Raw genomic sequence first — 115,343 nt, forward strand, 5'->3', positions numbered from 1 at the left:
TTCATTGCCGGCAGTGATGGGAACCTCCGCCAGTAACGGGCCATAGGGTCCCTGTATACGAATTTGCAGGCTGCCGCCATTTACTGAAAGGGCTCGTACGGTTACAGATGCAGGCTTCTTCTTTCCAAAATCTACACTATTGTATTGCACCCAGGCTCCTGCTGCATCCAGCACCGTTTTCCACCCCTGGAATCTATTGGCGGTATCCAAAAATGCAATGGATGCGCCTTTATCGCTTATATGGCTGTACCGGTCAATTTGTATTTGTGTATGCGCATTTGTAACGCCTATGCCCCTGAGGGTAGGCACTACCTTTTGTATAGTGCCATCTGTATTGAAAAACAGGCTGTCGGCCCTTATCGATCTCGCCTTATCGAATTTGGGTGAATAATCATTATGATGATAAAACAAGTACCATTGATCTTTAAATTGTATAATGGAATGGTGATTGGTCCAGCAACCCGATGGCGATTCATCCATAATAACACCTGTGACCCTGAAAGGTCCGAGTGGATTATTTCCTATTGCATACTCAAGGCGTTCTATTTTATTTTCCACGTGGGGATAGGTAAGGTAGTAAGTACCGTTCCGTTCAAACAGGTAAGGCCCTTCTTTAAGGCCTTTACCAGGCAATTCGCCCAATACCACAGGATCAGAAGCAAGCTCCACCATATTTTCTTTCAGCTTTGCGCCATAAATGTTTCCCTGTGACCAGTAGAGGTACGCCTGCCCGTCTTTATCAATGAAAACGTTGGGATCGATTCCCCGCACATTAGAGATGGGCATTGGTTGTGGCACAAAAGGGCCTTCGGGCTTATCAGCAATGGCTACCCCCACAGTAAACCCGCGTGTATAACTGGTATCTTTGGGCATACTGGGAAAATAGAAATAATACTTTCCTTTGAAGTAAAAACAATCCGGCGCCCACATACTATAACTGTTTGGCTTAACCCAGGGCACATTATCCTGATGAACGATCATGCCGTGATCAGTCCAGTCTGTAAGGTTGGCCGAAGAAAACACATGATAGTCTTCCATACAAAACCACCCCACCCGGCCACGCCCTTCTTTGGCGATTATGTCGTGAGACGGGTATACATACACCCGGTCGCCAAATACCCGGGCTGTAGGATCGGCACTGAACTGGTTACGAATGAGCGGATTTTGAGCATTCAGTTGCATTGTACTATTTAATAGTAGTACCTGCAGGCAGATCAATACAATATATATTCGCATAGCGGTGGTTTATTTACTGATTAAATCGTTTGCAGCGGCCGATAAAAAAATATAGGCCGCACAGATATCGATCACTACTTCATTTTCACCCCATAAAAAAGGCCAGTCTTCCTTATTCTCCTGAAAGTCGGGACGCAGCAACAACAACCCGGGCACTACGCCACCGGCAATATAGCTGAAATCGGCCCTGTTGCTTCCGTAGGTTATCCGTTTAGAGCGTGTTCCTACTGCGGAAACAAAGGAAAGGTTGTGGTAAGGGTGACAACCAAAAATGTAATCCAATCCCTTATATATGTATTCCCTGCTAATTACATCAGGGTAAAAGGCATGTGCGTAATAATTTGTGATTGCCCAATTGATGATGGCACTGTTCCCTCCCCAGCCTCTGGCGGTCATCGGCACGCCATATGGGTTTTGTTTATTGTAATCATCGCTCATTGCCTTGAATTTTATCACATACTCACGCAATTTGTTTTGATAATCTGTATCCATATAGGGAATTGCCTGCAAAGCTACGGCCATGCCAAACAGCAACGATCTGTCGAGCATTGGAAAGATCATTTCTTTGAAGCGTTTGGTGTATTGTTCCTCTTTCGTTGCAATAAATAATTGCAATGCGGCAGCTATTTCCGTATTCCTTCTAAATGCAGCCATGAATCCAGTATCGCTGCCTGCAAGCTGCCTGACATTCTCATTCCACAATTTCCGCGCATACAGCAAACATTGCCGCGATAAGGTATCATTGTATCCTTTTAATGCGCGATGAGCAGCAGCCAATGCAGCCGCAGTATGATAGTCGAGAAACGAATTACGATTAGTAAAGGCCCACCTGTCGTCCCTGGTGCCGCTGGTCCTGCCATCGGTTTGATAAGGTTGCAAACCTGGGTTATAAGGAAGATTATCCGTTTCGGTGGATGCATCACCCAGGTGGTGGTATTGATGCAGGTTGGGCACCACAATACCCCTTACCGGATGCCCGATGTTTTTTACCTGTGCCACCAGGTTCAATGTACCATGCTCTATCTGTTGTAACAGGTCCGGTTTTCCATCGGGGCGATGAATATCTACATACCGCGTTGCCTGGTCTATAAAGGTTTCATCGCGGTTGAGCTTTAATTTTTCCCAGGCATCTACAAAACTTAAGATGGCGCTGCAATGCGATCCGGTTTGAATATCAAAATCACCGGCATCGAACCAGCCACCTACTGCCAGGCCGGGTATGCGTTCGAAAGGTTTGTATTTTGTATCGGTAACCGGCCCCATTCTGTACCCATCGAAATGCTGATGATTCACCGGCGCCTGCAGGGCATCATCTAAAAATGGAACGCCATGCCAGACCCGGTACGCTTCATTTACCTGCATGTGGTCCATTTGTACAGGGAACCAAACATCCAGTGTAGGATGCCAGCTATCCTTAAACACATCCTGCCCTATCGTAAATACATTTGTTTTTTGATCGCCATACTGAATAAAATAAAGGCCCGGTTCTTTCACTGCACTGAAGTCAAACTTTACATAATTATAGCGCAGGTATTGTCCCCAGGGCTTTATTTCTCCTTTTAATTTTTCTGCCGTTGAACCATCGGCATTAAGCTGAAAAAGGGAGGCCGAGGATAGTGGTGCATCGTTTTTATCGAGCTCAATAACTGCCGTTTTTTCCTGCGTGAGTTGGTAACCCACCTGGGAAAAAGCGATCATGGGTGCCCGTTTCCAGTTGGGTAGGGCATTGGGCTCCAGGTACCAGGTAAGCACTTTTCCGGTTTTACCGGCAGGCAGCAGGCTGCGTACAATAAACCATCCGTTCTGTGCAAGATTACGTCCGTCGAAAAGCATCAACCCGGCATCTACCGACTGGATCTTTACCAACTTTTCGGGATCTTCCGGCGCCAGTACAATGGCTTTACCGGAAGCCAATGGTTGCGGCACTATGAACTCACCCCTGCCCCTGTCGTCAAATGTGTTATGCCCTGCAAACTGGGGTATTTTATTCTCCCCCTTTTCGATTATAGTTGAACCGGCAGGATATAAGGGGAAATTGCCAGCTTTACCATCAACCAGGTAAGTTTTTTCAAAATAAGCAGCGGGTAAAAATTCCAGGTTAAAACCCGCCTTCCCTTCCAGTTTTGCCGGAACCGGTTTATCGAGGTAAACGCTTATCTCGACCCCATTGTCTCTAGGCATTACCGTTATTCGGGAGGTAAATGCAAATTCATCATACTTCAAGGTCACCTCTATGCTGTTCTTCTGCCGGTCAACTTTTCTATCAACCAGCGAAGGAACGAGGTCCCATTGTTCGGGTGTATTTTGTAAGCGAACAGCGCCACCGGTGGCGGTTCTCACGCCATGCTGCACCAATTCAATACCAGCGGTTTTTTCGTCGAAGAACATGCCGTTGTACTGGCTGTTAAAAACAAAGATGTTTGCACCGCGCGTTTCGAAATAGGTTGAATCGTTCAGTTGAAGCTTCTGCCCAAACACAGCAGTTGACACAAACAGGTATAAAAAGGAGAAATAAAATTTCATGTTGTGTATGTTTATATGATCACCAGAACAACTCCTGGGCAAAATTGTACAAGTTGTTCCGCCATACCGGCCAGGCATGTCCGCCCGGGTATTCGCTGTACTGGTATTTAATATTCATTTCATCGAATTTAGAAAGCATGATCTTACAGTTGTTGTAAGCAATATCTTCTTTTCCACCCATGGCAATCCAGAAACGCTTCAGGTTGTTGTTGATGGTTGCCGCATTGCCTTTCATAAACTCGTACTGAGGAGTATATAAAGCCGGTTGATTGGCCCACCAGCCCGAACTGAAAACCCCGAGATAGGAAAACAATTGTGTATTTTTCAGCCCCGCATACAACGTTTGCAAGCCACCCATTGACAAACCGGCCAGCGCCCGCGCAGATGCTTCGGTAACTGCACGATAGTTTTGTTCAATAAATGGAATAACACCTTGCTTTAACTCGCTTTCAAAGGCCCGTAACGCCTGTTCATTGAAGCCTGCTATACCCGTACTGAAGTTTCCATCCATCATAACCACCAGCATGGGTTTGGCTTTTTGAGCGGCAATCAGATTATCAAGAATAAGATCAGTTCTTCCCTGGGTAGCCCAACCGCTTTCATCCTCACCGCCCCCATGTAAAAGATATAACACAGGATATTTTTCACTGGTATTTACATCGTAACCGGGCGGCGTATAAATGAACATCCGGCGCCAGGTATTGGTAGTTGCTGAATAGTATCTTTTTATTCTTACATCGCCATGCGGCACCTCTTTAACAGCATAATAGCTGCTGCCACGAAAAGGGATCTCTATACCACTGGCCATACGCCCCATACCATAGAATGTTTCACTGGCAGGGTCTGCAAGGGCAACGCCGTCTATCAGCAGGGAATAGTAATGAAAACCTTCGCTGACTGAATCGGTAGTAACGCACCAGTATCCACCGGTATCTTTTACTAGGTCATATTTTTTAGCCAGGTCTATTTGCACTTTTTGGGCATTGGGAGCCTTAATTCGAAAAACAACCCGGTTATTGGGAAGTACCTGCGGGTAACTGGCCGATCTTACGTTTGTAGATGCCGGTGTACCCAACACCGTATATTTCATAAAGGAGGAAGTATCAACCGGTTTAAACAGGAATTGCGAGAACATATACAGGCCGTTCTTCCATACTTTGAAATCATGTACGCCCGGTTCTATGTAATAGATATGCGGTACACTGTGCTCATACAGGTAATCATGTGTACGTTTGCTGAAGGAGATCAACCTATCGTTATCGCCACAGGAAATCCATAATAATTTTAATTGCTTTTTTGCCACCTCGGGGTCGGGCACCAGTTCTTCCGGCTTTTTTGTATTGGGTGCTGATGAAAAACCGCCCACCCAGGCAAATTTATCGAGGTTCCCCAAACCAAAATTAAGTGATTGTCCGCCGCCCATTGACAATCCGGCTATAGCCCGATGCTCGCGATCGGTAAGTACGGCGTAATTTTTTTCAATAAAAGGGACCAGGTCATTCAACAGGTCTTTTTCAAAATCAGCAAATGCCTGCACTTTATCGGGCGCCATTATATTGCCGGTAGCCCGGTCGTCTTTCATGGCCCTGCCATTTGGCATAACCACAATCATTGGCTGTATCTTTCCTTCTGCATACAGGTTATCGAGTATTACCTGCGGCTTTCCGCCATTCAGCCATTCTTTTTCATCGCCACCTATTCCATGCAGCAGGTACAGCACCGGATACTTTTTCTTTTTTGAAAACCCCGGCGGTGTATAAATTAGCGATCTTCGGGTAGTCCCAACAGTCTTTGAAGCATAGCTGATGGTATCGATCTTTCCGTGCGGTATTCCAACATGCAATGAGTCGAAACCGGCTGGCGCCTGTTTAACCAGGTCCTGTGAATTGGCTAATGAGCCACTCAGCAACAGAATGGCGATGGCAAACAATATTTGTTTCATATGATTATTTTATTACAACACCTGTTTCTATTTGAGTAAAGGAATGTGGCGGAAACGTATAAATTAGTTGTTTCCCTTTGGTGTCTACTATTTTTTTAACAGGCACATATTGATCCTGTTTATCGAATTCATATACTTCGTTCAATGAAGCGCCTGCTATAAGGCTTGCTTCTGCTTTGCCAGCAAATATTCCGGAAGTGGTTACAATGTTGGCAGTTATCGCCTTCTCTTTGTGTCGGTTTACAACATTGATGAAAACTTTGTTTGTTTCTTTTAAATAGGTAGTGGTAACATCCAGGTAAGGAATGTCTTTATATTTGGGTGTATTGAATGTATCACAGGCAACATGGGTATCTATTGAAACGCCCCGGCAGTTATTGGAGTAAGCTTTGAAAATATAGTACAGCGGGGTTTTAAAAGTTCCCTTTTTTGAATCGCTGCTTAGCAGCGAGGTAAGCAGGGTAAAATTTGCCATCTTCACTACATCGGCATGACGCAGGAAAGAATTAAAACATTGTGCCACGGGCAGCACAGATAATGTGTTTCGCGACATAAGCCCCCACTCATCTACCGAAAGATAAATTGGTTTCTTAAACCCCTTTTTGGCACGCGCGGTCTCTATTTGAGCCGCCGGCACTTTTATCTTTTCTTCAAAATCCATAGCGCTTTGCCCTATGTAATTGTAATAATCATCGGATCTTTCCCAATACCGGTGTACGGATAAATAATCGATTTTATCGCCTAGCCCTTCAAGCACTTTATTGTTCCAGTCTACCCATATTCCCGTGGCTTCATAGTAAGAAGAACCGGATGCCACCAGTTTAATGGTGCTGTCAACAGCCGTCATTGCCTTTGCGGCTTCCCTACCGATCTTCACATAATCCTCCGCTGTTTTATAGCCCAGTTCCCATGGGTAACCGTCTACTTCATTACCAAGGTCCCATATTTTTATATTGTAGGGCTCTTTACGTCCATTCTTTGCACGAAGGTCTGAATAATAAGTTCCTTTGGGATAATTGCAGTATTCAAGCCAGTAAACGGCGTCTTTGATATCGCCAAGCCCAAGGTTTACGCACACTACATTTTCACTACCTATTGCTTTATTCAATGCCATCCACTCATCTGTACCCACACGATTATTATCTATTCCGCCCCATGCCATGTTAATACGGGCCGGGCGCTGTTCTTTGGGGCCAATACCATCCTGCCAGTTATACGCCATTAAAAAATTGCCACCCGGCCAGCGCATATTGGTGATCTTTAATTCCTTCATAGCTTCAATATAATTTTTCTTAAAACCATTTTCATCGGCCAGCGGCGATGAAGGATCGTATAAAGTTCCATACAAGGTATTGAACTGTACAGAATCGGGCAACCCAAACCGTTTGCCGCTAAACTGGATAGGTTCCATAAACACCCCGTAAATGCGGGGGTCTATTTCGGCAACGCTTCTTTCTATATCAATTTTAATAGTGGCATTTTGTGCAACGAGCAGTACAGGTAAAACAATCAATAATGCGAAAAATGCTTTTTTCATTTGAGACAGTTTTTTTTAATGGTATGCATGCTTATTGTAATGGTTTTAAACAGGCGGCAAAACCACCACGGCGCAACAAATTAATATCAACCGAACTGGCATTATTAACCACCAGGTAGCTGATGGTAAATTTATCGTATAGGGCCAGTTCATACTGACATTGTATCGTACATGATCTTACTTAATTGAGACCTTTATCATCTTCAGGTCTTTATCTGAAGAGCTATTTCCATATAATAATTCATATTCTCCAGTTGCTACAGTCATTTTTCCATAACTGGTATCATAAAACTCAAATGTTGCAGGCGGCAGATTGATAAGCGCTATTGCCGTCTTACCTGCAGGCACTTCTATTCTTTTAAATCCCCGTAAGGTTTTAAGCGGGCCATCGCTATCACCTGTTTTGCGTACATACACCTGCACAACCTCCGTTCCATTGCGCTTGCTGGTATTAGTTACTGGAATTGAGATGTCGATAGTTTCGGTATTACTGATGATAGTTTTGTTGAGTTGTGCAGAACCTATAGAGAAGCTGGAATAACTTAAGCCAAACCCAAACTGAAAAAGCGGGTCGCTCATAAAGCGGTATGTTCTACCCTTTAGTGAGTAATCTTCAAAATCGGCCAACTGTGTGGTATCGCGGTAAAAAGTAACAGGCAACTTACCTGAAGGGTTGTAATCGCCAAACAGCACATCGGCCACAGCCTGCCCACCCGATTCGCCGCCATACCAGGCCTGCAGAATGGCATCGCAACTTTCGGTTTCAGGCACTAACCCTATGGCGGATCCGGAGCAATTAACAAAAATTACTTTTTTACCCGCCGCTTTCAACGCTTTCAAACAATTGCGTTGTACTTCTGGTAATTGAATATCGGTTCTGTCGCCTCCCTTGAACCCGGGATACGATACCGGCATTTCCTCCCCTTCCAGCAAGGTAGACAGTCCGCCAACAAATACTACCACATCAATTCCTTTAAGTTTATTTATAAGGCCGCTAAAATCAATGTCTACTTCTTTACCAAAATCAAATTCAATATTTGCCTGCCAGTTGTTCAGCTGGGCAAAGCGTACTTCTATTTTATATTTCCTGCCACTTTCAACTTTATAAGGCACCCTCGAAAGCAGGGTACGCCAGTTGTTTGTTCTTCTTACCATTACTCCGTTCACATATAACTGCATGGAACCGGTAGCACCGCATTTAAATACAATTTCCTCTGTAGTGCCTGCAACAAACTCTGTTTCATACAGGGCCGAAAAATTTTCCAGTTGAACACCCGACGCAAATTCGTGTTGACCGGCAGTGGTCAGTTTCAGCGGATTTGTAATTTCTTCAGTGATAACAGCGTCGCCTTTCATTTCGCGGTTATTCCAGTAAGTAGCTTTAAACCCTTTTTTACCGTTGATAGCGCATTGTGAGAAATAGCTTTGCGTAACCTTGTTCTCAACCAGATCGCAGGCTTTATCATACACAACACCGGTTGCAGGCATTTTATCACGAATACCTTTCAGAATATTGATCGTTCTAACCGGCTTACCATTATAATTTCCCCAAAGCATAGCATCGTTATCGGCATTAGGCCCAACAACAGCTATTTTGTTTACAGTTCTTTTTAAAGGAATGATATTATTCCTGTTCTGAAGTAAGGTCATCGATTGCAATGCCATATCAAGCGCGAGTTTTTTATGCGTCTCGTTATTTACAACCGACATTGGAATGGCAGCCCAGGGCACTATTGCATCGTCGTCCATATCGCCCAGGTCGAAACGGCCCACCAACACACGCAGCAGGTGTTTGTCAACTTCTTTTTCGGTGATCAATCCTCTTGATACAGCTTCGGGCAGGCTTTTAAATGCATACCCTTCCCATACGCATTCAACATCAGTGCCTGCCAAAGCGCCTTTTGCTGAAGCATGTACCGCATCGGACGATACTTTATGACTGGTATAAAAATCGGTAATGGCGCCGCAATCAGACACCACTACATGTTTAAATCCCCAATTGTCTCGAAGGATGGTTTGCAACAAACGGTTATTGCCGCAACAGGGTTCATCATCCAGTCGCTGGTATGCACACATCACCTGGCGAACATCGGCATCCATCACCAGCGATTTAAATGCAGGCAAATATGTTTCGTACAGGTCGCGTGGGTTTACCTGGTGTAAGTTCAGCGTATGCCTGCTCCATTCAGGACCTGAATGAACCGCATAATGTTTGGCGCAGGCCAGTAACTTACGGTATCTGGCATCGGCAGGCCCCTGCAATCCTTTCACTACAGCCACGCCCATGCGCGAAGTAAGGTAAGGATCTTCCCCATAGGTTTCCTGCCCACGGCCCCAACGCGGGTCTCGAAAGATATTGACATTGGGCGTCCAAACGGATAGACTTAAAAAACGCCGGTTTTCTTTTCCACTTCGTATGGCCTCATGATATTTGGCACGCACTTCATCTGACGTGGCATCAAAGATCCTATATACCAGCGAATCATTGAATGAAGCAGCCATACCAACAGGTTCGGGAAAAACAGTAACATTATCATTATTGGCGAAGCCATGTAATGCCTCACTCCACCAATTGAATTTTTTTATACCCAGCCGGGGGATGGCCGGTGATTGATCAAAGAGCAACGAGGCCTTTTCTTCCAGCGTCAATCTTGTTATTAAATCTTTGGCCCTTTCCTCCGAAGGCAGATTGGGGTTTTGATAAGGCAATTTCTGCGCAAAGCCATTTACTGAAAAGATCAATGCAGTGATAATTGAAATAACAGTATTGTTTATCCGGTATGATTTCATTTTAATGATCCAATTTTTTTTATGATCTATAACTACATTCTAATTGAGCAATAAGAGTAACCGTTGCACCGGCAGTATCACCGTTATACGGGTAATGCTCCCATAAATGCTGGCTGCCATGCTCCGCCTGCACTCCATATTCTCCAGAAAATAGCGTCCACAGGACCGGTTATATGCCAGATGTCAGTATTATGATACATGGTGCCAGCAGTTTCCCGCCCTGCTTGTGACATGTCTTTAACCAGGTTCATCGTGTTCTTTTTTGGCCCATGTAACGGGCCGGCAATCGGGCCTGCAATTTTTGTAAGGAAATGATAAAGGTCAGCCGTACATTTAATAACAAAAGTAGACCTGAAGTCAATGGAGGGTTTGCGAACTTTGTTTGAAAACTTAGCAATTTTGTTCGATAAGCGGGCTAAATACTATATTGCTTCACCAAAACGATTGCAAACATGCGAAAATATATCTATATATTTTGGTGTTTCCTGTTAACCACTTATGTTAACGCTTACAGCCAAACTGCGCATATCAATTTCACTTCGCTTTCTACACGGGACGGTCTTTTGTCCAATTCTGTGAACGCTATAATAAAGGACCGGTATGGACTTATGTGGTTTGCCACCGATGATGGGCTAAACAAATTCGATGGAACAAATTTTACCGTGTACCGTTCCGATCCCGGGGACACCACCAGCCTGCGAACCAATGAAGTGCTTGCATTACATGAAGACAGATCGGGTAATTTATGGATTGGTACCAGTGGCGGCGGTCTTTGCCTGTATGACCGCAAAAATGATAAATTCCTGCATTACCCGGTAAAAGCGGGAACGGCTACCCTTTCCGGCAGCGATGTCATCAGGGGCATTTGCAGCGACTATCGCGGCAAAATATGGATGGCGCAATACGAAGGATTGTATATGCTCGATCCTGTAACACAATCCATTACAAAACAAATTTTGTACGACGGGGCCGGCAGACCGGTGAAAACAATCCTGCTTTCAATTTATGAAGACAGTAAACAACGATTGTGGATCGCAACCGATAGTGGTCTTTTCAGGTACAATGTTCGAACGAACACTTTTACCCTTTATGAGAACGATAAAACTAACTCTTCCAGTTTGCCCACAAATAGGGTCAAAGCAGTGACAGAAGACAAGTGGGGAAACATATGGGTGGGAACGGCAACCGGGTTAAGCAGGTTAAAATCCGATGAAACAGGATTCATTCATTACAGGCACTTAAGCGGTACAGAAATTTATTACCTGGCCAGCGACGACCAGGGATCGTTATGGATAGGAAGTTTAAACGGCTTGTATGTTTACCATGTACAGGCAGATAGTTTTTCTGTTTTTACCCATGATAACCACAACCTTCAGAGTTTTAACAGTAATGTGGTACGATGTATATATATAGATAAACAGGGAATTTACTGGTTTGGCACTTACCAGGGCGGCATTTGCAAATATGATAAAAATCTTAACCTGTTTAACCTGAGGTTAAACAGCAGCTTTCAGGAAAACAGAACCCGCATTGCATCCATAACCGCCTTGGCCGAAAACAAGAACGGCCATGTGCTGGTAGGTACGAATGGCAACGGGTTATATGAATACGATCGTAAAAAAGAACAGGTAGTACCTGTAAACCTTCCGCTGAAAAATGTATCAGCCAGTTCCCTCTTCGTGCTGGCTCTATTACACACTCAAAACAATAAACTATATATAGGTACTTTTTCACAGGGAGTCATTATTAAAGACTTGCAAATAGGTAAATGTAAACAATTGGTAAAGGGACAAGGAAAAAATGATCTTACCAGTAACGACATTTTCTGTTTATTTGAAGACAGCAGGGGAAATGTATGGGTAGGCACCAATGGCGATGGAATTATTGTAATGAAAAATGAGCAGGTTATTGCCCGATATTCACCCCTTCCCCAGGGCAAAGGAGTGGAACAGTTACCTATTAATGGCTATATCCGGGCCATTGAGGAAGATGCAAACGGCAATATTTGGATTGGCACACATGGCGGCGGTATTGCAGTATATGAACCCGCCACGGGTAAATGGACTAAATACACCCAACAGAACAGCCGGTTGCCCAGTAATAAAATACAATGCCTTTATAACGATAGCAAAGGAAAGATGTGGATAGGCACTTTTAGCGGTATGGCTACGGTTGATGGAGGTAAGCATGTGTTCATCCCTTTTTCTGAAAAAGACGGACTGCAAAACACCATGGTTTATCAAATTGTGGAAGATGCAACAGGTAAACTATGGGTATCAACCAATACAGGCATAAGCAGATTTGATGCGGATACAAAAAGCTTCCGCAACTTCTCTCATTTGAACGGGCTTCAAAACTCAAATTTCGTGCGCGGTGCAGGTCTACGTTTAACAGATAGTGAACTGCTTTTTGGTGGTTTGGAAGGGTTCAATCATTTTTATCCAGACCGGCTTACTGTTAACCTTAATGTGCCTGGCGTTATTTTAACAGATCTGAAGATCTCCAATAAATCAGTTGCTGCCGGTAATGATGCGCCTATTAAAGAACATATTTCAGTAGCAAACGAAATACGGTTAAATTATAAGCAAAATTTTGCCCTGAGTTTTGTAGCCCTGAATTATACCATTCCAAAGCAAAATCATTATGCGTATAAACTGGATGGGTTTGATAAGGACTGGAACTATATTGGCACAACCAACATGGCCTCCTATACCAACCTTGATCCCGGAGAGTATACTTTTAGGGTAAAAGCCAGTAACAACGATGGCATCTGGAGCACAAAAGATACTACGATAAAGATATTTGTAAAGCCACCCTTCTGGCGCACTACCTACGCCTATATACTGTATGCTCTTACCATTAGCGGCCTGCTTCTGTACAGCAGGTACCGGGGCATAAGGAGACTAAAAAAGAAATTTGCATTGGAACAGGAGCGGCACGAAGTTAAACGTATACAAGAGCTTGACCGTATGAAACTGAAATTCCTCACAAACCTCAGTCATGATTTCAGAACACCCATATCGCTGATCATGGGCCCCGTAGATCAATTAATTGAAGATGAAGGAAGCCCTGGAAAGCTTGAAAAAATGAATATGATCAGGCGTAATGCCAGAAGATTGCTGAACCTGGTAAATCAACTACTCGATTTCAGAAAAATGGAAGAGCATGAATTGAAGTTACAGTTATCGAAAGGAGAGTTTGTTTCTTTTTTAAAAGAAGTAACAGACTCTTTCAGGGATATGTCGGAAAGAAAAAATATCCGGTTTACATTTAAAGCCTGTATTGACCGGTTAGACGCTGATTTTGACCGTGACAAAATGGAACGCATTCTTTTCAATTTATTATCCAATGCATTCAAATTTACCTTAGGCGGCGGCCATATAACTGTTGATCTGCAAAAGGCCGAAAGTTCAGATGACCAGGAATATACCTGGGTTTCCATTAATGTTATTGATACAGGCATTGGCATTCCCGCAGATAAAAAGGATTTGATATTCGACCGCTTTTTCCAAAATGCCACCAGCACAGCTATACTCAATCAAGGCAGTGGTATCGGCTTATCGATCACAAAAGAATTCATCAAATTACATGGAGGAACAATAAGCGTAGAAAGCGAGCCGGGAAAAGGATGCGCCTTCACTATACGAATTCCATTGAAATGCGTGCAAGAAACCGTTAGTACAGATCAACCGGTGAACCAACCTAAACCTGAAGCTGCTAACAACGGCCTGAACGTTTCACCGATCATGAGGGAAGAAAACAGTATGAACGACTTATTGTCTGTACTGTTGGTAGAGGACAATGATGATTTCAGATTTTACCTGAAAGACAATCTTCGTAAAAAATATAATGTAATAGAGGCCGCTAACGGCAAAGAAGGATGGCAAAAAGCATTATTCAATCACCCTCACCTTATTGTAAGTGATATAAGCATGCCTGAAATGGATGGAATTGATCTTATTAAAAAAATAAAAAGCGATAAAAGAACCAGTCATATTCCGGTGATACTGCTCACTGCCATGACTGGTCAGGAACAGCAGATAAAGGGATTGGAAACAGGCGCCAATGATTATATTACAAAACCATTCAATTTTGAAGTATTAAATGCCAAAATAAAAAACCTGCTTGATCTAAAGAGCACCATGCAAAGCACCTATTCGAGGCAGATAAAGCTGACTGCTGCTGAGCCTGTAGTAGAATCGGCTGAAGAAAAACTACTGATCGAAATAGCAAGCTACCTCGAAAGCAACCTGACCAATCCGCAATTATCTGTAGAGAACTTAAGCAAGCAATTCGGGATGAGCAGAAGCACTTTTTATAATAAATTGCTGGAATTGACCGGGCAAACGCCGGTAGAGTATATCCGTTCCTTCCGTTTAGACAGAGCTGCTGCATTAATGGAAAAAAGCACCATGACCATTTCAGAGATCTCTTACCAGGTGGGCTTTACAACATCAAATTATTTTGCCAAATCGTTCAAAAACAAGTTCCACATGCTGCCTTCTGAATTCATTGCACAGTTTAGAAAAGCAGACGCAAACAATAAAGGTTAAAGACAACAAGCTCGATGCACGTACTTCTATCATATCAAGTAATAAATATTTTTCCTTTTTATTTTTATGCTTTAACAAAAAGGTTTTGCACCTTTTCCTGCCTTTGCCTTTCGCCGTTTAATGGAGTACGGTATGCCTGAAAAACAAGCTGTGGTGTGGCTACCTCGCGCTTTGCCTGCACAAGATCAAAATGCCGTTCCAGCTCGGTATTGTGCAGCGGAATGCCTTAATTGTTCAATTGCGTGCCTTCAGGAACAGGATACAAAAATGCTTGAAAGATGTATAAGGCTCAACTTGGATTGTGCTGAAATTTGTAAGGTATCCAGTTCTTTCGTAGCACGAGGATCTGAGCATACGCAGCATTTACTTAACGAATGCGCAGAAATTTGCGAGGCTTGTGCTCAGGAATGTGAAAAGCATGCCGCTCACGGCATGGAACATTGTCGCTTTTGTGCTGAGGCTTGCCGCAATTGTGCAGAGGCATGTTTACACACAGTGTGAGATATTTTAGGGACAGAAAGATCCCAATATTCTGTCATTCAACGCTTTGGATGGACCTGACTTGTATGCTTTTGAATTGAATGCCGATAATTATATAAATGAGCCCCATAATTTTATAACCATTTTATGTATCAGGATCTATACTTTTGTATTATGAGGGGTAAATAAGGTGTTTTTGTTCGTTATTAGAGATAACTATAATTTTATTGATGAAAAATAGTGAAAAGTAATTCAACCATACAATTAAAAGCAATCTTCTTATTAATAGTATTTAGTTTAAATACTATTATTGGTTTTGCTTGCTCAGTAGGGTTAGATATGGGGTTTAATTCAAGACACCACCATCATAATGGAAAATCCAATAACCACCATCACCAAAAATCTAATCAGCATCACCATGTTTTAGGTTCACACACTACAAAATCCCAACCTGTTGGTGAAATAATTAAAAGCGGGGCACCTGAAACAGGAAATTGTTGTAATGATGATGCCACGCAGCTTTCTCAATCGGACAAACTTCTTGTTAATGCAATCAATTCAAGCATTGAAATGCCAGTTGCATTAATTGCGCTTCATTTTCTGTATCTATCATCACACCTGTCTTCTTTAAATCCAGAAATTACAAAGATTCAGGACGTCCGACCGTATATCCTTAACTCCCGTGGGATACGTGTGTCCATTCAGTCCTTCCAAATTTGATTTTGAACCAGTCCGGTGGTTTTATTGCCCGGATTCAAGTCTTTGCAGCTACATTAAGGCAGTTTACGCCTTATGCTATTCTATTTTTTCAAAATCAAATCTTCTAAAATGAAAACATTAATTTTTTCTGCATTCATATTTGCAACCATTCCCTTTTCTTTAAAGGCCAATAGTAAAGCAATCAACATTGCGATCACAACAAAGAATACAGTTGATGAATCTCCTTTAGCGCAATTGCTTACAATCTATTACGACATAAAAAATGCACTGGTTAAAGGTGATGCTAATACTGCTGCAACAAAAGCCGCGGAATTCGTAAAAGCAATCAATGGAGATGATATGAAAAAACTCCAGGAAACAGACATGAATGCTTTTATGCCTTTACAGGATAAACTGGCCTTCGACGCAAAACATATTTCTGAAACGAAAGAAATTAGCCTCCAAAGGGAGCACTTTCAATCATTTTCAAATAACTTTTATAAGTTGGCAAAAGCTGTAAAGCTGTCTGACAAGCCTGTTTACCAGGCCTATTGTCCTATGAAAAAGGCATATTGGCTAAGCAGCGAGGCTGCTATCAAAAATCCATATTTCGGTAATCAAATGCTTACCTGTGGTAAGATCAATGAGACAATAAAGAATTAATATTCATCTCGTCAAAAGCAGCGGCAATACAGCCTATATAAGTATAGTCGCTGCCTTGCCATTAAAGAATCAAAGCAATGTTTAAACTTATTGGTAAAGCAATAATGCGGATCTTGAAAGCTGTTTTTATCAGAAAGAAGAAGTGTTGCCATTAAAAAATACACCAATGAAAAACATAGCAGCCTTGCTCCTGTTGTCTTTTTTCTGGTCGTTTTCCTGGGCCCAGAAACAGGCCAGCAAACAGGAACAACCAACAATATATACCTGTGTTATGCATCCCGAGGTCCGTATGAACAAACCTGGGAATTGCCCGAAGTGTGGAATGAAACTGGTTGTAGTTAAAAGAAAAGCAGCTAGTAAAACAATTACTAACAATAAGCAAATGCCCATGAAAGACACATCTAAAAAGATGGACGGCATGGAGCATCTGCAAATGCCTTCGCAGCAGGCTAAACAACAAGCTCAGCCTGTAACCTATACCTGCCCCATGCATCCTGAAATTCATGCTACCAAACCGGGCAATTGCCCTAAATGTGGAATGAAACTGGTAAAAGAAAAAGCTGTAGTTTCTCCGCAGGCTGATCATCTGCAGGACAGCATGCAAATGCCCATGACCGATAGCACAGGCAGGATGGAAAATAGAGATAGCATGAAAATAGATGAAATGGATATGGGGGATGGTGGTACAGTTATGGAAAATATAAAAACAGCAAAAGCGAATTTAGGACCGGTAAAAACTATTGACGCCTCTGCTCCTCCACGTACTGTACGGTACGATTTATATATTGCTGATACTATAGTAAATTTTGGTGGCAAACCTAAACGTGCCATTGCGGTGAACGGACAAATACCCATGCCGACCTTAACATTTACCGAAGGTGACACTGCTGAAATTTATGTGCACAATAATCTGAATGAAGAAACGGCCCTGCATTGGCATGGATTATTTCTGCCCAACAAAATGGATGGTGTGCCCAATCTTACCCAAATGCCAATAAAACCACACACCACGTACTTGTACAAATTTCCTATTGTTCAGCATGGTACCCACTGGTATCATAGCCATTCCGGTTTGCAGGAACAAATAGGAATGTATGGGACTTTTATTATGAACAAAAGAAAAGAGTGGGATATTCCTACTATCCCTATTGTTCTAAGCGAGTGGACAAATATTAAGCCTGAAGAGGTCGATCGAAGCCTGCATGCCGCTACAGATTGGTTTGCCATAAAAAAAGGATCTACCCAAAGTTTTTCGGAAGCCATTAAAACAGGTCATTTTAAAACAAAGCTTACCAATGAATGGAAACGGATGACGGCCATGGATGTAAGCGATGTGTATTATGACAGGTTTTTAATCAACGGAAAAAATCAAAACGAGCAACCTGGGTTCAAGGCAGGTGACAAAGTACGATTGCGTATAGCCAACGGAGGGGCTTCCTCTTATTTCTGGCTTAATTACGCTGGCGGAAAGATAACAGTAGTAGCTACTGATGGCAATGATGTAGAACCGGTGGAAGTTGACCGGTTGATTATAGCCGTATCTGAAACGTATGATGTGATGGTAACCATTCCAGATAATAAGAGTTATGAATTTTTAGTAACGCCGGAAGACCGTACAAAATCGGCATCCCTCTGGCTGGGTAATGGAGAAAAGGTGCCCGCTAAAAAGCCGGGCAAGCTCAAATATTTTGCTGGTATGAAAATGATGAACGACATGATGGATATGAAGGGTAACCTGGTACAAATGGATGGCATGAAAATGCAGAATCAGATAATGGATATGAACTCGGTCATGTATCCTGAAATAACCGGTGAAGAAAATCCAAAATCTGAAAAGAAGAATGATGCTATGCTGGGGCATGACATGCACAGCATGCAAATGCCAGATAGCAATAGTATGAAGGGGATGGATATGACAGCAGAAGTACCCGATATGGTAACTTTGAATTACGAAATGCTGCGCGCCCCTAATAAAACCACCTTACCTCCGGGGCTGCTCAAAGAGCTGCATTTCACTCTTACCGGCAATATGAACCGCTATGTTTGGAGCCTGGATAACAAGGTCGTTTCAGAAAGCGACAGGATTCTGATTAAAAAGGGCGAAAATGTACGGCTCATCTTGTATAACAACAGTATGATGCGACACCCTATGCATCTGCATGGCCATGATTTCAGGGTATTGAACGGCCAGGGTGAATATGCCCCCATGAAAAATATCATAGATATGATGCCCATGGAAACCGATACCATAGAATTTGCAGCTACGGAACCCGGAGGAGATTGGTTTTTCCATTGCCACATTTTATATCACATGATGAGCGGCATGGGCAGGATTTTCCGGTATGACAATAATTTGCCCAACCCCGAAATACCTAACCCCAAATTGGCGCAACGGAAATTATTTGCTGATGACAGAATGATACATCCTATGGCAAGGATTGGTTTGGAGAGCAATGGCAGCGATGGGGAGATAATGGTTGCCAATACCCGATACCGGTTGCAAACTGAATGGCGGATAGGCTATACTATGCACCACGGCTATGAAAGTGAAAGCCATTTTGGAAGATACCTGGGCAGAATGCAATGGTGGTTCCCATATATAGGTTGGGGTTTCCGTAAGCGAACCATAGATGATCCGTTTGAAAAGAATTTTTTCGGACAATTACTTACGCCAAAGAAGAATGTGTTCGGACAGACCAACACCAAAAACTTCAGACAGGTTTTTCATATAGGTGTTGAATATACCCTCCCCATGCTCATTATTGCTGACGGATCTATTGATAGTGAAGGAAAACTCCGTTTCCAGTTAAAAAGAGAAGATGTACCCATATCAAAACGGTTGCGGTTCAATTTTATGGCCAATACAGATAAAGAGTACATGTTTGGGTTCAGGTATATTGTAACCAAATACTTTAACCTTTCCACCCACTTTGATAGTGATATGGGTTTCGGCGCAGGAATTACACTAGTTTATTAAACCGATTTCAATAAATACATCAGTATATGGAAAATCAGCATAACCATCACCACGATCATCATCATGAAGGGTCAATGGAACCTGATAAATCTGCAAAAAGCAAGTCAATGCCTGCATCTCATCAACAGGTAGGGCATTCACACCCAAAACCTCAAGATGATCATGGCGGTCATAATGAGCATGCCGGGCATCACACAGCCGATTTTTTAAAACGGTTTTGGATATGCCTGGTTATCACTGTACCTGTTTTGTTGCTTTCGCATATAATACAGCAATGGGCTGGATTTAAACTGAGTTTTACAGGTGATAAGTATGTATTGCTTGCATTAAGCAGTTTTATTTTCATTTACGGTGGTAGCCCTTTTTTAACTGGATTGGTAAGAGAATTTAAACAACGGGTACCAGGAATGATGACATTGGTGGCAGTAGCTATTACTACCGCTTATGTTTATAGTACTGCAGTTGTGTTGGGGTTGTCTGGTATGGATTTCTTTTGGGAACTTGCTACATTGATCGATATTATGTTACTGGGCCACTGGCTCGAAATGAGATCACAAATGGCGGCCTCCCGCGCTTTGGAATCATTAGTGGCCCTTTTACCATCTGCGGTACATATAGAACGCAATCACATAGTAACTGACATTCCCTTAAAGGATTTACAGACTAACGATGTTATCATTGTTAAGCCAGGAGAGAAAATTCCGGCAGATGGTTTGGTAATTGAAGGTAGTTCCTATGTTAATGAAAGTATGTTAACCGGTGAAAGTGTCCCCGTCCAAAAAGGGAAAGATGAAAAAGTGATTGGAGGGGCGGTGAATGGAGATGGTGCTCTAAAAATTGAGGTTACCGGGACGGGCAATGACAGTTATCTGAGCAAAGTTATCGGTATGGTTCAATCTGCACAAGGTACAAAATCAAAAACACAAAATCTCGCTGGTAAGGTTGCCATGTGGCTCACCATTATATCTATAAGCGTAGGTATAATTACATTGATCATTTGGCTTTCCGCCGGCCAATCTTTGCCTTTTGCACTGGAGCGCATGGTCACTGTAATGGTAACGTCATGCCCGCATGCCTTGGGTGTTGCTATTCCATTGGTAGTTGCTGTGTCTACCACACTTTCTGCTATGCATGGTTTATTGATACGTAACCGTACCGCTTTTGAGAATGCCAGAAACATTACTACTATTATTTTTGACAAAACCGGCACACTTACAAAGGGTTCACATGAAATACAACAAATCATTCCATTAACCAATCTGTACACCCCTGATGAAATCCTTCAATATGCAGGCGCAATCCAGCAAAACTCCGAACACCATATTGCGCATGGAATTATCCGCAAACTGAAAGAAAAAAAACTGGAATTATGGAAGTCGTCAGATTTTCGATATATACAAGGCGTTGGTGTTACCGGTACTGTAAATGATAAAACAGTGGTAGCCGCAGGACCCAATTATTTCAAACAGCAACAAAAAGAACCGCCTGTCATTCCAAACGAAATTGATCAGTCAATCAATACCATAAATTATGTATTAATTGATGATACTCCTGCTGGAATCATCACACTGGCTGATAGTGTCCGGGAAACATCAGCAAAGGCCATTGCTACGTTAAAGGAAATGAATATCAAATCTTTTTTGCTCACAGGAGATAACGAAAAAGTAGCTGCTGCTGTAGCTCAGAACCTTGGCATGGATGGGTATCTCGCCAACGTATTGCCACATGAAAAGCAAAACAAAGTAAAAGAGTTTCAGGATAAAGGAGAAATCGTTGCCATGACCGGCGATGGAGTCAATGATGCCCCGGCGCTGGCACAAGCCGATGTGGGTATAGCCATTGGATCTGGTACCGATGTAGCTGCGGAAACAGCCGATATAATCCTTGTAAACAGCGATCCCCAGGATGTGGTGCAAATGATCGCCTTTGGACGTGCTACGTACCGTAAAATGGTGCAGAACCTGGTATGGGCTGTTGGGTATAATGTTGTTGCTATCCCATTGGCAGCAGGTATATTATATCCCACGTTCATGTTAAGTCCTGCGATGGGTGCAGTATTAATGAGTGCAAGTACTATTGTCGTAGCTATAAACGCCAAACTCTTAAAAGTAAATTGATTTACAACTATTTTATTATTTAAAAATTCAGAAATGAAACACGTTACTTTAATGACAGCTATTAGCATTGCATTCATTACTGCCTGCAATGACGGCCCAAAGCAAGCGAACACCGGAAATAATAACACTACTCAATCAGCCCCCGCAACCAGTACAGAGACTGCACTGCAACCGGCTGCATCCCCAGTTAAAGAGATCGTGAATGGATATTTGCAACTAAAAAACGCACTTGCTAACGATAATGGCAATGATGCTGCTTCTTCGGGTAATACAATGGTTGCTGCCTTTGGACAATTTGATAAATCAAAATTGTCCGCCGATAAAACAAAAACCTATGAGGACATAGAATCAGATGCAAAAGAGCATGCTGAACACATTGGGAAAAATGGAAATAATATTAAACATCAGCGTGAACATTTTGACATGCTTAGTAAAGATATGTATGAGCTGGTAAAAACGTTTGGCGCGGGGCAACAGCTTTATTACGATCATTGTCCGATGTACAACAACAATAAAGGTGCTGATTGGATAAGCGAAAAAAAGGAAATTTCTAATCCTTATCTGGGTAAGGAAATGCCCACATGCGGAACAGTTAAGGAAGAACTTAAATAAAATTTCATGCGTAGGAAAAGTAAGTGGCTACTAATTCTCATAGCTGCAATTATTATTATTCAGTTTATACAACCTGCCCGCAATAAAAACGGGCAGGTTTTGCAAACTGACATAACAAAAAAGTTTACAGTACCCGCGAATGTAAAATCGCTTCTTGAAGCTGCCTGTTATGATTGCCACAGCAACAATACCCACTATCCCTGGTATGCCATTATACAGCCGGGTGGTTGGTGGTTGGCAAAACATATCCAGGATGGGAAGGAAGAAATTAACTTCAGTGACTTTGGCTCCTACTCACACCGAAGGCTAATAAATAAGTTAAAATCGATTGAAAACAGCATTAGTGATGGAACAATGCCATTATCATCTTATATCTTACTGCATAAAGATGCAAGGCTCACAAATGATCAAAAAAAACTGATTATTGAATGGGCCAGCAAATTAAAAGATAGCCTGACTATTGCAAATTAAGCCTGACAAAAATCATCCAGGGAAATAATGTGAATCATTAATCGCTAATTATCCAATAGGTAGTTTTATTCTACACATTTAAAATCTAAAATAATGAAACAGATACTCATTTTAACCGTGGCATTTCTTATAGCATCAACCTCCTTATTTGCTCAGACAAAAGCTGGTAAAGTAGACACAACAAAACATGCCACTTATTATACCTGTCCTATGCATACGGATATAGTAAGCAATAAACCGGGCAAATGCCCTAAATGCGGCATGGATCTTACTCTTTCAGGCAAGGAGCAAATGAAAACAGAAGTAACCAAAAGTTATAGATGCCCTGTTCATGTAAATGTATCCAGTCATGATCCCGGGAAATGCCCACAATGTGGAAGAAAAATGCAGTTATCGGCAAAAGAACAGATGAAGGCGGAAGTAGCAAAAGTATACACCTGTCCAATGCATCCTGAAGTAGCGCTTAATAAAGATGGCGTTTGTCCCAAATGCGGGAAAGCATTGGTTGAAAAGAAAAATTAATAACAATTAATCAGCATCGATGTAACTGACAACCTTTTTATTATTGTTGTCCGTAAAATTATTGGTGAACGAGAACATCCAATCCCGTAGTGTAAAAATATCGAATGGCATCATACGGTGATTCTACGATCGGTTCACCCATCACATTAAAACTTGTGTTGAGCAAAACAGGAACACCGCTCAGTTTTTCAAACTCTTTTAGAAGGGTATGAAACATGATGTTTGTTTCCTTATGAATGGTTTGTAAACGAGCTGTTCCATCCACGTGTGTAATTGCCGGAACCAGGTCGCGCTTGTCCGGCAATACATTGCACACCTTCAACATAAAAGGATCAGCTACATGTTGCTCGAAGTACATTGGCTCATCTTCTATTGGACAAGAAGGTGCAAATGGGCGAAATGCTTCCCGGTGTTTCACTTCAGCATTTCCCCTGCGATATAGGAAAAAAATCCTGCCTGTAAAAGGTATAACTGCGATTTTTTACCTTACCCATAAAGGAGGTCGACCATTCACCCGAGCCGTCTACAGAAAGGAGCGCAGCTCTCTCATAAGGAGAGATCAAAAAGGTACCAATCACATGCAACAGGTGATGAGCAATATAATGGACCGGTGGTTTATGGCCATCCTTGAAAAAAGCCTGGTACCACCGGGATAAGCGCTTGCGTTTCCAATACAAATTGTTAATGGTCAGCGGCGATGTTTTATTTTCTTTGTTTATGGGTGTGATTAATATATAAAAATGATGGATTTTTCACCGAATTTTGACGGCCTTTGTAAACAAGTGGCAAATGACCGATGTATTCAAAACTTCCCTTAAAAAATAAGATTGAAACAGGTAAAAGCATCAAAATTGCTCCCTTTAGAAAAGACATTCGTAAAACGGAGCCTCACAAACACAATAACTATTTTGAAATAATATACCTCTCAAAAGGCAAAGGGTTTCATACCATAGATTCTCAGCAATACCAGGTAAATCCTCCCGTTGTGTTCATAGTCAGGAAAGAACAGGTACATCATTGGGAACTGAATGATGTACCCGATGGTTTTGTACTGATATTAAAAAAATCTTTTGTTGATACCAGCCTTGATAAAGAACTAAAAAACCTTCTAACGCAAGTGAGTGCCTTTTCCTGTATCCTATTACAGGATGAAAAGATCATTGAGCAATTGTTCAACATGCTGGTACAGGAATATCAGTCTGAACTCAACAGCAATATGCCGATAACAGAAGGATTGCTTAAAGCCCTTCTCGCTAAAATACTGCAAATGGCAAAACCTGTGCAGCCAACAAAAAGGAAGACATCCAATCTTTTCCTGGACTTCCGGGAAATTCTTGGCCATGATAAAACGCTCAAAAATAGTATTGCATACTATGCCCGGTTGCTGAAAACCACCCCCCAAAACCTGAATGCAGCTTGCCGCAAAGCCGTTGATCAATCCGCAGCAGAAATATTATCAGAATTTATAATCAGTGAAGCCAAGCGTTTGCTGCTTTATACCGATATGACTGTTGCTGAAATATCTCTTTCGCTGGAGTTTAAGGACAATTCCCATTTTATAAAATACTTTAAACGTCATACCGGTAATACACCGCAATCTTTTCGTTCTATTGCTTAGAAAAGACCATATTATTTTCAAATAGACCATCCAGGAGGCTGCTTATAGTACCATATTTGCAAGTTCATAACTGTGTCCTTCAAATATGTATGAAATCACTATTCTTTCCCTTGTCGCTCATCATACTTGCAGCCTGTAATCACCCAAAGAACGATGTAAAACAATTACAGGAACAGATAGACAGCCTGCAAAACAAACTGGATAATTCCTACAAGCCCGGATTCGGTGAATTTATGAGTAGTATACAAATGCATCATGCCAAACTTTGGTTTGCAGGTACAAACAACAACTGGAAACTAGCTGACTTTGAAGTTCACGAAATTCAGGAGGCGTTGGAAGCTATTCAACAATTCAATACAGACAGGCCCGAAGCAAAAGAAATTGGAATGATAAACCCCGCCATTGATAGCGTAAATAGTGCCATCAAGCAGCTTAATCAGCAGTTATTCAGAAGTAGTTATATTTTGCTTACCAATACCTGCAACAATTGCCACAGAGCAACCCAGCATGAATTTAATGTAATTACCATTCCTGCTAATCCACCAATAAGCAATCAAAATTTTAAACCTGTTGATTAATGATGTTTAGCAAAATATTCCAAACAGATAATTCCAACACGACTATTATCATCCGCCTCATGGTAGGTGCAGTGTTTATATCAGAAGGTATGCAGAAATTTTTATTTGCCAATAAATTGGGGGCAGGCCGCTTTGCCAAAATAGGTTTGCCCAATCCTGATTTCTTAGGGACTTTTGTGGGCAGCTTTGAAATAGTATGTGGTACACTGGTTTTAATTGGTTTGTTTACAAGGCTTGCAGCCATGCCATTACTGACCATCATGTTAGTCGCTATTGCCACTACCAAAGCACAGCTTTTAGCCGATAACGGCTTTTGGTCAATGTTGCACGACAGCCGTACTGATTGGTCAATGCTCTTGGGTAGTATTTTTCTGATAATCAAAGGAGGCGGCAATTGGTCGTTGGATAAAAAAATTGCAAACCAAAAATGGAAATAATTATACTCTCGCTAGCAGCATTTGTTGTTGCTTTACTTACTTTCTTTTCCGGTTTTGGATTAGGTACGATTCTTACCTCGGTATTCATGATTTTCTTCCCGGTCGAGTTAGCTATTGCATTAACCGGGGTGGTACATTTCTTTAATAATATCTTCAAATTGATACTGGTCGGGAAACGGGTGGATAAACAAGTTGCGCTTCGTTTCGGCATTCCGGCAGTGATAGCAGCTTTTGCAGGAGCCTGGCTCTTATTGCAGATAACTGAATTGCAGCCGCTTTTTTCTTATTTCATAGGAAGCAAAATGTTTGAAGTTTCACCGGTTAAATTTATCATTTCATTATTACTCATCTTGTTTGCTATCATTGACCTAATACCTTATTTCAGCAAACTGCAATTTGGAAAAGACAAATTACCTATTGGTGGTGCTTTAAGCGGCTTCTTTGGTGGTTTATCTGGTAACCAGGGAGCATTGCGTAGTGCGTTCCTGATAAAAGCCGGTTTACCAAAAGAAGCTTTCATTGCAACGGCAGTAGTAGTATCTACCTTCGTTGATTTTACAAGGCTTTCTGTATATGCCACCCGTTTTACAAAAGCGGGTCTGCATGAAAACCTGGCTTTAGTGATCTGTGCTACATTGGCAGCCATCGCAGGAGCCTATGTTGGTAATAAGCTCCTGAAAAAAATTACCCTGAAGTTTATACAAATACTTGTTGCCATAATGCTGATTGTCATTTCACTGGCATTAGGTGCAGGTTTGATTTAATGACATCTAAATGACTACAATAAAATATGATAAAACCTTATATAAAGCATTTGCATTTTATCCTATATCTTTTTATTTGTTTCCAAAGCGCCCATGCACAACAGCAGGCGACATCCACTTCTTTAAAAGAACTGCTACAACTGGCGGAGAATAATTATCCTTTGCTGAAATCAAAAGCACTGGACGTACAGGCAGCAAAAAAAGGAATTGATATTAAGAAAAGAATTATTCCTTCCCTGGATGCCTCTTACCAGGTTAACTATGCCACTTACAATAACAGGATCTTATCATCCGATCCATTGAAGAAAAGCAGAATGAAATTTCCTGGCAACTCAAAAAACAAAATGAATTGGCGGATACAACCCTTAGCACTGCATTAGTCGTAGTGGGAAACCCTTTTGTTTTATGAATCAGCCAGTTTTTCAAATAAAGCATTACAATCCCGGTATCAATCGGGGTTAGCCAACTTTGCCGACCTGATGCAGTCGCAATATGCTTTGATAAAAGCAGCAACAGATAATAAAATGGCTTATATACTTGTATGGAAAGCCTTGTTGTATAAAGCGGCGGTGAATGGCGATCTGAACTTATTTTTAAACCAGGTTAATTAGCAAGGTTATGATCCCATTAATAGCATTGGCGTTGCGCAAACCACTGGCCGTAGTGGTAACTTCGATCTTTTTCGGCTAAGAAAAAATAGAATAGAAAGAACTTGCTTTACGATCATACACGCAGATTTTAAAGTTTTAAAATCTCCTTACATGACCACTCACAAAACCAGTTTGGTTCGTGGGGACCTGTAAATATAGGTCCCCAGAAGGTCCCCGAATTAGTCCCCAAATTGCTTGTATTCGTTTGTACTGCTTTGATACGAAAAATTTCAGCAAATGCAGACTGGACGGGCATTTGCATAAAAAAAGGCGTCAAAGTATGACGCCTCATTTAACAAAGTTGTGACCCGGATTGGAATTTCTTCAAACCAATTAAAAGGAGATTTATCCAAATTGTATGCAATTAGATCATTGATATTAAGCATGAGGGATGAACTGTAATGATGGTGCCGTTTTCAATAGCTGTTCCATCGCATTTGGTCACTTTACCCGGTTTGGGATTACACGGCAAAAAAAAAGCCCCTTGCGGGGCTTTACGGCTAACAAAAATGACTTTAGTATCTATTTTTATTATAACTATTTCCATTGTTGAAGTTGCCACCGTTACCACGGGAAGGCCTGTCTTCTTTTGGTTTGGCAACAGATACGCTGATGGTCCTGTTTTCTACAGTAGCGCCATCCAACTCAGCGATTGCTTTTTTTGAAGCAGCTTCATCTGTCATTTCAACAAAACCGAAACCTCTGGAACGGCCGGTTTCTCTGTCTGTAATAACTTTAGCTGAAGTAACCTCTCCATAAGGAGCAAAAAAATCTTTTAAGTCTTCATCCTGTACGTCGAAGCTTAAATTTGAAACATAAATGTTCATTCGTAACAATTAATTGATAAAAAATCTCGAGGAAAGCAAGAAGTAAGAAACTAACTATAAAGCAGATTAACTGAACAGTCTAATTAATGAATACTAATGCGAGGCTCAAATTGACTGAACGAAGGTACTACTTATTTTTTACATTCTCACAAATTAATAATAAAGGTGTGGATACACTGCAAGTGAACCACACCTTTTACCATTTAAAAAATAAATCAGTTTAGTAAGTCATCTATTGGAATGGCCTCCAGGTAATGGCTTATGGCATTCGTATCCGGCAATAACCGGTATTCTTCAATGCTCTTGTCGGTTTTGTTGCAATAAGCTTCAATGTAATAATAATCGAGCTGAAACAGGAAAACAATGGTGTCCGGGTAGGATCTCTGAGCTAATGCCACTGCATTATTCATGACAGCGTATTTTTTATCCTCCTCATTTAACAGAATAAAATCAGAAAGCTTCATGACGTTAATTTTAAAAGTTAACTAATAAAGGCTTGCTAAAACTTTAAACGAAACTGAAAACAGGAACAAAAACGCAATACGATAAATTTCTACTGATAAACTAGAACAAATATTGTGATACAATAAGTAAAACCACCATGCGTCAGAAAGAAAGGAGGCTAATTTTGACGCAAAAAAACAGAGACTTTGCGAATATAGGAGTTCTAAGGCAAAAAAGTGTTTTTTTTGAAAACACCTGTTACTGCTTTATAAACGAACCTCCATGACAATCATTATTTTCCATCTGGTAGTAATACGGCCGTCGGATGTGCTATGCTACTGAGTAACCAAAATTAAAAAGCCCTCCGATAAATCGGAGAGCTTCCTACGTGAACCGGATTGGATTTGCTTCAAACCAATTAAAGGAAGATTTGAGCCAATTGCACAAAATAAAATCTATGATTTATAACAAATTACGGATGTTTTAATTTTCATACTGGATAACGTTGGCTGACGATAGATCAAGCCGGGCCAACATTTTCCAGAGTGTAGTGAGCACATTTCAAAAGCGGGTTACCGGATTGCTTGTTTATACTCTTCATCCTTATAATTAGAGATGGCAATATGAACCATTCATTAGTAGCCTATGCTCCATGCCAATGCTGAGTATTCTCAAAGATGTTATCCACATCGTCTTTTTTGATTGTCTGTGCAGGTTTTCCTATTCCCTAGTAAAAGCCGTTGTCTTCAATCACTATTAATACCTAACCTCTTGGATATGTATGCAAATTGGTTCTTGCGCCTGGTTCAAAAGTTACACAATACGGCAACCTTTTAAACAGCTTTCGGTAAAGTTCATGAGATGAAGGCTCGCATAGGTTTAAAAGATAAATAGGGTGTTTTTCACCTTTTTAATTCGATGAAATTGTTTTAACCTGCCTATATTTTCGGTCGATGTTCCCAAATATTTTTAATATGGTTAAATTATTTATTGTTTTCAGCTTTTAATTTTCTTCTTCTGGTTTTAGCATTTAACCAACTTAAATTAAAGATTAGAGAACTTCTTCACTTAATCTATTCTACGCTTCCTATTTATGTTAAGAACTATAATACTTACGATAATATTTCAGTTAGCAATAATAAGAATCGCATTTTCCCAAATGTTTGGTCTTAGTTCAGAACATAACCATTCAGGGATTGCCTTTTTGAATTCACCTAATCAAAATGATAGGTGGAGGATAGAATTGATAACAACCAATAATAAGAGACTTTTATTTGCAAGTAAGAGACCCAAATTTCTTGATGAAATTCCTGATTATTATTTTACAACAATAATTGAAAACGATACCACAATTTTTAGACGTAAAGTGCAGTGTGGCATTACCAGATTTCACTCTCTATACATGAGTAAGGGTCATTTTAGCTTAAACTTTTCAGATACTTGTGATGTGCTATCCATACAAGATACGCTGGACGAATTATTTATTTCCACAAAATACTCCCCGATTCGTTTATTGTGTATAAAAAATTCTATAATTCGATATTTGGGGATTTTCCAATCAATTCTTGGTTCACGTGTTAAGCCTGGAAATAAACCCATCCTGTTTGGTAAATTTGATTCAATTATTATAGAGCACGCCAGAATTGAAGGAATCCTAGAAATCGGAGGAAATAGCTTGCCTAAACACATACGGTTAATGGACTTGGAATTTGCAGATAATTCAGAGTTGGCTCTAACCGGTTTTAAAATTATAGATTTTAAAAAGCCATGCGATCTTTTTATAAATGATGAGTTAAGCCCTAACATTAAGTTTAATTATGAATATTTTAAATTAATCTTGAATGATAAACTTACAACATCATACAAGGATTACATATTCAGGCAATTACTTGAAATGCAGCAGAGAAATAATTTCTCTTATGGGTATGAGAAAATTGACAAAGAATACCGGCAATTTAAATATTTAAACAAAAGTTACTTACTAGGTAATTTCCAAAATTGGCTTGATGCAGTTTGGTGGGATTATGGGTATGATAAGTTTAAAGTAGTTGTCAATAGCTTTATAATTTTCTTTCTTTTATCCTTTCTTAACTTTTTTCTGTACAGTAAATTAGTGTACGCTTATTATCCAGATAAGTTTAAGCAAATTGATGAACGTTTAAAAGCTAACAATATGGATGATCAGCCTTCCTTTTGGATAAAAGCAAAGATTTTTTTTACTCGAAATTTAGTTATTCTTATTTATACAGGTTTTATATTTTGGGGTTTAAAATTGGATTTTAAAGAGCTTGAACTAAGGAAGCCTCTTTATCTTTTGATTGTAATCTTCCAGTATATAATCGGACTTATTTGCCTTGCTTATATTGCGAATTATGTAATAACCAAATAAAAGGTATCCCAGCCAACAGATACGCCAAAGGCTAAGCCATCACTTATGCATGCAATCAGTGGGGCAGGATACAGTTACTGCTGCAAAACGGGAAATTAGAACCAGACAACAACTCGGTTGAAGTGCGATCAGACCGTTGACGCTTTTTAGAAAGAACTCCTTGTTCGCGGGAAATGAACATGGCGGAGAGCGGGCGGCCCTTTGGCTCAATATCCATTCGTCGTAACAAGCCGTCTTTCAAAGTGTAAATGTGCTTTACAATTCCATCAAAAATCGTATTGCCTTGTAAGTCCTTTACTCTTTGATGAACAGTAATTTACAAAGTTCCGTCCTGCCTTTCATTAAATCCCACAGGCTGGACGTTGGGATTTATTTCTGTCCATTGGCTTGTCCAATATTCTCTTATTTCACTATGTCCGCTTACATAACCTCTTTCAAATGCTTTTGTCCATTGAACATCAGAATGCATTGCTGAAAGCGCTGCATCAATGTCTCTTGCATTGAAAGCAGCACAGGCTTCCCATGTTGGTTTGGGGCCTTAGCGTATGTTCAGGTAAGTAATTTTGCCCTGTCTTGTTTCAAAATGGTATTTGATTATTGCGGGACTGCCATCAAATGTTCCTGAAACCTCAGCTGTAAGGGTGATCGTGTCTCCTGCGATCGAAATTTCAAGCGGTTCGTATTTTGTTTTGTATTTCACGTTGGTCATCTCATTCCACTGCCTGATTTCTTTTTTTCCATGATACGTTTTCCCCTCGTCAAAGACAACTGCATCATCAGAGAAACACTCCGAAAATGCATTGGCATCATATTTTTCCTGCGCCATCAGCAAACCGGCAATTACCTGGGGTAGTTTCATAATTTGGTGTTTGTGTTTATAAAAATGTCGTTAAATGGTCGGGATGGTACCCCCGTCAATGACATATTCCGTTCCGGTGAGGTAACCGGCTCTCGGCGAAACAAGAAACCCTACCAGTTCGGCTACTTCTTCCGGCTTAGCGGGTCTGCCGTAAGGAATGCCACCCAATGCGTTCATGACGCTTTGTGTAGCTTGTTCCACGGTAATGTTTGAACCCTTTGCAATCCGTTCCATCATGCCCGTTGCTGAGGTTGTCATGATCCAGCCGGGCGAAACGGTTAATACACGAATACCCTTTGATGAAACTTCATTGGATAAGCTTTTGCTGTAATTGATCAAACCTGCTTTGGCAGCTGCGTAAGGTAATGTGGCATCATACAATGGCAACCTGCCCTGGATGGAGGCAATATGAATAATTACACCGCTTCCGCTTTCTATCATGACAGGTAAAAATCCCCTGTCCAGGCGTACAGGCGCTAACAGGTTGGTCCGGATAGTTGTTTCCCAATCTTCATCGGTCAGTACAGCAAAGCCGCCGCCCGGTGTAGCCGAGCCACCGAGGTTGTTGACAAGAATATCGAGCCTGCCGTATTTTGATAAAACTTCTTTAACGACTTTTTCTGTTCCTTCCGATGTGCTTAAGTCAGCAGAAATAAAGTGCAGGTTGTTATTTTCTTCTCCGGGTTTGCTTCTTGCTACGGTAATAACCGTGGCCCCCGCCTGTAACAGTCGTTCGGCTATTGCTTTTCCGGCGCCTTTTGTGCCGCCAGTTACCAATGCGATCTTGATAATTCGCTGTGGAAATCAAATCCCTGTTCCATTACATTTAAATTTCAGGACAAAATTCGGCTGTATCATCAGTTTTTACAAGTACGGAAAAGAGAATGGCATAGGATAATTTTTTCTCTTATTGTGCTTTTTGGAACATTGGCTAATTTTATGACATGTATGAAAGGAAGATACCGTTGAGCCTCCATTGCGGTCTTGACCTGACCGGGGAAGTGCTGTACGGAAAATGGAAGATGCGCCTGCTGTGGTTTATTAATGAAGGCTATAAACGCCCCAGCGAGCTCCAACGAAAAATTCCCGATGCGTCGCGAAGGGTATTGCATATTCAGCTGAAAGAACTCGAAGGGCACGAACTGATTTCAAAAATTATATATCCGCAGGTTCCGCCGAAAGTGGAATACAGTTTAACTGAATTTGGAAAGACCTTGATTCCTGTTATTGCCGTTTTGGGGAAGTGGGGTGACGATAACGAGGAGCGGTTGCGCTGCCTCATTTTGAAGCGGTCGGAACCGCTCTGACCTGCGTGAGTGTTCTAATTGTCAATTAAGGGTTACATTTAGGCAGCTCTTTCATTCGTTGCCTTCCTTTAAAGCAGCATAAGTTATGCCTGGTCGTAAGAGATAGTTAGTTTGATTTTTAATGTGCTAAAAGCACTGGCAAATTTTCAAAATCGCTGTTTTAGCATAAGGATTAAAGCATCAGAAAATTCATTAACTATTTAGAAGTTTACGCATAAATAAGTTGATTCTTTCTCAGAAACCAATTCTCTTAACTTTCTGAATTTCAGTGTCGGACGAGGTGCTCAATACTGTAATGCTACGGCCATAAAAAAAGGCTCACATTGCTGTGAACCTTTTTTCTTGTGATCCGGATTGGATTCGAACCAATGACCTACTGCTTAGCTTACCTACTACGAGTTTCCTCGCTCCCGACGCTACGTTCGAGATTTGTGGTCTGGACTATATCTTCACCATTTCAGGTGTGCCACGTGTAGTCTCTACGGAACCTTTTTGAAGTCGTCAGCCAATCGAATTCCTTGTTGCTGATTGTTCAAAGATGTTTTTACCCTTAAACTTATACACCTGTTGAAATGCTTGGGATCAAAGTAATAACAAGAATCTGTTTGTGGGCAATACACTGCATAAATGTCAATGTTAGCCTTATCAACCATTTTAGTTATCACTCCTTTTGAAGTACTATAAGAACTTCGAAAAGGTATTTGAAGCACTCCGTTTCTATTTAGGTTTCTGTATTTGACCTGAACAGATTTAAAAACACCATCTTTATAGATAACTAAATCAAATGGCGCATGTTCTGTTTCAGGTGACAGAATCAAAAAACCTTGTAGATACAGGTCAAGTTTAGCCTTTAAAACACCTAAATCACCTTTGCTCTTGGTATGATGATAAATCATAAAAAAATACCATCAGAATTTACCCTTCACCAGATGATTCTAAAGTTTCCTCGGTATTGCCATCTGCTTGCGCAGGAAGGTTTCACCGATATAGTGGCATCCACTTATAAGGTTTCGTTTCCCTTATAAGGCTCCTAGTAATTTGAAGGCAGTTGCTCTATCCAACTGAGCTACCGGACCTAAGAACTCTACCCAATTTTCATCGGGGACGCAAAAATAGCTTTTTACCGGTAAATTTCCTTGTCCCAGGCAAACTATTTCATGAGATTTACAGCCATAACCTTCAGGTAATCATTATTTATGGCTACAACTACCTGTTTTTGGCCCCTCGTAGTGGTTATCAATGCCATATCTTTTACATCGCCACGTACGATAAACCCGCTCCGGGTAGGCGGAATGGCCAGGAAGTTCTTATTGGCTATCCCCTTCAAAAAGCAGCCATAGCTGGCATCGTACCGGCCGGTCATCACCTCTGTCTGATATTCATTGCCGGCCAGCAGCAGGTCGGTAACCCCATCCCCATCAAAATCATCCACCAAAATGGCGTTTACTGGCGCAAACTGGGCTTCGGGCGGCAGGTAATGGCGGCGGAATTGTCCATTCCCGGTATTTTCGAACCAGCAGCTGCGGGTTTCGGTACAGGTGTAATGGTGCAGACTGTCCTTATCCTTGAAGATGTCGTTGAAAGTGGCCTGCGCATATTGCGCATGGTGCAGGAACTGTTTTTTGATAGCTGGGACCTGGTCTGCAAACTGGCGGCGACTGATCGCAGGGTATAATCGCTTTTTGCCCGTTTGGTCCTTTATATAATAAAAAGGGATTGGATCGATGCTTCCATTTCCATCCAGGTCGGCGGCATATAATTCCATCGGTGTGGTATCGCTTACCTGGTAATCGCAGTTCATACCCAGGTTACCGGCAACGAGGTCTATATCGCCATCATGATCAATATCGGCGGCCGCCAAACTTCGCCACATTCCACTCAACCCTCCTACCCCGGTTTTCATTTCCTGTAAATGCCCCCGGTTGTTTTTAAAGAACCGTACCGGCATCCACTCGCCTGCTATCACCAGGTCGGGCCGGTGGTCATTGTTCAGATCGGTCCAAACAGCAGCAGTGATCATGCCGGGATTTTGTAGTGCAGGGCAAACGTTGGCGGTAACGTCGGTAAATACGCCTTTGTCGTTATGCAAAATATAACTGCGGCCAGGCAATGGATAGCGTTTGGTTACCCGGCTGCCAATAAACAGATCGGGTTGGCCATCGCCATCATAATCGCCTGTCTGCACACAGCCGGCAATAATGCGTATCCCGGCCGGTATGGCTTTGGGCTGCAATTGAAAATTACCCTTTCCATCATTGGTATATAACCGCGGGGTATTATATGCCGAATTCTCCTCCATTTGCGTATTACCACTGGTGATCAAAAGATCAGGATCGCCATCGCCATCTGCATCGAAAAAAATACAATCCTGGTCTTCTTCCATTTTTATACTATCAGTAAGGGCATGCGCTTTAAATTGTCCGTTCTTTTGTTGAATGAAAACCTGTCCGGAGAAATTAAAGGCCCCACCTGCGAACAGATCGGTGAGGCCATCGTGATTGAGATCGGCCGTTGTTATATACGGACCCAACTGCGAAAACTTTTGCGGCAACAACCGTTGCTCTGCAAAGTCGTTGTAATTACTTTCTACATGGCGATAGTTTATCTGCGTTGTACTTGTTACATCTGAAAATACAGCCTGCAGATCATCCGTGTCCTTTGCTCTCCACGTTTGTCTGACAGGCTGTTGTGGTATCACCAATAACGAATCCACTGCCACCTGCCGTAATACCTGGTAAGTATCATCGGGCCAAATGGTAACAATGGAATCGACATGCATATGCGATCCTACTCCAAACAGCAGTTTTGTATCTACTGTTGAGAAATACCCGCGTACCGGGCTCTGCTCCTGCTCCTGCACCTGGTTGCCCGTATACACTTTTACTTTCGCCCCAAAGGCAGCCCGGTTCAAACCATTTCCTTTTAATGTTATAGCAATAGAATGATTCGTAACCGGCTTTCCTTTTTCATTGGTCCTATTGATCAATACAAATGCTTCTTTGTTGATATTATTCACTACTAGGTCTACATCACCGTCGTTATCCAGATCAGCCCAGGCCGCGCCGTTCGACATAGAGGCTTCGTTCACACCGGCCTGTTGTGATACGTCGGTAAAGGTGTAATTGCCATTATTTCGATACAAATAATTACCCAGCTCTACATGGTGTAAGGAAGCCAGTTTGTTATTGATCAGTTTCCGCTGTTCTTTTATATCGGTCACCCTTCCCATTACGGTTGAACTGAATTCCAGAAAATCGGCGTTTATAAAATCACGGCCAATACCATTGGTGATATGCATATCCTTCCAGCCATCATTATCAAAATCAGCCATCAATACACTCCAACTCCAGTCGGTGCTGGAGATGCCGGCCAGTTGGCCAATTTCGCTGAAGAAAGGAATGGTCGTATCACCAGCGGCCAATGCACCATTGTTCAACTGCAGCATATTGCGCATAAACTCTGGCTCATAACCATAGGAGCGTTCTGACTGATACCGTTCGTAGTTCATTACCGACCAGGTGAGCTTACGCCGCTCATTGTTTTCAGGCATCATATCCAGCGTTACTACATCGGGCCACCCATCGTTGTTTACATCAGCTGCATCGGCGCCCATACTGGAATAACTCTGATGCTGCATGCTGCGGCCAATACAATTGGTGAACGTGCCATTGCGGTTGTTCAACCACAGGATATCGTTTGATAAAAAGTCATTAGCTACATATATATCCGGCCAGTTATCATTATTGAAATCACTTACCACTACACCCAATCCATAGCCATCGTCTTTAATATTGGCGGCCAATGATACATCGGTGAACACCGGATGACCGGTACTTTTTACTACGCCTTCGTTACGGTATAATTTATCATTGGCAAGTGACTGTCCTGATCGATCCCGTGGGTAAATAGTGTTGGCATTGCCGCTGCTGAGCAGGTAATTGGCGAGGTACATATCCAGGTCGCCGTCTTTGTCATAATCAACAAATACCGCCTGGGTGGAATAACTGGTGTCTGCCAGGCCGTACTCCGCCGCAGATTCTTTAAATGTAAGGTCATGCTGATTAATAAACAACAGGTTGGCGGCCCGCTCCAGTAAGTTCTTTCCAAACACACAAACATAAATATCATCGTACCCATCGTTATTGATGTCTACAATACTTACGCCGGTGGCCCATCCGCTGGTACCGCAACCCGCTTTTGCCGTTATGTCTTCAAAACTGTTATTGCCTTTGTTGAGATACAGTGTTGAGCTCACCTGGTTACCGGTAAAATAAATATCTTTTAATCCATCGTTGTTAAAGTCACCAATACCTACGCCTCCACCCATATAGCCAAATTCATTGATGAACGAATGGGTTGAATCTGTTTCATTTACCTGATTGATGAAATGTATACCTGTCGCTATTGAGGGCAATGACGTAAATAAAGTATCGCGCTCATTGGTTTTACAACCGACTGAAAAAACAAATATCAATAATACCGGTAACCCAAAAGCAATTTGCTTTTTTGATGAACCCATAGGCTAGAAATATTTTTAATACCCTCCGTTTTGTTTATTGATACCATTTGTAGCCAGCTGCGGATTGTTGTCTATTTCCTGTTGGGTAATAGGCAGCAGTTCATCGCGGTCTTTCTTGAAGTATGGCAGCGGGTCTGTTGTGAAATAGCCCTTTTTCCGCCAGCGTAAAATATCGCGATTACGAATTTCTTCTCCGCCCAGCTCTACTGTTTTTTCATGCATGATAGCTTTAACAATTTCAGCCTTTGTACCTGTGGGGAATTGTGCCGTTGGATAATGCGGCATATTCACTCCTGGCCGGTCACGCACCTGGTTTAAATAATCTACTGCAGCAGCCGGATTGTTCAATTCATTTTCACATTCAGCCAGCATAAGTAACACTTCAGCATACCTGATGATACGCTGGTTGTTTCCACCACCAGCGCGATCACCACCTTTGCCGTGTTTATAAATGATCATGAACTTGCGCCAGCTTATTTTTTTGGTAACGCCATTCAATACGGATGAATTACCATTCTGATCAGCATCAGTAAGAACAGCTGCGCCGTTGTTATAGGTATCGCCCGATTGGTATACCGACATAGCAAACCTTGGATCGGTTTTGGCGGCGCCGGTAGCTGTATTCTCAAACTCATTCAAATAACGATTCGATGGTATCAGGTTACGCCAGGCAATAGGCGAATATTCCTGATTGCGTACGGTGCCCTGTGGCTGACTGGGATCGTCTCCCTGCCCACCCCAGTTAAACTGGTTCGGTTTGTTTTCGAAGTATACTGCTTCCCAGATAGATTCTTTATTGAATTCTGTTTCTTCCAGGAAATTATCACCATAAGGAATATTAATGGTATATCCCAGGTTCTTTACAGCCAGTAACGCGGTTTTGGCGGCAGCATAATCGCCTTTTTGCATTTGCACCCGGCCCAGCATGGCATAGGCAGCGCCCTTGGTAACACGGCCGCGGTCTTCATCGCCATAAGAGGGTGGCAAGGCGGCTGATGCATCGGTCAGGTCTTTTATTATCTGATCGTAAATACCTGCCTCCGTTGTGCGGGATTGAAACTGGTTCGATGCTGTAACCGGTTCCAGGTACATGGGCACAGGTCCCCACATTGATACCAGCTCAAATAATGACCATGCCCTGAAAAATTTGGCTTCGCCTACATTACGGTCGCGTAAGGCATTATTATCTGAGACATTGGGCGCGTACTTTAAAACCGTATTGGCGCGATGCATAACGGTATACAAACCATTCCAAACCGCATTCATTACAGAATTGTCGGGCGTGGTAGAACCGTTCAGGATCTGTGCGCGGGGCACTTCCAATTGCCCCCCACCAGCTGACACATCATCACTGCGCAGGTCGTGTATAAAGAACCATTCGCGGCCAACCAGCGAACCGCCATGAAAAATAGAATAGATGGCATTGGTGCCTTTCAACAGTTCATCGCTGTTGCGGAAATAGGTATCCAGCGTTGGATAGCTGGGATTTGTTTTATCGAGTTGCTTTTCACAGGCAATGATCGTTACCGCAAGTATTAATACAGAACCGATGCTATACCTGAGAATATGTTTTGGTTTCATAATGATCAATTGTTTTTTCATGAATAAAACATCTGGTTAAAAACCTACCTGTACGCCAAACTGGAACGAACGGGCGGCAGGATACTGCCCATAATCGATACCGTTGGTAAGAGTAGTGATCTTAGAGCCAATTTCCGGGTCCCAGCCTTTATACTTGGTAAAGGTCAACAGGTTTTGCGAAGCAACGTATACTCTGAAACTGCTTACGGTACTCCTGGTGACCTTTTGTAAAAAGCCGGCAGGGATGGTATAGCCTATCATGATATTTTTTAACCGCAGGTATGACCCATCTTCTATCCAGCGGGTGGAAGGACGAACATTCTGGTTAGGATCGCCACTGATGGCACGGGGTACACTGGTATGCGTATTGGTAGGCGTCCAGGCATCGAGTACAGCGGTACCGGAGCCGAACAAACGTGCCATACCTTCACTGATAATGCGGGTAGCATTGAATATTTTGTTACCCTGTACACCCTGGAAAAACACTGACAAGTCGAAGTTCTTATAATTGGCGCCCAGGTTCAACGAGTAGGTGAAGTCAGGCAAATAGTTACCGAGGAAAGTTCTATCATCGGAAGTGATAACGCCATCGGGTTTTCCGTCCGGCCCACTGATGTCTTTGAACTTCAGGTCGCCGGCTTTTGTTTTATCTGTCTGGAACGGACTGGCTAACACTTCTGCATCAGTTTGGAAAATGCCATCAACAACATATCCGTAGAACGATTGAATGGCTTCACCGGCTTTTGTTCTGGTAATGGCGCCGCCACCACCAAAATCCTGGTCGCCGCCCTGATCGATGGAAGCATTAGGTGTATTCAGACTTACCACCTTATTGGTGATGAAGCTGATATTACCGGTAATATCCCATTTAAAATCACGAACGTTTTGTTTGTAGCCCATTTGCAGATCGAACCCATGGTTCTCCATAGCTCCTACGTTTGCCAGTACACCCTGTGTATTGAATCCGAATGAACCTGGCGTAGGCACATTCAACATCAGGTTATCAGTTTTGCGACGGTAGTAATCGGCAGATAAACTGACGCGGTTATTGAGCAATCCCAGGTCAACGCCAATGTTCAGTTGTTTTGTTTTTTCCCATTCCAGATTTAGGTTTGAGATGGCATTATAGAACGAGGCATTACCACCTGAAGGCAGGGTATTATTAAAGGGATACAAGGCTCCGTTTTGTGATACCACCGCCTGCCATGGATAATCGTTTGCCAATTGCGAATTGGGCAGTCTGCCGAAAATGCCAATACCATTTAAACCGGTTTCACCATAACCTGCTCTTATCTTTAATTCTGAAATGTTCTTCACGTTGCGCATGAAATCTTCCTGATCAACCCGCCAGCCAACTGATGCGGAAGGGAAGTTGGCAAATTTTTTACCAGGTGCCCAAACTGATAATCCATCACGACGAATGGCAGCACTCAGCATATACTTTCCCCCAAATTCATAATTCAATCTGGCCACATAGGAGATCAACAGGTTTTCGCTTTTGGTGCTGAAGGCGGAAACGTTTGTGGCACCAAACATGGTCTCAATTTCGTTGGTACTTTGGTTACCGGTTATTTGCTCGCCAAAAGCCCTGGTGCTTTGGGTTTCATATACACCGGTGGCTGTGATGTGATGATTACCGATTGTTTTATCGAACGTAAGCTGTTGGGTAAACAACAACGTGGTGAGCGTTGTGCGTACATCATCAACAGTGGCCAGTTTTTCACTACGGCCTTTATCGTTGTAAATAGGTTTAAACTGATGCTGGAACAGGTTCACATGGTCTGCGCCAAAGGTGGAACGGAATTTTAACCAGGGAGTAAAATTCACATCTACATAGGCCGTACCTAATACTTTTAAGGTTTTTCGAACAGCATTACCCAGTAACACCGCATCTTCAACCGGGTTGGTTGGGTCGGCGCCATCCACGCTGTTCTCGGCATTTCTGTAGCCACCCAGCGTAGTAGGATCATACACTGGTAAATAAGGCAGGCTGCGTATTACATTCACCAGTCTGGTACGATTACCGGTTGTATTATCATACCGCTGTTTTGAATATGACAGGAACAGGTTTTCACCAAAGGCGAACACCTTGCTGATCCGGTGCTCTGAGTTAATGCGGTAATTACCCCTTTCATAATACACGCCCTGGCCAATACCATCCTGTTTGAAATAACCGGCCGAGCTGTAGAAACGGCTTACGTCATTACCGCCACTTACGCCAATATTGTGCTGCATCAGTACGCCGCTTTTAAAATATGCGTCCTGCCAGTCGGTATTTGTTTGGGCATAAGATTGGGTAGCACCTGCATAAATGGGCTGGCTGAAATTGGCCGACTGTAACCGGGGTGGCAGCTCAATATTAGCAGCGCCGTTCAAAGCACGTTCATATTTCAGGTATTGCTCTGTATTCAACAGATCGATCTTATTCCAGGCCTTTTGGGTGCCGATATAAGAATCGAGCGTTACTTTCAGTTTATTGTCGCGTCTGCCTTTTTTGGTTGTAATAAGTATTACCCCATTGGTGGCCCTTGACCCGTAAATAGCGGCCGCACTGGCATCTTTCAATACTTCTACTGATTCAATATCACGGCTGTCGAAGTTAACAAGGTTACCGGTGGGAAATCCATCGATCACATATAAGGGGTCAGAAGCAAAGTTGATAGAACTCACCCCTCTGATCCGTACAATGGGTGACTGACCAGGTTCCCCATTGTTGGTTACCGTTAAACCGGCCACCCGGCCTTGCAGCGCCTGTTCCACACTGGCCACCGGCAGTTCGTTGATGGCTTTGGTATTGATAGAGGTAATGGCGCCAGTCAATGAACTTCTGCGTTGGGTACCATACCCCACAATGATCACTTCGTTCATGTTACTGGTTTCAGCAAGCAATTTCACCGTCATGTTGGTCTCATCGCCCACCTTTACTGCAAATTCTTTATACCCCACCATGGAGAACGACAGTATTTCGCCGGCATCGGCGGTGATCACAAACACGCCTTTTTCATTGGTGCTGGTACCTCTGTTGGTACCACGTACTACCACCGATACGCCGTTCAGCGGCTCTCCGCGTTCGTCGGTCACCTTACCACTTATGGTCTTGGCAGGGGCTTCTTCATCCAATAAATATTTTCGGGGATCGTCGTTTACAAACATGGCCAGGTTATAGGCCTCTCCTTTCCGCATCAACACGATCTGGTTGCCGGAAACGAAATACAAAATATTCAGGGGCGACAAACATACTTCCAATACATCGCCCAAACGCTGATTACGGGCAGCCACAGAAATTTTCTGGCGCACCGGAATGCGCTGGGAGCTGTACACGAATTTAATATCAGTCAGCCGGCTGATCTCATTCAGCACCGTCTTAACTTCCTTATTGTCTGCAACCAGGTTAATACGCTGGTTCAGAACCTCCTGTCCATGTACCGGACGGGCATACATCATACCGGCAAAGCCGGTGATCAATAGTAATGGCAGCAATCCTATTCTCATAAACCGGTAGATTAACTGGTTAACGAGTACTTTTTTCATAGTTTTGTACTATTAGTTGGTTAAAGCAATCAGTTTTAATCAATGTTTGTCCCGCTACTGTTTAAACCAGCAGGACAAATTATTTCTACGGCCCCGGTATTGGTGCGAACAATGCCGGGGTTCTTTTTGCCCTTTATCAGGGTGGTAACTTGATCATATAAATGGATTTAACTATTATCAATTATTATATTTTGAATACTACATTGAGACAGATTATCCCGACGCCTGCGGTCGCATCCCGACAAGCGAAGCTTCGTCGGGACTCACCACTCACCACTCACTACTCACTACTTACATCCTGTTGATTCAATTACTACCTGTCCGTCAATCAATTCATAATGTGCGTCAATAGCGCTGCATATCAGGCTTAACTTCTGGTAGAACGGTTCGTTGCTGAGATCTGCCGTTACCGTGCATTTCTTTAACAGATCGCTGTCAAAAACGATATTGATCCCATATACTTTACTGAGATCGCCAAACACTTTATCGATCGGCGCATCATCGTATATCATTGTTCGTTCTATGGCCGGGGATACGATCATAATGGGGTTGTTGAGTAGTACCTTCTGGAATTTTTGCCTGGTTCTTTCAAAAACCAGTTGCTGGTTGGGGGTTAATATGATCTCGCTCATTTTAGCGGAAGCCTGCGTATTGGCCTGCGCATATACGCTTACCTTTCCTGTTCTTACGGTTACCTGTATGGTAGTGTCTTTTTCAAATGAACGTACATTGAAGCTGGTACCTAATACCTTGGTCACAATTTCATTGGCAAATACCCTAAAGGGCCGGTGTGGGTTCTTGGTCACTTCAAAAAAAGCCTCCCCCAACAGATATACATCGCGGGAAGCGCCGTTCCTGGCTGTATCGGCAGAACCAAACGTATGGGCATAACTGATGCGGCTTTTGGCAGCGAGGGTTACCTGGCTTCCATCTGGCAATCTCAGTATCAGTGGATTCTGAGAAGTATTGGTATGCTCAATCAGTTGTTTGGCGGCCACCATTGATGCGTAAGCGTAGGGAGGTACGCTTGTATCTCTGGTATAAAAATACCAGGTGCCGGTTACGCACAACAATAATGCGGCTGCGGCATACCACCATTTAAAACCAGCTACTTTTCCTTTCTCCGGCTCCTGCCGCATTTGTTGGGTAGTGATGGTATTCATTAACCGGCTTACCTCCTGCTCTACCTGTGCTTCATTGATATTACTTTGCGGAAATTGTATAGATTCAACAACACGCCGGGCAGTGGCAACTACCAGGTGTTTGTCGGGATGTTGTTGCAGCCAGGTATTCCAGAACAGGTTGTCTTCTTCCCGCTGTTCGTGTACCCAGCGAATAAAGTCTTCATCTATTACAAAATCAGATATATCATAAAGCCGGAAATCCTTCATACAGCTCGGTTATACTAGTAAGTATCCGTTACCACTAAATCCTACTGTAGAAATAGGAGTTTTGTTAAAAATATATCAGAAGTTGTAGGAAAAGTATCATTGGAGGAAGGCAATGGGCAACGATCGCTCATACGCCAGGGCTTTCGGTGCCGTGTCGCGGGCTGCCGATTGCGAATTCACGATGTATTCCAATTATTAATTATACAACTCCGCTTGCCAAAGGCTCCTTAGTTTTTGAATAGTCTCGTGCAACAGGTTGTACACCGACTGGCGGTTGAGATTCATGAGCCCGGCTATTTGGGCATGATCGAGGTGCTGGTAAAACTTCAGGTAGATCAATTCATGCTGGCGCTTAGACAACTTCGTCATTGTTTTCCTTAGTGTGGTAGCCTGCTCTTCAGACATTTGTTTGTCGATGATCAGTTTTTCTACAGAGAATTCGTGATAAAAATCGTAGGCAGATTCGCTTTCCATCGCATTGATCCTGATGGTGTGTTGATGCAATGATTTCAACACCTTGTTCTTTACAGCGCGGAGTAAGTAATATCGGGGAGAGAGAATTTCAGCAGCGCTTTCCCGTCGTTGCCACAAACTGATAAACACCTCCTGTATACAATCTTTTACCAGGGCCTCGTCATTGGTGAACCGGGTCCCGTAATTGTATAAGGCGGTATAATACTTTCTCATGATGGCGGCCAAAGCCTGCTCGTCGTTCTGTTGCAATCGTTGTAGCCATAAGGCTTCCAACTGTGTGTCATTATTCAACATCAGCAGTAAGGATAGGTTGATTAATGCTTAATGCTCAAGGATTAAGAACTAACGCGAAGATTAGTCCGAATGGCAAATCCTGCGTTTAGCGCTCCCCCTTGCGCGTTTGTTGTTTTGGTTACAATGGGTACAATATTACTGCATCTTGATTATTAAACTGCAAAAAAATATTAGCACCTAGTAAACGTAGCAGTTACATACCAAGGAAATTAATATATCAAATAAATTCCCTTTGCTTATTTTTATCCGAAATATTAATGACAAACCATGGACGTACAAATTGAGGAAAGCTGGAAAACAGCCTTAAAACCCGAATTTGCCAAATCCTACTTTCAGAATATTGTTACTTTTTTAAAGACCGAAAGAATGGCCGGCAGAACTATTTACCCGCCCGGCTCTTTGATCTTTAATGCTTTTAACACTACTCCCATCGATAATGTAAAGGTGGTGATCCTGGGTCAGGACCCTTATCACGGACCTGGCCAGGCGCATGGCTTGTGTTTTTCTGTTTCAGACGGGGTTCCGCCTCCCCCCTCCCTGGTGAATATTTTTAAAGAATTGCATTCCGATACTGGCGTGGCCATTCCCAACCACGGCAATTTGACCAAATGGGCCGAGCAGGGCGTATTATTGTTGAATGCCTCGTTAACTGTTCGGGCGGCGGAACCCATGAGCCATTCGCAAATTGGCTGGGCCGAGTTTACCAATAACGTCATCAAAAAGATCAGCGAACAAAAACAGCATGTGGTATTTATGTTGTGGGGGAAGTTTGCGCAGGAGAAACAGGTATTGATAGATGAAACAAAACACCTGGTGTTAAAAGCAGCGCACCCCTCGCCACTTTCTGCCTATAATGGCTTCTATGGCTGCCGTCATTTTTCAAAGGCTAATGAGTACCTCGTTCGAAATGGGATTGATCCTGTGAATTGGGCGCTGTAAACAATGGACAATGGGAAATGGGCAATAGGAAAGGCCCCCGATAATCGGGCTCCTCGAATTTTTTTGCTGATTGCGGATTGCTCTCGGCTTAGCCGAGATCGATTACCTTGCATATTTTAAGACAAAAGACGCACTCATAAATAGATGAAGATCATTAAAGAAATAGCTGGTCGAATTTTCGCCCTTTGGGCTGCATTGGTATTTGTGATTACCATGCTACTGATCCTGCTTCCGTTTTTGTTATTCAGTTATTTCGCTGACGAACCAAAAAAAACCAACCGGTGGGCAGCAATAGCCCGCGTCTGGATGGGAGCATATCTTCCGCTGATCGGTTGCCCATTAGTTGTGCGTGGCAGAAAAAATTTTGTTCCAGGTGAAACCTATGTAGTGGTTTGCAACCACAATTCGTTTATGGATGTACCTATCTCCTATCCCGCCATACCTGGGGGTAATAAAACTATTGCTAAAATTGAAATGGCCAAAATTCCCATCTTTGGGTTGATGTATAGAACCGGTTCGGTATTGGTTGACCGCAAAAGTGAAGCGAGCCGTAAAGAAAGCTATCTGAAAATGCGGAAGGTGCTCGATATGGGTTTACATATGTGTCTGTACGCCGAAGGCACCCGCAACCTAACCGACCAACCGTTAAAATCCTTTCACGATGGGGCTTTTCGCCTTGCTATCGATAGTGGCAAGGCCATTATTCCCAGTCTTATTTTCAATACGCGAAAAGTATTGCCCGCCAGCAAAGCTTTTTTCCTGCTTCCGCACAAAATGGAAATGCATTTTCTGCCGCCCGTTACGGTTCAACCCGGCGAATCTACGGTAGCATTAAAAGAGCGGGTTTACCAGATAATGCTTGAGTATTACGTAGCCAATGCTAAGAGGCAATAGACAATAGGCAATGGGCAGCGACGCGGCAACAAAGAACTGGTTAAAAGATATTGGACAAAAGTCCAAAGTCAAAAGCCTAAAGCGAATACAAAACTGTATTTGCTTTAGGCTTTTCGCTTTTTTGGCTTTAGGCGTTTTCGTCATTGCCCATTGCCCACTGCATTACTGATAGAAGTATCTTGTTCTATTTAATCGCAGATCGCGCAGGATGCCTGACTTGGGACTGATAGTAAAGTTAAACGTACGATACAACCCTACTGGTGTCACATTGATGCTTAACTGCCAGCAGTGCATTTCGCGGGAAATGTACATGGAAAACTGTTGTATAGTAGAAGCTTTGATATCATAGTACCCGTTCATTCCAAACTTCCATTTTGGCGTAAGATTAAAGTCCCCATTCCAGCTTAAGTTCTGGAACGTTTGGGTTTGCCAACCTGAATAATCGGGTTTAACTGTCCGGCTAAAGCTCATAGAATAAGACAAACTAAGCGACCAGGGCACATTAAAATCGGCAAACTCAGCCGGGTTAGCGCGTGCATAAGCCAATTGCGCCTGTTGTTCCTCCGCCGTTAATATTCCCTGCTGGTCCTTCAATTGCTGCTCCCTTTTCTCCTGTAATTTCTTATCCTTTACGTTCGAGCTTTGGAATGAGGTTGAAACGGCAATATTACCATTGGTGATACGACCCAGACTTTTCCCATTTCCCGCCCCCGACGTGTCGCTCTGCCAGGTATATCTGTTAATGCGGTATCCATACTTATCTACCTGATAAGGGTCCAACGTAGCGCCGGCAGTTATGTTGACCTTTTCGAACAGGGTACTGCGGATATACAAGCTGAAGGGCGCCAGTTTAAAGGAGTCGGCAACAAAGTTGTAACTGCTGGTAAAGCCAAAACCATCTATGAGACGTACCTTTTTCAATCCGCCGTTGGCCGTGTCTTTTTTCGACCGGATCTTGGCTTCTATATTATTATCTATCCCAAATCCTATACCGCCAAAAACACCTTCTGACGGTGGGCCGTAAATGCTTCCATCGAAATAAGAGAATCGCTGTGTGTGCCCCTCGTATCTTCCAGTAATTGGATTTTTTCCAAATGCCGTGTCCACCTGCACATTTTTGTAATACTTAGCACCCAGATCAGGTTTATAGCTAAATGAAACGTTGGGTCTTATTACGTGGCGGATGGCAGCAATAGGGCTTTTCTTCCCAAACTTGTCAAACATCCCATACATGGCCGTGTTCACTCCCAGGCTGAACGACACATCGCTGGTCTGGTAAAATCCCTTTGAAGTAGTGGTATCTATTTTCAAGGTAGAATCATTCCAGGAGCGGTCCATTCTTTTGGAATACCATTTATTCTGGAAACTGATACCAGGTGATATTTGAAAGGCCCCTAGTTGTGGCAATGATAACTGAATGGGCACAGAGTGCTGGGCGCCCCACTGCAGCGTATCCAACATGGTCCTGATGCTAAAATCTTCTTCCTTAAAGTTCATCTGGTTGGCCAGCGTACTGTTCAGCCCTATACCCAGTTTCTCATACCACTTCGGTGTACCGGTAAATTCCTTGCTTTGCAGGGGATAAAAAGTCTGGATCGTGAACCCCAGATTAGGCAGGCTTATGTTAATGTCCCGCGTATTGTTGTTCTGGCTATGGTTCGCTGTAGCCGTAAGGTTATACTTACTGCCCCAGGTTTTAGAATACGCAATAGAAGAACTGAGTGTATTGGTAAAATTGGTCTGAGGATTATTGGGTACTAATTGATTGAATTTAGTGGAGGCAATGTTTACGTTCGCTGAAAAAGACTGGCCTGGGCGTGCCCGGCTATCTACCGAATGGCTCCAGTTGAGGCTGTACGTTTTGGAATTGGTGAACTCCTGTTTGCCACTGCTTGACAATATCCGCGACGACTGGTAAGCCAGGTTCATGGACCCATTATACCGGTAACGCACGCGGTAAGTGGGCGTCAGATATATATTGTAACCACCGTAAGAATATAAATTAGTACGCAGGGTCACATCAAAATAATCGTTCAGCACTTTATAATATCCCAATCCTTCCAACCCCAGACCGAACTGTTCGCTTTGAGAAAATTGAGGCGGCAGGATACCTGAATGGCGGCCTTGCGACAACGGGAAAAACCCAAACGGTAAATAAATAGGTACCGGCACCCCCTCAAACTCGGGGTGAATAGGCCCTGATACAGCCAGCTTCTGGCTAACCATTTTCATTTTATTGGACCGAAAAGCAAAGTGGGGCGTATCGAGATTACAGGTTGTAAACTGCGACCGGTAAGCATAATAATCTTTCTCGTTTATCTTTTTTACCTTTTCCCCGATCACCAGCATTTCGCCCTGAATGGTCATGGTGTTCTCGGTAATCCCCTTCTGACTTTTGAAATTATATTTAATTACGTCAGAATTCATTTTGCTGCCACTCTGGATCATTACCGGCTTCCCTATTAAATTACCAGCCGTATCTTTACGATAGGTGGCGGTAACTATCTGCTTGTTATTGTCCATGTCAATACTGTCGGCAGAAAGGTCCATATCCTTGTACTTGATATTCGCCTTGCTGAACAGTGTGATCGTTTTATTGGGAACGTTCAGCACCATACTGTCGGAGGCCTTATACGCCACCGGCGCATCCAGCGAATCTTCAGAGGCGGGAACATTAACAGTATCAATTTTGTTTATTACTGTATCTTTCGAGGGAATGGTATCGGATATGCGCGGAACGCTATCAACCCTTTTAGGGATAGTATCTAGTGGCCGTACAGGTTTTGTTGTATCCTGCTTAATTTGGGTTAATGAATTGTCAAAATGGGCAATAGAGAAATAATTGGCCCAGATATTACTCGTTAATAGCAAAAGCCATACAGATAAAATCAGGGCCGAACCATCTTTTAAATTATTTTTGCGTCCGTTCATCATATGCAGGTGGTGGGCAAAAATAGGTATTAAAGCATTAAGAATGTGTGAAGATTAAAGTCTCCTAAATTCTTGAACAATAAATGAATAAAAAAAAATTATATCGCTGCGTAAAAAGCTTTTTTGTTGCAGGAATTTTCTTGTTTTCAGGCATTGGCGCATGGGCGCAACAGAAACCCGTACTGGGAACTATTATAATTGATCCTGGCCATGGCGGCATCGATCCGGGTGCCAGTGGCCAGTTTTCGACTGAAGCGGCCGTGGCCTTGTCTATTTCGCTTAAACTGGGCCAGGCGCTGGCTACCGAGTTACCCGATAGCAAATTGATCTTTACCCGTACCACCGATGAGTTACCCGGGGGGCTGAACAGTATTCACCAGGCCTTGCGATACAGGGCCGATATGGCCAACCAGGCAAAAGGTGATCTTTTTATAGCCATTCACTGCAATGCCAATGGTTATAAAGCAGGCGGCTGGTATGCAAAACGGGTAGTTGGGCATAAAAACCGCACCGTGTATGTGGGGAAAGGTTCAAAAAGACGTAAAAAAACGATTCGTGAGCCGATATACGAAAGCTATTGGCAAAAAAATAATGAACACGGCACAGAAACCTATATCTGGGCTGCCGACCGTACCGGTTTTAAAGGCAGTGCTATCAATTCAACTGGCGGCAATACGACCGATTCTACCGGTGGTGAGGTTGTGGAAGACAGCACCAACGTGCTCGATCTGAATTCACCCGAAGCGTTGATCCGCTCCCAGCTTTATGAAAAGAAATATTTTGGCAAGAGCATGTTACTGGCCACGATGGTGGAAGATGAGTTTGAAAAAGGAGGCCGTTTAAGCCGGGGCGTTAAACAACGGAATGAAAAAGGTATTTGGGTATTACAGGCAACAGGAATGCCCAGTATCCTGGTTGAAACGGGCTTCATTACCCAAACTGAAGAAGAAGAATACATCAACAGCGACAAAGGTCAGGAAGAAATTGTAGCTTCCATTGTCAATGCCATAAAAAGATATAAATCAAGCCTGGAAGGCGGTGCTGCTCCGGCACAACAAACCACCACACCGGCACCCACAGAACAGGTAGAAAGCAGTAAATAATTTTGAGGTTCGGAATTTTACGATCCCCACTCCCCGATTCAGGCTCAGGCTGGTTTTCATGCCGGGCAACTGATGACCGATGATTGGTGAAATCCCTTTTTACCTTGAATTTCAACACATTTTGAACATTAACTAATTGATAAGTCAATTGCAGCACTATCTTTGTGCTATACCGGAATACTGAGTGAAATTAAAAATCCGGGAATACATGCTGCAAAAATTGATTTATTGCCTGCTGGGCACGGTCGTTTGCATGGTCGTATCCTCGTATGATACCGCCCCTGCAATGCCCGCTCATGCACATGCAGTTAAGCCGGGTGTCAAAACTATTATTATAGATGCCGGTCATGGCGGGCGCGATCCCGGTGCCCATGGCGATTTTTCCACCGAAAAAAAAGTTTGTCTGGCCATTGCCCTGAAACTGGGCAATCAAATAAAAACCGCCTTTCCGGATATCAAGATATATTATACCCGCATGGGGGATACTTATCCTGAGATAAAGGCCCGCGCCGATTATGCCAACCGCAATAAAGGCGACCTGTTTATTTCTATCCATGCCAATGCCGCTCCCAAAACCAAGCATTCAAAATTCATCGGGTATAAAAAAGAGACTTACTATACCAAAAAAGGGAAAAAACGCATAAAACATACCCGTAAGGTTAAAAATTATAAAATAACCTATACCGATAACCCCAGCCGCGGTACCGAAACCTATATCTGGGCGGCCGATCGTACCAGCATTAAAGGTGATTATGTTGGGGAACGCATTGCCGAGGACGTTGAAGAAGGCGATGAATTTGTACCGGATCTTAATGACCCCGAATTTAAGGCCAAATCATTATTATGGACCAAACGCTTTTTCAACAAAAGCATGCTACTGGCCACCCTGGTACAGGAAGAAATTGCCAAATTCGGGCGGTTGGACCGGGGCGTTAAACAACGAAATGAAAAAGGTATTTGGGTATTACAGGCTACCGCCATGCCCAGTATTCTGGTTGAAACCGGTTATATTACTAATAGTAAAGATGAAGCGTGGCTCAACAGTACAAAAGGCCAGGGAGAAATGGCTTCTGCTATAGTAAAAGCCGTAAAACGTTACCTCAATGTGGGCGTCACTACCACCACCCAGCCCGTTTCCAAAGCCACAGTAAAAAAACCAGCTTCACAAACTGTGAAATCGTAAGAGATTGGCAATCTTGAAACGGCAATCAGCAATTTTAGCCTCACGAAAATGGAGATTCGCTCCTTTTGGCATCTGCCTTCTGCCGTTTGCCGTCTGCCTATTGCCTTTCTTCTCCCCCAACCCCGTCTATTTCAATTTTTTATATACTTTTGCTTCCGACATGCCGTTTTAAAGGGATAACCTTTAAAACAAACCCGTTCAGACGAAACCATCAGTACAGGAATTTCACCCGGTTGTGAACAATTGTATGCGGGGATTTGTCTGGCCATTGAAAACATCATAGCTAATTCAGATGAAAATCTCCAATGAAACTAAAGTAGGCGCCCTAACCGCAATTGCGATCACGGTGCTTATACTTGGCTTTAATTTTTTGAAAGGGAAAAGTACCGGTGGGAACGATGTATTTGCAGTGTTTCCGAACGTAGATAAACTGACGGTAAGTAACCCCGTTTTTATTAATGGTTTACAGGTAGGTAAAGTATCCAGCTTAAAGGAAAAAGACAAGAACCTGAGCGGTATTGTGGTTACTATTACTTTAACAAAGGACCTGAACATACCCCGGAATTCAGTGGCTACCCTTAATAGTGAATTATTAGGTACTACTTCCGTAAACATATTTTTGGGCAATGGTAACGACTTCCTGAAAGAAGGCGATACCATCCGTACCGAACGTTCACTGGCATTGACCGACAAACTGCAGAAAAGTCTGGACCCGGCTATTAATAATATTAATAAAACGTTGCAGTCAATGGATGAGGTGTTGCAGAAACTGAACACCATCCTCGATCCTAATACCCGTAATAATTTACAGGGTATTGTTGCCAATCTGGCCATGTCGAGCAATTCATTACAGAAATTGCTCAATAGCGAAACCGGTATGCTGGCAAAAACCATTGGCAATTTGAATACCATCACTACTGATTTTGCGCGCAACAGTCCAAAGATCGACAGCACTTTCAGCAATCTGCAAACAGCAACCGATAAATTAGCAAAAGCAAGGATTGACGAAGCCATTTCAAGTATGAACAGAACAATGTCGAAACTGGAAGGCGCTATTGGCAAATTGGATAGCAAAGATGGTACTGCCGGCTTGCTGTTAAATGATCGCCAATTGTACGATGAGATCCGACGCACCAATCGCAGTTTGACTATCTTGCTCGACGATCTGCGCGTAAATCCCAAACGTTATATTAATATATCCCTGTTTGGCGGAAAAGATAAAAAGGGACCATTAAAAGCGCCACTGGACACACTGAAACAATAAGGAAAGCTTTATAAATGATACGATATGTGGGTTTGCCGCTGATAGTTACGCTGGTAGCGTTGTTATCTTTTGGTAAAGTTCATTCACAGGTAATAACCACCCGGCCCGGCGCTGATACAATGAAAATTGTTCAGTTGATCAATGCCGACCGGCTTAGCTATAAACATCCTGATTCGTTGACCGACCTGCAAATACTTGCCGGCAACGTTCAATTACGTCAGGATAATACCGTGATCAATTGTGACAGCGCCGTGTTCAATAAAAAGACCCGGTACGTTGAAGCTTTTGGCAATGTGCATATCGTTGATAACGATACCGTCAACATCAGATCGCAATACCTGCAATATTATGTTGACACCAAAATGGCCTACCTCAAAAACAACGTATCATTAACCGATAATAAAAGCGTACTTACTACCAACGATCTTACGTACGATATGAACCTGAAGATCGGGGAATACCATAACGGTGGTAAACTCGTAAGCAAGGAATCGGTATTAACCAGTAAGGAAGGTACCTACTACGAGGAGTTGAAGGATGTATATTTCAAGAGAAATGTAGACCTCAAGGACCCGCAATACACCCTGAAGACCGATTCATTATTATACAATACCAATACACAGATAGCTACTTTTATTGCTCCCACCACTATTGTCGATAGTTCAAAACGTACCATCAAAACCAAAGACGGGTTTTACGATACCCAAAACCGAAAAGCCTTTTTTGGCAAACGGCCCACGCTGAATGATGGCGCAGTAAGAATTACAGCCGATAATGTTGACAGCGACAACGGCACAGGCAAAAGCATTTTGCGCGGTAATGCCGTATATGTAGATACGGCCCAGGGCGTATCGGTACTGGCCAATTTTATTGAGGCCGACAACAAGGAAGGAACTTTCTGGGCTACCCAGCGTCCGTTAATGATCATAAAACAGGACCAGGATTCCATCTACATTACAGCCGATACCCTGGCTTCAGGCCGGATAAGCACTTTCGAGAAATTAAGGGAAGCCAAACGGGTTCGTGATTCTATTAATCAGGTAACAGCGGAGAAAGCGGCGGCTGATTCTGCGGCAAAAAAGGCTGTCACCCGTATAGAAGACAGGCTGCAACCCAGGTCTCTTAAATTCATGGTTTCAAATTCTACCATGGGCAATCTGTCCCTGAACAAAGATTCAGCCAGCGGGCGCCCCGAGGTAGTTATCGATACGACATTGGCAAAAACGCCTGAGATCAATGATTCAGTCGAGCTGATTGCAGATTCCACCAAACAGGTGGTCACAGATACGGCACTGGCAAAAATACCCCAGCTCAAAGATTCGCTCCAGGTGCTTCCCGATTCCGCCAAACAGGTGGTTACAGATACAGCACTGGTCAAAGTACCCGTGATCAAAGATTCGGTCAGCCTGCCCCGCGATTCGGTTAAGCTGGCAGTGAAAGATAAAGTGCCGGTTAAAAAACCAGCAGTTACAAAGACCCCGGCCCCTCAGGCAAAACAGGCCGCCAATAAACCAGCCAAGCCGGCCACTGAAAACAAAAACGACAGTACTGACAGGTACTTCCAGGCCTGGAACCACGTTCGTATCTATACCGATTCCATGCAGGCAGTATCAGACAGTCTTTGGTATTCAGGCAAGGATTCCATCTTTAGATTATTCAGAGACCCGGTTTTATGGGCCAGCAAAAGCCAGATAACCGGTGACACCATATTCCTTTACACAAAGAATAAGAAACCAGACAGAATGAATGTTTGGGAGAATGGCTTTGCCATTAATACCAGTGATTCTATAGGAGCCATGTTCAACCAGATAAAGGGAAATCGCCTGAATGGTTATTTCAAAAATGGGGAAATTGACTACATGCGGGCAACAGGAAATGGCGAAAGCATCTATTATGTGAAAGATGAAAAGGGCAAGCTGGTAGGTATCAACAACGCCACCAGCGACATTATTGACATGCGGTTCAAGAACAAGGAACTGAATAAAGTAGTTTTCATTAGTGAAGTGAACGGTACCATGTACCCCATAAAGCAGGCAAAGGAAGAAAACAAACAACTCCGCAATTTTAAATGGCTCGAAGACAGACGCCCAAAAACCAAGTTTGAATTGTTTGAAGATATCAAGAAACCGGTTATCTTAAAAGACAGCACTTTAATGGACAGCACCTTAACAGATAGCACAGCGGTTGACAGTTTGCATTTGGATAGTGTTCAGGTAAAAAAGCAATTGGATACCATAACCAACAAACAACTAAAGGTTGACCAGCCGAAAGTGCCGTCAAAGCAACCAGCAGCGCCGTCAACCCCACCAGCCGATAAAAAGGAACCGGCTGCTCTTCCCAGAAAAAAACCATAAGATCGCAGTTGAATTTATTCAACGTTATATATAGTTAAACCCTTACTTATGCCCCGACTTTCATCCGTATACTGCCTGCTGGCAGTATTCTTCGTATCCACCTGCACTTACAGCCAGCAATCTATTCCCAAAACCTTGTTATGGCGCATCACAGGCAAAGGACTTAAACAACCATCTTATTTATATGGTACCATGCACCTTACCGATAATCGCCTGTTCAATTTAGGCGATTCGGTTTACCGGGCTATTGAAAAGTCGGAAGGGCTGGCCATTGAAGTGAACCCCGATGAAATGGCCGCTTATTATATAAATAAAGCCATCGATGAAGCAGAAGGCACCAGCCTGAAGCAGTTATTGAATGAAAAAGATTATAAGAAATACAGTGATGCACTGGCCAAAAAGTTTAAAAAGCCGGCGGCTGAAATTACCACCGGGGATGTAGTGGCCGAGAAAAACAAATGGCTTCGTGAGTACATGGCAAAAGGCGAAATGCCTACTTTCCTTGATGCCTACCTGTACAACATTGCCCGGCGACAGGGCAAATGGGTGGGCGGTGTAGAAGATATGTCAGATCAGGCCGGTCTGCTCGATCAACTCGTAGATAAATCAGATATCGATTATATTCTGGCGGGCGATTCCTCCTATATAAATACCTCCAGCAATAATATGATGGAGCGAATGGTCAGGCTATACAGCGACCAGGACCTCGCCGGTATCGAGGCGATGACCGAAGATCAATCACATGGGTTCAAGGACCTGTTGCTGATAAAACGGAACGTAAAAATGGCGCGGCGCATCGACAGCCTTACCGCACTGCGCACCATGTTTATTGCCATTGGTTCGGCCCATTTACCCGGCGATAGCGGCGTTATTCAGCTTTTACAAAAACGGGGATTCACTGTAGAACCGGTATTCTCTTTAAAAAAGACCAACGCCAAAGACTATACCTTTAAAGAAGTAAAATTTCCCTGGACGGAAACCGAAGACAAGGATGGCCTTTATAAAGTATCAATGCCGGGCAATGCCGCAAGCGTAAAGGTATTCGGGCTCATTGAAATGAAGTTCATGACCGACCTTTTCAACCTCTCGAATTACTGTACCATGGCAGTGGTGGGTCCACGCAGAGGTGTCAATAAAGACACACTAATACTCGAGGTGGCGCAACGGATCTTTCGCACAAAGGAAAAACTCCCGGCAAAAAAAGTATACAACAATGGCATTGAAGGCAACGAATACCTGCATACCGTCATGGGCGAAAAATTGCGCCTACAGGCATTTGTGTATGAGAACGTATTGTATGTGGCCTTTATGAGCAGTGTTAAACAGGAAGCACTGACCTCAACCGATGCCGGGCAATTTTTCAGCTCTTTCATCATTACCAAAAAATTACCCGTATCAGCTGGTGCAAAGCCGTTTGTCGATTCAGTGATGGGCATCTCTTTTATGACGCCTGCCGAATTAACTTATAATAAAAAACTGAGCGCCGATCACAATGGCTGGCATATAAGCGCTTTTACCGGTACCGATATGGTTAATGGCATGTATATCTTTTTATATTCAAAAGATCTTACCCCCGGTCACTTTCTCAACAGTGATACACTTGTTCAAAGAGAGTTATTGAGATCTCTGGAGACGCGATATACCAACCTGCAAATAGATACGGTTCAACTGGCGGGATATAAAGGCCTTCAACTGCAAGGCACCAATACCATCCAGGCTGGCCTATACATGAATGCCGTTTCGCTGATAAAGAACAATCGTAATATTGTGCTGATGGTGATCTCCGACTCACTTCACCAGCAAGCCCCTGTTACCCAAAATATATTTACGTCCCTGCGCGCAGTTCCTGCACCCGTTGTGCATTGGAGCACCCATATGTCAGCAGATTCTTCGTTCTCGGCCCTGACGCCTGGTCCGTTCCGGATGAACGACCAAAAAGAGAGCAATCTCAGATTTTCATTCGATTCAACAACCGCCAGTTCTTATTACGCAGGCTCCGAAACCCTTTCAAAATATACCTGGTTCAAACAGGACAGCCTGTTCTGGAAAGAAAAAGTGAAACAGTATATCGGCAAAGACAGCCTGGTAAGCGAAACAGATATAGTATACAACGGTCAGCCGGCTAAAGAACTATTGACTAATAAAGACTACAGTTATAGAAGGAGACGCATACTGTTGCATGGCGATCTGGTGTATGAAATATTTATCACGGGCGACAAGGATTTTGTAAACAATGCCGATGCTACAGCCTATTTGAACAGTTTTACCATACATATTCCGCAAAAAAACAACCACTTTATAACGCAATCCAAAGCAGCGATGCTGTTGCAGGACCTGGGCAGCCAGGATTCGTTGGTAAGTAGTGAAGCACGCCAGTTTTTAGATAATGCCAAATTTGACCGCGAGGACGTACCAGCATTACATCAGGCATTGCTAAAACAGTACCAGTCATCTTATGCAGACACCCTATCAGATTTTGTCAATTTGCAACTGGCAGAAACGCTTGGCCTGTTAAAAGATCCCACTACCATTGCTTTTGTAAAAGAACAATACCCTACTTTAATCAACGAAAAAGAATACCTCAAAAATACCTTACTGGCAACCCTGGCCCATTTTCATACGCAGGAAAGCTATACCTGCCTGGCCCAATTGTTGAACCAGTACAACCCGCCTACAGAAGGTCTCGCCTATAACAGTATAAGTGGATTCAGGGACAGCCTGAGCCTGGTGGCACCCATATTTTCAACCATTCAAAAACTGGCAAAGGACAGTGCCAGCTGTGCAATTGTAGCAGACCTGGCATTGCTGTTAAAAGACAGTGGTTATATAAAACAGGAGCAAATTGCCCTGGCAGCAAACGATTATATCCAAACTGCCAGAAAATATATCCCTGCTTTTAAAAGGGAGGAATTCTACTTATCTGTCTATAACCTGCTAAAGGTGATCGGCAGCTTTAACAGCATCGCCGGTAATGATCTCTTAAAAAGTTACCTCACGGTAAAAGACAATTACGTTAAAAAACAAGCCGTCCTGCAACTGCTCAAAAACAAACAGCCGGTACCTACTGGTGAGATACTGAAACTGGCTGCCGATGCGGACGTTAGGATAAACTTCTACGATGACCTGAAAGAATTGAAGAAAACAACCCTTTTCCCCAAGCAATTTGCTACACAGCAGGCCTTTGGCGAATCAATCGTTTACGAAATAGCCAGTGATGATTATGAAGTAAAAAAGATCACTTTCCTGGCAAAGAAGATCGCCAAACATAATGGCAAAAGTTACACCTTCTATTTGTACCGGGTAGTGCTTGAGGACGAGGAACCGGCTGGTTATCTTGGGGTAGCCGGCGGTTATACAACCGGCAGCACGTCACTGGAAGCTGAGGAAGCGCTTTCCGGCATTTATTGGGAAGAGACCTACAAGGAAACCAAAGTGAACAATTTGTTTAAAGCCTTTCTTGAAAGCAGGTAACAAAACCGGAACAAACTAATTATTAGTTAAAAAAGCCGGGTATCATATTAAGAGTCAATTAGTAAATGCCTTTTGGCATTATTTTCGTCTTTATTGAAGAACCATTGATCAATACACCAGCTAATAACGTTAGGTGCGTGCAGAACGGCCAGCCGTATACGCCCTGGTTGCTGTTTGTAGAGATAGTATTTAGTCATTGAAAATCAAAAATTGTTTTTAATGAAAAGGATCTCCATAACCCTGCCCGTTATATTATTAGTTATGTTACTATGCCAACAAGCATCCGCCCAGGACTACCGGCTGGCAGGCGGTGTGCGGTTGGGCAACTCATCCCCCACCCTCAGCACTGGCATTTCGGTTAAATACTTCGCCACTGATAAAACGGCGCTTGAGGGCATTGTATCCTGGGGCAACCGTTTTGGTTTTGGCGGTTTGCTGGAAGTACACAACAAATTCAACACCCCCGGTTTAAGCTGGTTCCTTGGCGGTGGCGCCTATGTTGGCTTTGAAGACGGCGACACGTACCTGGGCCCTACGGGCATTGTAGGGCTGGACTATAAATTCACCAATGCACCGGTAAATCTTTCCTTAGACTGGAAACCCGAACTCGACATTCTTCCTGATATCAATTTTGTGCCAGATGCCTTTGCGCTTACTATACGATTTACGTTGAAATAGTGAGTGGTGAGTGGGTCCCGACGACGCTTAGCGTGTCGGGTCTGACGACTCTGACGAGTATCAGACTCTGTCGGAGATGCCGACTGCAAGCGTCGGCCTTGCGGTTATTGTGACTAATAACTATCTGGCGCCGCTTAAAAATTTTCTGCCGTTTGCCGATTATTCATTACCAACTGCCTTCCCCTATCACCCCTATCAACCCTTTCACCCCCATCAACGTATCAACCTCCCCTCTTGTCAATTCCTGCAACCATACCGCCAAAACCATACATCCTACATATACTATAGCAGCATAAAAACGCATACGAAACAAACAATGCCCAATTATGCGTGTTATTCTGTAATTAAAACCGCATATTCAATCATATTTATGCGTTTTCATGCCATATTTATTTTATATTTGAAGTACAACCCAATTTACAGATTATGCTGAAAAAAGAACGTCAGGCATATATCCTGCACCAGGTGAACCTGCACAATAAAGTACTCTCCTCGCTCCTGAGTCACGAGATCCGCGTATCGGAAGACACGATCCGCCGCGATTTAATGGAGCTTTCAGATGAAGGGAAACTCATAAAAGTTCATGGAGGTGCCCTTTCGCACTCCTTTAACGATGTTATTTACTCGGGTTTGAGTGTGTATTCTCAAGATCAGAAAAAGATCATTGGTCAAAAAGCAGCTGCCCTGATCCAGGATGGCATGTTTGTACTCACCAGTGGAGGTACTACAATAATTGAAATGGCCCGGGCACTGCCCCCGGCTTTACGTGCTACCTTTATTTCAGGCAGCATTCCCGCCATTCTGGAATATATGCAACACCCCAACATTGAAGTAGTAATGATTGGTGACCGGGTGTCGAAAAACGCCAAGATCACCATTGGCGCGGAAGCTATTGCCAAGATCAAAAACATAAATGCCGATCTGTGCTTCCTTGGCATTAATTCCATCGACATAAAACGCGGTACTACCGAAAATGACTGGGAAATTGCGCAGTTGAAAAAGATCATGATCGACTCCTCGCAAAAAGTTGTTTGCTGTACCATTTCAGAAAAGATCAACACCCTCCAGCCGATCCATATTTGCAACCTGTCCGATATAGACATACTGATCACCGAATTGCCACCCGATTCACCGGTATTAAAACCATACATCGATGCCGGTATTCAGGTGCTCTGATAATTATTTTCCCATTGCGATCAACGATATTTCAGTTCATCAAAAGCTCTAACATTAACTGTTAGGGCTTTTTGATTTTAATGTACTTAGAACACTTTTTAAATAGCCCTTTTCACAAATCTATATCATACCTCATTACATATTGCTTTAATAATCGGTAGCTTTATATAACTGTAAAATGGTGTTTATGAAACCTACGATCATTAACCATCCATTCCATGTCATTAAACTCAACTATTGCAGCGAAGGGCCTCTCAGCACCCTGGAACAGGAAGCCATTACAAAATATGTGGAGCTGCACAACGGATCACAGTCCTACAAAGAACTATTGACCCGGTTACACATTTATTATACCTCAACCGATATTATATTGTTACACTGCCAGATCACCTTCAATAATCTGCAAAATGAGTATTTGTTACTAACGCCCATGTTGCATTACCTGCAGGAAGGCGGTCCGCTTACGGATAGTGAAATAGCATCTATTGATGAAAGTGAACGCGTTTGTTACGATACACAGCCTTTGCTGACCCAGTTGCATAGCTTTAACAACAAATACGATAATTACATTGAGGACCTGCGGGTCACCGAACAGGAATTTGCTACCGTAGAAAAACAAAAGGAGAAACTGGATCAGTTGTTTGATGTTTTTGAAGAGCGCTATCTCTTCCCCATAATCACGGATTATAAAAATAGGGCGATCGATTTTTGCCCCCTGCAGGAAAACTTCGATGATTTCAGGAGTGCCTTTTCAGATCTAACTGATTTTGCCGACAGTTTGTATGATGCCCGCGCCACCTTTCTTGATCAGCATATTCTATTACATAATAAAATAGTTGAACTGGATAAAGATATTTTGTCGCTTTTTGCGGCCATCAATGGAGATGCTAACTAATATTTCCAAAGAAAAGATAGGCCAGGATGATCGCTGTAATTACCCCTGCCAGATCGGCCAGTAACATGGTGCCAATGGCATAACGGGTATTCTTGATAGAAACAGCGCCAAAATACACTGCCACTACATAGAAGGTGGTATCAGCTGCGCCCTGAAAAATGCCGGATAGGCGACTGGCAAAGGAATCAGGACCATTTGCGATCATAGTGCTCACCATCATCCCCCGCGCCGCACCACCGCTTAACGGGCGTATTAACGCGGTTGGCAGTCCATCTACAAACCGGGTATCGGCCCCCAGGTAAGCAAAGAAGTTCTTTATGCCATCGATCACCACATCGAAGGTGCCACTGGTACGCAGCATACTTACCGCTACCAGTATACCTACCAGATAAGGAATGATGCGGATGGCGGTATCAAAGCCATTTCTGGCGCCATCGATAAAAGCATCGAAAATATCTATCTTTTTATAGATCCCGCCCAGCACGATCAGCAGGAACACCAGCAATATCAGCCCATTACTCAGTACACCTGAAAAGTACTGAACGCCATTGGCATTGAGGGTGGTAATGTACCACACCAGCAGGCCCACTACCAAAGAAATTCCCAGCACCCACATAACGATAACCGGCTGCAGCAACCTGATCTTTTGCCTTAGCGATACAATGAACATGGCCGTCATGGTGCCTACAAACGTCACGATCATACAGGGCAGGAATACATCGGTAGGATTGCTGGCATGTTGGGCCGCCCTGATGGCAATAACACTAACCGGAATAATATTAAAACCCGCCGCATGTAAACACAGGAACATGATCTGGGCATTGGACGCCACCTCTTTTTGAGGATTCAGCTCCTGCAGGCTTTGCATGGCCTTTAACCCGAAAGGGGTGGCGGCATTATCGAGCCCCAGCAAATTGGCGGAAAAATTCATGATCATATGCCCCATGGCCGGATGGCCCTTGGGCACCTCGGGAAACAGTTTTGAGAAGAACGGTCCTATTATCCGCGATAGCAGGTTGATGCCTCCTGCCCTTTCGGCGATGCTCATAAAACCCATGAACAGGGCCAGCATCCCGATCAGTTCAAGACACAGCGTAACTGCGTCTTTACAGGTATCTACAATCCCATTGGCCACCTGTATCCTGGTCTTTACATCGCCGGCCCCTACCCGGCCACTGCTGTCCAGGGCCGCTACTTTTGCGGGATCGGCCGTAGCAACAGGACTCATCTGCACCTGCACTGAATCGCCTTTTTTGCCCACCACCATAGAGCTGAAGATCTGCTTTTCACCACAGGCGGCAAACTTAAAAACAGCCACTAAAATAGATATCAGAATAAAGGCGCTCCAGATGCGACTCAATGCCATAAGGGAAATAAGATTAAGCGTTGAAGATAAAGGAATCCAGCCATATATTATCACCCGGTAATACCCTATCTTTGCGCGCCGAAAACCGTTCTCAGTTTTAGGTTTAAAGTTCGGAGTTTTTCAACCGGAAACCCCGAATTATAGGCTAACTCCTTAAAACTTAAAACGTTGAACATAGAACTTAAAACTTAAAGAAATGGCTTTACAAGCAGGAATTGTCGGATTACCGAACGTTGGGAAATCAACCTTATTTAATGCAGTGAGTAACAGTGCTAAAGCACAGGCCAGCAACTATCGTTTCTGTACAATTGATCCGAATGTTGGACTGGTTGACGTGCCGGATGCCCGCCTGCAAAAACTCGCAGAACTGGTTCACCCCGACCGGATCGTTCCTACCCAGATTGAAATTGTGGATATTGCCGGACTGGTGCGTGGCGCCAGCAAGGGTGAAGGTTTGGGCAACAAATTCCTGGGCAACATCCGCGAAGTGGACGCCATTATTCACGTGATCCGTTGTTTTGAAGACGAGAACATTTTACGTGACGAAGGCGCTATCAACCCCGTAGGTGATAAAGAGATCATTGATATAGAATTACAGCTGAAAGACCTGGAAAGTGTTGACAAGAAGCTGAGCCGCATTGAAAAACAGGCCCGCCTGGATCCCAAGCTGAAAATAGAGTACGACGTACTCGTACGTTGTAAAGAACACCTGGAAAAAGGGCAAAGCATCCGCGGTCTTGACCTTACCAAAGAAGAACGCCCGGCCATCGCCGACCTGTTCCTGCTCACCGAAAAACCGGTGTTATATGTAGCCAATGTGGATGAAGCAAGTATGCACACCGGCAACAAATTCTCTGCGGCCCTGCAGGAAGCCGTTAAAGGTGAAAAAGCCCAGGTGATCATCATGAACAACAGCATTGAGGCCCAGATCAGTGAAATGGAAGACCCCGCCGACAAGCAGATGTTCATGGACGAATACAAAATGACCGAACCAGCGCTTGACCGTCTGATCCATTCAGCATATAAATTATTGAACCTGCAAACCTACTTCACTGCCGGTGTGCAGGAAGTTCGTGCCTGGACGATCCACGAAGGCTGGAAAGCCCCTCAGGCCGCCAGTGTTATTCATACTGACTTTGAAAAAGGTTTTATCAAAGCGGAAGTAATTGCCTACAATGACTATGTTGCCTATGGTACAGAAGCAGCCTGCCGCGAAGCTGGTAAACTACGTATTGAAGGAAAGGAATACATTGTGAAAGATGGCGATGTGATGCACTTCAGGTTTAACGTGTAAGTAGAAATTTTCAATATAGTAAAGAGATTATAACGGTCCCGACTAATTCGGGGCCGTTTTTATTTTAGCATTTTACCCCAAAGTATCCTTTATTTTTCCTCTCAGTGATAAACTTTAACAGCTAAAATACGTTGTATGTACAATGATTCACAATGCCCTAATGGCTAGTTTGCCATGACGGCCATCTGAATGTTTTGTACTAATTTTGCACTATGATAGATAATTACAGGGATTTAATACCAGCCGATTTTGCCACAGATTCAAGAGTGTGGGTGTACCAGAGCAGCCGGCTGTTTATGATGAGTGAGGCATTGCATATTGAAGACCTCCTGAACAGTTTTATCGCCAATTGGAATTCGCATGGCGCCCCGGTAAAAGGATATGGCAACCTGCTTTTCGGTCAGTTTGTTGTATTGATGGCCGATGAACGTGCTACGGGTGTAAGTGGCTGCAGTACCGACAGCTCCGTTCGGTTGATCAAACAAATAGAACAGTTGTTCAACGTAAATATGTTCGACCGGCAAATGCTGGCCTTTATGGTAAAAAATAAAGTGCAAATGCTGCCTCTTTCTCAATTGCAATACGCAATCAATAATAATTTCATTTCCCCAGATACGCTTTATTTCAATAACCTGGTTCAAACAAAAGAAGAACTGGATAGTAAATGGCTGATCCCGGTAAAAGACAGCTGGCTGGCCAAACGGGTAACGCTGAGTTTGTAAAAAATGGTTGTGTAAGAAGAGAACTGTTATTTCCTTCCTGTTACCAAAATTATGGAAATAACAGCAGTAACAATTGCCAGTAGTTGCCCGAGAGAAGTAAGAAAAATGGTGCGCAATAAATCATCCTTCCATTTTCTCATTTCATCCTTCGTTGCATCTCGAAGGGCAGCAATATCGTCCTTCGTTGCATCTCGAAGGGCAGCAATATCGTCCTTCGTTGCATCTCGAAGGGCAGCAATATCGTCCTTCGTTGCATTGCGAAGAGCGGCAATATCGTCCTTCGTTGCATTTCGAAGAGCGGCAATATCGTCCTTCGTCGCCAGTAATTGCGTCCGTTGATTGATTTTTGCATCCATCTTTTCTTCAATTAGGTGAACAAATGCTTCCGCTTCCTTGTCTCCAAGTTTGCTCTTGAACAATTCATACATCCTGATCTGTGAAATTTCCATAGTAATCATAGTTTAGTATTAAGGACATTTTTAAATACATTCCTTGCGAAGTATACTAAACAGAACCTTAATTATTAAAGAACATAGGTCATACAACCACACTGCAAGTATAGCAACTTTCCCTAATAGATAAAAATTTTAGTAAACAAATCCGAGGCTTTTTCTGAAGAATACAAAAGCTTACCGTTAGCAGTAAACTAAGACAGCAATCTACTACAGTAAATCAGTTGAACATTTTTTAAAACTGCATCATGAACGCAGTCCCCTGCCCTTCTATTGATTGTACCTGAATATTTCCCTTATGCAGCATCATGATCTGTTTGCATAAACTTAAACCTATTCCACTGCCGTTCTTTTTGGTACTGAAGAATGGAATGAATATTTTATCCAGCACCTCTTCGGGCATACCCGTACCGTTATCCGCTACTTTAATTATTGTTTTGTGATTATTGGCAAAATAGGCCGATAAAATTATCCGCGGCTCTTCCCGCTCTTTCACAGCCTCCATAGCATTCACCACCAGGTTGATCAACACCTGTTCTAACAAATTGGTATCGGCATCCAGTTGCAGATCGGGATCTTTTAATATGATCTCCAGTTCAATGTTCTTTTGGTCCAGCGTGGGCTGCATCAGGTGATGCAGGTTCTCGAACAGGTCACGAACATAGATCTTCTTCAGGTTCAGTGTGGTGATCTTGTTCAGGTTTCGATAGGTTTCCGCAAATTTCAACAACCCTTCACTTCTTCTTTTGATAGTATCTATACCTAATTCCAGATCGTCCATGGAACCGGATTCCAGTTCAGGCCGTCCGGCAAATTGTTGTAACCGGTATTTTAATGTTTCGGCCAATGACGAAATGGGTGCAATGGAATTCATGATCTCATGCGTCATCACACTCAATAACTTTTGCCAGGCCTTCGACTCCGTTTCATCCAACGCCTCACTAACGTTCTGAAAAGCGATCAGCTTGAATTTATTGCCATCGGTTTGAAAAGCCGTGGCCGACATCAATAACTTGAACGATGTCTTCTCTGAATGCGCGGTAGCGATCTTGGTCTCACCTGGTTTTAGTAAAGTCACCTGCCGGTACAATTCATTATCGCGACGGGCCAGTGAATGAATGGTTTTAAGGTACGGGAGTTGTAGCATTCGTTTCAACGATTCATTCATCCACACCACTTCGCCGTTATGCTCCCGGTACGACAAAATACCGGTATCAACCAGCTCCAGTATTTTTTGTAAGTACTGGAACTGAGTTTCCTTTTCTTTACTGATCACCTTAAAAGTAGAATTGATCTCATTGAACCCTTTACGCAAAGGCTGTAGCTCTACGGGAGCATGCTTTACATCAAAATAACGGGAGAAATCTCTGTAATGCACGGACTCAACAAACTGGTTCAATTCGGTATGCGCCTTTCGTAGAAAGCGATAAATGGCTATTATACCATAAATGATGAGCGGTATCATGATAACCAGTAGCTCATACCGGCCTTTTACCAGTAAAAAAGATGCTGCGGTCAGGGTGATAAACAAGTATAACACCTGAAACAGGATCCGCCATTCGAAACGTTTATAGAACAAGCTATTGATTTAAAGTGAGTATTTGTTATTTTAAGGTCCTATCGTGAAACGGCAAACGGCAAACGTGACTCGCTAATTTTGAGATCAATAACTATTTTGCGCGGCCTTCTGCCCTCCCTTATCAACCCTGTCAACCGTATCAACTACTTCCTCGTCAACTGATCAACTGATCAACTGATCAACTGGTCAACTCCCCTCTATATATCGTACTTGCTCAACCTTCTGTACAGAGCCGTACGGGTAAGTCCCAATTCCTTTGCTGCCCTGGTTATATTTCCGTTGTGCTTCTCAATTACGTGCAGGATCGTATTCTTTTCAACAGCACTCAGGTTTAGTTCATCCGGCTCTTTTTCCTGCGCCATGTTTGATTCAATGGGTGAAAAAATAAGATCGGTTGCCTGTAATACATGCCCATCGCTCATGATCACCGCCCGTTCGATGGTATATTGCAGCTCCCTGATGTTACCGGGAAAATGATAAGCCAATAATTTTTCAATGGCTTTATCATCAAACTCCATTACTGGCTTCAGGTATTTATTGCTGTACAACTTACTGAAATGTTTTGCCAGCAGAATAATATCGTTGCCCCGCTTGCGTAACGGTGGCACCATGATCTCTACCGTGTTAATGCGGTATATGAGGTCCTTTCTGAAACGGTTCTCATTGGCAAGCTCCGTTAACGGAACATTGGTGGCACAAATAAGCCTGATATCAACAGGCACCGGATCGTTGGTACCCAGCTTGATCACCTGCCGGTTCTGCAATACACTTAATAATTTGGCTTGTTGATGCAGGGAGATATTACCGATCTCATCCAGGAAAAGCGTACCGCCATTAGCGGCTTCAAACCGTCCTACCCTGTCTTCCCGTGCGTCGGTGAAAGCGCCCTTTTTATGACCGAACAACTCACTTTCGAAAAGGGTTTCAGTAAGCGCGCCCACATCTACTTTTACATAAGCCTTTTTGGCCCGCAGCGATTGCTGGTGTATGGCTTTTGCGATCAGGTCCTTTCCGGTGCCATTTTCACCCAGGATCAGAATATTGGCATCAGTGGGTGCGATCTTTTCTATCTTATAAAAAATGTCGGCCATTATTTCCGACTCGCCCAGCAATTCGGTGCCAATAATAGAATCATTGCTGCGTAGTAATGGCGTTGAAGTTTTACCTTCCTTCTTTTTTAAGGCATCCTTTATGGTTATGATCAGCTTTTCGTTGTGCCAGGGCTTTACAACAAAATCGGCAGCCCCTTCTTTCAACGAGCGCACGGCGAGGTCAATATCGCCATAAGCTGTGATCATAATTACAGCCGCCTCTGACTTAAATTCTTTCACTTTCTTCAACCAGAACAAGCCCTCATTCCCGGTATTAATGGAACTGTTGAAGTTCATGTCGAGCAAGATCACATCAAATTGTTGCTTCGATAATAACCAGCGCAAATTTTCGGGGTTCTTTTCTGTTACTACTTCTTTTGCCTCTGTTTTCAGCAGCAATCGCACAGCAGTCAGCACATCTACGTCATCATCTATTACCAGTATGGTAGCATTCTTCAGTAACATAACTTAATTTAAAAATTTCGGTTCTATGCAACATTCCTCACTACAATTATACCATAATTACAAAGGCGTGGCAAACAATTTTTTACGATGCAATGGCTGATTTGTATCACTGTATCAAAAGCGTACACTTATTGTACTGGTTGCGAACAGCCGCACACCAATTTACGGTATAATAGCTTGTAAATCACGTTGCTTATATTCTGGCATATTGTTGAAAGGTATGTCTGTATCACTTCGGATTACATTAAAAATAAATACAGTGGATAGAGTTATTGCAAAAAAGAAATGGACCTCTAAACGAATAGCAACCATCGGTGGTATTGCAGCCATCGCCCTGCTGATACTGGCCAGTTATTATTTCACCTCGGGAAAAAGCCGCCTGAACGTAGATACAGAACGCCTTACCATAAGTGAAGTAAAAAAGGGCCCCTTTCAGGTAACCATCGCCATCAACGGCATTGTTCTACCCCAAACTTCTATCTATCTTGATGCCCAGGAAGGCGGTCGTGTTGAACAGAAATTTGTTGAAGATGGGGCCATGATGCAGGAGGGGCAACCCATTATAAGATTGAGCAACCCCGACCTGGAGCTCAGCCTGGCTAACCAGGAAACCAGCGTATTCAATGTATTGACGCAAATGCAGATCGCCCGAAATAATGCTCAGCAAAATACGGTGGCCCGCCTGAACCAGATGGCTGAGGTAGACAATGCCCTGAAAGAAGCTGAACGGGTATATAACCTGAATAAAAAACTGTTTGCACAAAAAGTGATCGGGTCGCAGGAATATCAGCAGGCTGAAAATACTTATCAGTACCAGGTCCGTCGCAAAAAGTTAACAGAAGACATTATGCGCCAGGACTCCGCAACCAATAAGATACAATTGCAGCAAAACGAGCAATCGTACCTGAACATGAAAAAGGCCCTCGATCTTATGAAGAAAAAAGTAGGCGACCTGGTGGTGAAATCCCCTATTGCCGGACAGCTTACTTCATTTGATGCGGAAATTGGCCAGAATATCGCCTCCGGTACCCGGCTTGGTCAATTAGACGCCACCTCTGGTTTCAAGATCAGGGCCGATATAGATGAACACTACATCACCAATGTATTTACCGGTTTAACGGCTAAATTTACCCTGGTGAACAAAGAGTATAAACTCAAGATCAAAAAAGTATATACCCAGGTAGTAAGCGGCCATTTCCAGGTTGATATGGAGTTTGTGGGTGAAGTACCCCAAAACATTCGCCGGGGTCAAACATTACAGATCTTACTGGCGCTGAGCGATGAAACCCAGGCGATACTGGTGCCCAAAGGCGGTTTCTTCCAAAGCACCGGCGGCAACTGGATCTTTAAAGTAAGTGACGATGGAAAAATAGCTTCCCGGATCAATATTCAGCTGGGCCGTCAAAATCCCGACTATTATGAAGTACTGGAAGGTCTGCAACCCGGAGACAAGGTAGTTACCTCCAGCTATGAGAATTATGATAAAATGCAGGAACTGGTGTTAAAGAAAGAGTGATCGTTTACCAATAAACCAACTAACATGAAAATTAAGATCATTTGTTTACTAACCCTGTTGCTCATTGGTGCAGGAGTGGCTTCGTCCAACAACTATTGTAATGGCGTAAGCAAATGTACCGGTAAACTGGCCAAAGGGGTAACAACCGCGCCAGCAAAGAAAATGGTGATGATGATCGATGAAATGGAGCTCTTGCCAGTTCACCATTTTCTGAATAAATTTTAAACAACTCATAACTTCAAACCATACAACACATGATAAAGATCCGGAATCTCGAAAAAATCTATCGCACTGAAGAGGTTGAGACCGTAGCATTGAACAAGATCTCCATAGATGTAAAGGAAGGCGAATTTGTAGCAATAATGGGTCCCTCGGGTTGTGGCAAATCAACCCTATTGAATATATTGGGTTTGTTGGATGATCCCGATAACGGCAGCTTCCTGTTCAACAATATTGAAGTGGCGAACTTTAATGAGCGCAAACGGGCCGACCTGCGCAAACACAATATCGGGTTCGTTTTTCAGAGTTTTAACCTGATCGATGAACTGACAGTATTTGAAAACGTGGAACTACCGCTGATATACACAGGCGTTAAATCGGGCGACCGCAAAAAACGCGTGGAAGAAGTGCTCGACAAAATGCAGATCATGCACCGCCGCAATCACTACCCCCAACAATTGAGTGGTGGTCAGCAACAGCGTGTGGCAGTAGCCCGCGCCGTAGTGAATAATCCCAAATTGATCCTGGCGGATGAGCCTACAGGGAACCTCGACAGTAGCAATGGTAACGAGGTAATGACCCTGTTAACCGATCTGAACGAACAAGGCACTACCATCATCATGGTTACGCACAGCGAACACGATGCACGGTACAGTCATCGCATCATTCGCATGCTCGACGGTCAAACTGTGTTAGAGAATATTATGGTGTAGTTGATTCCGTAATTTTTAGTTCCCACTTTGTAAACCTGTTCACCATCCCTTTTTGAAAGGTGATGCTAAAAATCTATTGTAGCCATGCTTAAACACTACCTCAAGATCGCTTTTCGAAACCTGGCACAGCAAAAGGTGCTTTCAGGCATCAATATCTTTGGTTTGTCGGTTGGCATTGCCTGTTTTAGTTTATTCCTGTTATATGCGGTGCATGAATTCAGTTACGACCGGTTCCATACAAAAGCCGATCGTATCTACCGTATCGTGGAATGGTGGGAGGGTGGCGAACGGGAACCCGGGGGATATGCCTGGGCATATACGCCGGTAGCGCCAGCCATGAAACGCGATTTTCCCGATGTGGAATACGCAATACGGCTAAAGGGCAGCGATTGCATTGTAAAAGCAGCCGATAAAGTTTTTCGTACCTCTATCACCTATGCCGATACAGCCTTCTTTCATGTATTTACTTTTCCGCTGATATATGGAAATACCAATACAGCTTTACAACAACCCAATCAACTTGTAATAACCCAGGAAAAAGCCTTGCAATACTTTGGTACGGCCAATGTAGTAGGCAAAACGCTGGAATTAAAAACCGATTCTGCTTTTGTTCCCTTTACCATCAGTGGCGTTACGGAAAATATACCCGCCAATTCTTCGGTAAAGTTCAATCTGCTGGGGAGTTTTGAGCATATCGCCAACGATCCGATGGTACAGCAAAGCAATATGAATTGGTATATGACCATCGGTATGCAGGCATTTGTACAATTAAAACCAGGCAGCCGGCTGGCCAGCGAACAAAACCGAATCAACCTGTTCAGAAGGAAATATTATCCGGACGATTATAAACCAAAGAAAAATCCTACCAAAGAAGATCTTATACAGACAAGCTTCCGGTTACAACCGATACGCGATATTCATATGAACCCGACTATTGAAGGCGGGAACGATCCTAAAAATATCTGGATCCTGATCACCATTGCCGGTGCCGTGCTGCTGATCGCCTGTATCAACTTTACAACCCTGGCCATTGGCCGATCGGCAGGACGAGCCAAAGAAATAGGCGTACGCAAAGTAATAGGCAGTCAGCGTAAACAATTGATAAGTCAGTTCCTGGCTGAATCTTTTCTGTTAAGTGTGCTCTCCGCTGCTACCGGTCTGATGTTGGGCTCCCTGCTGTTGCCGTTATTCAATCAACTGGCAGACCGGAAACTAAGTTTCTCATTCAGCCGTTTTCCTGAATTGATCTGGCTGTTAATAGGCCTTATTGTTTTGGTTGGCTTCCTGGCAGGAAGTTATCCTGCGCTGGTTTTGTCAGCTTTCAAACCCATAGAAGTATTAAAAAAGAAGGTCCGCGTAGGCGGTTCCAACCTGTTTACCCGCTCATTGGTCACCTTGCAATTTGTATTATCTATCGGACTGATCATCTCAACTGTCATCATTCTGCAACAGATCGCATTCATGCGTACAAAAAATATTGGGCTCAATAAAGAGAACCTGGTAATGATCAATACCGAGCACATCGGCAATAAAAGAATCTATCCTTTATATAAACAGGCTATTGAAAACAATGCCGGCATTCTGGGCGTAACCGCTTCAGAAATGGGGCTCGGTGCAGGAGAAGGATTAATGGGGGCAGGCTATCGCGATTTCAAAGGTGAATTAAAGGGGGTTATTGAATACCCGGGCGATTACAATTATTTAAACACCATGGGCATGAGCCTGATTGCAGGAAGGTATTTTAACCCGGCCCTGGCATCAGATACCACTGGTGCAGTGATAGTGAACGAAGCACTGGTACAAGAGTTATTGGGCACTACACCCGAAAAAGCATTAGGGACCCAACTCTTAAATGCAAAAGGAAACCGGGGCACCAAAACCATTATTGGCGTTGCACGTAATTTCAACTTCGAAGACCTGAAACAAAAAGTACGCCCTCAGTTCTATTACCGGCCGTCGGCCTTCCAGCCATCACGCATTTTTGTACGCCTGCAGGCGGGTGACCCGGGCAGTAAGCTCGCCCTGTTGAACAAAACCTGGAAAAAACTGGTACCCGATGCGCCATTTGAATACAGTTTTGTAGATGAGAAGTTCGACAATTTCTATAAGAACGAAACCCGTTGGAGCAACATTGCTGGCTGGGCCGGTGGTATTTCCATTTTCCTGGCCTGTTTGGGTTTATTCGGACTGGCGGCATTGGCTGCAGTAAACCGTACAAAGGAGATTGGCATCCGAAAAGTTTTAGGAGCTACTGTAACGCATGTAGCAGGTTTACTGTCAAAAGATTTTGTAAAGCTCATAACAGTGGCGTTCGCCATAGCCACTCCCCTCGCCTGGTATATGATGCATTATTGGTTGCAAGCCTATGCCTGGCGTATAAACATTACCTGGCAGGTGTTTGCATTAACCGGCGCATTTGCCATACTGTTAGCCGTTGCCACAGTAAGTGTTCAGGCAATAAAAGCAGCGATAGCCAATCCGGTAAAGGCGTTGAGAAATGAATAAGAAAAGATAGTTAACCAGTTGACCAGTTAACAAGGTGGCGGTTGATAGAGTTGAAAGAGTTGATAAGGGTGATAAGGTAATAAAGGGAAAGGTTGAAAAGAGAGAAGAATGAAATGGGTGCGGAATATTACCCTGCCGCGAGCCGTTTGCCGTCTCACGTTTGTCGTCTCACGTTTGCCGTCTGCCGTTTCACGTTTCACGATAACAAGACCCAACATATGTTAAAGAACTATTTTAAGATCGCATTCAGGAACCTCTGGCGTCACCGGGTTTTCTCCTTCATTAATATTATGGGGTTAACCGTTGGTATGACAGCCTGCCTGCTTATTTTCCTGTATGTACGGTTTGAATTGAGTTACGATAACTTCCATCCCAAGGCTGATCGCATTTACCGGATGGTAACCGATCTGAAAACACCCTCAGAGACCGTTCACCCAAGCGGTCCGGCCTGGGCTGTAGGGCCACACCTGCAATTTGATCTTCCCGAAGTAGAAGCTTTCACCCGGGTGAACTTTGATAATTTGCTCATAAGAAAAGGTGAGATCAAATTCAACGAATCTAATTCCATCTGGGCCGATTCGGCATTCTTCAACATCTTTAATTTCCCTTTGCTGAAAGGCGATGCACGCACCGCATTGATAGAACCTTTCAGTTTGGTACTGTCAGAATCTGCTGCCAAAAAATACTTTGGCAAACAGGATCCCCTGGGCCAAACACTATTGGTAAACGCGGAAGGGAAACCGGCTATTGTTACCGGCATAATGAAAGACATGCCCGAAAATACGTTGATAAAATGTGACGTGATACTATCAATGAGCACTATATCACAGTATTATTGGAAAGGTATAAATGACCAATGGGGAAGCTATGGCGGTTTAACCTATGTGTTGCTAAAGCCTGGCAGTAACGCCCAGGTATTACAAAAGAAATTCCCTGCCTTCCTTGATAAATGGAATGGTACCGAAATGCGGAAAATTCAAATGTTCCCTACCCTGTTGCTGGAACCATTGAAAGATGTATACCTGAGATCGACCCGGGATGAATCAAAAGGCAACCTGAAGAATGTATATATATTTTCAATCATTGCCTTATTTATCCTCGCCATTGCCTGTATCAATTTCATCAATCTTACTACTGCAAGAGCTTCAGAACGGGCAAAAGAAGTGGGCATCAGGAAAGTAGCTGGCGCTGTGCGCACCCAACTGGCGCGTCAGTTCATTGGAGAGTCTATGGTGATCAGTATGATCGCCTTTCTGTTAACATTGGGGCTTTCTTGCCTGTTGCTTTCATCATTTAACCAACTGGCTGGTAAAACGATCAGCACCGGTATCTTCACCAATATATGGCTGGTGGTGCTGTTGTTAGGCATAGCCCTTATTATTGGCATGCTGGCTGGTATTTACCCGGCATTTGTTTTATCTTCCTTCAAACCCATCATGGTATTAAAAGGCCGGTTTGCAACAGGCGCCAAAGGAAGCTTCTTACGTAAAAGCCTTGTTATTACACAATTCGCCATTTCAACCGCATTGATCATTGGCACCATCATCGTCTATTCGCAAATGCAATACATGCGCAGCCAGGACCTCGGTTTCCGCAAAGACCAGGTATTGGTGATAGACATCAATGAAAGCGATAAGAGAGAGACCTTTCAACAGTTGGTGGCGCATATACCTACTGTAAAGGCTACTACTTTATCGGGCAGCGTGCCGGGTGGCGGGCACCAGGGCGCTTATTCCGAAGTGGAAAACGGAAAAGGCGATATGCAGATCGCCAACCTCGATCTGTATTTTGTAGACTTCGATTATATTTCCCTCTACGATATAAAAATGGCGGCAGGCCGCCCGTTTGACCGGGCTTACAAAACCGATTCTAACAATGCCATGATCCTGAATGAAGCGGCCGTAAAAATGCTGGGATATAGCTCTCCGGAACAGGCCATTGGTAAACGGTTTAAACAATGGCAACATGAAGGACAGATCATTGGCGTAATAAAAGACTTTCATTACCATTCGCTGCAATCACCTATAGCACCATTGACCATGCGTATGCAATGGGACCGGTTTGGTTTGTTATCAGTAAAGGTGAACCCTTCCAATGTTCAATCCACCATTACCGCCATTGAAAAGCAATTTAGAACAGTGATCCCCAACCGGCCATTCAGCTATTATTTCATGGATGAATTCTTTGACCGGCAATACCGCAGTGAAGAACGCTTTGGGCGGCTGTTCCTGAATTTTGCCGCACTGGCTATATTCATCTCCTGTCTGGGGTTATTGGGACTTGCTTCTTACAGCACCATGCAACGGACCCGTGAGATAGGCATCCGCAAAGTAATGGGCGCATCTGTATCAAATATCATCAACCTGTTATCAAAAGAATTTTTGAAACTGGTAATTATTTCATTCTTTATTGCCGCACCGGTTGCCTGGTATTTTATGCATCAATGGTTGCTCGATTTTGCTTATCGTACCAATATCAGTTGGTTGGTATTTGCAGCAGCGGGTACACTGGCTGTGTTGATCGCTCTTTTAACCATCAGCTTACAGGCCTTTAAAGCAGCCGTAGCCAATCCTGTGAAAGCCCTGAGGACCGAATAGATTCAAACAAAGATAAAAGGTAGCATATGTTAAAGAACTATTTCAAAACCGCCTGGAGAAGCATTGTACGCAACAAGGCTTTCTCATTGATCAATATCATTGGTCTGTCAATAGGTATTGCAGCGAGTTTGCTATTGTTTATTGTGGTGCAATACGAATTGAGTTACGATACTTTTCAACCCAATTACAACCGCATATACCGAGTTGCCACGCAGGATAAATTCGACAAGGACATTACCTATAATTCCGGCATTCCGGTTCCTGCCCTGAAAGCATTACGTGCTGAATTTCCCCAAATCCAATTTGGGGCCCTGCAATCGGCATATGGCAGCCAGGTCACGGTTCCTGCCGATAAAAATGAAACCGGCAATAAGTTTATCGAGGAAACAGGGGTCTTTTTTATAGAGCCTCAACTGTTCGATGTATTCAAATACCAATGGCTCACCGGTAGCCCGGCCTCGCTAAAAGACCCCAACAATGTAGTACTGGATGAGAAAACCGCCACAAAATATTTTGGCACCTGGCAGCAAGCTATAGGCAAAACGGTAGTACTCGATAATGCTATTACATTAAAAGTAAATGGCATTCTGAAAAATACCCCGGCTAATTCTGATCTGCCTTTATCAGTAATTATCTCCTATGTAACGCTGGAAAAATGTGGGCAATCGTATAACCATTTTGATACCTGGAACACTACCTCCAGCAACTTCAATATAATGGCCCTGTTGCCGCCTGCCGTAAAAATGGACGATGTAGATCGTGGCTTGTTACAATTCAGCAAAAATCACTACCAACCGTTGCAGTCAAATTCCATAAAAACAAATTTCCTGCAACCACTGAGTACCTTCCATTTCGATCGCCGCTTTGCATCATTTGGCGATCATGTTACCAGCAAATCAACCCTGCTCACCTTATCCCTTATTGGAATATTCATTATTCTGATGGCTTGTGTGAACTTTATCAATCTGGCCACAGCCTTATCGGTAAACAGGTCAAAAGAAGTGGGCATCCGGAAAGTACTGGGCAGTAACCGCAGCCAGTTATTTGGCCAGATCATGAGTGAAACGGCAGTGATCGTGGGCATATCCATTCTTGCAGCCCTGGGCATTACCTGGGCGGTGCTGCCGTATATAAAACATATAGCCTCTATACAGGAACAATTGAGCTTGTTTACGATCCAAAACCTGATCATGGTTGTAAGCATAGGCATAATAGTGACCCTGCTGGCTGGTTTATATCCCTCTTTAGTGCTTTCAAAATACAACCCCATTACTGCCCTGAAAAATAAAATGGTAACAGCCGGAGTAAGTGGCGTATCATTACGCAGAGGACTGGTAATAATGCAATTCACCATTTCCCAGGTATTGATCATTGCTACAACTGTTGCCATTAGCCAGATGAACTTCATAAGTAAAGCAGAGTTGGGTTTTAATAAAGAAGGCGTATTGATCTTAAACGGAAAATCAGATAGTATATCCCTTTCAAAACAAAGTGCATTCAAACAGCAGTTATTACAAATTCCGGGGGTGCAGTCGGTAAGCTTCAACAACGATCCCCCCTCATCGGATAACTTATGGTCAACAAATTTTGCCTATAACCACCAGCCGGATGAAAAGTTTCAGATTTCACTGAAATTTACCGATGCAGACTATCTCAAAACTTTTGGTCTGCAACTCCTGACCGGTCGCAGCCCGGTTGAAAGTGACACCATGCGTGAAGTCATGATCAACGAAACGCTGGTAAAAAAGCTGGGTATCAAAAATCCCAATGAAGTTATTGGGAAAGTCATCCGTATAGGCCGCAACCAGTGGTATCCGGTAGTGGGCGTAGTAAAAGATTTTAAAACCAGTTCCCTGCGGGAAGATATCAAACCCACGCTTATTACCACCCGTAAAACATTTTACTATTGCACAGGTATTAAAATACGTACCCAGCAACTTGCCAACACGCAGCTGGCCATTCAAAAGGTGTGGAACCAGTTCTATCCCGAATATGCCTATTCATCTCAATTCTTTGATGAGAATATTGAGCGGTTTTACCAACAGGAAGAACAATTGTCGCTGTTGTATAAAATATTTGCCGGGTTAGCGATCTTTATTTCCTGTTTGGGTTTATACGGCCTGGTTTCTTTTATGGCAGTGCAGAAAACAAAAGAAGTAGGCATCAGGAAAGTATTAGGTGCTTCCATCATTAGTTTATTACAACTGTTCTCAAAGGAGTTTACGATCCTCATTATTGTATCCTTCTTTATTTCGGTACCGGTTGCCTGGTATATGATGCACAGCTGGTTGAACAATTTTGTATATCGTATTCCTTTAAGCAGCTGGTTTTTTATTACTGCCATCGTAAGTTCCATAGCAATAGCCTGGATAACCGTGGGCTATAAAGCGATCAAGGCAGCCATAGCCAATCCTGTAAAAGCATTGAGAAGCGAGTAACCGGAGACTGGATGCAGGAAAACGAAGAACTCAATATAGAATTAATAACCTTGAGTTATGCTTAAAAACTATCTTAAAATAGCCTTACGCAATCTTTGGAAAAGCAAAGGGTTTTCGGCTATCAATATAATTGGGTTGGCCATTGGCCTGGCCACCTGTTTGCTCATTATGCTTTTTGTACTCGATGAGCTTAGTTACGATCGTTATAATAAAAAAGCCGATCGCATTTACCGCGTAGATGGCGATATCAAATTCGGTGGTAACCATTTTATTCTGGCAGTAGCACCAGATCCCATGGGCGCTACCCTGAAAAAAGATTACCCGCAGGTAGAACAATATGTACGATTTAGAGGTCAGGGCGGCCTGTTGTTAAAAAAGGGTAATGAGAATGTACAGGAAGACAAGGTAATCTATGCCGACTCTACCCTGTTCGATGTTTTTACCCTGCCCATGCTCGATGGTGATCCGCAAACAGCTTTACAAGCGCCTAACAGCCTTGTGATCACTGCCACCACTGCCCTTAAATACTTTAACACCACCCAGGCAGTTGGCAGAACTATGCTTGTCAACAATCGGGATAATTATAAGATCACCGCGGTTATCAAAGACATTCCGGCCCAATCGCATTTCAATTTCGACTTCTTTGTATCGATGGCAACACTGGAGGAGAGCCGCCGGAACAATTGGGTAAGCAACAACTTCAATACCTACGTTGTATTAAAAGAAGGAAGTGATCCCAAAAAACTGGAAGCTCAGTTTGATGCACTAATTGACAAATATGTTGGTCCGGCAGTGAAACAGATCATGTCAATTGACATGGCGGAGTTCAAAAAAGCAGGCAATTACGAAAAGCAATACTTAACGCCATTGACCAGCATTCACCTGCATTCCGACAAAACGGGTGAACTGGCCCCCAACAGTAATATTCAATATGTATACATATTTTCAGCCATTGCTTTTTTTATTTTATTGATCGCCTGTGTAAACTTCATGAACCTGTCTACCGCCCGTTCGGCTAACCGCGCCCGGGAGGTAGGCGTACGCAAAGTATTAGGCTCCCTAAAAGCCAACCTGGTAAAACAGTTCCTTACTGAGAGTATTCTGATCAGTTGTATGGCGCTGGTACTGGCCCTGGGACTCACCTTTATCATGCTCCCTACTTTTAACCACCTGGCGGCCAAAGAAATAAAACTGGACCTGCTCTCCAACCCCTGGTTGTTACCGGCACTGTTACTCATGGTTTTGATCACTGGTTTATTGGCCGGCAGCTATCCTGCTTTTTATTTATCCTCCTTCAAACCCATACAGGTTATCAAAGGCAAACTGGCTGCGGGTTTTAAAACAAGCTGGCTGCGCAGCGGACTGGTGGTGTTTCAGTTTGCCATTTCCATCATCCTCATTATTGCCACCATCGTGATCTATAAACAACTCAATTTTATACAATCACATAAAACAGGTTTTAACCGCGAACAGGTATTGGTGATCCACAGCACTTCCCCATTGGGAAGTAAAGCAAAAACATTCAGGGAAGAGGTGGTAAAGATTTCCGGTGTTGAAAATGCCACCATGACCGGTTATTTACCTACCAATGGCTGGCGAAATGATAATCCGGTTTTTGCCGATCCAACCCTCGATCAAAAAAAGGCTGTATCCATGCAAACCTGGGATGTAGACGAACAATATATCTCCACACTTGGTATGGAACTGGTAACAGGTAGAAATTTCTCCAAAGAATTTCTGACCGATTCCAGTGCCATCATCATCAATGAAGCGGCAGCAAAAATGTATGGCTTTACAGAACCGATCGGGAAAAACCTGTATTACCTGCGGGACATCAACACGAGATCCGCTTCCGTTTTACATGTTATTGGCATTGTAAAGGATTTTAATTTCACCAGCTTCCGGCAACAGGTTACCCCACTCGCCTTGCTAATGGGTGAGAATGCCGGAAACACAGCCATCCGCATCAACAGCAAAAACATTCCGCACCTGGTAACACAAATTGAAAATCTCTATAATAAAATGGCGCCGGGCGAGCCATTCGATTATACGTTCATGGATGAAGACTTCAATAATCTGTACCGTACAGAACAACGGATGGGTGTAATAGCCATCTCCTTTTCTGCGCTGGCAATCCTGATTGCCTGTTTAGGTTTGTTCGGACTGGCAGCGTATGCAGCGGAACAACGCACCAAAGAGATCGGGATCAGAAAAGTGCTGGGCGCCACCGTAAGTAATATTACCGCTATGTTGTCGAAAGACTTTTTAAAACTGGTGGTTGTAGCCGCTGTTATAGCCTTTCCGTTGGCATGGTGGTTTATGCACAGCTGGTTGCAGGACTTTGCCTATCGCACCAACATCAGCTGGTGGGTGTTTATTATGGCAGGTGTAGTGGCCGCTTTTATAGCCGTGTTCACGGTAAGCTTTCAAACCATAAGAGCCGCTTTAATGAACCCGGTAAAGAGCTTACGCAATGAATGACGTTATTGTATCAAAATCGGACAGTTTCTGTATCGAAAACAAACGCATACAAGTGTAAATCCCTTATAGTATCTTGCAAATCACCCAATTACATTCTGGCATGTATTGGGTCATTATTAAGAACCAAGAACAAAACATATGATCGAACTGAAGCACATTTCAAAATGGTACCAGGTAGGCGGTAAACCAACTTTCATATTAAAAGATATTAATCTGACGATCAAAGAAGGGGAATTTGTTTCTATCATGGGACCATCCGGTTCGGGTAAATCAACCCTGTTGCACATTCTGGGCATGCTCGATGATGCAAACGAAGGTGAATACCATTTTATGGACCAGCCGGTGCATTCCCTGAAAGAAAAGCAACGCTCACAAATATATAAGCAACACGTAGGTTTTGTATTCCAGGCCTATCACCTCATCGATGAACTAACGGTGTACGAGAATATTGAAACGCCGCTTATCTATCAAAACATTAAAACAAATGAGCGCAAGGCCATGGTAGCCGATATGATCGATCGCTTTAATATCGTTGGCAAAAAAGACCTTTTCCCTACCCAGCTTTCAGGCGGTCAACAACAACTGGTAGGTATTGCCCGCGCATTGATTGCCAAACCAAAATTATTACTGGCCGATGAACCAACCGGTAACCTGAATTCAAAACAGGGCGAAGAGATCATGGACCTGTTCAAACAATTGAATAAAGAAGGCGTAACCATTATACAGGTGACCCACTCTGAAAAAAATGCAGGATATGGTTCTCACATTATCAATCTGCTCGATGGTAGAATTGAGAAGACAAATTAGAAACGGAGCGGTGAGTTGTGAGTGGTGAGTGGTGAGTGGTGAGTGACTCTCGCGACTGTTGAGATTAATAATTACCTTGCGGCGCCAAAAATCGATTGCCGATTGCTCTCGGCTGAGCCGAGACCGATTTGCAGTCTGCAACTTAGTTTAACATACGTAATACTTATAACCAGAGCTTTTTAAAATGATAATAAAGACTTTTTTAGTGTTGAGTATAGCCATGGTCATGTATATGGATGGCCGGTCGCAAACAATCACCGGCCGTCCATTATCATTGCAGGAGTGCGTGCAAACAGCCTGGGCAAATAACCTGGATGTACAGCAAAGCAGCCTCAATATGGAACGGGCTGCAGTGACCTGGCGTCAATCAAAAGCCAACCTGTTACCGAATGTAAGTGGTGATATAGATCATACGCTTAACCAGGGCCGTAGTATTGATCTTAATTCTAATAGCTACGTTACCCAGAATAACACCTCTGGCAATTATCAGGTATCGGCCAATGTAACCCTGTTTAATGGCTTGCGGTTAATGAATACTTTGAAAAGTAGTCAATATGCCTACGAAGCCAGCAAAATGGAGCTACAAACCAATAAAGATCAGTTGATGCTAAACGTGATACTGGCCTATCTGCAAATACTCACCAGCACCGATCTGTTACAGCAATCGCAAAAAACTGCGGAAGTAACCCAGAAACAGGTTGAGCGGCTGCAACTCATGAATGAAGAGGGTGCCATAAAACCATCTGACCTTTCAGATTTAAAAGGACTTTTTGCCGATAATAAGGTAACCATTATAAACAATCAGAATAGTCTTGATGCAGCCAGGTTATCCCTTGCCCAATTGATGAATGCGGCCTTTAACAAAGACTTAAAAGTGGAGCCTTTGCGGGCCGACCAGGTAGAACTGAATTATGCCACTACGCCCGATAGTATATTCACTATTGCTTTACAACAACTGGCCATTATAAAAGCAGCCGATCTGCGCACTAGGAGCGCCGAGAAAGCAGTACAGGCCGCAAAAGGTAATTTGTTGCCAATCATTGGGCTGGGTGCCGGATTTTCTACCCCCTATTCCAGTACGGCCAAAGATGCGTCCCAGAATAAAATGGGTTACTACGACCAGCTTAAAACATTCTACCGTACTTATGAAGGGATTGGCATCAGCATCCCCATCTTTAATAACTTCCGTTTTCGCAACCAGGTAACGCTGGCCAGGATCGATCTTAAAAATGCGGAGTTCACTTCAAAAACCAAACAAATACAGTTAAAGCAAAATATAGAAAAGGATTATTTTAATATGATTGCGGCAAAGAACAAATACCAGGCACTGGTTGAGCAGGTAGCTGCTTATGCCGAATCGTTCCGGGCGGCAGAAGTACGTTTCAATAATGGCGCCGCAACCTCAGTGGATTATTTCATAGCGCAAAACAACTACAACCGCGCCAATATAAACCTTATTATAGCCCGTTACGACTATGTATTGCGTACAAAGATCCTTGATTACTATCAGGGAAAACCTTTGTGGTAATTTATAAATTGGAATGTAATTTTTACTTAACTTAGTTGTATGCGGAAGTAGCTCAGTTGGTAGAGCATCAGCTTCCCAAGCTGAGGGTCGCGGGTTCGAATCTCGTTTTCCGCTCCATAAAAAAAGACAATCTTTTCGGATTGTCTTTTTTTATAGCTCAGAAGGAAGTGGGTCAACCGGCGGCCCCTACATCTCCTTTCTCGTCGATGGGAAACTCCAAAAAAGGCTTACTAAACTGGGGGTCATTTTTTTCCAGATCTTCTTCCGCAACAAAGGTTTGAAAAGAATCCGACGCCCACCCCACCTGAATGACCCTGTCTTTATGGGTCATAAAACCAAGCCCATATGAATCATCCCAGGTACAACCAAACTCGTAACCAACATAGGCAATGTCATCTTTACTTACCTTTATAATACGAACTGTTGATAGCCCGATCAGGTTGTTGAATTGGGAAATGTTATCTATCGCAGGCATAAGTTCATCTTCTTCATCATAATCGTAATATACCCGCATGTTTTTGTATTCTGATAGCAGGGCCTGTAATATGGCCTCTTTAATTTTCTCCTGGTGCTGTGTTATGTAATTATATGCATTTACCTGTTCTTCACTAATATGCACCTTGCCTTCAACAATATACTCAGCAACAGTAAGGCGGGCTGTTCCATCTGATGGTTCATCACTATCTTTTGCACCATATGGGCCTCGCATGCTTTGAAAACCTTTCCACGCTTCTAAAACAATAGTTCCTTCAACGGAAAGGGACTCGTAATTATTCCTGTTATACTTTTTCACAAAAAGATCCGGGATTTTGTCACTAAAATTTTCCATATAGGATAATCAGGAGTTTACATAAAATGGTATTCAACGATTATTTTGCATTTTAATTGCCGCGTTTTACAACCTATCCTTTTTTGACAAAATAACAATCACCAGCGCTATTAAACTCCATAGCAGCATTTGCCAAAGCGCAACATTCCACCCGCCGATCTTCCAGCTTAATAATCCGAAAAATGTACCCATGGCGCCACCAATAAAATAAGTGGTCATATAAACGGTGTTCAACCTGCTGTGGGCCTCTTCGTTTAAAGCATATATCCGGGTAAAGTTGGTGATCTGCGTAGCCTGCACCCCTATGTCCAGGAAAAAAATAACCAAACACAACACCACCACCGAAACGGGAAACAGTTGTAAGCTTATCAGGCTTATGATGATCATTCCAATAGTTAAAAACAGGTTGTTGAATACATTGCCTTTATCGGCCAGTTTCCCGAAATATGGCGCTACCAGTGCGCCCCCAATAGCAATGATCCCAAACATCCCGATCTCAGCTGCAGAATAATGAAACGGGGTGCCACTGAGATGAAAGGTCAGGGTGGTCCAGAACGAACAAAAGATGCCAAAGGTAAAAGCACCCAACAGGGCAGCCTGTCGTAACGTTTTATATTGCTTAACCAACTGCAGGGTTGATTGTAAAAGATTGACATAATTCCCCTTGAATTTTATGGGAATTTCCGGAAGAAAATAATACAGGAGCACGCAGCTTATCAAAACCAGCACAGCTGAAAAAATAAATACGCTTTGCCATCCCCAAAGATCAGCCAGCCAGCCGCTGATAATACGAGAACCAAGTATGCCGGTTAAAATACCACTGAATACTTTGCCTACTGTTTTCCCCCGGTTCTCCCTGCCAAGGATAGCAGCCATAGGCAACAGAATTTGTGTGGGGGTAGAAAACAATCCTAATAAAAAACTGGTTACTAATAACAGGGAAAAATTATCGACCCGCGCCATCACCAATAATGCCAACAGCAATAATATGCAAACGCCCAGGATCAGTTTTTTACGGTTTACTTTATCACCCAGCGGTAACAGGAAAAACATGCCAACACCATAGCCAAGCTGAGAAAGCATACTTATTTTGCCCACCTGACTTTCAGGCCTTCCAAAAGAGTGCGCTATCCTGTTTAAAATGGGTTGACTATAATAGAGATTGGCCACAATAGAACCTGCCGAGATAGCCATGATGGGAATAACTAACTTTTCCTTGCTTTTACTAAAGATCATCTAAACTTTTCCGCAAACCTAAGTCAGAGTTTTGGAATGCTACAGACTTTTAATAAGTCTTTCATTTGAAACTGGCCACCAGGTCGTAAATATAATGCCCCTGGCAGATATTATCCCTATCGTTGGTACTATAACTATTCTTTTAACGTTGATTGAACCAATTATTTCATTGCATTTTGTTGCTGACAGCTGCCTTGTAGACCTTAATAACTTTATATGGAGATAAATGTATTTAATGACCGTGATCTGAGCTGGCTCTCTTTTAACAAACGAGTGCTGGATGAAACCCTACTGGATGATCTTAAAATTTATGATAAAATAAAATTTCTGGCCATCCATGGCAGTAACCTCGATGAATTTGCACGGGTACGCCTGGCTGCGTTGGAAAATATGTTGGAAAATTCATCGCCCGAAGACCGGCAAATTCATTTAAAAGCCTTGTATGATGCCCGCCGGGAAGTATATAACCAAAGTCTTGCCTCCAGAAAAATACTGGAACAGGTAGTATTACCTGAATTACGTAACCAAAATATAAATCTCTATTACGGCGATTCAACATTTCTGGAAAAGCACTACGAAGAGATCATGCATATCTTTATGTCGAAAGTGCTCTCATATCTGCAACCAGTAATTATCACACCTCATACCAACCCATTCCTTGAAGACAGAATGCTTTACTTTTTGATACATGTAAATGCAGGCCGGCGGTTGGATGATCTGAAAATAACATTGAACATTCCGACCAATAGTCTGCCAAGATTTTTCTCTTTAAGCAAGGTCGACAATAAACATTACATCGTATACCTGGATGATATCATCCGCTTAGGCATACAATCGCTGTTCAAGAATTTTGAATTTAAAGGGATCTATACCATTAAAATAAATCGAAATGCCGACCTTCATGTAGACGACGACACAGAGGATGAGGCAGACTTTGTAGAAGTGTTGCAACGTGGCCTTGACCTTCGCAAAACCGGCGCCCCATCCAGATTTCAGTTCGATGCCTCCATGCCCGAAAGTTTAATTCAATTCTGTCACGAACAATTTCAGTTAGAAGAAGGGGAAATGTTGCCAGTAGGTCATTATTTAAGCAGCAGTGATTTTTTCAGGTTTCCCAATCCCAATGGCGGGAATTTACTACAATCAACCTGGACACCTTTAAAACATCCCTCCTTATCATTATACGGCAATTATTTTAATGCTATTGCCAACCAGGATTTCCTGCTTAATTTTCCATACCAGTCATATGACTATGTACTGGTATTTTTCAACCTGGCCGTATTAGACCAGGATGTAACGGAAATAATGGCCACCTTTTACCGGGTAGCCCAGGACTCACATATTGTGAATGCATTGATCAGCGCTGCAAAAAACGGTAAAAAGGTAAAAGCTTTTGTGGAATTAAAAGCCCGGTTCGATGAAGCCAATAACCTGCATTGGGCCAATGAAATGGCTCAGGCCGGCGTTGAGATCACCTACAGTATTCCAGGCATTAAAGTGCATGCAAAAGCCGCATTAATTAAACGCAGGGAAAAAGGAAAAGAAAAAAAATACGCTTTCTTCGGCACCGGAAACTTCAACGAAAAAACAGCAGCCATCTATTCTGATATGGGTTTGTTCACCTCCAATCCTGATCTGTGTAATGAACTGGAATCAATGTTTCAATTCTTGTATAAACGTCAGCAGCCAGCGCCATTCAACCATTTGCTGGTAAGCCAGTTTGGAAGCCTTGAAAAATTTGTTCAACTGATAGAGAATGAGATCGCAGCAGCCAGACAGGGACTGCCTTCAGGAATAATTATTAAAGTGAACAACCTGGAAGAAGAAGAAGTAATAAATAAATTATACGAAGCCTCACAGGCAGGTGTACCCATAAAATTGTGCGTTCGCAGCATTTGCCGAATAAAACCTGGCGTGCCGGGGCTGAGTGAGAACATTGAGCTGATCAGGGTTGTTGGCAGATATCTGGAACACAGCCGTGTTTTTATTTTTCATAATAAAGGAAAGCAGGCTATTTACCTTGGCTCTGCCGATTGGATGAAACGCAACCTTCGAAGCAGAGTGGAAGTTGTTTTCCCCGTATATGATGAAGCAATAAAAAAACAGGTGCTTGACTTTATAGAGATCCAGTTCACGCCAGCCACTAAGACCCAATTGCTTGCTGATAACCTGCAGACCCTGGATTGGAAAGAGGGAGTTAAACAATACTGCTCCCAAGAAACGTTTTACAATTATTTGAAGAACCAGCAGGTTCAATAAAATATAAACACACAAAAACCCGCTCATTGTAAAGCGGGTTTTCTTTTGTTATATATTTACTTTAATTATTTCCTAACCGTTACACGCAAATACGTAGCCGGTATAGAAGTGGTATTTTTATTGCCGCTTCTATTTTCACTAGTGAATAATGCTACCAGTTCCTGTTGCAATTCGGCCGACTTGCCATTTTTTTCTGCGGCCTCAAATGCATTCATGGTAGGGCCATAAAACTGTCTGAATTTTTCAAGCAGCGTTGTGGGCGGATACAGCGCATAGAAGATCCAGGTTTCCCTTTCAAAAGAAATATTTTCAGGCGGAATGCCTGCCTGTGCAAACCGCTCTTTTACCTGGTCTTCCACACCCCACAACATCGGGCTTACAAATCCTTCTGGCGGTGGAGGCGTGTAGGCAGATGATATCTTCAATATTTGTGCAACCAAAGTAGGATCGTTAGGGATCCAGTTGCCCATAACAATTCTCCCCCCTTTGCGAAGGACTCTTACCATTTCTTTTGCTACATCATGAGGCTTGGGTGCAAACATGGCACCGAAAATGGTTTCCACCAGATCAAAGCTATCATTAGGAATATCCTGCAGATTGGTGGCATCGCCTTCCTGAACTGTAATATTGGTCAATCCTTCCTCCTTGATGCGTTTGTTGGCTGCGGCAACCAGGTTCCGGGCAATATCTACACCTAACACTTTAGCTCCCAAACGGGCCGCGGGAAGGGCTGTAGTACCGTCACCACAACCAAGATCGAGTACATCCATACCAGGCTTTATGCCTAATTTTGCTACCAGAGCAGTGCCGCTTTCACGCATGGTTTCAGCTATTTGTGTAAAATCGCCTTTTTCCCATAAAACCTTGTTTGGGTTCACGGTTGTTTGCACGGTTGTTGAATCGCTCATGAGTTTTGTTTTTGAAGTTAAGAATGAGTGGTCTTCAAAGTGGTAGTATACAAGAATGATTACATAAGGCAGGAAGTGTATGAAGATACAGGATTGATATATTACAGCCAACTCATATTTGCTGCTTTTTCCTCCCCTTTTTGAGCTATATGAGCGCCTTTTGATCTTTCCAATATTGAATCGCTGTTCTATAAGAATTGCTTTTGCCCTCTATGCCATACAGATATTTCATCCCAAACTCTTCCAGAAGATCCTGCGATATGTTTGCATAACTATCAAAATTAGAGCAATGTATTTGCAGCGAAAGTTTCATTTGATTTATATGAGCAAGCATCGACCTGCTATTGGTCTTAGACACAACAAACTCATTGGCAAGTGCTGTTTCCAACTCTATAAAAGCAGGTTGAAAATTGTATCTTTTCAATAATTGTGGCAACCGGTGCTTAAATTCTTCCCAGGTGCCGTTAATAGTTTTTCCGCGGCAGATTATTGTAAGCAAAGATGGCTCATGAACATACATCAACATCAGCTTTCCGGTAAAACCTGTTGCCAGCAGACTGCAATACCAACTATGAAGCATTTGTCCAACCGTTGGTGCTGATATATAAAAGGGCGATTTCAATTTCGAAATATTAAGTAATTTCTGAGTTGCATGAAAAATCAGCATAAGTGTACTTGATAAATATTCTTACCGGATTTAAAAATCTGATCCAAACTAAAGGTTATATCTCAAATTCCAAATATAAATTGTGCACCTTATTGCCACCCCACGCTCCCCCACTCTCCCTAAAATTGATTAAATTTATATTGACAGGGATCACTGCAAAGAACAACCGTTTAGTAATGTAAAAGGGTAGCATGTTATGGAAAAAGATCAACTCATCAATAACGTATCAGACACAGCGCTTTGGATCGCCGCATTCAGGGCACTGGAATCAGAGCGTCCTGATGCCGCTTTTAAGGATACGCTGGCACGAAAACTGGCGGGAGAAAAAGGTTTTCAAATGGTAGAGGTCACCCCCATAAAAAAACACATGGCCTTTGCCATGACCACCCGCACCACCGGCATCGACCGGCTGATCAACGAGGCCATTGAACGGGGCGTCGACACCGTTATAAATTTAGGGGCTGGGCTCGATACCCGGCCTTACCGCATGCCACTGCCGGTAAACCTGCAATGGGTAGAAGTTGATTTCCCGCATATGATAGAATACAAAAGCCAGTTGCTGGCAAACGATATACCTGCCTGTCACCTCCATCGCATAGCGGCCGACCTCAGCAACGACGCTGAACGGAAAGCCCTGTTTAACCGGCTGGGCGCCGAAACCAAACGCGCCCTTCTTATTACCGAGGGTGTTGTGGGCTACCTGACCAATGAACAGGGAGCCCGGCTTTCAAGAGATATTTATGCAATGCCCTCCTTCCAGTACTGGATCATGGACTACAATGGCGGTTTAAGCCGGCACCGGCGCACCAACACCTTGAAGAAAATGCTTTCCAGGGCACCCCTGCAATTTAATGTTGATGATCCCATAGCCTTTTTTACCAGCCATGGCTGGAAAGTACATGATAATATCTACCTCCTCGACGAAGGGGACCGAATTGGTCGTAAATTACCCTCCTTAAAATTTCCTTACAATCTCTTTATCAGGCTCTTCCCCAAAAAAGCCCGCGAAATAGGTAACAAAACCTATGCGTACGTTTTGTACGGTAAATAGCGCCTGCTTATCTGAAAGTCAGGTGTCTTTGCTTTAAACTCCGGGCACTTTCCTATTGTATCCCGGGGCAATCTGTGTATTTATTTACAGAATATTGTGTATTTATATAGGTAAATGGCCTAAAAAGCCTATCAAAATCCCATAAGTATCCCATAAAAATAGCATCAGAATGCCACTGACAGTGGCATTCCAGTGGCATTCCAGTGGCATTTCAGTGGCATATTACAAGGGAAATGGCTATAAACGATATATATCACTAGAATAACACCCGCAATAAACCAGAATAGCACTAGTAATAGGTAATCTGTAACCTTAAGATTCCAATACCCTTGTTTTGAACATCTTCTCCCCTGTCAACCTGTCATTGAAAGCCTTTTTTGGCTATCTTTGCCATCCCAAAAAACTGAATTGTTGATGTTAGAGCGGATGAACCATACTATGCACGAGGAAACAAGGCAAGGAGAAGCTATTGCTCCCTTTGTAAATGACCCGAATGCATATAATAAAAAATTCTATATCGAAAGCTACGGCTGTGCTATGAACTTTGCCGACAGTGAGGTCGTAGCCTCCATTCTGAATGAAAACGGGTTTGGCGCTACCCGTAATTTCGAGGAAGCCGACCTGATCCTGATCAATACCTGTTCAATTCGTGAGAAGGCTGAGCAAACCGTACGCAAACGCCTTACCGAACTACGTAAGGTTAAAAAGATCAATTCCGGCGCTCTTATTGGCGTACTGGGTTGTATGGCCGAACGCCTGAAAGCGCAATTTCTGGAAGAGGAAAAGCTGGTTGATATGGTAGTAGGCCCCGATGCCTACCGCAGCCTGCCCGGTCTTATTACCGAAGCTGAAACCGGCCAGAAAGCCGTGAACGTGCTACTGAGCCGGGAAGAAACGTATGCCGACATCTCCCCCATTCGGCTCAACACCAATGGCGTGTCGGGTTTTGTAAGCATTATGCGGGGTTGTAATAATATGTGCTCGTTCTGCGTAGTACCCTTTACCCGGGGCCGTGAACGCAGCCGCGATCCCCACTCCATAGTTGGGGAGTGTACCGACCTGTTCAACAACGGTTATAGAGAAGTAACCTTGTTAGGTCAGAATGTAGACAGCTACTACTGGACACCAGAATCATCCACTACCGGGCAGCCAGTGACTTTCGCTAACCTGCTCGAAATGGTGGCGTTGATCGATCCCGCTTTACGTATTCGTTTTTCTACTTCGCACCCAAAAGACATCACCGATGATGTATTGTTCACCATGGCGAAGTATGAGAATATTTGTAAATACATCCACCTGCCCGTACAAAGCGGTTCTACCCGGGTATTGCAATTGATGAACAGAACGTATACCCGTGAATGGTATATGGCCAAGGTAGATCGCATTCTGGAAATAATGCCCGATTGTGGCATCAGCTCCGATATCATTGCCGGTTTTTGTACCGAAACGGAAGAAGACCACCAGGATACACTGAGCATTATGCGGCACAGTAAATACGACATGAGCTATATGTTCTTTTACAGCGAGCGCCCGGGCACCCTGGCCGCCCGCCGTTACAAAGACGATATACCCGAGGATGTAAAAAAACGACGGTTGGCTGAGATCGTGAAACTGCAAAATGCGCTGAGCCATGAAAGTAACCTGAAAGACCTGGGCAAAACTTTTAAAGTGCTCATTGAAGGAAACAGTAAACGCAGCGACCAGGATTGGATGGGACGTACCAGCCAGAACAAAGTTTTAGTGTTTCCAAAAGAACAATACGATCTGAACAAAGGCAATTATGTAATGGTTAAAGTAACTGAGTGTACAGTAGCAACATTGATTGGAAAAATTGAACCCTAAAGAAAGGATCTATAAACAGGCAGGCATTCACCAAAAGAAAAAAGGAGATACAGCAGCATAGAAAAAGAATATTAAATAAATATAAACGTGCCGCTTTTTACATAAGCGCACCTCTTTCATACCAGTTGAAAGGTAATAGTTTCAACCATCGCCTGATTGTAACGAATTGAAACTATCAGTTTGGCAAAAGTGCCAAACCAGCCCTATACTACACAAGGGCATTTTAAACATAATACATACAGGGCCTGGCCCTGATTAAAATAATCCGGATCGCCTTCATGCAAAATTATCGCTGATAACCGCTGAGGGTATCTGAAATAAATTAGTAGAAAGTGGATATTCAAAGTATCAAAAACAGGTTCAACATTATCGGCAACTCGCCGGCATTGAGCTTTGCCTTGCAGGTTGCTGCACAGGTAAGCAATACCGACCTGACTGTGCTGATAACCGGAGAAAGCGGTGTAGGTAAAGAAGCATTTTCAGTGATCATTCATGCCTTATCGGCCCGTAAACACAACCCGTTCATTGCTGTAAACTGTGGCGCCATTCCCGAAGGCACCATCGATTCGGAACTGTTCGGCCACGAAAAAGGCTCCTTCACCGGCGCTGTTGATGCACGTAAAGGGTATTTTGAAACAGTGAACGGAGGTACCATTTTTCTTGATGAAATTGGTGAAATGCCGTTGGGTACGCAGGCCCGCCTGCTGCGGGTGCTGGAAACTGGTGAGTTCATTCGGGTTGGTTCTTCCAAAGTGCAAAAAACCGATGTGCGGGTAATTGCCGCCACCAATAAAGACCTGCTCACCTTTACCCAGAATGGCAAATTCAGAGAGGACCTTTATTACCGGTTAAGCACGGTGCCCATCAGGGTGCCTTCCCTGCGCGACCGGCCTGAAGATATTCCCCTCCTTTTCAGACGATTCAGTGTTGACTTTGCAGAACGGTATAAGACAACGCCGGTGCAGCTGGATGATGAGGCCAAAGATGTGTTAATTAATTACCCCTGGCCCGGTAATGTGCGTGAATTAAAGAATATTGCAGAACAAATTTCCGTGCTGGCCTCCGATAAACTGGTATCATCCAATGAGTTAAAACGGTTCCTCCCCAACCGGGACATGAACCGGCTCCCTGTGCTGGCCCATGCAACTGGTAACCCCGTAGCCAATGGGCACGAGTTTGCCAACGAACGCGAAATTTTGTACAAGCTCTTTTTCGATATGAAGAAGGACGTGACCGAGTTGAAGAAGATGTTTGTAGATATTCTGCAAAACCCGGGTACCAGCGTGCAAAACCAATCGGTATTAAACGAGTTGAAGTCAAAGGAACTGTTACCTGCGGCCTATGTGCAACCAGTAGTACAGGGCCCGGCCCAACCGGTAATGATCCATCATGACAACGACGATATTCATCATCATGAAGAAATAGATGAATCGTTGAACATTATGGACAAAGAAAAAGAACTGATAGAAAAAGCCCTTAAAAAACATAAAGGCAAACGGAAAGATGCGGCCCTTGACCTGGGTATTAGTGAAAGGACCCTTTACCGTAAACTAAAAGAATATGACATTAAAGAATGATAACGCCAAAAGGCAATGGGCAATAGGCAATGGGCAAAAATCCATTGTAAAATTGCTTATTGCCTGTTGCCTATTGCCTATTGCCCTTTTATTTGCAGGCTGTTACAGCTTTAAGGATATAGGCTCCATTCCCCCTGAAGTAAAAACCTTCAAGGTAAATTACATTGAGAACAGGGCCCGGTATGTAAATCCGCAGTTAAGTCCGCAATTAACTGATAAATTACGCCAGAAGATCGTTAGCCAAACCAGGTTAAACGGTGTACCAGCCGATGATGTGGCCCATTACGAAATCAATGGTACGGTAACCGGGTATAATGTTACTACATCTGGTATTTCTGGCGGTACCGGCGGAACCTCAAATACGCAGCAGGCATCTATACAACGCCTTACAGTAACTGTGCACGTAGTTTTTAAAAACACGCTGGACGCCACAAAGAATTTTGAAGCCGATGTTTCCCGTAACTTCGACTATGGGGCCAGCCTGTCGTTAACGCAGGCCGAAGCCCAATTAAATGAGACCATCATTAAAAACATGGTGGATGAAATTTTCAATCGTATTTTTTCAAACTGGTAAGCTGGTTACATGCAATATCACATTCAAACACTGGTCAAACACCTTTTCGACAAAGACTCTTTTGAACAGGTGACTGAGCAGGAACTGAAACAGTTCACTGTCGACTATCCCTATGCTGCCGTAGGGCAATTCCTTTATGCCAAAAAGCTGAAGGAAATAGGTTCCTACAATCATAATGAACAGGGCGAGCAAGCTTCCCTTTATTTTCATAATGCATTATGGTTGCGTTGGCAATTGGACCAGAAGGAAGAAATGCCTGCCCTTCCGGTACACGCCGAAGAAGCAGCTCAGCAACCAGGGTTCAGAATTGTGGTACAAATGCCAAAAACAGGGGAACTACCAGAAATACCAGTGGAACAAGCACCTGTATTCCCAGCTGCCGCTGATGTGCCTGCAGAACCAGCCCTTGCCAGTGCAGGACCTACTTTAGATAAAGAGGAGAAAACCCTGCAGGTGAATGAGAACGGCTCCCTGATTGAAAAGGAAGCTGCTATTACCCAGGGTGCGCCTGAAGAAACTGCTTCCGCCGTAGCTATTGCAGAAAACAGCCAACTGGCGGAAGAGATCGTAACCACCTCAGAAATTGCCCCCAACGCGGTAAGTATTACTGAAGAAGTTATGATGCCCCCTACTACTGTTTCCCAGGAGATTGATAAAGAAGCGGATGAGATTGTGCCTGCAGTAGAGGTCACCAATGCAGAGTTAGAAACCGAGACAAAAGAAGATGATATTGTACCGGCCGTTGATGTTACAAAAATAGAAATGGAAGTTACGGCCGTGGCAGATGACATTGTTCCGGCAATTGAAGTAGCACCAGAAGAGCTGGCCGCTATAGCACCAGTGGCAGCCATTACCACTGCCCCGCCTGAAATTGCCATTGAAGAACAATTAGTTGAAGAGAATAATGAAATAATTCCTGCAGCTGAACCTGTAGCCATTACGGCGCAGGCCCCTACCCAACCAGCTGGCTTTACCACTGCCACTTCGGAAGGGAAAATGTCGGTTGACCCCGATGAACCGGTCTTTGAATCGTACCATACCATCGACTATTTTGCGTCTCAGGGCATAAAACTATTGCAGGAAGAACTGAAAGATAAGCTTGGTAAACAATTAAAAAGCTTTACCGAATGGTTGCGGAGCATGAAACGGGTTGGCCCTATTGAGTCCAACACTTCGTTGGACGATATAGCCAACCAAAGTATCCAACGCATTGCCGAGCATTCCAATGAAGAAAAAGAGGTGTTGACCGAGGCCATGGCCGAGGTATGGGCCAAACAGGGAAATCCTGACAAGGCAATACGGGTTTATGAGAAATTAAGTTTGCTTAATCCCGCCAAAAGCCCTTATTTTGCGAGTCGAATTGAACAATTAAAAGCACAGTGACATGACCATTTTGTTTCTGGTACTCATAATTATAGCTAGTGTGGCAATCGGATTGTTTATCCTGATCCAAAACCCTAAAGGCGGTGGCCTGGCTGGCAGCATTGCCGGTTTCAATACCCAATTTATGGGCGTAAAACAAACAACCGATGTACTGGAAAAAGGCACCTGGGTTATGGCGATTGCAATTGCCCTGTTGTGTTTGTTCTCGGCATTTTTTATCCCCGAGGGTAAAGTAAGCAGCCGTGAACCAGTAAATGCCCGTCCGTCATCAGGAGTTCCTGCTCCTAATAGCGGCTCACCTTTACAAAATACACCCGCTCCGGCGAAATAATATATTGTAAAAAATAGCTGAACCCTGTCATTTAATGGGCAGGGTTTTTTTATTTTCTATAGGCAATAGGCAATAGTAAGCAGCCGTTTTTGTGAGCGGTGAATGGTGAGTATGCTCGCTATTAGTCGGAAAGCCTGAATTTTCGGGTGCCCACTGACCATTCACCATTGACCACTGAGTGGTGAGCAAGCTCGCTATTAGCTGGAAAGCCTGAAATTTCGGGTTCCCACTGACCATTCACCACTGACCACTGACTATTAGCATAGTTCTTGCACACCCAGAATGGATAAAGAACAATAGCAATGGATGATAAAAAAATAATCTATATCCCATGTTCAGAAAACTGGTAACAAGCGTTCTGATTGTTGTAGTACTGGCAGGCGCTTTTGCCGGCTGGCAATTTTTCACAGCCAATACCGCATTTCCCCAAAAATCGAAATACCTCTATATACATACGGGCCATGTAACCTGGCCTGAAGTGTTGCAATCATTTCGCGACAGCAACCTGGTAAAAAGCCCCAGTATGCTTGATCTGTTAGCCAACCGGCTTGATGTACCGGAAAAGCTGAAAGCAGGCCGCTATGAAATAAAGAACGGCATGAGCCTGATGGACATTACCCGTCTTCTCCGCAATGGCACCCAGGCCCCCGTAAAACTCATTATTACCAAGCTACGCACCAAAGAAAACCTGGCAGGTTTCCTGGGCCGTAAAATGGAAATAGACTCCATGGATGTTGTCAATTATTACACGAACGTTGACACCATGCAACAGTATGGGTTCGATACCAATACGGTCATTGCCATGATCTATCCCAATACCTACACCTATTTTTGGAACGCGCCCCTGCATACCATCTTCGATAAGTTTTATACCGAATATAAAAATGTATGGACCGAAGAACGCCGCCGGCAGGCACGTAACCAGGGCCTTACCCCTGTTCAGGCATATACGCTGGCCTCTATTGTAGAAGAAGAGTCAACCATAAAAACCGATAAGGATACAATTGCCAGTATTTACCTGAACCGGTTTAAGAAAGGGATGCGTTTGCAGGCCGATCCTACCATTAAGTTTGCCATGAAAGATTTTACCCTGAGACGTATTCATACTAAATACCTCAGCGTTGAATCGCCTTACAATACTTATATGAATGCGGGTTTGCCACCCGGGCCTATTTGCACCCCATCACTGGCAACACTCGATGCAGTTTTACATTCGCCACAAACGAATTATCTTTATTTTGTAGCCAAAAGTGATTTCTCAGGACGTCACGTATTTACAGAGACCTTTGATCAGCACGTAAAAGTGGCTAATGAGTTTCGTACAGCATTAACTATAGAACAACAGAAAAGAGCAGCAAAAGACAGTACAGTAAAGCCAAAATGAACGTGGAACGCATCATATTAAACTCACCCCCTATTCGCTTTTTTGCTGAAAAAAGTAAAAAGGTAATATTACCCGGATTTGACGGAGTACCGCTGTTCGATGTAATAAAATTTTTTAAAGAACAGATCCGCCGGGTGGGTTTAACAGAAAGGGCATCGGCCGTTTCCTACAACTTTATCATGTCCATTCCGCCCTCCTGCCTGTTCTTATTTACGCTGATACCACAACTGCCTTTTATTCGCAAGGGTCAAATAAAACGGCAACTGCATTCTATTATCCGTGATATTATACCGGCAGATACCTATAACAAAGGCATCATCACTTTTGTAGACAGCTTCTTTAAAGAGGACCATATAGCGCTGTTATCATTCGGTTTCCTGTTGTTGATCTTTTTTGCATCCAATGGGATGATGGGTCTGATGCGTTCTTTCAACAAGAACTATATTGGGTTTGAAAAACGCACGGGATTGAATACCCGCATGGTGGCCATCAAGCTCACCGTGATCATTATGGGGCTCATATTGGCGTGCCTGCTGCTATTGATTGCGCAAAATGCAGTCTTGAAACTGATAGGTATTAAAAGCACTTTTGTACTTCAGGTTATTAGTATAGCAAGGTGGCTGTTTATAGTTGCCCTGATATTTTATGCCATTGCATTTATTTATAAATATGCCCCGGCCATACAAAAACGCTGGAAGCTTTTATCACCAGGGGCCATACTGGCCACCTTTTTAAGCATTCTCACCACCCTGGGTTTTTCCATTTTTGTAAACAACTTCGGCAAATACAATGCCCTGTATGGGTCAATCGGTACCATCATAGTATTGATGATCATCATTTATATAAATTCGCTCGTATTGCTCATTGGGTATGAATTAAATGTAAGTATCCACTCTATTAAGGCCATGGCCGATGAACGGCAAAAACAGCAACAAAATATAAATGAGGACCTCATTTTTCGCGATCGCGTATAACAATAGTTAATGGATCACATTATAATTATTCTCCATTTTAAGAAAATTTTAAAGTTGTACAGCAGATTTAACTAGGTAAAACCAGCATTTTTTAGTAAACTTTGCATAGCTGTTTGTCATAGAATCTGCTACAATGAAAGCTCCGCAATAAAATTTTCATGACTAGCTACAGTACCATGAAAATCTTATTAGGCAATTCCCCCGCCCTGTTATAACACCATAAATAAATGTCAATGAAAAAAACTATTTACGGCTTATTGCTGTTGCCTGCAATGGTTTTGTTTGCATTTACTATGAAAGACCCATTGCCATTGGGTTCAGGCATTCCGAAATCAGTCAATAAGTTAAAAGACATTTCCGGTAAAGAGGTGACATTAAAAAACGCCATGAAGGAGAACGGCTTGCTGGTAATGTTTAGTTGTAACACCTGCCCTGTGGTTATCAATAATCAGGCCCGTACCAAGGAAATCTGTATATATGCGACTAGCAAAAACATTGGTGTGGTTTTGTTGAATTCTAATGAAGCTAACCGAAAAAGTTCTGAATCATTGACCGCCATGCAGGAATATGCGAAAGGGCAGGATTACAGCTGGTATTATGCCGAAGATAAGAACAATGAGCTGGCCGATGCATTTGGAGCCTCCCGTACACCAGAATGTTTTCTTTTCGATAAAGAAGGAAAACTAGTATATCATGGCGCTATTGACGACAGTCCATCAGATGCCGCCAGTATAAACCGCCATCACTTAAAAGAAGCGATGATTGAGGTGCTGTCCGGGAAGGAAGTATCGGTAAAACAATCGAGATCGGTTGGTTGTAGTATTAAGAGAATCTCTTAACACCAATAAGTCCCGTTTTTAAAATCTGTACAATCCCCTGTCCCGGCCGAGCCGGGATGGGGGATTCACATTTTGGTCAGTGGTGAGTTGTGAAACGGCAATCGTGAATCGCCGACAAGTCGGGGCTGGCTGGCAATCGGTTCTTGAAATTGGTGCCTCACTTAATCGTGAAACGGGAAACGAGAAATTAAATCAGGGCATCTCACTACGTTCGATGTAAAAGCATCTTCGCTGTGCTCAGGTATGTTTTCACGATTATTGAAACTAATAACGGCGTTGCGCCGCCTGAAATCCTCTACCTTCTGCCTCGCCCGCCGAAGCTTTAGCTAGGAGGGTCGTCTGCCCTTCAGTCAATGTTGTACATTTTACATAAACATCTCTCTTGTTGACATTACTCCCCACAACAACCTATATACTTCATTATATTGCCATTACACAAGTGAACCCGGACAAGGCATAAAAAATGCTGCATATACCTTAACCTCTACTCCCGCTACTTATAAAAAACACAAAAAAAAGTACAGATGAAAAAATCAATTGTTTATTCATTTACAGTATGCGCTATGGTCTCTCTATTTGCCTGTCAGGGTCCGTCATCTAATAACGGTACCAAAACCGATTCAACGGGCATTAATGAGGCGCCACCTAATAACTCAGATGTTAATCGTGATGTGAACAATATGCCGGATTCATCAAAAATGGCGCAGACTACCGTTGATGATAAAACCCACACTTTTATGAATGATGCAGCCGTTGGTGGCATGACCGAAGTTGCAGTGAGTAAACTGGCAAATGACCGCGCCTTTAATCCACGGGTAAAGCATTTCGCAGAAATGATGGTACACGATCACGGCGCTACCAATGATGAATTGAAATCAATTGCCCGTGGTAAGAACGTAAACCTGCCCGCTGAATTGGGTGGCAAAAATGAAGATCATGTAAAAGACCTTAGCAGCAAGCAAGGTGCTGACTTCGATAAAGCTTACATGAAAATGATGGTAAGCGACCATAAAGATGTGATAGATGCATTTGAGAAAGTAGCAAAGGATGGAACAGATCCTGATATAAAAACATTTGCATCGCAAAAACTCCCAACACTTAGAATGCACCTCGATTCAGCACAAGCAATCTATAAAATGTTGAAATAGTTATCCGGAATTGAGTGCTGGAGAAAAAATGAAGTAGGAAGTAAGAAGTACGATGTATGAAAATACCGACTCTTCTCACCTCCTACTTCTTCTCTTATCTCTTACCTCCTATTTCTTACTTCTTACCTCTTACTTCCTACCTCTTACTTCCTACCTCTTACCTCCTACTTCTTCAACCCAACCAATCTGCCTACTTCCAAATCAATTTGTCTGTCTGTCATGGGGCGGCCAAAGAATTTTCTATAACCGGTTTTGGGATCTACATACAAGGTAGAAGGCAGGGTGCCATCCCACTTGGGATCGATCTTCGGACAAAAATAATCGGCATTGGTTTCGTTCAGCCAGAAGAATGTAGCTTCGAAATGTTTTTTCTTAATGAGATCGATGATCTTATTAGGATAACTGCTGGCAAAATCACAGCTTACCAGTAACAGTTCCACTTTTTGTTCACCGTATTTCTTTATTGCTTCCATGAAGTAAGGTATTTCCTCAATACAGGGCGCACACCAGGTAGCCCAGCAATTCAACACAATAGGGTGATCGCTGTTTTTGATATACTCCTCCACTTCGGTGACCTTTACTTTTTTAATCGTTTGGGAGAATGCAAATGAAGCAATCGACAATAAACAGACTGTAATTAGTACGTGTTTCATTTGTGATATTTTGGATCAAATACAAGTTTGTTATTGAGTTAGTAAGTTCATAGTTTAAAACCCAAGAACTAAAGAACTAACAAACTCAGGAACTTGCTTCTTCTTCTTCAAATCCCCACTTCTCTAACAACTCATTCATTTGAGGTACCGGCATACGGCTACTATCATAATGGCCCGCCAGTTTCTTTTGCCGTTGCGCTTCATACAGGGTAACAGCACAGGCTACAGAAATATTCAGCGATTTTATAATGCCCACCTGCGGAATAATAAAATTGCCATCGGCCATGGCCCTTATTTCATCACTTACGCCCGAATGCTCGTTACCAAACACCAGCGCAATTCGGCCTGTAAAATCAATATCATACAAATTAATAGCATCACTGCTCAGGTGGGTCGTTAAGATCCGGTCATATTTTTGACGTAAAGCCGAAAAGCAGGCCTCTGCATCGGTAAACTGGTAAACAGACAGCCATTTGGCGGCACTGCTGCTGCTTTTTGCGCCCCATTTCTTATGGCGGGGAATTTTGGTATTCAACACGTATATTTCCTGTACCCCTACCGCATCACAGGTACGCATTACAGCTGAAATATTATGCGGATCGAACACATTTTCCAATACTACCGTTAAATCACTTTGCCGCTTATTTAATACCGCCAGCAGGCGGTCATGTCTTTCAGGCGTCATATTTTTTATTTTGTTACACGTTTCAAGTTTCAGGGTATCAGGGTTTTAATAACGGCTTGCCGGCTGTTTCCAGGGTATCAGGATAACAATATTTGTCCTGATACCTGCAACCAGCAACCTGAATTCTATGGCTGGCTTTTTACCTGGGTCTGTCGCCTTGTTTCTTGCTTCTTTTTCCACTACCTTCACTACCCGATTGAATGTAAACCAATTACCTATGCTCAGAAAAATCCTGAAGATCACCGGAATATCCCTAGGCGTTTTGCTGGTGATCCTGTTTGTGGCCCCGTTTATCTTTAAAGGCAAGATCATTGCCATTGCTAAAGAACAGATCAATAAGAACATCAATGCTCAGGTTGATTTTAAAGACCTCAGCCTCTCCTTTTTCCGTCATTTTCCCAGAGTTTCTGTAGCGCTTGAGGAACTACAGGTAGTAGGTACTGATGTATTTGCTAAAGATACCCTCATCAGCGCCAAAGAAATTGACGTTGCCGTTAATCTTTTCAGCGTAATCGGCGGCAAGAATATGAAAATTTATTCGGTTAATATCGATGAACCGCGTATTCATGCCCTTGTTACCAAAGAAGGCAAGGCCAACTGGGACATAGCCAAACCCGATACGGCCACTGCCGCAACCACTACCGATACGGCATCTTCCCCCTTTCAAATGAACCTGCAGCATTATGCCATCAGGAACGCGTACATCAAGTACGACGACGCCCAATCTGGTATGAGCACTGAGCTGGTAAATTTGACACATGAAGGAAGCGGTGATTTTACCTCAGACCTGTTCACGTTGAAAACCAATACCAATGCCGATGCAGTAACCTTTGTATATGGCGGTATTCCCTACCTCAACAATACCAAAACGGGTATTGACCTGGATATTGTGGTAGATACTAAAAACAGCAAATACTCCTGGAAAACAGAAGAGATAGCCCTGAACGGTCTAAAACTCGCAACAGACGGTTTTTTCCAGTTGGTGAATGATAGCACCTACAATATGGATATCAACTTTAAGGCGCCCTCAACCGACTTTAAAAGCATTCTGTCGTTGATCCCTGCGGTATATGCCCAGGACTTCGAAAAAATAAAAACAAGCGGTAAAGCGCTGTTCAACGGTTTTATAAAAGGCACTTATGGCGGTACGCAAATACCTGCTTACAACATCAATCTTGAGATCCAGGACGGGTTCTTCCAGTATCCTGATCTGCCCAAACCGGTGCAGCACATCAACCTGGTGTTAAAAGTGAACAATCCTGATGGGGTAACCGATAATGCAGTAGTTGATATTCCCAAGGGCCATATTGAATTCGGGACCGATCCTTTCGACTTTCATGTACTGTTTCAAAAACCATTGACCACGCAGTATATTGATGCAGGCGCTAAAGGCAAGCTCGATCTGGCCACCATTACCCAGTTTGTAAAGTTGCCTGGCACCAAACTCGCCGGAAATCTGGATGCTGATGTACAGGCAAAAGGCAGTCTGGCCGTTGTACAAAAACAACAACCCGGGGATTTTACGGCCAAAGGATATATCGACATCAGCAAACTGTTTTATTCATCAACAGATTTTCCGCAGCCCATTCAGAATACCAGTGCGAGAATAAATTTTGAAAGTCCTGATGCATTGGCCGATCATGCAGTGATCACCATTCCTACAGCACACATTGAAATAGGAAAAGACGTGGTTGACCTGAGCCTGTTGTTGAAAACACTGGCCTCCAATCCTTATTTTGATGGAACCGCCAAAGGCTCGTTCAACCTGGCTAATGTAGCCCAGTTCTATAAATTTGAACCAGGCACTTCACTGGCAGGTAACCTGAACGCCAATGTATCGGTAAAGGGCAATAAATCAGCTATCGATAAAAGCCAGTACGATGCCATACAAACTGCCGGTACCGTACAGGTTACTAACGTAAGCTATAAATCGAAAGATTATCCCGATGGCGTTAACCTGAAAAATACCCAGCTCACCTTCAACCCTAAAAATGTTACGGTGAACGATGTGACCGGTAATTTCCAGGGAACCAATTTCAATGCCAATGGCCACTTCGATAACCTGATCGGTTATGCGTTGAAAGATGAAACATTAGCCGGGGTGTTGAATGTGTCGGCTGATAAAGTAGACCTCAACAAATTAATGGGTACAACTCCCGCTACCGCTCCGGCCACTGCAGCCAAAGACACCGCAGCTACGACTGCTACACCTGCAGCCGGTGAACCGTTTGCAGTTCCCAAAAACCTGAACCTTACGCTTAATGCCAAGGCAGGTGATGTCAAATACGACAAGGTAGATTACAAGAATATTGCTGGCACACTTGCGGTGAAAGACGAGACCGTTAGTATGAAGGATGTAAAAATGGAAGCCCTTGACGGCACCATTGCATTGGGTGGCTCCTACTCTACCAAGGAAAGTAAAAAGAAACCCGCTATTTCGCTTACCTATGACATTCAGAGCCTGGATATTCAGAAAACTTTCCTGGCCTACAATACCGTTCAAAAGCTGATGCCCATTGGTCAGTTCATTTCAGGTAAGTTAACATCGAAGCTTACCCTGAATGGCAAGCTGGGTGAAACCATGATGCCCGATCTGAGCTCGCTTACGGGTAACGGATCATTGTTGTTGCTGGAAGGGGTGCTTAACAAATTTGCGCCCTTAGATAAACTGGCCAGTGCGCTTGATATCAGCAGCCTGAAAGCAATATCCCTGAAAGATGTAAAAAGTTATTTTGATATAGCCGATGGAAAAGTGTTTGTAAAGCCTTTCAATGTAAAGGTGCAGGACATGGATATGGAAATTGGTGGCAAACATGGCCTCGATCAATCGATCGATTATGTGATCAACATGAAAGTACCACGTGAAAAGCTGGGCAGCAAAGCCAATGCCCTGGTGAATAACCTGGTAACACAAGCCAACACCAAAGGTATTCCCGTTAAAGTGAGTGATATGGTGAACTTCAAGGTAAACCTGGGTGGTAGTATTACCAGCCCAACGGTAAAGACCGACCTGGCTGGTTCAGGTAATTCCCTGGCCGATGATATGAAGGACCAGGCAAAAGAATTGGTACAGGCGCAAAAAGCGGCAGCAAAAGACACCTTACAATCTGTAAAGAACCAGGCCGTGCAGGCAGGTAAAGACTACCTGACCAAGCAATTACTGGGTCAAAAAGACAGTACGGGTACAAAAGACAGCGCTACAAAAACCACCAAGCAAAAGGCGGAAGAATCGGTTAAAGGCCTGATGAAAGGGCTGTTTAAGAAAAAAAATTAGTATATAAACGTAAAAAATACGTTACGGGTCCCGTTCTGGTTAAACCAGGACGGGACTTTTTCATTAGTGACAGGGCACTCCGACGCGTCGGAGCGCCATTTTAGGGGGTACAAGCGGACGCTTACGCCATTTCAGGAATTCCTTTTTTTGTAACAGCTTATCCCCAACCGGGTCAAATGCCCGCCAAAAGCGACTTCAGCAAATGCCGCAAAGCGGGAACCGTTTTAAATTCCATCTGGTTTCCCTTATATTTGTTCACCTTATAAAAATCTAGCGATTAAGAATCAAAACTATGGACAAACTGTTCTACTTAGTGCCCGCAATGGGCGTTGTCGGCTTGCTGTATACTTTCATCAAATTCAAGTGGGTTTCTAACCAGGATGCGGGCTCCGACCGCATGAAAGAGATCAGCACATACATAGCACAAGGTGCAATGGCCTTTCTACGTGCCGAATGGAAAATTCTCGCCTATTTCGTTGCTATCGTTGCCGTTTTGTTGGGTATAATGGCCAGCGCCAATCCAGACTCGCATTGGGCAATTGCTATCGCATTCATTATTGGCGCCATCTTCAGTGCAACAGCCGGATACATTGGTATGCGGGTGGCTACCAAAGCCAACGTGCGTACTGCCAATGCAGCCCGTACCAGTTTAAGCAAAGCCCTGGCCGTATCTTTTACCGGTGGCTCTGTTATGGGTTTGGGCGTGGCAGGCTTGGCGGTGTTAGGCTTAAGCAGTTTGTTTATCATTCTTAAAATGTGGTTTGCACCGGAAGCTTCGGTGAACTCTGTAGAAATGATGCGGACAATTGAAGTACTGACTGGTTTTTCATTAGGCGCTGAATCAATTGCCCTGTTTGCCCGCGTAGGCGGTGGTATTTATACCAAGGCTGCCGACGTAGGTGCTGACCTGGTAGGTAAAGTGGAAGCTGGTATTCCTGAGGATGATCCACGCAACCCCGCAACCATTGCCGATAACGTGGGTGATAACGTAGGCGATGTAGCCGGTATGGGCGCTGACCTGTTCGGTTCTTATGTAGCCACTGTTTTAGCTACCATGGTGTTGGGCCGCGAAGCGGTTGTTGCTGATACATTCGGGGGCATGTCGCTGATATTATTGCCCATGCTGATTGCCGGCGCAGGTATCCTGTTTTCAATAATAGGGACCTTCTTTGTACGCATCAGCGAATCGGCCGGTGTGAATACCAGCACGGTACAAAGAGCGTTGAACATGGGTAACTGGGGTTCCATCATCCTTACTGCCATTGCCTCTATAGGACTGGTGTTCTGGATACTGCCGGAAGGTGATTTTCACCTGGTACGGGATACGCAGAACGGCACCCTGATAGAAGGGGCCAAGATCTTTACCCGCGAAGGCATTCTGGGTGCTATTGTGGTAGGTTTGGTAGTGGGTACATTAATGAGTATCATCACTGAATATTATACAGCTATGGGTAAACGTCCGGTGCTGAGCATCGTACGTCAATCGGGTACCGGCCACGCAACAAACGTAATTGGTGGTTTGGCGGTAGGTATGGAAAGTACCTTGTTGCCCATTCTTGTACTGGCCGGTGGTATCTGGGGTTCTTACCAATGCGCCGGTTTATATGGTGTAGGTATTGCCGCTGCCGGTATGATGGCCACCACAGCCATGCAGTTAGCGATCGACGCCTTTGGCCCTATTGCCGATAATGCTGGTGGTATTGCTGAAATGAGCGAATTGCCAAAAGAGGTGCGCGAAAAAACCGATGTACTGGATGCTGTAGGTAACACTACCGCCGCTACCGGTAAAGGGTTTGCGATCGCCTCTGCAGCATTGACCGCACTGGCCCTGTTTGCAGCATTTGTAGGTGTAGCTAAAATTCCAGGTATCAATATCTATAAAGCCGATGTACTGGCAGCGCTGTTTGTAGGCGGTATGATCCCCTTCATTTTCTCTTCACTGGCCATACGGGCAGTAGGAGAAGCAGCCATGGCCATGGTGGAAGAAGTGCGTCGCCAATTCCGTACCATTCCAGGTATTATGGAAGGTAAAGGCAAACCTGAATACGACAAATGTGTAGCCATCTCTACTGATGCCTCTATCAAAAAAATGATGTTGCCGGGTGCAATAGCCATTGTTGCCCCACTGATCATTGGTTTCCTGATGGGACCCGAAGCATTAGGTGGTTTTCTGGCTGGCGCTACCGTTAGTGGCGTATTAATGGGTATGTTCCAGAACAACGCCGGTGGCGCCTGGGATAACGCCAAGAAGTCTTTTGAAAAGGGTGTAGAGATCAATGGTCAGATCTATTATAAGAAAAGTGAACCCCATAAGGCTTCAGTAACGGGTGATACAGTAGGTGATCCGTTTAAAGATACATCTGGTCCATCAATGAATATCCTTATCAAATTGATGTCAATTGTGTCGCTGGTAATAGCGCCTACCCTGGCCCAGCTTCATGGTAACGGTGATACGCATACTGTACATACAGAAAAGAAAACCGTAATACCTGAACATACCCGTGATCTAACAAATACTTATACAGTAGAAAAAAAGCTTAATTAAGAATTACAAAAAAATTCTTACAATATTCAATCAACGACATTATCTTTGGAGTAACAACTTAAGGCACTATATCATACCAAATACCAACGTCCCCATGTTTCTACATCGGGGACCCTTTTTTTTATAGGGCCTACCCTACTAGTTTACACTTATAAAACAGCTTACTTCCGTTCTTTTATTACCACAATAACCCCTCGTTAAAGCAAAATGCTACATACTAACCCTTAAGCTGGATTTCATTTTCGCATTTTCACATTTTCACATTTGCACACTTGCACATTTGCACATCACTTAACTAACGCAAACCAGGGAGGTTGCACAAACGAGCCTGTAGATTTTACACGGAGGTTGCTACTCATAGTAAGAGTTACATTATTTACACCATATATTGTATGGGGGAACCAGGTAACGCGGGCTTCAATGGTACCGAAGATCAGGTTTTCGTTGCGGGTTCTTACTCCGCCTCCTAACGAGGGAAAAAAACCACCCTGCCAAATACCGAGCCGTTGAGGTGTCATAAGGGTAGCCCTGGCAAAGGCCAGAAAGGCGAGTTTGAAACCCAGGATGCTCCACCTCGTATACAAAACAGTTTCTGTACCAAGTGAAAGACGCTGTCTGGCCCCTATACTATCAGTACTGAAGTTATCCAACCCATACTCGTTGTTGATATGCAGTGGTTCATATACATGTTGGTTGTAAATACCCACATAACTGATATTGGTATACTGCCTGATCTTGAACTTGGTAAAATCCCTTAAACGGCTGTACCATGTAAAATTCAGCAAGGTGCTGTTATCCTGAAATTCCTTTTTATAAAAATTAGTACCCAACGCCAGGGTATAGTTCCAGTAATTTCCATGCTTATCAACCAGCCAGTGATCAAACTCCCACCCTGCATACATACGCCGCAGGCTATCAGTCTGTACGGGGCCAATGGTCACCTTACGCGTCATACCTACCGGAAGGTCTTCTGTTCTACCAAACCCATAAATGTAATTGGTTTTGTAAAAGTTGATCTTATACCAGGTCAACTGCCCCAGCACATATCGCTTATTGGTATAACGGGGATCGAAGGAATCCAGTTTGGGAAACTGGTCGAAATGCTGATCGAAATAACGCATAGATACAAACCGGCGGCTGCGATCATCTTTTCCTATTCTCTTTTGTTTATGCACACCAATATTGTAACCCAGCCACACATCGCCTAACTGGTATTTATATTCGTTGAACAACGTGACGGGTTTTTCAAATACATTAGTGCTCTGGTTCCAGCTCAATTGCAAACCGCCTGCAAAGCGGGCATTGGGCGTATACAATGGCCTGTCGAGTTTCAGGTAGTACGCTCTTTCATTTTCAGTACCCAGCGAAGCGCCCTGGTCAATGGCAGTATAGGCAACCTCTGCATTTATAAATGAACCGGCTACGCTGGTTTTACGATATCTTATTTCAGAACCCAATGGCGGGTGACGGTTATGATCGTATAACTGCGTATACTGTAAGCGTTGCGCCAGGCCCAGGAAATTGGCATCATAAATAGAAGCCTTCACATGACTAACTCCCGAAGTTTCTATTTCAGCCCCCCAGCTAAACACATCGCGCAAACGAACATACAGGTCAACCGAATCGGGATATTCTTCAACGGGGCGCACCACTATACGGGCATCTTTTATAAAATTCTGATCACGCAAAAAACGTTCATTATCCGCCAGCCGGTAAGGATCCACCAGTTGCCCTTTCTTTACAAACAACATTTCCCGAATGATCCAATCCTTTGTATTGGATTGTAACCTGTCTGCCACCCGGGTTAGGGTGCTTACGATGCCCCTGGCCGTATCCAGCACATCTTCACTAAATGACAAGTTCACTATATAAATATACCGGATCCCCTTGCCAGCATATGGCTTAAAGCTCTGTTCACTTTTTTGCATAAAGGTAGAATCCTCTCTCACCCCTTCCACCTTCACAAAACTGTGGTAAATATCATGCGTCAGTCTGCCGAGCCCCGTTTTCTTCTTCGTACTATCCTGGGCATGTACACCGATAAATGGTACAATAAAGACAAAAGAACATAGTATGTATCGAAGCGGTTTGGGCATATTTTAGGTTGATTACATAGGGCTTAGGCATGACAATTAACGATTTATACCTTCCCATTGTTTACATACATCAATTATACCATTATACGTATTATAATATAGGCCCGTTGGCCAAAGCTGATGTAGAAAAAAATCTACTTTTGTGTAAACCGGACCGTTAAACAGCTTGCATATGGCGCCTGAAATTCTATACTTTGCAATACCCGGTTTTGTGGTATTGTTACTGCTTGAAGCATGGTATTCCTGGAAGGAACAAAAGGACCTTTATGAGGTCCGGGATACGTTCAGCAGCCTGGCGATGGGAATCGGCAATGTAATATCAGGCTTTTTATCAAAGTTATTGGTCTTCGGTGCATTCACGCTCATATATAAATTCCGGTTGTTTACCCTGCCTTTCACCTGGTGGATGTGGGTGCTCGCCTTTTTTGCCGATGATCTGTCGTATTACTGGTTCCATTATACTTCTCATAATATTCGTTGGTTCTGGGCTTCGCATGTAGTACACCATTCCTCCCAACGGTACAACCTGTCAACTGCACTTCGTCAAACCTGGACTGGCAATCTTACCGGCGGTTTTATTTTCTGGATGTGGATGCCATTTCTTGGCTTTCATCCCATAGTGGTAATGCTGATGCAACAGATCAGTCTTATTTACCAGTTTTGGATACATACCGAGGCAGTGCACCTGCTGCCCCAACCCATAGAATTTATTTTCAATACCCCTTCGCATCACCGTGTGCATCATGGCAGCAATCTCAAATACCTCGATAAAAATCATGGTGGTATCTTAATAATATGGGACCGGTTGTTCGGCACCTTTCAACCCGAAGAAGAACGCCCTACCTACGGACTCACAAAAAATATTGAGACTTACAATCCGGTACGCATTGCTTTTAAGGAATGGGGCGAGCTGTTTGGCAGTGCCTGGCAATCCGGGTCTGTTCGCAACTGGCTGAATTACTTCTGGCGTCCGCCGGGATGGAGTCATGACGGGAGCGCGAAAACGGTTCGGGAAATGAGGGAGGATGAGAAGGTTGATAGAGTTGATGGGGTTGACAAAGGTGTTGCTTAAAATATAAGGTTAGAAGCCTGGGTTTACAAAGTTCCCTGGTTTGTAAGTTTTTTAGTTCTTGGGTTCTTTAGTTATTGCCCTTCGCTTCGCTCAGGGCCATGAAGCCGAAGTGTGTGCAAGTGGACCGTCTTCTGCCTTTCTTTCCATTGCAAACCCCGACCGTCGGGGATTGCCGATTCCTGGTTCCTGATTTCAAGTTCAATACAAAATCCACTATATATATAATATATATAGAAGCATTTAGCGCTGCAATTAAGATTCACTTTTTTAAAGGTGGTTTGCGGGTTTCGGGTCCTGAGCGCCCTGAGCGGAGTCGAAGGGTCGAGGCCGGCGGTTCGAGTTCCGGATTCCCGGTTCCGCGTGTAGCCAGGATGTTCAAGCAGATTGCCTGCCTTTCTCCCCATTGCCGACTGCCAGCCTGCCCCGACTCGTCGGGGATTGCCGATTTCAGGTGACCCGCGGGCAGCATTTCGAATTTAATACAATGGCTACACCATATATATATTATATAGAACCCTTTATGCCTACAATTGGGGTAAACTACGAACTTAATAACCAACCAACTTAATAACTGTCCCCCCTGAACAATCTGTAAATCAAAGAACTGCCGTATACGAATGCTGACGAGGCGAAGCCTGTCGGTATGCCGACAGACTCCGTATCGTCGGTATACAAAGATACCTAATGCTTTTATGCGATAATTCCATCATGTGACGGCCCTCGGAAACTGATGGGACGGTCTTCGGAAAACGGTGGGACGTTTGGTAATTTCTCCTCGGAAACTTCAATTTAGGTGGGACGTTCTGCGGAAAATGGTGTGACGAATGGTCGATATTCAGTGACGGTTTTTATTTCCTTCGCATTGCCTATACTGATCCTTCACTCTTCCTATACTGATCCTTCACTTTGGGTCCTCGGGCGCCGAGAAGACAATATGGTATCAACGTGAAGGAATTGAGGTACCATCAAGGAACTTCGAAATACCCCCAAATCCACTCAACCACCCATACCTCCACCCATCGACATTAACATCCACGAAACCCTTCGTTTAATTTAAATTACATTAACAAAACCTTACGAAATTTGTCGTATTTTTAGACAAACGTTGTTCCAATATGGCTAATACAAAAACTATAAAACCCACTGAGAGCGAGTTAGAGATCCTGCAGATCTTATGGAAAAAGGGAAATGCCAGCGTACGCGAGGTACACGAAGAATTGTTGCCAACTAAAGAAGCCGGCTATACCACTACCCTGAAGCTTATGCAGATCATGCACGAAAAAGGTCTGGTAAAACGGGATGATTCCATAAAGACCCATATTTACCAGGCGGCAGTAAGTAAAGAAAAAACCCAAAAGCATCTTTTAAATAAGATGATCGATACCCTGTTTGGCGGTTCATCGGGAGAATTGGTGATGCAAGCGCTGGGTAATCACAAAGCGTCGGCGGAAGAGCTGGAGGAGATCCAAAAAATTTTAGACAATCTGAAAAAACAATAAAGTAATCCATGAACCTGTTGTACCAATCGGCTTTCCTTAAGGCGTTGGGATGGGCATTACTGAACAGCTTATGGCAAATGGCGTTGTTGTGGCTGGTGTATGTGGGGTTGACCATGAACGGAAAAAAGTTGCTATCCCGTCAAAGACATGCAATTGCTCTGTTATCACTGACCGGCGGCTCGCTTTGGTTTCTTTTAACCCTGGTTATTAATTTGTACAAAGCTGCCAGTGGTCCACAGGTGATCACTTTATATGTCACGGAAACCGACCTCGCCCCTACCAGCGGCACACTGCCCGGCATAATCTCACATTGGTTTGAACCGGCATTGCCCTTTTTATCGTTAGCATACCTGGCTGCTGCAGCGTTCCTTTTTGTTCGATTTTATTTTCAATACCGTCATACTCAGCGTTTGTTTACCACCGGTTTGCAGAAAGCCGATGTAGAATGGCGCCTTTTTTTACGCCAGGCGGTACAAACAATGAGTATAAAAAAGAAAGTGCAGATCTGGTTGTCGGAACTGGTTGATACGCCGGTGACCCTGGGCATTTTCAAACCTGTAATTTTAATACCAGTAGCGGCGGTAAACCACCTTACACTGAAACAGGCCGAGGCCATCATCCTGCACGAACTGAATCATATTCGCCAGAATGATTTCCTGGTGAACCTGTTGATCTCCTGTGTGGATGTGATCCTGTTCTTTAATCCGTTTGCCCGCCAGTTAACAAGCATCATTCGGAAAGAGCGGGAAAACTGCTGCGACGATATGGTTCTGCAGTTTTGCTATGAACCCCATAGCTATGCCAGCGCCTTGTTGAAATTGGAACAAAGCCGCGTACATACAAACGAGCTTGCGGTGGCCGCCACCGGAAAGGATAAAAACTTTTTGCTGAACCGGGTAAAACGCATTTTGGGTAATGAACCCGTAGGCAATCCGTTCAATCAAAAACTGATAGCCTACCTGTTGTCTGCCGGACTGATCGCTTTTATTGGCTGGTACAATCCGGGCAATGTGATCATAAAAAAACTGGCGGTGGTTCAGGAGCCAGTGCCCGTGATTGAAACCGTTCAAAATTTTTCAACCCCGCCGGCCGGGGAACTGGTAAAGGAAACAGTAGCCGCTATGTTAAATGAGGAACCGGTGGCAAAGCCCAAAAAGGCAATCACCTGTCCCGAACAGAAGGACCCTTACCAAAATCTGGAACAGCTCATCGAACTGACCACCGATGCAAAACTGGCCGCCCTCTCAAAACAAATAGATGCATTACCCCAACAAATGGCAAGTTTTGTAAATGAGGTGGAAGCTGCTGATTATACCCTGACCGAAACAACCCAGACTCCGCAGGTACAACTCCTGCTTCCCGCCCAGCAGGTTTTCCCATACGTTCCCGGAACCAGTTTTTATTTCCAGGAAATAGAAGATACCACCGTACCTAAAAAATACGTGATGACCAAAGCCGACGCAAAAGCAAATGTAGCGCTGGAAAAATCTATGCAGGCTTTGCAACAGGTTGACTGGAAAAAACTGGAAGGTGCTTTAAAAGCGCAGGGCATGAAAATAAACATCGACCAGATCCAACGGGAAATTCAAAAGGCCATGCAACAGGTTGACTGGAAGAAACTGAATGCCGAAACAGAAAACGCCCTGGAAGATGCCAGACTGGAAATTGAAAACATGCAACAGTCTTATGTAATTCAGTTAGGAAATTTTCAACGGGCACAAACCGAAAGAGCTGAAAGATTGAAACTGGCCCAGCAGAAAATTTTAATGGACCGGTTGCAACAACGGGAAGCTTTAAAACAACTGGAAGAGGACAAAAGAAAACTGGAAGCCGACAAGAAAAAAGAGTTCACCAAACAGCCGGTAAAAAGAAAACGAATCGTTCAGATCTAAGATACTCCCCCGATTTGATCGGGGGATTTTTTTGCCCTTCCTATCATATTAAGATTTTACGTACTAACTAAGACCGAAGAGAAGTTGCAAAAATGCAACTATTTATAATTATATTTTGCAAAAAACAGGAAGTCCGGAGAAGACATCCTGCAAGGCCGATCCAACAAATCGGCCCCTTACAAGGCAGGATATACAGAATGGATCATGTGCATTGGATAAAGTTGGTTGGGAGGCAACTGGCTGGAAAATCACCTACCAGTTTCCAGTCGGACCGGATTAAAGACAACAAAATCACGCGCTAAAGCTACGAACGGAAAATTACTATACAAGCCGGAAGGAAGAATACTTATCCATACCTTATGAAAAGTAACGCCAGTGAAATGGCATTTTTTTAAATATACCAAGACGCGATAATTTTGAAATAAACGCCCCGTCGTCTAAAATGGTACGACTAAATGGCAGAACGAAAACAGCGGCTTAAAAGCGGTTTAAACGCCCGGTGGAAGAATTTTCGAGGGGTGCTGTAAAAAACAAAATCCCGCCTAAGGCGGGATTTGTTGTTCGCAGTTGGTATTGGTTACGCAGACATTACCAAAAAAGGTTGAGGCGTTACCAGCCTCCAGTTTTTTTATTATTGCCTCCCCGGTTCGATTTTCGGGAAAGATATATTAAAGATCCATCCATTCCATCACTGTCAAAAACCACTTGGTTGTCCATCCGTCTCACCTGGATGATTTGAGTTCGAAGTGCAACCATTCACCCAAAATGCTAACCCTACCGCTCCATATCAACAAGTGTGTGACTACGTGATAATTTGCTAGACATTAAAACATCTGAAGTTGCTGCAACAAAATTCTAAAAGAATGAAACAAATTGTAAAAAAATGTTTCCCAATAGTTAATCCCCCAATTAACTAATAATCAAAAAGATCACTAGTCCAGAAATTTCCCAATTCCACAAATGGGAATAATTCATAAAAAAGCAGCCGCTCAGGCTCCAGCTGATAGAATCCGTCCGGCATTTTTCCCTTCACAAAACAAGAGGTCCAAAACAGACAAATTAGGAATAAACCCTATGCGATCTTCGAAAACCTGGTGGTACTTCACCGGATCAGGAAACTCATTTTTGATGGATTTTGGGGTCAGTTTATTTCGCCAATCAACCACCTCCCCCTGCCCA

Annotated in this window: 86 protein-coding genes, 1 tRNA gene and 1 pseudogene (2 of these 88 only partly in view); 55 read left to right on the forward strand and 33 right to left on the reverse strand. The window is 43.4% G+C overall.

The genetic code is table 11. The annotated features are described in order from the left end of the window. The 6 genes from J7I42_RS20065 to J7I42_RS20090 form a co-directional block, all read right to left on the reverse strand. Positions 1-1,236, reverse strand: partial view of a family 43 glycosylhydrolase gene (locus J7I42_RS20065; protein WP_209140638.1) — the 5' portion only. It extends 114 nt beyond the left edge of the window; 1,236 of the gene's 1,350 nt are visible here — the first part of the coding sequence; it begins with the start codon at positions 1,234-1,236; its stop codon lies off the left edge, out of view. A 9-nt stretch (positions 1,237-1,245) separates the two neighbouring features. Continuing rightward, positions 1,246-3,759: a glycoside hydrolase family 9 protein gene (locus tag J7I42_RS20070; RefSeq protein WP_209140639.1), complete on the reverse strand. Its 2,514-nt coding sequence runs from the start codon at positions 3,757-3,759 to the stop codon at positions 1,246-1,248. Positions 3,760-3,778: 19 nt separating this feature from the next. Next, a complete protein-coding gene (locus J7I42_RS20075; RefSeq protein ID WP_209140640.1) occupies positions 3,779-5,701 on the reverse strand; it encodes an alpha/beta hydrolase-fold protein in 1,923 nt (640 codons plus the stop codon). A 4-nt stretch (positions 5,702-5,705) separates the two neighbouring features. After that, positions 5,706-7,238 carry an alpha-L-arabinofuranosidase C-terminal domain-containing protein gene (locus J7I42_RS20080; RefSeq protein ID WP_209140641.1) on the reverse strand — a complete coding sequence of 511 codons (1,533 nt, stop codon included), beginning with the start codon at positions 7,236-7,238 and terminating at the stop codon, positions 5,706-5,708. A gap of 177 nt (positions 7,239-7,415) precedes the next feature. Continuing rightward, positions 7,416-10,028 (reverse strand): xylan 1,4-beta-xylosidase, encoded by a 2,613-nt coding sequence (gene xyl3A, locus J7I42_RS20085; protein WP_209140642.1) that lies wholly within the window; start codon positions 10,026-10,028, stop codon positions 7,416-7,418. Between the two features lie 83 nt (positions 10,029-10,111). Beyond that, the gene (locus tag J7I42_RS20090; RefSeq protein ID WP_209140643.1) at positions 10,112-10,279 is read right to left on the reverse strand and encodes a hypothetical protein; all 168 of its coding nucleotides are present in this window, start codon (positions 10,277-10,279) and stop codon (positions 10,112-10,114) included. Positions 10,280-10,480: 201 nt separating this feature from the next. On the opposite strand from J7I42_RS20090, the gene J7I42_RS20095 reads away from it, so the two are divergent. The 9 genes from J7I42_RS20095 (at position 10,481) to J7I42_RS20135 (ending at position 23,122) form a co-directional block, all read left to right on the forward strand. Then, on the forward strand, positions 10,481-14,581 hold the full coding sequence (locus J7I42_RS20095; protein ID WP_209140644.1) for a hybrid sensor histidine kinase/response regulator transcription factor: 4,101 nt from the start codon (positions 10,481-10,483) through the stop codon (positions 14,579-14,581). Positions 14,582-14,848: 267 nt separating this feature from the next. Further along, the gene (locus tag J7I42_RS35175) at positions 14,849-15,082 is read left to right on the forward strand and encodes a four-helix bundle copper-binding protein (protein ID WP_236065547.1); all 234 of its coding nucleotides are present in this window, start codon (positions 14,849-14,851) and stop codon (positions 15,080-15,082) included. Positions 15,083-15,301: 219 nt separating this feature from the next. Continuing rightward, positions 15,302-15,781, forward strand: coding sequence for a hypothetical protein (locus tag J7I42_RS20105; protein WP_209140646.1), 480 nt, complete (start codon positions 15,302-15,304; stop codon positions 15,779-15,781). Between the two features lie 108 nt (positions 15,782-15,889). Then, positions 15,890-16,423, forward strand: coding sequence for a DUF3347 domain-containing protein (locus tag J7I42_RS20110; RefSeq protein WP_209140647.1), 534 nt, complete (start codon positions 15,890-15,892; stop codon positions 16,421-16,423). Positions 16,424-16,589: 166 nt separating this feature from the next. Further along, positions 16,590-19,400, forward strand: a complete 2,811-nt coding sequence (locus J7I42_RS20115) for a multicopper oxidase domain-containing protein (protein WP_209140648.1) — start codon at positions 16,590-16,592, stop codon at positions 19,398-19,400. 26 nt (positions 19,401-19,426) lie between these two features. Beyond that, positions 19,427-21,517, forward strand: a complete 2,091-nt coding sequence (locus J7I42_RS20120) for a copper-translocating P-type ATPase (RefSeq protein WP_209140649.1) — start codon at positions 19,427-19,429, stop codon at positions 21,515-21,517. Between the two features lie 33 nt (positions 21,518-21,550). Then, positions 21,551-22,129, forward strand: a complete 579-nt coding sequence (locus J7I42_RS20125) for a DUF3347 domain-containing protein (protein WP_209140650.1) — start codon at positions 21,551-21,553, stop codon at positions 22,127-22,129. Positions 22,130-22,135: 6 nt separating this feature from the next. Then, positions 22,136-22,600: a heme-binding domain-containing protein gene (locus J7I42_RS20130; protein WP_209140651.1), complete on the forward strand. Its 465-nt coding sequence runs from the start codon at positions 22,136-22,138 to the stop codon at positions 22,598-22,600. Positions 22,601-22,693: 93 nt separating this feature from the next. Beyond that, entirely contained in the window at positions 22,694-23,122 is a 429-nt protein-coding gene (locus J7I42_RS20135) for a heavy metal-binding domain-containing protein (protein ID WP_209140652.1), read from the forward strand. Positions 23,123-23,180: 58 nt separating this feature from the next. On the opposite strand, the gene J7I42_RS20140 is transcribed toward J7I42_RS20135, so the two are convergent. Both J7I42_RS20140 and J7I42_RS35695 read right to left on the reverse strand, forming a co-directional pair. Beyond that, on the reverse strand, positions 23,181-23,540 hold the full coding sequence (locus tag J7I42_RS20140) for a carbamoyltransferase C-terminal domain-containing protein (protein WP_209140653.1): 360 nt from the start codon (positions 23,538-23,540) through the stop codon (positions 23,181-23,183). Position 23,541: 1 nt separating this feature from the next. Then, positions 23,542-23,799, reverse strand: a complete 258-nt coding sequence (locus tag J7I42_RS35695; RefSeq protein WP_209140654.1) for a hypothetical protein — start codon at positions 23,797-23,799, stop codon at positions 23,542-23,544. 119 nt (positions 23,800-23,918) lie between these two features. On the opposite strand from J7I42_RS35695, the gene J7I42_RS20150 reads away from it, so the two are divergent. From J7I42_RS20150 to J7I42_RS20175, 6 genes are all read left to right on the forward strand, one after another. Continuing rightward, positions 23,919-24,740 (forward strand): AraC family transcriptional regulator, encoded by an 822-nt coding sequence (locus tag J7I42_RS20150; RefSeq protein ID WP_209140655.1) that lies wholly within the window; start codon positions 23,919-23,921, stop codon positions 24,738-24,740. Positions 24,741-24,829: 89 nt separating this feature from the next. Then, the gene (locus J7I42_RS20155) at positions 24,830-25,318 is read left to right on the forward strand and encodes a hypothetical protein (RefSeq protein WP_209140656.1); all 489 of its coding nucleotides are present in this window, start codon (positions 24,830-24,832) and stop codon (positions 25,316-25,318) included. After that, positions 25,318-25,755: a DoxX family protein gene (locus J7I42_RS20160; RefSeq protein WP_209140657.1), complete on the forward strand. Its 438-nt coding sequence runs from the start codon at positions 25,318-25,320 to the stop codon at positions 25,753-25,755. The genes J7I42_RS20155 and J7I42_RS20160 overlap by 1 nt, the downstream gene beginning before the upstream one ends. Further along, positions 25,746-26,519, forward strand: a complete 774-nt coding sequence (locus tag J7I42_RS20165) for a sulfite exporter TauE/SafE family protein (protein WP_209140658.1) — start codon at positions 25,746-25,748, stop codon at positions 26,517-26,519. Before J7I42_RS20160 ends, J7I42_RS20165 begins: the two co-directional genes overlap by 10 nt. A 26-nt stretch (positions 26,520-26,545) precedes the next feature. Further along, positions 26,546-26,899: a TolC family protein gene (locus tag J7I42_RS20170; RefSeq protein WP_209140659.1), complete on the forward strand. Its 354-nt coding sequence runs from the start codon at positions 26,546-26,548 to the stop codon at positions 26,897-26,899. Positions 26,900-26,917: 18 nt separating this feature from the next. Next, a complete protein-coding gene (locus tag J7I42_RS20175) occupies positions 26,918-27,130 on the forward strand; it encodes a hypothetical protein (protein WP_209140660.1) in 213 nt (70 codons plus the stop codon). 554 nt (positions 27,131-27,684) lie between these two features. On the opposite strand, the gene J7I42_RS20180 is transcribed toward J7I42_RS20175, so the two are convergent. Together J7I42_RS20180 and J7I42_RS20185 are read right to left on the reverse strand one after the other, a co-directional pair. After that, positions 27,685-27,996 carry an RNA recognition motif domain-containing protein gene (locus J7I42_RS20180; RefSeq protein ID WP_081153187.1) on the reverse strand — a complete coding sequence of 104 codons (312 nt, stop codon included), beginning with the start codon at positions 27,994-27,996 and terminating at the stop codon, positions 27,685-27,687. Positions 27,997-28,211: 215 nt separating this feature from the next. Beyond that, entirely contained in the window at positions 28,212-28,460 is a 249-nt protein-coding gene (locus J7I42_RS20185; RefSeq protein WP_209140661.1) for a hypothetical protein, read from the reverse strand. A gap of 1,073 nt (positions 28,461-29,533) precedes the next feature. Here J7I42_RS20185 and J7I42_RS20190 point away from each other — a divergent pair. Then, the gene (locus tag J7I42_RS20190) at positions 29,534-30,829 is read left to right on the forward strand and encodes a hypothetical protein (protein WP_209140662.1); all 1,296 of its coding nucleotides are present in this window, start codon (positions 29,534-29,536) and stop codon (positions 30,827-30,829) included. 316 nt (positions 30,830-31,145) lie between these two features. On the opposite strand, the pseudogene J7I42_RS35700 reads toward J7I42_RS20190, so the two are convergent. The 3 genes and pseudogenes from J7I42_RS35700 to J7I42_RS20205 form a co-directional block, all read right to left on the reverse strand. Further along, positions 31,146-31,331: pseudogene (locus J7I42_RS35700) on the reverse strand (hypothetical protein); the annotation flags it as partial. A 36-nt stretch (positions 31,332-31,367) separates the two neighbouring features. Further along, on the reverse strand, positions 31,368-31,688 hold the full coding sequence (locus J7I42_RS20200; RefSeq protein WP_209140663.1) for a nuclear transport factor 2 family protein: 321 nt from the start codon (positions 31,686-31,688) through the stop codon (positions 31,368-31,370). A 30-nt stretch (positions 31,689-31,718) separates the two neighbouring features. Next, complete coding sequence (locus tag J7I42_RS20205; RefSeq protein WP_236065519.1) at positions 31,719-32,465, reverse strand: SDR family oxidoreductase; 747 nt, start codon at positions 32,463-32,465, stop codon at positions 31,719-31,721. A gap of 167 nt (positions 32,466-32,632) precedes the next feature. Between J7I42_RS20205 and J7I42_RS20210 the strand changes: the two genes are divergently transcribed. After that, positions 32,633-32,995 carry a winged helix-turn-helix transcriptional regulator gene (locus J7I42_RS20210; protein ID WP_209140664.1) on the forward strand — a complete coding sequence of 121 codons (363 nt, stop codon included), beginning with the start codon at positions 32,633-32,635 and terminating at the stop codon, positions 32,993-32,995. 479 nt (positions 32,996-33,474) lie between these two features. On the opposite strand, the gene J7I42_RS35705 is transcribed toward J7I42_RS20210, so the two are convergent. The 6 genes from J7I42_RS35705 to J7I42_RS20240 form a co-directional block, all read right to left on the reverse strand. Beyond that, positions 33,475-33,891: a group I intron-associated PD-(D/E)XK endonuclease gene (locus J7I42_RS35705; protein ID WP_378571979.1), complete on the reverse strand. Its 417-nt coding sequence runs from the start codon at positions 33,889-33,891 to the stop codon at positions 33,475-33,477. Between the two features lie 254 nt (positions 33,892-34,145). Further along, positions 34,146-37,514 (reverse strand): VCBS repeat-containing protein, encoded by a 3,369-nt coding sequence (locus J7I42_RS20220; RefSeq protein WP_209140665.1) that lies wholly within the window; start codon positions 37,512-37,514, stop codon positions 34,146-34,148. A gap of 15 nt (positions 37,515-37,529) precedes the next feature. After that, entirely contained in the window at positions 37,530-39,095 is a 1,566-nt protein-coding gene (locus J7I42_RS20225) for a RagB/SusD family nutrient uptake outer membrane protein (protein WP_209140666.1), read from the reverse strand. Between the two features lie 36 nt (positions 39,096-39,131). Further along, positions 39,132-42,626: a TonB-dependent receptor gene (locus J7I42_RS20230; RefSeq protein WP_209140667.1), complete on the reverse strand. Its 3,495-nt coding sequence runs from the start codon at positions 42,624-42,626 to the stop codon at positions 39,132-39,134. A 287-nt stretch (positions 42,627-42,913) separates the two neighbouring features. Then, positions 42,914-44,017, reverse strand: coding sequence for a FecR family protein (locus tag J7I42_RS20235; RefSeq protein ID WP_209140668.1), 1,104 nt, complete (start codon positions 44,015-44,017; stop codon positions 42,914-42,916). A gap of 195 nt (positions 44,018-44,212) precedes the next feature. After that, entirely contained in the window at positions 44,213-44,785 is a 573-nt protein-coding gene (locus tag J7I42_RS20240) for an RNA polymerase sigma factor (RefSeq protein ID WP_209140669.1), read from the reverse strand. A 267-nt stretch (positions 44,786-45,052) separates the two neighbouring features. Between J7I42_RS20240 and ung the strand changes: the two genes are divergently transcribed. Then, entirely contained in the window at positions 45,053-45,724 is a 672-nt protein-coding gene (gene ung / locus J7I42_RS20245; RefSeq protein ID WP_209140670.1) for a uracil-DNA glycosylase, read from the forward strand. 144 nt (positions 45,725-45,868) lie between these two features. After that, positions 45,869-46,618, forward strand: a complete 750-nt coding sequence (locus tag J7I42_RS20250; protein WP_209140671.1) for a lysophospholipid acyltransferase family protein — start codon at positions 45,869-45,871, stop codon at positions 46,616-46,618. Between the two features lie 162 nt (positions 46,619-46,780). Here J7I42_RS20250 and J7I42_RS20255 read toward each other — a convergent pair whose 3' ends face one another. Continuing rightward, complete coding sequence (locus J7I42_RS20255; protein ID WP_209140672.1) at positions 46,781-49,552, reverse strand: putative LPS assembly protein LptD; 2,772 nt, start codon at positions 49,550-49,552, stop codon at positions 46,781-46,783. Positions 49,553-49,632: 80 nt separating this feature from the next. Here J7I42_RS20255 and J7I42_RS20260 point away from each other — a divergent pair, with 80 nt between their 5' ends. The 6 genes from J7I42_RS20260 (at position 49,633) to J7I42_RS20285 (ending at position 59,602) form a co-directional block, all read left to right on the forward strand. Next, positions 49,633-50,652 (forward strand): N-acetylmuramoyl-L-alanine amidase family protein, encoded by a 1,020-nt coding sequence (locus tag J7I42_RS20260; protein WP_209140673.1) that lies wholly within the window; start codon positions 49,633-49,635, stop codon positions 50,650-50,652. A 208-nt stretch (positions 50,653-50,860) separates the two neighbouring features. Beyond that, entirely contained in the window at positions 50,861-51,835 is a 975-nt protein-coding gene (locus J7I42_RS20265) for an N-acetylmuramoyl-L-alanine amidase family protein (protein ID WP_209140674.1), read from the forward strand. Positions 51,836-52,127: 292 nt separating this feature from the next. Next, entirely contained in the window at positions 52,128-53,099 is a 972-nt protein-coding gene (locus J7I42_RS20270; RefSeq protein WP_209140675.1) for an MlaD family protein, read from the forward strand. 14 nt (positions 53,100-53,113) lie between these two features. After that, the gene (locus tag J7I42_RS20275; RefSeq protein ID WP_209140676.1) at positions 53,114-55,453 is read left to right on the forward strand and encodes an OstA-like protein; all 2,340 of its coding nucleotides are present in this window, start codon (positions 53,114-53,116) and stop codon (positions 55,451-55,453) included. 48 nt (positions 55,454-55,501) lie between these two features. Beyond that, positions 55,502-58,924, forward strand: coding sequence for a TraB/GumN family protein (locus J7I42_RS20280; RefSeq protein WP_209140677.1), 3,423 nt, complete (start codon positions 55,502-55,504; stop codon positions 58,922-58,924). Between the two features lie 219 nt (positions 58,925-59,143). Further along, complete coding sequence (locus J7I42_RS20285; protein WP_209140678.1) at positions 59,144-59,602, forward strand: hypothetical protein; 459 nt, start codon at positions 59,144-59,146, stop codon at positions 59,600-59,602. A gap of 166 nt (positions 59,603-59,768) precedes the next feature. Here J7I42_RS20285 and J7I42_RS20290 read toward each other — a convergent pair whose 3' ends face one another. After that, positions 59,769-59,906: a hypothetical protein gene (locus tag J7I42_RS20290; protein WP_209140679.1), complete on the reverse strand. Its 138-nt coding sequence runs from the start codon at positions 59,904-59,906 to the stop codon at positions 59,769-59,771. 122 nt (positions 59,907-60,028) lie between these two features. On the opposite strand from J7I42_RS20290, the gene J7I42_RS20295 reads away from it, so the two are divergent. Both J7I42_RS20295 and J7I42_RS20300 read left to right on the forward strand, forming a co-directional pair. Then, the gene (locus J7I42_RS20295; RefSeq protein WP_209140680.1) at positions 60,029-60,778 is read left to right on the forward strand and encodes a DeoR/GlpR family DNA-binding transcription regulator; all 750 of its coding nucleotides are present in this window, start codon (positions 60,029-60,031) and stop codon (positions 60,776-60,778) included. Between the two features lie 187 nt (positions 60,779-60,965). Next, positions 60,966-61,673: a hypothetical protein gene (locus tag J7I42_RS20300; protein WP_209140681.1), complete on the forward strand. Its 708-nt coding sequence runs from the start codon at positions 60,966-60,968 to the stop codon at positions 61,671-61,673. Here J7I42_RS20300 and J7I42_RS20305 read toward each other — a convergent pair. Beyond that, positions 61,666-63,039 (reverse strand): nucleoside recognition domain-containing protein, encoded by a 1,374-nt coding sequence (locus J7I42_RS20305; RefSeq protein WP_209140682.1) that lies wholly within the window; start codon positions 63,037-63,039, stop codon positions 61,666-61,668. The genes J7I42_RS20300 and J7I42_RS20305 overlap by 8 nt on opposite strands. 196 nt (positions 63,040-63,235) lie before the next feature. Here J7I42_RS20305 and ychF point away from each other — a divergent pair, with 196 nt between their 5' ends. Both ychF and J7I42_RS20315 read left to right on the forward strand, forming a co-directional pair. Next, entirely contained in the window at positions 63,236-64,333 is a 1,098-nt protein-coding gene (ychF, locus tag J7I42_RS20310; protein ID WP_209140683.1) for a redox-regulated ATPase YchF, read from the forward strand. A 212-nt stretch (positions 64,334-64,545) separates the two neighbouring features. Then, positions 64,546-65,055, forward strand: coding sequence for a hypothetical protein (locus tag J7I42_RS20315; protein WP_209140684.1), 510 nt, complete (start codon positions 64,546-64,548; stop codon positions 65,053-65,055). 26 nt (positions 65,056-65,081) lie between these two features. Here the strand turns inward: J7I42_RS20315 and J7I42_RS20320 are convergent, their stop codons facing one another. From J7I42_RS20320 to J7I42_RS20330, 3 genes are all read right to left on the reverse strand, one after another. After that, entirely contained in the window at positions 65,082-65,504 is a 423-nt protein-coding gene (locus tag J7I42_RS20320) for a hypothetical protein (protein ID WP_209140685.1), read from the reverse strand. 238 nt (positions 65,505-65,742) lie between these two features. Further along, on the reverse strand, positions 65,743-67,086 hold the full coding sequence (locus J7I42_RS20325; protein ID WP_209140686.1) for a sensor histidine kinase: 1,344 nt from the start codon (positions 67,084-67,086) through the stop codon (positions 65,743-65,745). 197 nt (positions 67,087-67,283) lie between these two features. After that, a complete protein-coding gene (locus tag J7I42_RS20330) occupies positions 67,284-68,642 on the reverse strand; it encodes a sigma-54-dependent transcriptional regulator (RefSeq protein WP_209140687.1) in 1,359 nt (452 codons plus the stop codon). 259 nt (positions 68,643-68,901) lie between these two features. On the opposite strand from J7I42_RS20330, the gene J7I42_RS20335 reads away from it, so the two are divergent. From J7I42_RS20335 to J7I42_RS20380, 10 genes are all read left to right on the forward strand, one after another. Further along, positions 68,902-70,158, forward strand: a complete 1,257-nt coding sequence (locus J7I42_RS20335; RefSeq protein ID WP_209140688.1) for an efflux RND transporter periplasmic adaptor subunit — start codon at positions 68,902-68,904, stop codon at positions 70,156-70,158. Positions 70,159-70,182: 24 nt separating this feature from the next. After that, the gene (locus J7I42_RS20340) at positions 70,183-70,383 is read left to right on the forward strand and encodes a hypothetical protein (protein ID WP_209140689.1); all 201 of its coding nucleotides are present in this window, start codon (positions 70,183-70,185) and stop codon (positions 70,381-70,383) included. A gap of 29 nt (positions 70,384-70,412) precedes the next feature. Further along, positions 70,413-71,090 carry an ABC transporter ATP-binding protein gene (locus J7I42_RS20345; protein ID WP_209140690.1) on the forward strand — a complete coding sequence of 226 codons (678 nt, stop codon included), beginning with the start codon at positions 70,413-70,415 and terminating at the stop codon, positions 71,088-71,090. 84 nt (positions 71,091-71,174) lie between these two features. Further along, positions 71,175-73,595 carry an ABC transporter permease gene (locus J7I42_RS20350; protein WP_209140691.1) on the forward strand — a complete coding sequence of 807 codons (2,421 nt, stop codon included), beginning with the start codon at positions 71,175-71,177 and terminating at the stop codon, positions 73,593-73,595. A gap of 218 nt (positions 73,596-73,813) precedes the next feature. After that, on the forward strand, positions 73,814-76,192 hold the full coding sequence (locus tag J7I42_RS20355) for an ABC transporter permease (protein ID WP_209140692.1): 2,379 nt from the start codon (positions 73,814-73,816) through the stop codon (positions 76,190-76,192). Positions 76,193-76,218: 26 nt separating this feature from the next. Continuing rightward, positions 76,219-78,630, forward strand: a complete 2,412-nt coding sequence (locus J7I42_RS20360) for an ABC transporter permease (RefSeq protein ID WP_209140693.1) — start codon at positions 76,219-76,221, stop codon at positions 78,628-78,630. Positions 78,631-78,687: 57 nt separating this feature from the next. Next, positions 78,688-81,111, forward strand: coding sequence for an ABC transporter permease (locus J7I42_RS20365; RefSeq protein ID WP_209140694.1), 2,424 nt, complete (start codon positions 78,688-78,690; stop codon positions 81,109-81,111). 138 nt (positions 81,112-81,249) lie between these two features. Beyond that, complete coding sequence (locus J7I42_RS20370; RefSeq protein WP_209140695.1) at positions 81,250-81,918, forward strand: ABC transporter ATP-binding protein; 669 nt, start codon at positions 81,250-81,252, stop codon at positions 81,916-81,918. A 184-nt stretch (positions 81,919-82,102) separates the two neighbouring features. Further along, a complete protein-coding gene (locus J7I42_RS20375) occupies positions 82,103-83,446 on the forward strand; it encodes a TolC family protein (protein WP_209140696.1) in 1,344 nt (447 codons plus the stop codon). 41 nt (positions 83,447-83,487) lie between these two features. Continuing rightward, a tRNA-Gly gene (locus J7I42_RS20380) sits at positions 83,488-83,563 on the forward strand. Positions 83,564-83,618: 55 nt separating this feature from the next. On the opposite strand, the gene J7I42_RS20385 is transcribed toward J7I42_RS20380, so the two are convergent. Then, positions 83,619-84,275, reverse strand: a complete 657-nt coding sequence (locus tag J7I42_RS20385) for a DUF6985 domain-containing protein (protein ID WP_209140697.1) — start codon at positions 84,273-84,275, stop codon at positions 83,619-83,621. Between the two features lie 66 nt (positions 84,276-84,341). Then, positions 84,342-85,511 (reverse strand): MFS transporter, encoded by a 1,170-nt coding sequence (locus tag J7I42_RS20390; RefSeq protein ID WP_209140698.1) that lies wholly within the window; start codon positions 85,509-85,511, stop codon positions 84,342-84,344. Positions 85,512-85,727: 216 nt separating this feature from the next. On the opposite strand from J7I42_RS20390, the gene ppk1 reads away from it, so the two are divergent. After that, entirely contained in the window at positions 85,728-87,770 is a 2,043-nt protein-coding gene (gene ppk1, locus J7I42_RS20395) for a polyphosphate kinase 1 (protein ID WP_209140699.1), read from the forward strand. A gap of 65 nt (positions 87,771-87,835) precedes the next feature. Here the strand turns inward: ppk1 and J7I42_RS20400 are convergent, their stop codons facing one another. Then, positions 87,836-88,678, reverse strand: coding sequence for a class I SAM-dependent methyltransferase (locus J7I42_RS20400; RefSeq protein WP_209140700.1), 843 nt, complete (start codon positions 88,676-88,678; stop codon positions 87,836-87,838). 145 nt (positions 88,679-88,823) lie between these two features. After that, positions 88,824-89,345: a DUF6933 domain-containing protein gene (locus J7I42_RS20405; RefSeq protein ID WP_378571993.1), complete on the reverse strand. Its 522-nt coding sequence runs from the start codon at positions 89,343-89,345 to the stop codon at positions 88,824-88,826. A 196-nt stretch (positions 89,346-89,541) separates the two neighbouring features. On the opposite strand from J7I42_RS20405, the gene J7I42_RS20410 reads away from it, so the two are divergent. The 10 genes from J7I42_RS20410 to J7I42_RS20455 all read left to right on the forward strand — a co-directional run bounded on the left by J7I42_RS20410 (position 89,542) and on the right by J7I42_RS20455 (position 100,448). Next, on the forward strand, positions 89,542-90,396 hold the full coding sequence (locus tag J7I42_RS20410) for a class I SAM-dependent methyltransferase (RefSeq protein WP_209140702.1): 855 nt from the start codon (positions 89,542-89,544) through the stop codon (positions 90,394-90,396). A gap of 414 nt (positions 90,397-90,810) precedes the next feature. Beyond that, the gene (gene miaB, locus J7I42_RS20415) at positions 90,811-92,238 is read left to right on the forward strand and encodes a tRNA (N6-isopentenyl adenosine(37)-C2)-methylthiotransferase MiaB (RefSeq protein ID WP_236065521.1); all 1,428 of its coding nucleotides are present in this window, start codon (positions 90,811-90,813) and stop codon (positions 92,236-92,238) included. A gap of 332 nt (positions 92,239-92,570) precedes the next feature. After that, positions 92,571-93,815 carry a sigma-54 interaction domain-containing protein gene (locus J7I42_RS35635; RefSeq protein WP_209140703.1) on the forward strand — a complete coding sequence of 415 codons (1,245 nt, stop codon included), beginning with the start codon at positions 92,571-92,573 and terminating at the stop codon, positions 93,813-93,815. After that, a complete protein-coding gene (lptE, locus tag J7I42_RS20425; RefSeq protein ID WP_209140704.1) occupies positions 93,799-94,389 on the forward strand; it encodes an LPS assembly lipoprotein LptE in 591 nt (196 codons plus the stop codon). Before J7I42_RS35635 ends, lptE begins: the two co-directional genes overlap by 17 nt. A 9-nt stretch (positions 94,390-94,398) precedes the next feature. Continuing rightward, the gene (locus tag J7I42_RS20430; RefSeq protein WP_209140705.1) at positions 94,399-95,772 is read left to right on the forward strand and encodes a hypothetical protein; all 1,374 of its coding nucleotides are present in this window, start codon (positions 94,399-94,401) and stop codon (positions 95,770-95,772) included. 1 nt (position 95,773) lies between these two features. Further along, entirely contained in the window at positions 95,774-96,103 is a 330-nt protein-coding gene (secG, locus tag J7I42_RS20435) for a preprotein translocase subunit SecG (RefSeq protein WP_209140706.1), read from the forward strand. 331 nt (positions 96,104-96,434) lie between these two features. Then, positions 96,435-97,487, forward strand: coding sequence for an endolytic transglycosylase MltG (gene mltG, locus J7I42_RS20440; RefSeq protein WP_209140707.1), 1,053 nt, complete (start codon positions 96,435-96,437; stop codon positions 97,485-97,487). 2 nt (positions 97,488-97,489) lie between these two features. Beyond that, positions 97,490-98,461, forward strand: coding sequence for a YihY/virulence factor BrkB family protein (locus J7I42_RS20445; protein ID WP_209140708.1), 972 nt, complete (start codon positions 97,490-97,492; stop codon positions 98,459-98,461). A gap of 233 nt (positions 98,462-98,694) precedes the next feature. Next, entirely contained in the window at positions 98,695-99,300 is a 606-nt protein-coding gene (locus tag J7I42_RS20450) for a thioredoxin family protein (RefSeq protein WP_209140709.1), read from the forward strand. A 524-nt stretch (positions 99,301-99,824) separates the two neighbouring features. After that, complete coding sequence (locus tag J7I42_RS20455; protein ID WP_209140710.1) at positions 99,825-100,448, forward strand: DUF4142 domain-containing protein; 624 nt, start codon at positions 99,825-99,827, stop codon at positions 100,446-100,448. 164 nt (positions 100,449-100,612) lie between these two features. Here the strand turns inward: J7I42_RS20455 and J7I42_RS20460 are convergent, their stop codons facing one another. Next, positions 100,613-101,101, reverse strand: coding sequence for a TlpA disulfide reductase family protein (locus J7I42_RS20460; RefSeq protein ID WP_209140711.1), 489 nt, complete (start codon positions 101,099-101,101; stop codon positions 100,613-100,615). 85 nt (positions 101,102-101,186) lie between these two features. Next, positions 101,187-101,786 (reverse strand): TrmH family RNA methyltransferase, encoded by a 600-nt coding sequence (locus J7I42_RS20465; protein WP_209140712.1) that lies wholly within the window; start codon positions 101,784-101,786, stop codon positions 101,187-101,189. Positions 101,787-102,003: 217 nt separating this feature from the next. Between J7I42_RS20465 and J7I42_RS20470 the strand changes: the two genes are divergently transcribed. Both J7I42_RS20470 and J7I42_RS20475 read left to right on the forward strand, forming a co-directional pair. Next, on the forward strand, positions 102,004-105,060 hold the full coding sequence (locus J7I42_RS20470; RefSeq protein WP_209140713.1) for an AsmA-like C-terminal region-containing protein: 3,057 nt from the start codon (positions 102,004-102,006) through the stop codon (positions 105,058-105,060). A 292-nt stretch (positions 105,061-105,352) separates the two neighbouring features. Beyond that, positions 105,353-107,605 (forward strand): sodium-translocating pyrophosphatase, encoded by a 2,253-nt coding sequence (locus J7I42_RS20475; RefSeq protein WP_209140714.1) that lies wholly within the window; start codon positions 105,353-105,355, stop codon positions 107,603-107,605. A gap of 287 nt (positions 107,606-107,892) precedes the next feature. Here the strand turns inward: J7I42_RS20475 and J7I42_RS20480 are convergent, their stop codons facing one another. Beyond that, on the reverse strand, positions 107,893-109,701 hold the full coding sequence (locus tag J7I42_RS20480) for a BamA/TamA family outer membrane protein (protein ID WP_209140715.1): 1,809 nt from the start codon (positions 109,699-109,701) through the stop codon (positions 107,893-107,895). A gap of 172 nt (positions 109,702-109,873) precedes the next feature. Here J7I42_RS20480 and J7I42_RS20485 point away from each other — a divergent pair, with 172 nt between their 5' ends. The 3 genes from J7I42_RS20485 (at position 109,874) to J7I42_RS20495 (ending at position 114,164) form a co-directional block, all read left to right on the forward strand. Then, on the forward strand, positions 109,874-110,773 hold the full coding sequence (locus tag J7I42_RS20485; protein ID WP_209140716.1) for a sterol desaturase family protein: 900 nt from the start codon (positions 109,874-109,876) through the stop codon (positions 110,771-110,773). A 1,115-nt stretch (positions 110,774-111,888) separates the two neighbouring features. After that, on the forward strand, positions 111,889-112,272 hold the full coding sequence (locus J7I42_RS20490; protein ID WP_209140717.1) for a BlaI/MecI/CopY family transcriptional regulator: 384 nt from the start codon (positions 111,889-111,891) through the stop codon (positions 112,270-112,272). Positions 112,273-112,280: 8 nt separating this feature from the next. Next, a complete protein-coding gene (locus J7I42_RS20495; RefSeq protein ID WP_209140718.1) occupies positions 112,281-114,164 on the forward strand; it encodes a M56 family metallopeptidase in 1,884 nt (627 codons plus the stop codon). Positions 114,165-115,153: 989 nt separating this feature from the next. Here the strand turns inward: J7I42_RS20495 and J7I42_RS20500 are convergent. Beyond that, positions 115,154-115,343 carry the 3' portion of a WbqC family protein gene (locus tag J7I42_RS20500; RefSeq protein ID WP_209140719.1) on the reverse strand. 434 nt of this gene lie beyond the right edge of the window, so 190 of the gene's 624 nt are visible here — the last part of the coding sequence; the start codon falls outside the window, past its right edge; the stop codon is at positions 115,154-115,156.

The sequence above is a fragment of the Niastella soli genome, assembly GCF_017742245.1.
Taxonomy (GTDB): domain Bacteria; phylum Bacteroidota; class Bacteroidia; order Chitinophagales; family Chitinophagaceae; genus Niastella; species Niastella soli.

Bases quoted from the DNA above. Each gene is read 5' to 3' on its own strand.
- J7I42_RS20480 (WP_209140715.1), bottom strand. From the start codon at position 109,701: ATGCCCAAACCGCTTCGATACATACTATGTTCTTTTGTCTTTATTGTA.
- lptE (WP_209140704.1), top strand. From the start codon at position 93,799: ATGACATTAAAGAATGATAACGCCAAAAGGCAATGGGCAATAGGCAAT.
- J7I42_RS20305 (WP_209140682.1), bottom strand. From the start codon at position 63,039: ATGGCATTGAGTCGCATCTGGAGCGCCTTTATTCTGATATCTATTTTA.
- J7I42_RS20235 (WP_209140668.1), bottom strand. From the start codon at position 44,017: ATGAAGGATTTCCGGCTTTATGATATATCTGATTTTGTAATAGATGAA.
- J7I42_RS35705 (WP_378571979.1), bottom strand. From the start codon at position 33,891: ATGATTTATCATCATACCAAGAGCAAAGGTGATTTAGGTGTTTTAAAG.
- J7I42_RS20260 (WP_209140673.1), top strand. From the start codon at position 49,633: ATGAATAAAAAAAAATTATATCGCTGCGTAAAAAGCTTTTTTGTTGCA.
- J7I42_RS20460 (WP_209140711.1), bottom strand. From the start codon at position 101,101: ATGAAACACGTACTAATTACAGTCTGTTTATTGTCGATTGCTTCATTT.
- J7I42_RS20240 (WP_209140669.1), bottom strand. From the start codon at position 44,785: ATGTTGAATAATGACACACAGTTGGAAGCCTTATGGCTACAACGATTG.
- J7I42_RS20070 (WP_209140639.1), bottom strand. From the start codon at position 3,759: ATGAAATTTTATTTCTCCTTTTTATACCTGTTTGTGTCAACTGCTGTG.
- J7I42_RS20355 (WP_209140692.1), top strand. From the start codon at position 73,814: ATGTTAAAGAACTATTTTAAGATCGCATTCAGGAACCTCTGGCGTCAC.
- J7I42_RS20340 (WP_209140689.1), top strand. From the start codon at position 70,183: ATGAAAATTAAGATCATTTGTTTACTAACCCTGTTGCTCATTGGTGCA.
- J7I42_RS20450 (WP_209140709.1), top strand. From the start codon at position 98,695: ATGAAAAAAACTATTTACGGCTTATTGCTGTTGCCTGCAATGGTTTTG.
- J7I42_RS20485 (WP_209140716.1), top strand. From the start codon at position 109,874: ATGGCGCCTGAAATTCTATACTTTGCAATACCCGGTTTTGTGGTATTG.
- J7I42_RS20130 (WP_209140651.1), top strand. From the start codon at position 22,136: ATGCGTAGGAAAAGTAAGTGGCTACTAATTCTCATAGCTGCAATTATT.
- J7I42_RS20200 (WP_209140663.1), bottom strand. From the start codon at position 31,688: ATGAAACTACCCCAGGTAATTGCCGGTTTGCTGATGGCGCAGGAAAAA.
- J7I42_RS20405 (WP_378571993.1), bottom strand. From the start codon at position 89,345: ATGCTGATTTTTCATGCAACTCAGAAATTACTTAATATTTCGAAATTG.
- xyl3A (WP_209140642.1), bottom strand. From the start codon at position 10,028: ATGAAATCATACCGGATAAACAATACTGTTATTTCAATTATCACTGCA.
- J7I42_RS20095 (WP_209140644.1), top strand. From the start codon at position 10,481: ATGCGAAAATATATCTATATATTTTGGTGTTTCCTGTTAACCACTTAT.
- ung (WP_209140670.1), top strand. From the start codon at position 45,053: ATGGACGTACAAATTGAGGAAAGCTGGAAAACAGCCTTAAAACCCGAA.
- J7I42_RS20210 (WP_209140664.1), top strand. From the start codon at position 32,633: ATGTATGAAAGGAAGATACCGTTGAGCCTCCATTGCGGTCTTGACCTG.
- J7I42_RS20350 (WP_209140691.1), top strand. From the start codon at position 71,175: ATGCTTAAACACTACCTCAAGATCGCTTTTCGAAACCTGGCACAGCAA.
- J7I42_RS20300 (WP_209140681.1), top strand. From the start codon at position 60,966: ATGAAACCTACGATCATTAACCATCCATTCCATGTCATTAAACTCAAC.
- J7I42_RS20170 (WP_209140659.1), top strand. From the start codon at position 26,546: ATGATAAAACCTTATATAAAGCATTTGCATTTTATCCTATATCTTTTT.
- J7I42_RS20165 (WP_209140658.1), top strand. From the start codon at position 25,746: ATGGAAATAATTATACTCTCGCTAGCAGCATTTGTTGTTGCTTTACTT.
- J7I42_RS20125 (WP_209140650.1), top strand. From the start codon at position 21,551: ATGAAACACGTTACTTTAATGACAGCTATTAGCATTGCATTCATTACT.
- J7I42_RS20360 (WP_209140693.1), top strand. From the start codon at position 76,219: ATGTTAAAGAACTATTTCAAAACCGCCTGGAGAAGCATTGTACGCAAC.
- ychF (WP_209140683.1), top strand. From the start codon at position 63,236: ATGGCTTTACAAGCAGGAATTGTCGGATTACCGAACGTTGGGAAATCA.
- J7I42_RS20090 (WP_209140643.1), bottom strand. From the start codon at position 10,279: ATGAACCTGGTTAAAGACATGTCACAAGCAGGGCGGGAAACTGCTGGC.
- J7I42_RS20250 (WP_209140671.1), top strand. From the start codon at position 45,869: ATGAAGATCATTAAAGAAATAGCTGGTCGAATTTTCGCCCTTTGGGCT.
- J7I42_RS20495 (WP_209140718.1), top strand. From the start codon at position 112,281: ATGAACCTGTTGTACCAATCGGCTTTCCTTAAGGCGTTGGGATGGGCA.
- J7I42_RS20150 (WP_209140655.1), top strand. From the start codon at position 23,919: ATGTATTCAAAACTTCCCTTAAAAAATAAGATTGAAACAGGTAAAAGC.
- J7I42_RS20410 (WP_209140702.1), top strand. From the start codon at position 89,542: ATGGAAAAAGATCAACTCATCAATAACGTATCAGACACAGCGCTTTGG.
- J7I42_RS20400 (WP_209140700.1), bottom strand. From the start codon at position 88,678: ATGAGCGATTCAACAACCGTGCAAACAACCGTGAACCCAAACAAGGTT.
- J7I42_RS20470 (WP_209140713.1), top strand. From the start codon at position 102,004: ATGCTCAGAAAAATCCTGAAGATCACCGGAATATCCCTAGGCGTTTTG.
- J7I42_RS20295 (WP_209140680.1), top strand. From the start codon at position 60,029: ATGCTGAAAAAAGAACGTCAGGCATATATCCTGCACCAGGTGAACCTG.
- J7I42_RS20375 (WP_209140696.1), top strand. From the start codon at position 82,103: ATGATAATAAAGACTTTTTTAGTGTTGAGTATAGCCATGGTCATGTAT.
- J7I42_RS20075 (WP_209140640.1), bottom strand. From the start codon at position 5,701: ATGAAACAAATATTGTTTGCCATCGCCATTCTGTTGCTGAGTGGCTCA.
- J7I42_RS20220 (WP_209140665.1), bottom strand. From the start codon at position 37,514: ATGGGTTCATCAAAAAAGCAAATTGCTTTTGGGTTACCGGTATTATTG.
- J7I42_RS20115 (WP_209140648.1), top strand. From the start codon at position 16,590: ATGAAAAACATAGCAGCCTTGCTCCTGTTGTCTTTTTTCTGGTCGTTT.
- J7I42_RS20190 (WP_209140662.1), top strand. From the start codon at position 29,534: ATGTTAAGAACTATAATACTTACGATAATATTTCAGTTAGCAATAATA.
- J7I42_RS20110 (WP_209140647.1), top strand. From the start codon at position 15,890: ATGAAAACATTAATTTTTTCTGCATTCATATTTGCAACCATTCCCTTT.
- miaB (WP_236065521.1), top strand. From the start codon at position 90,811: ATGTTAGAGCGGATGAACCATACTATGCACGAGGAAACAAGGCAAGGA.
- J7I42_RS20285 (WP_209140678.1), top strand. From the start codon at position 59,144: ATGAAAAGGATCTCCATAACCCTGCCCGTTATATTATTAGTTATGTTA.
- ppk1 (WP_209140699.1), top strand. From the start codon at position 85,728: ATGGAGATAAATGTATTTAATGACCGTGATCTGAGCTGGCTCTCTTTT.
- J7I42_RS20275 (WP_209140676.1), top strand. From the start codon at position 53,114: ATGATACGATATGTGGGTTTGCCGCTGATAGTTACGCTGGTAGCGTTG.
- J7I42_RS20080 (WP_209140641.1), bottom strand. From the start codon at position 7,238: ATGAAAAAAGCATTTTTCGCATTATTGATTGTTTTACCTGTACTGCTC.
- J7I42_RS35175 (WP_236065547.1), top strand. From the start codon at position 14,849: ATGCTTGAAAGATGTATAAGGCTCAACTTGGATTGTGCTGAAATTTGT.
- J7I42_RS20455 (WP_209140710.1), top strand. From the start codon at position 99,825: ATGAAAAAATCAATTGTTTATTCATTTACAGTATGCGCTATGGTCTCT.
- J7I42_RS20430 (WP_209140705.1), top strand. From the start codon at position 94,399: ATGCAATATCACATTCAAACACTGGTCAAACACCTTTTCGACAAAGAC.
- J7I42_RS20370 (WP_209140695.1), top strand. From the start codon at position 81,250: ATGATCGAACTGAAGCACATTTCAAAATGGTACCAGGTAGGCGGTAAA.
- J7I42_RS20345 (WP_209140690.1), top strand. From the start codon at position 70,413: ATGATAAAGATCCGGAATCTCGAAAAAATCTATCGCACTGAAGAGGTT.
- J7I42_RS20255 (WP_209140672.1), bottom strand. From the start codon at position 49,552: ATGATGAACGGACGCAAAAATAATTTAAAAGATGGTTCGGCCCTGATT.
- J7I42_RS20490 (WP_209140717.1), top strand. From the start codon at position 111,889: ATGGCTAATACAAAAACTATAAAACCCACTGAGAGCGAGTTAGAGATC.
- mltG (WP_209140707.1), top strand. From the start codon at position 96,435: ATGTTCAGAAAACTGGTAACAAGCGTTCTGATTGTTGTAGTACTGGCA.
- J7I42_RS20290 (WP_209140679.1), bottom strand. From the start codon at position 59,906: ATGCGTTTTTATGCTGCTATAGTATATGTAGGATGTATGGTTTTGGCG.
- J7I42_RS20315 (WP_209140684.1), top strand. From the start codon at position 64,546: ATGATAGATAATTACAGGGATTTAATACCAGCCGATTTTGCCACAGAT.
- J7I42_RS20265 (WP_209140674.1), top strand. From the start codon at position 50,861: ATGCTGCAAAAATTGATTTATTGCCTGCTGGGCACGGTCGTTTGCATG.
- J7I42_RS20385 (WP_209140697.1), bottom strand. From the start codon at position 84,275: ATGGAAAATTTTAGTGACAAAATCCCGGATCTTTTTGTGAAAAAGTAT.
- J7I42_RS20365 (WP_209140694.1), top strand. From the start codon at position 78,688: ATGCTTAAAAACTATCTTAAAATAGCCTTACGCAATCTTTGGAAAAGC.
- J7I42_RS20280 (WP_209140677.1), top strand. From the start codon at position 55,502: ATGCCCCGACTTTCATCCGTATACTGCCTGCTGGCAGTATTCTTCGTA.
- secG (WP_209140706.1), top strand. From the start codon at position 95,774: ATGACCATTTTGTTTCTGGTACTCATAATTATAGCTAGTGTGGCAATC.
- J7I42_RS20225 (WP_209140666.1), bottom strand. From the start codon at position 39,095: ATGAAACCAAAACATATTCTCAGGTATAGCATCGGTTCTGTATTAATA.
- J7I42_RS20330 (WP_209140687.1), bottom strand. From the start codon at position 68,642: ATGTTACTGAAGAATGCTACCATACTGGTAATAGATGATGACGTAGAT.
- J7I42_RS20120 (WP_209140649.1), top strand. From the start codon at position 19,427: ATGGAAAATCAGCATAACCATCACCACGATCATCATCATGAAGGGTCA.
- J7I42_RS20465 (WP_209140712.1), bottom strand. From the start codon at position 101,786: ATGACGCCTGAAAGACATGACCGCCTGCTGGCGGTATTAAATAAGCGG.
- J7I42_RS20155 (WP_209140656.1), top strand. From the start codon at position 24,830: ATGAAATCACTATTCTTTCCCTTGTCGCTCATCATACTTGCAGCCTGT.
- J7I42_RS20475 (WP_209140714.1), top strand. From the start codon at position 105,353: ATGGACAAACTGTTCTACTTAGTGCCCGCAATGGGCGTTGTCGGCTTG.
- J7I42_RS20320 (WP_209140685.1), bottom strand. From the start codon at position 65,504: ATGGAAATTTCACAGATCAGGATGTATGAATTGTTCAAGAGCAAACTT.
- J7I42_RS20185 (WP_209140661.1), bottom strand. From the start codon at position 28,460: ATGAAGCTTTCTGATTTTATTCTGTTAAATGAGGAGGATAAAAAATAC.
- J7I42_RS20230 (WP_209140667.1), bottom strand. From the start codon at position 42,626: ATGAAAAAAGTACTCGTTAACCAGTTAATCTACCGGTTTATGAGAATA.
- J7I42_RS20135 (WP_209140652.1), top strand. From the start codon at position 22,694: ATGAAACAGATACTCATTTTAACCGTGGCATTTCTTATAGCATCAACC.
- J7I42_RS20180 (WP_081153187.1), bottom strand. From the start codon at position 27,996: ATGAACATTTATGTTTCAAATTTAAGCTTCGACGTACAGGATGAAGAC.
- J7I42_RS20390 (WP_209140698.1), bottom strand. From the start codon at position 85,511: ATGATCTTTAGTAAAAGCAAGGAAAAGTTAGTTATTCCCATCATGGCT.
- J7I42_RS20270 (WP_209140675.1), top strand. From the start codon at position 52,128: ATGAAAATCTCCAATGAAACTAAAGTAGGCGCCCTAACCGCAATTGCG.
- J7I42_RS20160 (WP_209140657.1), top strand. From the start codon at position 25,318: ATGATGTTTAGCAAAATATTCCAAACAGATAATTCCAACACGACTATT.